The organism is Klebsiella sp. 4_1_44FAA (assembly GCF_000238715.1).
Taxonomy (GTDB): domain Bacteria; phylum Pseudomonadota; class Gammaproteobacteria; order Enterobacterales; family Enterobacteriaceae; genus Klebsiella; species Klebsiella pneumoniae.
Genome location: NZ_JH414799.1, coordinates 701333 through 788579 on the forward strand (window position 1 = coordinate 701333; position 87247 = coordinate 788579).

The 87247-nt window shown below is 57.9% G+C and carries 72 protein-coding genes and 3 pseudogenes; 36 read left to right on the plus strand and 39 right to left on the minus strand.

Annotated features, from left to right (window positions below; translation table 11 throughout):
* Both HMPREF1024_RS17115 and HMPREF1024_RS17110 read right to left on the minus strand, forming a co-directional pair.
* A pseudogene (locus HMPREF1024_RS17115) lies at positions 1–287 on the minus strand (transposase); the annotation flags it as partial.
* A gap of 62 nt (positions 288–349) precedes the next feature.
* Positions 350–1171, minus strand: a complete 822-nt coding sequence (locus HMPREF1024_RS17110) for a recombinase family protein (RefSeq protein ID WP_009308220.1) — start codon at positions 1169–1171, stop codon at positions 350–352.
* Positions 1172–1205: 34 nt separating this feature from the next.
* Here HMPREF1024_RS17110 and HMPREF1024_RS17105 point away from each other — a divergent pair, with 34 nt between their 5' ends.
* Complete coding sequence (locus HMPREF1024_RS17105; RefSeq protein WP_004176746.1) at positions 1206–2798, plus strand: ABC-F family ATPase; 1593 nt, start codon at positions 1206–1208, stop codon at positions 2796–2798.
* Between the two features lie 533 nt (positions 2799–3331).
* On the opposite strand, the gene HMPREF1024_RS17100 is transcribed toward HMPREF1024_RS17105, so the two are convergent.
* Together HMPREF1024_RS17100 and HMPREF1024_RS17095 are read right to left on the minus strand one after the other, a co-directional pair.
* The gene (locus HMPREF1024_RS17100) at positions 3332–5695 is read right to left on the minus strand and encodes a glycoside hydrolase family 31 protein (protein ID WP_009308226.1); all 2364 of its coding nucleotides are present in this window, start codon (positions 5693–5695) and stop codon (positions 3332–3334) included.
* A 15-nt stretch (positions 5696–5710) separates the two neighbouring features.
* Entirely contained in the window at positions 5711–7012 is a 1302-nt protein-coding gene (locus tag HMPREF1024_RS17095; RefSeq protein WP_002895884.1) for an MFS transporter, read from the minus strand.
* Positions 7013–7254: 242 nt separating this feature from the next.
* Between HMPREF1024_RS17095 and HMPREF1024_RS17090 the strand changes: the two genes are divergently transcribed.
* Positions 7255–8385, plus strand: a complete 1131-nt coding sequence (locus HMPREF1024_RS17090; protein WP_073972673.1) for a LacI family DNA-binding transcriptional regulator — start codon at positions 7255–7257, stop codon at positions 8383–8385.
* Here HMPREF1024_RS17090 and HMPREF1024_RS17085 read toward each other — a convergent pair.
* The 6 genes and pseudogenes from HMPREF1024_RS17085 to moeA all read right to left on the minus strand — a co-directional run bounded on the left by HMPREF1024_RS17085 (position 8382) and on the right by moeA (position 16261).
* Positions 8382–9648 (minus strand): annotated as a pseudogene (locus HMPREF1024_RS17085) (DUF1479 domain-containing protein). The gene HMPREF1024_RS17090 and the pseudogene HMPREF1024_RS17085 sit on opposite strands and share 4 nt — an antisense overlap.
* Before the next feature lie 139 nt (positions 9649–9787).
* Complete coding sequence (locus HMPREF1024_RS17080; protein ID WP_009308230.1) at positions 9788–10603, minus strand: Cof-type HAD-IIB family hydrolase; 816 nt, start codon at positions 10601–10603, stop codon at positions 9788–9790.
* 176 nt (positions 10604–10779) lie between these two features.
* On the minus strand, positions 10780–13212 hold the full coding sequence (locus HMPREF1024_RS17075) for a formate C-acetyltransferase/glycerol dehydratase family glycyl radical enzyme (RefSeq protein WP_009308231.1): 2433 nt from the start codon (positions 13210–13212) through the stop codon (positions 10780–10782).
* A 4-nt stretch (positions 13213–13216) separates the two neighbouring features.
* Positions 13217–14116 (minus strand): glycyl-radical enzyme activating protein, encoded by a 900-nt coding sequence (locus tag HMPREF1024_RS17070; RefSeq protein WP_004176738.1) that lies wholly within the window; start codon positions 14114–14116, stop codon positions 13217–13219.
* A gap of 154 nt (positions 14117–14270) precedes the next feature.
* Positions 14271–15026, minus strand: coding sequence for a molybdopterin-synthase adenylyltransferase MoeB (moeB, locus tag HMPREF1024_RS17065; protein ID WP_004141998.1), 756 nt, complete (start codon positions 15024–15026; stop codon positions 14271–14273).
* On the minus strand, positions 15026–16261 hold the full coding sequence (moeA, locus tag HMPREF1024_RS17060; RefSeq protein WP_009308232.1) for a molybdopterin molybdotransferase MoeA: 1236 nt from the start codon (positions 16259–16261) through the stop codon (positions 15026–15028). The genes moeB and moeA overlap by 1 nt, the downstream gene beginning before the upstream one ends.
* A 235-nt stretch (positions 16262–16496) precedes the next feature.
* Between moeA and iaaA the strand changes: the two genes are divergently transcribed.
* From iaaA to gsiD, 5 genes are read left to right on the plus strand one after another with little or no spacing between them, the layout of a single operon-like run.
* Positions 16497–17438: a beta-aspartyl-peptidase gene (iaaA, locus tag HMPREF1024_RS17055; protein ID WP_009308233.1), complete on the plus strand. Its 942-nt coding sequence runs from the start codon at positions 16497–16499 to the stop codon at positions 17436–17438.
* A gap of 17 nt (positions 17439–17455) precedes the next feature.
* Positions 17456–19315, plus strand: a complete 1860-nt coding sequence (gsiA, locus tag HMPREF1024_RS17050) for a glutathione ABC transporter ATP-binding protein GsiA (RefSeq protein ID WP_004151710.1) — start codon at positions 17456–17458, stop codon at positions 19313–19315.
* A gap of 32 nt (positions 19316–19347) precedes the next feature.
* Positions 19348–20889, plus strand: coding sequence for a glutathione ABC transporter substrate-binding protein GsiB (gene gsiB / locus HMPREF1024_RS17045; protein ID WP_002892991.1), 1542 nt, complete (start codon positions 19348–19350; stop codon positions 20887–20889).
* Between the two features lie 46 nt (positions 20890–20935).
* Positions 20936–21856: a glutathione ABC transporter permease GsiC gene (gene gsiC, locus HMPREF1024_RS17040; RefSeq protein WP_002892997.1), complete on the plus strand. Its 921-nt coding sequence runs from the start codon at positions 20936–20938 to the stop codon at positions 21854–21856.
* A 1-nt stretch (position 21857) separates the two neighbouring features.
* Entirely contained in the window at positions 21858–22769 is a 912-nt protein-coding gene (gene gsiD, locus HMPREF1024_RS17035) for a glutathione ABC transporter permease GsiD (RefSeq protein WP_004147729.1), read from the plus strand.
* Between the two features lie 403 nt (positions 22770–23172).
* On the opposite strand, the gene rimO is transcribed toward gsiD, so the two are convergent.
* Both rimO and HMPREF1024_RS17025 read right to left on the minus strand, forming a co-directional pair.
* The gene (gene rimO / locus HMPREF1024_RS17030; protein ID WP_009308234.1) at positions 23173–24498 is read right to left on the minus strand and encodes a 30S ribosomal protein S12 methylthiotransferase RimO; all 1326 of its coding nucleotides are present in this window, start codon (positions 24496–24498) and stop codon (positions 23173–23175) included.
* Between the two features lie 232 nt (positions 24499–24730).
* Positions 24731–25972 (minus strand): oligosaccharide MFS transporter, encoded by a 1242-nt coding sequence (locus HMPREF1024_RS17025; protein ID WP_009308235.1) that lies wholly within the window; start codon positions 25970–25972, stop codon positions 24731–24733.
* Positions 25973–26350: 378 nt separating this feature from the next.
* Between HMPREF1024_RS17025 and bssR the strand changes: the two genes are divergently transcribed.
* Positions 26351–26734: a biofilm formation regulator BssR gene (gene bssR, locus HMPREF1024_RS17020; protein ID WP_004151712.1), complete on the plus strand. Its 384-nt coding sequence runs from the start codon at positions 26351–26353 to the stop codon at positions 26732–26734.
* 115 nt (positions 26735–26849) lie between these two features.
* On the plus strand, positions 26850–27959 hold the full coding sequence (locus tag HMPREF1024_RS17015) for a PQQ-dependent sugar dehydrogenase (RefSeq protein WP_009308236.1): 1110 nt from the start codon (positions 26850–26852) through the stop codon (positions 27957–27959).
* A gap of 2 nt (positions 27960–27961) precedes the next feature.
* Here HMPREF1024_RS17015 and HMPREF1024_RS17010 read toward each other — a convergent pair whose 3' ends face one another.
* Positions 27962–28588: a glutathione S-transferase family protein gene (locus HMPREF1024_RS17010; protein WP_004176727.1), complete on the minus strand. Its 627-nt coding sequence runs from the start codon at positions 28586–28588 to the stop codon at positions 27962–27964.
* A gap of 1532 nt (positions 28589–30120) precedes the next feature.
* Here HMPREF1024_RS17010 and HMPREF1024_RS31235 point away from each other — a divergent pair.
* Together HMPREF1024_RS31235 and dacC are read left to right on the plus strand one after the other, a co-directional pair.
* Entirely contained in the window at positions 30121–30249 is a 129-nt protein-coding gene (locus HMPREF1024_RS31235) for a hypothetical protein (protein WP_020806119.1), read from the plus strand.
* A gap of 652 nt (positions 30250–30901) precedes the next feature.
* Positions 30902–32104 carry a serine-type D-Ala-D-Ala carboxypeptidase gene (gene dacC, locus HMPREF1024_RS17005; RefSeq protein WP_004191175.1) on the plus strand — a complete coding sequence of 401 codons (1203 nt, stop codon included), beginning with the start codon at positions 30902–30904 and terminating at the stop codon, positions 32102–32104.
* 38 nt (positions 32105–32142) lie between these two features.
* Here the strand turns inward: dacC and deoR are convergent, their stop codons facing one another.
* Together deoR and ybjG are read right to left on the minus strand one after the other, a co-directional pair.
* A complete protein-coding gene (gene deoR / locus HMPREF1024_RS17000) occupies positions 32143–32901 on the minus strand; it encodes a DNA-binding transcriptional repressor DeoR (RefSeq protein WP_004151717.1) in 759 nt (252 codons plus the stop codon).
* Between the two features lie 101 nt (positions 32902–33002).
* A complete protein-coding gene (ybjG, locus tag HMPREF1024_RS16995; protein WP_004183502.1) occupies positions 33003–33596 on the minus strand; it encodes an undecaprenyl-diphosphate phosphatase in 594 nt (197 codons plus the stop codon).
* Positions 33597–33923: 327 nt separating this feature from the next.
* On the opposite strand from ybjG, the gene kdeA reads away from it, so the two are divergent.
* Positions 33924–35156, plus strand: a complete 1233-nt coding sequence (gene kdeA / locus HMPREF1024_RS16990) for a multidrug efflux MFS transporter KdeA (protein WP_004141972.1) — start codon at positions 33924–33926, stop codon at positions 35154–35156.
* Positions 35157–35193: 37 nt separating this feature from the next.
* On the opposite strand, the gene HMPREF1024_RS16985 is transcribed toward kdeA, so the two are convergent.
* The gene (locus tag HMPREF1024_RS16985) at positions 35194–36006 is read right to left on the minus strand and encodes a Cof-type HAD-IIB family hydrolase (RefSeq protein ID WP_009308237.1); all 813 of its coding nucleotides are present in this window, start codon (positions 36004–36006) and stop codon (positions 35194–35196) included.
* Positions 36006–37208, minus strand: a complete 1203-nt coding sequence (locus tag HMPREF1024_RS16980; RefSeq protein ID WP_004151719.1) for an MFS transporter — start codon at positions 37206–37208, stop codon at positions 36006–36008. Before HMPREF1024_RS16980 ends, HMPREF1024_RS16985 begins: the two co-directional genes overlap by 1 nt.
* 82 nt (positions 37209–37290) lie before the next feature.
* Between HMPREF1024_RS16980 and HMPREF1024_RS16975 the strand changes: the two genes are divergently transcribed.
* The gene (locus HMPREF1024_RS16975; protein WP_004141969.1) at positions 37291–37854 is read left to right on the plus strand and encodes a TetR/AcrR family transcriptional regulator; all 564 of its coding nucleotides are present in this window, start codon (positions 37291–37293) and stop codon (positions 37852–37854) included.
* 177 nt (positions 37855–38031) lie between these two features.
* Here the strand turns inward: HMPREF1024_RS16975 and HMPREF1024_RS16970 are convergent, their stop codons facing one another.
* A complete protein-coding gene (locus HMPREF1024_RS16970) occupies positions 38032–39717 on the minus strand; it encodes an aspartate:alanine antiporter (RefSeq protein ID WP_004179131.1) in 1686 nt (561 codons plus the stop codon).
* A 266-nt stretch (positions 39718–39983) separates the two neighbouring features.
* On the opposite strand from HMPREF1024_RS16970, the gene ybjM reads away from it, so the two are divergent.
* Positions 39984–40367: an inner membrane protein YbjM gene (gene ybjM, locus HMPREF1024_RS16965; RefSeq protein ID WP_002896351.1), complete on the plus strand. Its 384-nt coding sequence runs from the start codon at positions 39984–39986 to the stop codon at positions 40365–40367.
* A gap of 6 nt (positions 40368–40373) precedes the next feature.
* Here ybjM and HMPREF1024_RS16960 read toward each other — a convergent pair whose 3' ends face one another.
* Positions 40374–40637: a GrxA family glutaredoxin gene (locus HMPREF1024_RS16960; RefSeq protein WP_002896352.1), complete on the minus strand. Its 264-nt coding sequence runs from the start codon at positions 40635–40637 to the stop codon at positions 40374–40376.
* A 202-nt stretch (positions 40638–40839) separates the two neighbouring features.
* Here HMPREF1024_RS16960 and HMPREF1024_RS16955 point away from each other — a divergent pair, with 202 nt between their 5' ends.
* The 12 genes from HMPREF1024_RS16955 (at position 40840) to HMPREF1024_RS16900 (ending at position 51961) form a co-directional block, all read left to right on the plus strand.
* Positions 40840–41127: a YbjC family protein gene (locus HMPREF1024_RS16955; protein WP_004179132.1), complete on the plus strand. Its 288-nt coding sequence runs from the start codon at positions 40840–40842 to the stop codon at positions 41125–41127.
* On the plus strand, positions 41111–41833 hold the full coding sequence (gene nfsA, locus HMPREF1024_RS16950; RefSeq protein ID WP_004179133.1) for a nitroreductase NfsA: 723 nt from the start codon (positions 41111–41113) through the stop codon (positions 41831–41833). Before HMPREF1024_RS16955 ends, nfsA begins: the two co-directional genes overlap by 17 nt.
* Before the next feature lie 114 nt (positions 41834–41947).
* On the plus strand, positions 41948–42850 hold the full coding sequence (gene rimK, locus HMPREF1024_RS16945; RefSeq protein ID WP_009308238.1) for a 30S ribosomal protein S6--L-glutamate ligase: 903 nt from the start codon (positions 41948–41950) through the stop codon (positions 42848–42850).
* An 88-nt stretch (positions 42851–42938) separates the two neighbouring features.
* A complete protein-coding gene (locus tag HMPREF1024_RS16940) occupies positions 42939–43418 on the plus strand; it encodes a YbjN domain-containing protein (RefSeq protein WP_002896365.1) in 480 nt (159 codons plus the stop codon).
* Between the two features lie 348 nt (positions 43419–43766).
* Positions 43767–44879, plus strand: coding sequence for a spermidine/putrescine ABC transporter substrate-binding protein PotF (gene potF, locus HMPREF1024_RS16935; RefSeq protein WP_009308239.1), 1113 nt, complete (start codon positions 43767–43769; stop codon positions 44877–44879).
* A 163-nt stretch (positions 44880–45042) separates the two neighbouring features.
* Entirely contained in the window at positions 45043–46176 is a 1134-nt protein-coding gene (potG, locus tag HMPREF1024_RS16930) for a putrescine ABC transporter ATP-binding subunit PotG (protein ID WP_040212691.1), read from the plus strand.
* A gap of 10 nt (positions 46177–46186) precedes the next feature.
* Entirely contained in the window at positions 46187–47140 is a 954-nt protein-coding gene (potH, locus tag HMPREF1024_RS16925) for a putrescine ABC transporter permease PotH (protein ID WP_009308241.1), read from the plus strand.
* Entirely contained in the window at positions 47137–47982 is an 846-nt protein-coding gene (gene potI / locus HMPREF1024_RS16920) for a putrescine ABC transporter permease PotI (protein ID WP_002896372.1), read from the plus strand. Before potH ends, potI begins: the two co-directional genes overlap by 4 nt.
* A gap of 57 nt (positions 47983–48039) precedes the next feature.
* Entirely contained in the window at positions 48040–48528 is a 489-nt protein-coding gene (locus HMPREF1024_RS16915; protein WP_002896376.1) for a YbjO family protein, read from the plus strand.
* A 41-nt stretch (positions 48529–48569) separates the two neighbouring features.
* Entirely contained in the window at positions 48570–49697 is a 1128-nt protein-coding gene (gene rlmC / locus HMPREF1024_RS16910) for a 23S rRNA (uracil(747)-C(5))-methyltransferase RlmC (RefSeq protein ID WP_009308242.1), read from the plus strand.
* Between the two features lie 78 nt (positions 49698–49775).
* Positions 49776–50492: a response regulator transcription factor gene (locus HMPREF1024_RS16905; RefSeq protein WP_004183506.1), complete on the plus strand. Its 717-nt coding sequence runs from the start codon at positions 49776–49778 to the stop codon at positions 50490–50492.
* The gene (locus HMPREF1024_RS16900; RefSeq protein ID WP_009308243.1) at positions 50489–51961 is read left to right on the plus strand and encodes an ATP-binding protein; all 1473 of its coding nucleotides are present in this window, start codon (positions 50489–50491) and stop codon (positions 51959–51961) included. The genes HMPREF1024_RS16905 and HMPREF1024_RS16900 overlap by 4 nt, the downstream gene beginning before the upstream one ends.
* 86 nt (positions 51962–52047) lie before the next feature.
* Here HMPREF1024_RS16900 and artJ read toward each other — a convergent pair whose 3' ends face one another.
* The 6 genes from artJ to HMPREF1024_RS16870 form a co-directional block, all read right to left on the minus strand.
* Positions 52048–52779, minus strand: a complete 732-nt coding sequence (gene artJ, locus HMPREF1024_RS16895; RefSeq protein WP_002896384.1) for an arginine ABC transporter substrate-binding protein ArtJ — start codon at positions 52777–52779, stop codon at positions 52048–52050.
* Between the two features lie 183 nt (positions 52780–52962).
* The gene (gene artM, locus HMPREF1024_RS16890) at positions 52963–53631 is read right to left on the minus strand and encodes an arginine ABC transporter permease ArtM (RefSeq protein WP_004141917.1); all 669 of its coding nucleotides are present in this window, start codon (positions 53629–53631) and stop codon (positions 52963–52965) included.
* On the minus strand, positions 53631–54347 hold the full coding sequence (gene artQ, locus HMPREF1024_RS16885; RefSeq protein WP_002896386.1) for an arginine ABC transporter permease ArtQ: 717 nt from the start codon (positions 54345–54347) through the stop codon (positions 53631–53633). Before artQ ends, artM begins: the two co-directional genes overlap by 1 nt.
* Before the next feature lie 6 nt (positions 54348–54353).
* Positions 54354–55085: an arginine ABC transporter substrate-binding protein ArtI gene (gene artI, locus HMPREF1024_RS16880; protein ID WP_002896390.1), complete on the minus strand. Its 732-nt coding sequence runs from the start codon at positions 55083–55085 to the stop codon at positions 54354–54356.
* Between the two features lie 20 nt (positions 55086–55105).
* Positions 55106–55834, minus strand: coding sequence for an arginine ABC transporter ATP-binding protein ArtP (artP, locus tag HMPREF1024_RS16875; RefSeq protein WP_002896392.1), 729 nt, complete (start codon positions 55832–55834; stop codon positions 55106–55108).
* A gap of 226 nt (positions 55835–56060) precedes the next feature.
* Positions 56061–56576, minus strand: coding sequence for a lipoprotein (locus tag HMPREF1024_RS16870; protein ID WP_002896394.1), 516 nt, complete (start codon positions 56574–56576; stop codon positions 56061–56063).
* A gap of 877 nt (positions 56577–57453) precedes the next feature.
* Between HMPREF1024_RS16870 and HMPREF1024_RS16865 the strand changes: the two genes are divergently transcribed.
* Both HMPREF1024_RS16865 and HMPREF1024_RS16860 read left to right on the plus strand, forming a co-directional pair.
* On the plus strand, positions 57454–58593 hold the full coding sequence (locus HMPREF1024_RS16865; RefSeq protein ID WP_004183512.1) for a GGDEF domain-containing protein: 1140 nt from the start codon (positions 57454–57456) through the stop codon (positions 58591–58593).
* Between the two features lie 31 nt (positions 58594–58624).
* Positions 58625–59455 carry an N-acetylmuramoyl-L-alanine amidase gene (locus HMPREF1024_RS16860; RefSeq protein WP_004209681.1) on the plus strand — a complete coding sequence of 277 codons (831 nt, stop codon included), beginning with the start codon at positions 58625–58627 and terminating at the stop codon, positions 59453–59455.
* Here HMPREF1024_RS16860 and HMPREF1024_RS16855 read toward each other — a convergent pair.
* From HMPREF1024_RS16855 to poxB, 4 genes and pseudogenes are all read right to left on the minus strand, one after another.
* Positions 59452–60465, minus strand: coding sequence for an NAD(P)-dependent oxidoreductase (locus tag HMPREF1024_RS16855; RefSeq protein WP_002896399.1), 1014 nt, complete (start codon positions 60463–60465; stop codon positions 59452–59454). The two genes, HMPREF1024_RS16860 and HMPREF1024_RS16855, sit on opposite strands and share 4 nt — an antisense overlap.
* An 87-nt stretch (positions 60466–60552) precedes the next feature.
* Complete coding sequence (locus HMPREF1024_RS16850; protein WP_009308244.1) at positions 60553–61995, minus strand: SDR family oxidoreductase; 1443 nt, start codon at positions 61993–61995, stop codon at positions 60553–60555.
* Between the two features lie 10 nt (positions 61996–62005).
* Positions 62006–63008 (minus strand): annotated as a pseudogene (ltaE, locus tag HMPREF1024_RS0126170) (low-specificity L-threonine aldolase).
* 38 nt (positions 63009–63046) lie between these two features.
* Entirely contained in the window at positions 63047–64765 is a 1719-nt protein-coding gene (gene poxB, locus HMPREF1024_RS16845) for a ubiquinone-dependent pyruvate dehydrogenase (protein WP_004176700.1), read from the minus strand.
* Positions 64766–64916: 151 nt separating this feature from the next.
* Between poxB and HMPREF1024_RS16840 the strand changes: the two genes are divergently transcribed.
* Positions 64917–65351, plus strand: coding sequence for a DoxX family protein (locus HMPREF1024_RS16840; protein ID WP_002896408.1), 435 nt, complete (start codon positions 64917–64919; stop codon positions 65349–65351).
* Between the two features lie 211 nt (positions 65352–65562).
* Here HMPREF1024_RS16840 and hcr read toward each other — a convergent pair whose 3' ends face one another.
* The 4 genes from hcr to aqpZ form a co-directional block, all read right to left on the minus strand.
* The gene (gene hcr / locus HMPREF1024_RS16835) at positions 65563–66531 is read right to left on the minus strand and encodes an NADH oxidoreductase (RefSeq protein WP_004147771.1); all 969 of its coding nucleotides are present in this window, start codon (positions 66529–66531) and stop codon (positions 65563–65565) included.
* Between the two features lie 10 nt (positions 66532–66541).
* Complete coding sequence (gene hcp / locus HMPREF1024_RS16830; RefSeq protein ID WP_004176696.1) at positions 66542–68194, minus strand: hydroxylamine reductase; 1653 nt, start codon at positions 68192–68194, stop codon at positions 66542–66544.
* A gap of 143 nt (positions 68195–68337) precedes the next feature.
* Entirely contained in the window at positions 68338–69237 is a 900-nt protein-coding gene (locus tag HMPREF1024_RS16825; protein ID WP_004147773.1) for a lysine exporter LysO family protein, read from the minus strand.
* Positions 69238–69352: 115 nt separating this feature from the next.
* Entirely contained in the window at positions 69353–70048 is a 696-nt protein-coding gene (gene aqpZ, locus HMPREF1024_RS16820; RefSeq protein WP_002896434.1) for an aquaporin Z, read from the minus strand.
* Between the two features lie 419 nt (positions 70049–70467).
* On the opposite strand from aqpZ, the gene HMPREF1024_RS16815 reads away from it, so the two are divergent.
* The 3 genes from HMPREF1024_RS16815 (at position 70468) to macB (ending at position 75325) form a co-directional block, all read left to right on the plus strand.
* Complete coding sequence (locus tag HMPREF1024_RS16815) at positions 70468–72126, plus strand: ATP-dependent endonuclease (protein WP_009308247.1); 1659 nt, start codon at positions 70468–70470, stop codon at positions 72124–72126.
* Between the two features lie 146 nt (positions 72127–72272).
* A complete protein-coding gene (macA, locus tag HMPREF1024_RS16810; protein ID WP_002896440.1) occupies positions 72273–73388 on the plus strand; it encodes a macrolide transporter subunit MacA in 1116 nt (371 codons plus the stop codon).
* Positions 73385–75325 (plus strand): macrolide ABC transporter ATP-binding protein/permease MacB, encoded by a 1941-nt coding sequence (gene macB, locus HMPREF1024_RS16805; protein WP_004150848.1) that lies wholly within the window; start codon positions 73385–73387, stop codon positions 75323–75325. Before macA ends, macB begins: the two co-directional genes overlap by 4 nt.
* Before the next feature lie 76 nt (positions 75326–75401).
* Here the strand turns inward: macB and cspD are convergent, their stop codons facing one another.
* A complete protein-coding gene (cspD, locus tag HMPREF1024_RS16800; RefSeq protein WP_002896516.1) occupies positions 75402–75623 on the minus strand; it encodes a cold shock-like protein CspD in 222 nt (73 codons plus the stop codon).
* 325 nt (positions 75624–75948) lie between these two features.
* On the opposite strand from cspD, the gene clpS reads away from it, so the two are divergent.
* Positions 75949–76266 carry an ATP-dependent Clp protease adapter ClpS gene (gene clpS / locus HMPREF1024_RS16795; protein WP_002896520.1) on the plus strand — a complete coding sequence of 106 codons (318 nt, stop codon included), beginning with the start codon at positions 75949–75951 and terminating at the stop codon, positions 76264–76266.
* Positions 76267–76296: 30 nt separating this feature from the next.
* Positions 76297–78576: an ATP-dependent Clp protease ATP-binding subunit ClpA gene (gene clpA, locus HMPREF1024_RS16790; protein WP_002896522.1), complete on the plus strand. Its 2280-nt coding sequence runs from the start codon at positions 76297–76299 to the stop codon at positions 78574–78576.
* 118 nt (positions 78577–78694) lie between these two features.
* Here clpA and infA read toward each other — a convergent pair whose 3' ends face one another.
* From infA to trxB, 5 genes are all read right to left on the minus strand, one after another.
* On the minus strand, positions 78695–78913 hold the full coding sequence (infA, locus tag HMPREF1024_RS16785; protein ID WP_001040187.1) for a translation initiation factor IF-1: 219 nt from the start codon (positions 78911–78913) through the stop codon (positions 78695–78697).
* A gap of 353 nt (positions 78914–79266) precedes the next feature.
* Positions 79267–79968, minus strand: coding sequence for a leucyl/phenylalanyl-tRNA--protein transferase (gene aat / locus HMPREF1024_RS16780; RefSeq protein WP_002898014.1), 702 nt, complete (start codon positions 79966–79968; stop codon positions 79267–79269).
* Between the two features lie 44 nt (positions 79969–80012).
* Entirely contained in the window at positions 80013–81734 is a 1722-nt protein-coding gene (gene cydC, locus HMPREF1024_RS16775) for a cysteine/glutathione ABC transporter ATP-binding protein/permease CydC (RefSeq protein WP_009308248.1), read from the minus strand.
* Complete coding sequence (gene cydD / locus HMPREF1024_RS16770; protein ID WP_002898017.1) at positions 81735–83501, minus strand: cysteine/glutathione ABC transporter permease/ATP-binding protein CydD; 1767 nt, start codon at positions 83499–83501, stop codon at positions 81735–81737. It abuts the gene before it with no gap.
* A gap of 114 nt (positions 83502–83615) precedes the next feature.
* Positions 83616–84584, minus strand: coding sequence for a thioredoxin-disulfide reductase (gene trxB, locus HMPREF1024_RS16765; RefSeq protein WP_032451345.1), 969 nt, complete (start codon positions 84582–84584; stop codon positions 83616–83618).
* A 532-nt stretch (positions 84585–85116) separates the two neighbouring features.
* Between trxB and lrp the strand changes: the two genes are divergently transcribed.
* Positions 85117–85611, plus strand: coding sequence for a leucine-responsive transcriptional regulator Lrp (gene lrp / locus HMPREF1024_RS16760; RefSeq protein ID WP_000228469.1), 495 nt, complete (start codon positions 85117–85119; stop codon positions 85609–85611).
* 135 nt (positions 85612–85746) lie between these two features.
* The coding region (locus HMPREF1024_RS16755; RefSeq protein WP_009308250.1) for a DNA translocase FtsK 4TM domain-containing protein at positions 85747–87247 on the plus strand (1501 nt) is incomplete at its 3' end.

Sequence of the window (87247 nt, forward strand, 5' to 3'; positions counted from 1 at the left end):
TTTGCGAAGTATGTCGCGGCCTTTTGGAGGATAGCCAGCTCCTCGTCACGCTCTGCCAGCTGGCGCTTCAGGCGGGCATTTTCAGCGGCCAGCTCATTTTCCCGTTCGGAAGACGTTTTCTGCTGCTGTAATTTGCTGCGCCAGGTATATAGCTGAGACTCGTAAAGGCTGAGTTCCCGGGCGGCAGCGGCAACGCCGATGCGCTCCGCAAGCTTCAGGGCTTCGCTGCGGAATTCAGGCGAATGCTGTTTACGTGGTTTCTTACTTACGGTTGCTGATTTAGTCATGTGAGATACCTCTGTCTGGGAGTTTACTCACTTAGTCGCGTGTCCACTATTCGCGGGTAGGATCATTCATCTTTACTGATAACAGCAGGATAATAATTCTCTATGATATCAAGCAGAATGACTTTCCGGTCTTTGGTCGTCTCTGATGTTTGATATGCACCGTAAAGTGCAACTGAGTTGATTGTTTTTCCAACAGTTGTATGATTCCAACCAGCAGAACGTAATGGTTTATGCCCTTCATCATTTAACGTTCTAGCGATTTTATTTGTTCCAAGTCCTTTCCGTCGTAACTCAATGATTCTTTTTACTGTATCGAGTTTCTCACTAAAAACGTACTTATCCTCTTTACGTTGTAGCCAGAAAGGCAGGATTTTGTTGATAACTTCACCGTTTAACGCTCGTTGTCGTTGTTGTCCTTTCGTTTCACGTAGACGCTGAGACTTTTTCTCAGATTCTTTATAAGCAAGGTCAGCAGCCAGAGCGATCCTGATGACACTTACGAGGTCATTCGTAGATTCCCGGTTTAGTAATAGACCATCGACCAGCGAAGCGATAAAGACGTTGTTTTGCAGAATCGACTTAATGATCTGTTGAGTCACGTCGATACCTCTACGACTCAGTCGGTCTAGTGATTCAATGATGATGGTTGAACCTTGTTCTATCTGACCTTTCTCAATTGCCTCAAGCATATCACCGAGTGAAGGTCTGTTTCCCTCTTTGAATGCAGAGATTCCGAGGTCTTGAAAGTTCTTATCTGATAGAATCAAATTATTCGCATGTGCGTACTGTTCAGCAAGTTCAGTTTGGCGTCTTACCGAATCGCCTTGTTCTTGCTTCTTTGATGAAAATCTTATGTAAGAGTATGCTTGTCCGTTTTGTTTCATAACCACCTCAGTAACTTATAAGAGAGTATCAATTTTGCTTCTTTGCAACAATATCACCATGCAGTTTGGCAGTAAGCCGCTGTTCGAAAATATCTCCGTTAAATTTGGCGGCGGCAACCGTTATGGTCTGATCGGCGCCAACGGCAGCGGTAAATCGACCTTTATGAAGATCCTCGGCGGCGATCTCGAACCGACGCTGGGCAACGTTTCTCTCGACCCGAACGAGCGCATCGGTAAGCTGCGTCAGGATCAGTTCGCCTTTGAAGCGTTCACCGTGCTGGATACGGTCATCATGGGCCACGGCGAGCTGTGGGAAGTGAAGCAGGAGCGCGATCGTATCTACGCCCTCGCTGAGATGAGCGAAGAAGATGGCTACAAAGTGGCCGACCTGGAAGTCAAATATGGCGAAATGGACGGCTACTCGGCGGAAGCGCGCGCCGGCGAACTGCTGCTCGGCGTCGGCATTCCGGTTGAACAGCATTATGGCCCGATGAGCGAAGTCGCGCCGGGCTGGAAGCTGCGCGTCCTGCTGGCGCAGGCGCTGTTTTCCAATCCGGATATCCTGCTGCTCGATGAACCGACCAACAACCTGGACATCGACACCATTCGCTGGCTGGAGCAGACGCTGAACGATCGCGACAGCACCATGATTATCATTTCGCACGACCGTCACTTCCTGAACATGGTCTGCACCCACATGGCGGATCTCGACTACGGCGAGCTGCGCGTGTATCCCGGCAACTACGACGAATACATGACCGCGGCCACCCAGGCGCGTGAGCGTCTGCTGGCGGACAACGCCAAGAAAAAAGCGCAGATTGCGGACCTGCAGTCCTTCGTTAGCCGCTTCAGCGCCAACGCCTCTAAATCGCGTCAGGCCACCTCGCGCGCGCGCCAGATTGACAAAATCAAGCTGGAAGAGGTTAAAGCCTCCAGCCGTCAGAACCCATTTATCCGCTTCGAGCAGGATAAGAAACTGTTCCGTAACGCGCTGGAAGTGGAAGCCCTTACCAAAGGCTTTGATGAAGGTCCGCTGTTCAAAAACGTCAACCTGCTGCTGGAAGTGGGCGAAAAGATCGCCATTCTGGGCGCCAACGGCGTGGGTAAATCCACCATGCTGAAAACCCTGGTAGGCGAACTGCAGCCGGACAACGGCAGCGTGAAATGGTCTGAAAACGCGCAAATCGGCTACTACGCGCAGGACCATGAGTACGAGTTCGAAAACGACCTGACGGTCTTCGAATGGATGAGCCAGTGGAAGCAGGAAGGCGACGACGAACAGGCAGTACGCAGCATCCTCGGCCGTCTGCTGTTTAGCCAGGACGATATCAAAAAGCCGGCGAAGGTGCTTTCCGGTGGCGAGAAAGGGCGCATGCTGTTCGGTAAGCTGATGATGCAGAAGCCAAACATCCTGGTGATGGACGAACCGACCAACCACCTGGATATGGAGTCGATTGAATCGCTGAACATGGCGCTGGAGATGTATCAGGGCACCCTGATCTTTGTCTCCCACGACCGTGAGTTTGTCAGCTCGCTGGCGACCCGCGTCCTGGAGATCACTCCGGACCGCGTGATCGACTTCAGCGGCAACTACGAAGACTACCTGCGCAGCAAAGGTATCGAGTAATCCCTGTCCGTTACCCGGGTAGCGGCTACGCCTTACCCGGGCGACACGCGGTGCCGTTTTTTTGTCTGGTGGCGGCTAACGCCTTACCCGACCTACGGTTCTTGCGACCTGCCTTTAATGTCTTCACCGCGCTGGCTGAAACTGCCGGTGTTGGTGGCCTCAAAATCGCTGAGACGTTCCCGGAAGGCCGGGGCAGCCCGCATGGATGCGGCCTGAGGGCCGTGTTTTGCACGGACGCTGCCTCGGCCCGACCCGAAGCCTGCAGGGATAAGTCGAAGGTACCACGAAGTGGCGATTTTGGCGGCCAGAGCCCGGGGGTACAGGGGCGGCGGCGACTGGCCGCCCCCTGTACGCTCCCGGCGCCATGAGAGACATAACGCAGAAGAAATATCGGGAGCGCAATCTGCTCTGAAATAATAAAAAAGAACTGTTTTTCCCGGACCAAAACCGTTGCAAACCGAGAACAGTAACCAAGGTCCGTACGGCCTGCTTTTAATTTATTCACCATGCTGGCTGAAACTACCGGCCTATGGTCAGAACCTCCACTCCGTTCCTTCAACGCCATTCACCAGCAGCTTACGCTTTTCTCCTACCGGTAATGACAGCTTCAGCGCTTTCCACGCCGGGCGATAGTTGCCGCGGGCGTTGATATCCAGGTTTATGCTGCTGGCGCTGCAGGTCATTTCCCACTCCAGCCATAGCGCATCCCCCTGTTTATAGCCCCAGCTTTCGCCGTCGTCTTCAAACAGCAGACCGCGGGTTGAGCCGGTACCTTTCAGCGGGAACAGCTGCAGTTCGCGACGATCGTCTTTTTGCGCATCGACATGGCTGATACGTTCACTAAGCGGCAGACCAGCGCCGGCGCGGACCAACAGCGGCAGTTTTTCCAGCGGCGCGTCCAGCGTCACCCACTGGCCGCCGGCGAACCACTGATGGCTGTAGAAATCGTACCAACCGGCCTGATTATCCGGCAGCCATACTTCACGCTGGCGGGCGCCCGGCTCGACCACGCTGGCCACCAGCAGGTCGCGGCCCAGCAGGAAGTCATCGCATTCGGCGAAGGTCTGCGCATCGTGCTGGTGATCGAGGAAGGTCGGGCGGAGCATCGGCTCATCATCAGCATGCGCCTGCCATAGCAGAGTGTACAGATAGGGCAGCAGGCGGTAGCGCAGCTCAATGGCTGAGCGGATCGCCGGAGTGATGGCCGGATACATCCATGCTTCGTTTACCGTCTGGTCGTCATTCCACGAGTGAATGGTAAAGCGCGGATGCATGACGCCATTTTGTACCCAGCGCACAAACAGTTCCGGCTCGGGTTTATCGCCGGAAAAACCGCCGACGTCGTGGCCGACGTTATACAGCCCGGAAAGGCTCATCCCCAGGCCCATGCGGATGTTATAGCGCAGCGTATCCCAGTTGGTTCGGTTGTCGCCGCTCCAGGTCTGGACGTAGCGCTGCATCCCGGCGCAGCCGGAGCGGGAGATCAGATATGGACGCTTTTGCGGCGCAAAGCGCTGCTGGGCTTCCAGCGAGGCGCGCATCATCAACAGCGGCATCACCGGGCGAATATGTTTGATGGCGATTTCGCGGCCAAAGCCGTAGCAGCGGGCTTCGCCGTCCCATACTTCGTATTCGTTATTATCGTTCCAGGTCGAATCGATGCCCATCTCCAGTAGCTGGGTGGTCACGCCTTCCTGCCACCAGGCCACGGTTTGCGGATTGGTGAAATCGAGATGCGACCCTTCATCATCCCAGAAGCTGGAACGCTCCGGAGCGTCAGTTTGCGAATCGCGAATGAAGAGACCGCGCTCCGCCACCTCGCCGTAGCGCGGGTGATCCTGCAGCAGGCACGGTTTGATATTGGCGGCCAGCTTCAGCCCGGCATCGTGAAACGACTGGCTCATCACTTTGGGCTGCGGCACCTTGTCGTAGTTCCAGTTAAAGACGTAGCGCTTGCCGCTGATTGAGGTATAGCCGGAAGAGAGCTGGAACGAATCGCAGGGGATCGCGTGCTGCTCGCACAGGCGGATAAAGTTCATCAGCTGATTTTGCGCATCCGGCGCGTCGGTATAGTGCATGGTGGAGCCGCTGTAGCCGAGGCTCCATTTGGGTCCAAACAGCGTTTTACCGGTCAGGCGAACGAAGGCTTTGGTCACATCCAGCACCTGCTTACCGGTAAACAGGTAATAATCGATGTCGCCGGCTTCCGCCTGCCAGCGGCGATAGGCGGTGTGGTAGTTGTCGATCTCGTTCCCCAGATCCAGCCAGCAGCTGCTCAGGTTGTCATAGAACAGGCCGTAGCTGATATCGCTGCGCTGGGTGATGGTGAACGGAATATGTTTATACAGCGGGTCAGTGCTGACGGCGTTGTAGCCCATGGCATCGAGGTTACGCATCTCATAGCGTTTACCGGTGCGCTGCAGGTCGCCGGCCTTTTCGCCCAGGCCGTAGAAACGCTCGTCTTTGCGGCGGCTCAGATAATGGGCGACGCCGTCGCCGTGGGCATTCGCCAGGTAGGCGCTGGTCGGACGGTCATTGGCAAGCGGCTGCCATTCGCCGGCCTCGTCGCGATAGCTCCACTCCAGCCACAGCGGCTGGTGAACGGTGACGCGCAGCTGGCGGGTGGCGATAGTCAGCGTATCGCCCTCCCGGGTCAGCTGCCAGGCCGGGAGACTAAAACCGCTGAGGTCATCCCGGGCGCGGCCTTCCCACGGCACATCCTGCTGTGGAGCGATGCTCCAGGTGCGATCCAGCGCCAGCTGGCCCTGGCGTTTTAGCAGGACGCGGAACAAATTCTCTTCCAGTACGTACAGGCACAGGGTGTGCTGGCCATCGACCGTCAGTTCAACGTGATGCTCCAGCTGTTGATGCAAACTCCAGTGTTTCAGCGTCTTCATATCTTACATCCACTCTCAGGCGCGCTTGGCGCGACGTTCAGCAATAAATGCCACCAGGAAAACGGCGCCAATCAGGTCAAAGAAACCCATGGCGATAAATAGCGGGTTGAAGCCGATTTTGTCGGCGGTCACCCCGATTAATAACGAGAACAAGAAGCTGGCGATCCACGCTGCGGAGCCGCGCATACCGTTGACCGTCGCCATTTGTCCCTTGTCGAAAGACTCCACCACCAGCGCGCTGAGCATGCAGGAGATGATCTGATGGCCGAAGCCGCCAATGGAGATCAGGATGATGGTGATATAGGGATCGCGGGTGATGGCGACGAGGGCCAGGGAGAGCATCAGGAACGCGCCGGTTACCGAGCTGGCGATCACCGAGTTCACTCGCGTACAGCCGAACCAGCGAACATACAGGCGGGTGAGGTAGCCGCTGACCACGCTGCCGAGATCGGCGGCGAGAAACGGCAGCCAGGCGAACATGGCGATCTGCTTCAAATCCATGCCGTGCTCTTTCGCCAGGTACAGCGGCACCCAGAAACTCAGCACCGCCCAGGCGGGCTCGGCCATAAAGGCGGGAATGGCGATCCCGTAGAAACGTTTATTTTTCGAGACGGTTTTGAGCGCGGTAAAGAAGGGCTGTTTTACCGGCGGGGCTTCGTTATCCTGTTTGATGTACTCCAGCTCGCTTTTGCTGAGATTGGGGTGCTTTTCCGGGGTCTGATAGAAGGCCCACCATAGTACTACCCACAGTAGCGCCAGCGCGCCGGTAAACATAAACGCCCCTTGCCAGCCGAAGGAGGCGTGGGCGAAGTAGATGATCGGCGGAGCCAGCATCGCGCCGATGGAGAACCCAACGCCAGCCCAGCCGGCGGCAATCGGGCGTTCAGATTTCGGAAACCATTCGCCGATGGTTTTGGCGTTGGCCGGAGTAGCGGCCGCCTCGGCCCCACCCATAAAGAAGCGCAACATAGCCAGGTGCAGCCAGCTACCGGCCCCGGCGTGGGCGATACAGGCCAGCGCCCACAGGGTGGCGCAGATCATAAAGCCAAGCTTCAGGCCAATGACGTCGATAAGCCAGCCGCACAGCGGCTGGAAAATCGTGTAAGCCAGCTGAAACGCGCCGACGATCCACGAGTATTGTTCGGTAGTAATGCCGAGGGTCGCTTTCAGTTCCGGCGCGATAATTCCCAGCGAGTTGCGTGTGATGTAGTTGACGGTAACGCCAAGTAAAAACAGGACCAGCACCCACCAGCGCAGGTTTTTCACTACCCGGCGCGTTTTGCTGACGGCGATATCATTGTTGAGGCCTTGACTCATAGCACACTCCACAAGACGTTTGTAGGGGGAAAGTGACGGTCTCACTCCCTGAGTGGTCACGTAGATTTATTAACTATTTGAATAGTCTATTTTTAATCTCAACATCATTGGTATAACTAGTATGGGAGATGTTGGACCAATTCAGGCTAGGGCAGAAAAATCGTCTGGCAAAGCGCTATTTATGCAAGTTTTTTCATGAAATGAGCGAGATCGCATATTTGACAGCGGAATTTGCTTGTAACGTGTGCTTTGGCGATTATGAAAATTCTTTCATTTTTCAATCGGAGCTGGATCACAAAATGGATAAAAAGCTGCGCGTCGCCGAAATTGCCGCCCGCACCGGGCTATCGCCCAGCACTGTTTCACGCGTCCTGGCCGGGAAAGCGAATACCAGCGACAAGGCGCGCCGGGCGGTGCTGGACTGCGCCCGCGAGCTGGGTGTCATGCAGGGGTTGGCCGCCGGGCGTCTGCTGCTCAATCATCTGCTGGTGTTTGCCCCGCAGCGCGCATTCGATGAGCGATCGGATATCTTCTACTACCGGGTGATCCAGAGTATCAATAACGCGCTGGCGGCCCATGAAGTGCGCCTGCGCTACTGCGCGCTGGATGAGAACGACAGCGACGCCAACCTGTTTCTTGCCCGCATGAATGAACCTGAGACCCAGGCCGCGGTGCTGCTGGGGATCGACGATCCGCATATTCATGGCCTGGCGGCGGATCTGGGCAAACCCTGCGTATTGATCAACTGTCGGGATGAAGGGATGCGGCTGCCGTCCATCGCTCCCGATCATCGGCTGATCGGCCAGTGCGCGGCCCGCTATCTGTTTGATATGGGGCATCGGGCGGTGATGAACGTGATGTGCCTGCGCCGCTATACCATGGAGCTGCGGCTGGGGGGGATTCAGGAGGCGTGGCGCGCGCGTAATCTGCGCTTTACCGCCAGCCGGGATCTTATCAGCGTCGCCAACTTTAGCGCCAGAGAGACGGAAGAGCAGGTCGGGGCCTGGCTTGACGGCTTACAGGGGCGCCCGATGCCCACCGCCTTCCTGGTGGGCGGCGATTTTATGGCCGCCGGCACCGTCAGCGCATTGCAAAAGCGTGGCCTGCGGGTGCCGCAGGATGTCTCGGTGATGAGCATTGACGGATTTAATCTGGCGGCGATTCAGGAGGTGCCGCTGACCGCGGTGCATGTGCCGCGGGATGAGCTGGGCAGCGAGGCGGTGCATCTCCTGCAGCAGCGCCTGCTGCGCCCGGAGGCGCCGCACGGCTCGCTACTGCTGCATGGCACGCTGGTGGTACGCGATTCGGTACGGCGGATCCGGCCGGGCAAAGGCCATACCGCCGTCGAGCCGCAGGGGCTGTATGACGATTAGACCGGCATACCCAGCGCCCGTTTGCCGTGGATATTCAGATCCTCCAGGGTGAAGCGCCCCTGCCAGCTGGCTTCATAGTCCTCGCGCGGGAAATCCCCCGGCGAGGCGCCTTTTTTCCAGAGCGATTTTTACTTTCTGCGCGTAGGCGAGGTTCTTCTCGCACATCGGCGCGGCCGGAATGTACATCACATTTCCCCAGCCCTGCTGATTTTCCACCGGCGCCACCGAGTGAATGATGTCGCAGTGCCACCAGACGGAGTCCCCGGCATTCAGCGCTGGAATCGAGCTTAACGCTTTAATTAAGAGCGGGTGCCACTGCTCAGAGATCGGCAGCACTCTGCCCGGCGCAACGCCGCACAGCTCATCTTCCGGCACATCGTCGAGCAGGGGGCGCAGCAGCACATAAGCCATCGCCTCCGGGATCGGCACCACGTGCAGCAGCCCCTGACCCGGGATCATGTCCGACAGCGCGGTCCAGCCCTGGAAGGTACGGAACACCGAGCATTTGGTGGTGTTGTCGACGGTATACTCTTCCACTTCGGTACGGTGCGCGGCGTCCCACGGGTCGTAGGCGTCGATATTGCCATTAAAAACGTTGGCGAAAACCTGCTGATAGGCGGGAAGCAGCCAGCGCTCCAGCGCGCCGGAATCGGTATGCGCCCCCAGCCCCTTCGAAGTGGTTCCCGGCGGGCGGCGGCGGATGCGGTCGGGATAGATCACGCTGACGTCCGGATCGAACCAGCGTTTGCCATTCTGTTCAAAACGCCACAGGCGGTTGAGGAAAGATTGCACTGCCGCCATTTCATCGCTCTGCCGCGCCTGCATTTGCGAGGGCGACCAGTAGATCGGGTAGATCTCCGGGCGCGAAGCCTCCAGCGAACCGAAGAAGCTGTCGCCAGGCCCTTTGTAAACATCGTCGAAATGGTTGCGATCCAGATATTCCAGCATCGCGGTATCCCACGCCAGCGCCTGTTCGCGTGGGAAGTGGCCTTTAATCACCGCGCAGCCACGGCGCTTAATGGCCGCGCGCTGCTCATCGCTCACTGTTCCTTCGGCGATATCGCGGAACGGAATGGTTGGCCAGACCTCCTGGCCTGCGGCTTTCAGTGTCTCAATCTCCTGCAGCCGCTCGCTGATGCGCGCTGAGAGCTTATCGAACACCGCCTGGACGTCGCCAATTTGCGCCCGCAGGGCCTGTTTCATCTGGCGAATCGCCGCTTTGTGATCGGCGGGAAGTGTTTCGTGGATCGGGAGAGCAGCCATAATAACCTCGCTGTATCTTTCATTCGAAAGTATCAAATCTTACAAGCGTTAATTTAAGTTAAAATGGAGTTAATGAAAGTTTAAAATCTTGCTGCGGCGCACAAAATGGAAAACCGGGGCGCGATGCCCCGGCGAAGGGTCAGGCGTTAAAGGGCGGGGTGTTATCGAGGACGGCCTGGATAACGTTCAGCGCGCCGTCATGGTTATTATCGTCGGTAGTGTAGCCGGCGATGGCCTTGATGCTGTCGGCAGCGTTACCCATGGCGAAAGCGTATTTCACCAGCTTCAGCATTTCGGCGTCATTGCCGCTGTCGCCGATGGCGACGCATTGCTGCGGCGAAAGATCCCAGCGCTTGAGCAAACGGCTGATGCCGTTGGCTTTATGCAGGCCAGGGATAATCAAATCGACAAAGCCAAAGCCGCTGGTGACTGGCTTCATGATGCCGTCGAGCGACACGTGCAGTTTATCAATCAGCTGTGGGATCTCGCTGTCCGGGAGGTTGAGAGAGAATTTAAACAGCGTATCGTCGATGGCGTGATAGTCGCTCACCCGCTGTAGGCGATGGTAGTGCTTCGACATCAGCTCAACAAAGGCGTCCGGAGCTTTATCGCTGACGTAGGCGCTCTGCAGGCCGCAGGCGACAAAGTTGAGCTGCGGATCTTTGAGCAATTCGCCAATCACCACTTGTGATTCGTGGCGGGTCAGTTCGCCGTGGAACAGCTGCGTGCCATGTTCATAAACCAGAGCGCCGTTTTCTGCGACGAACGAAATCTGCTCGCGGATCTCCGGGAAGAAGGAGATCAGCTGATAGTACTGGTTGCCGCTGGCGACAACAAATTCAATGCCGCGCTGCTGCAACTGGGCGAATTGCGCCAGAAACCGTGAGCGATCGTAGGTTTTGGCGTCATTGAGAAAAGTTCCGTCCATATCGGTGACGATAACTTTAACGGTCATAAGAGAGTGCTCCTGGCTTAACTTCGACCAGTAACATTCTAATTACAATGTGACGGGGAGCACAAATTTATTTCGAATGAAAGTTCAGGCATTCAGAAAATGCCGGAAGGGCATGTCTTTTCCGGCCTGCAGAACAGGATTGGCCCGCTAAGCATAGCGCCAGCGGGCACGAAGGATTACAGCGTATGTTCGGTACGGGCGATAATATCGTCCTGGGTATCCGGCGACAGGGCGGTGAAGAACGCCGAGTATCCAGCGACGCGGACTACTAAATCGCGGTACTGGTCAGGATGTTTCTTGGCTTCCAGCAGCGTGTCGCGCGACACGATGTTGTACTGGATATGCCAGCCTTTGTGCACCTCGAAGAAAGTGCGCAGCAGCACCATCAGCTTCTGCTTATCGGACTCGTTCTCCAGCGTTGACGGATTCAGCTTCTGATTAAGCAGCACGCCGCCGAGGATCGCCCCGGTCGGCAGCTTGCCCACCGAACTGATAACCGCCGTCGGCCCCAGATGATCGGTACCGGAGGCCGGGCTGGCCCCCTCCGCCAGCGGGGTATGCGCTTTACGGCCATCCGGCGTTGCCATGGTCTGCGCGCCGAACGGGACGTTAGCGGAAATAGAGGAGGTGCCAGCGTAATAATTGCCGCCAATCGGGCCGCGGCCATAGCGCGGATTGTGATACTGCTTCAGCTCGTCGATATAGGTCTGGTAGGCCCGCGCCAGCAACTCGTCGACGCTGTCATCATCGTTACCATACTTCGGCGCGCCGTAGATCAACCGCTGGCGCAGCTGCTCGTGGGTCAGACCGTCGAAATCTTCCGCCAGCGCCTTCGCCAGCTCCTGCTGGCCGATGGCGCCCTGATCGAAGACCAGTTTTTTCACCGCCGCGAGGCTGTTGCCGAGGTTGGCGATACCCACCTGCAGGCCGGAAACCCAGTCATACTTCGCGCCGCCTTGCTTAATGCTTTTCGCCCGTTCGATGCAGTCATCGACCAGCGCCGAGCAGAGAATATCGTGGACGTTCTCTTCCAGCATGGTATCGACCACGTACTCAATCTCGATGGATTTACGGGTGTAGTAACGAATCTGGCGGTCCCAGTCGGCCAGCACCTGATCGAAGTTAGCGAAGTTGCCTTTCGACAGGGCGTGCTCCTGCGGCAGGAACACCTGACCGCTGGTGGCATCGCGGCCGCCTTCCAGCGTCGCCAGCATCACCCGCGCGAAGTTAATAAAGCTCATGCCGGTACAGCGGTAGCCCCACTTACCGCCGACCGCGGTTTCGATACAGCCGATAGCCGCGTAATCGTAGGCGTCCTGCGGCTCAATGCCCAGCTTAATGAATTCCGGGATGACGATTTCATCGTTGTTAAACGCCGGCATGCCGAAACCGCAGCGGATCACCTGGACGCAGGCGTCGAGGAAGTCGTTGCTCATCCCGGCGTGGTAGCGCACGCTGAGGTTCGGCTGGGTAGAACGCAGGCGACCGCAGGATTCCAGGATCGCATAGGACAGCGGGTTGACCGCGTCCTGCGGCTTACCATCCACCAGATTCTGGCCGCCGATGGTGACGTTCTGGTATAGCGGGCTGCCGGCAGAGGCTTTGGAGTGCGAGCCGGAACGGATCTTATTGACCTCCAGCAGCTTCAGCCAGCAGCTGTGCAGCAGCTCAATGGCCTGTTCGCGATCCAGCGACTGTTGCAACTCAACGTCGCGGCGGTAGTACGGGTAGAGGTACTGGTCCATACGGCCAAAGGATACCGAATGGCCATTGGATTCAATCTGCAGGATAAGCTGAATGAAGTAGCACAGCTGCAGCGCCTGCCAGAAGGTTTTCGGCGGCTCATGGGCGATGACGTCGCAGTTTTCGGCAATCGTCAGCAGTTCGTGGCGGCGTGATTCGCGGGATTCTGCTGTCGCCATCTCGCGCGCCAGCGCGGCGAAGCGTTTGCTGTGATCGCTGACCGCTTCCAGCACGATATCAATCGCTTTCAGGAACTGCTCGCCATGCAGGTCTTCCAGTACCGTCAAATTGATACGCGAGCGGCGTTCGGCGACTTTCGCACGCATCCCGTCGAGGCCTTTCTCCAGCAGCAAGGGGTAGTTGACCGCCAGGTGAGCATCCCCGGAGGTCATATTGCCTTCCGCCTTAATAATGCCGGTGGCGAGCAGCGCCTTTTGCTCATCGGTGAACATACCGTAGCAGCGGTCCTGTACGGTCTGGCCGCGCCACCATGGGCACACTTCATGCAATACGCGTTTATTCTCCTCGCTGACCGAGAAGCCGGCGCCGGGGCGGTCGGCGAGATCGTCGATCTCTTTCTCAATCCAGCTGACGGTGTATTCCGGGAAAATAGGCGCGGCGCGCACTTCGCTGGCCTGGTTACCGACGATCAGCTCATCGTGCTTGATCCAGATGGTGCGCTCCGCCAGGTGGTGAGCCAGCGCCAGCGCGCGGCGCACCGGGATCGGTTTATCGAGATGCCGCTGATACATCTCCGTATAGTGGCGGGCGCGCTCGGTACAGACCGGCGGCTTGACGATATGCACCAGCGCCATTTTATGGGCCTGGATACGGGCGCTGAGGGTGTTGAGCTTCAGGGTAGTCATAGGGTTATCCTCGTAATATCGCCGTTAGCCCCTTGCTTTGCGCATAATCCTGCGCGAAGGCGAGCAGCTCAGGAGCGTCCAGCGGTTTGTCCGGTGCGGTGTAGGGCTGACTGAGTAACTGGTATTTGTTCATTCCCAGCGTGTGGTACGGCAGGTAATGGATCTCGCTGACCTGCAGGCGATCGGCGGCAAAATCGGTGATCGCGGCAATGTCGGCTTCGCTGGCGTTGAATCCCTGGATCAACGGCACGCGAATAATCATTTTTTTCCCCGCCTGCGCCAGACGCTGCAGGTTATCCAGCACCCGGCGGGCGCTGCCGTCGGTCCACTGCTGAAAAACGGCCTCGTCAACGTGCTTCAGATCGGCGAGAAACAGGTCGACAAAGGGTAAAGACGGTTCAATGTATTTCCACGGCACGTGCAGGCAGGTTTCCACGGCGGTGTGAATGCCTGCCTGATGACTGGCTTCGAACAGCGCTTGCGCCAGCGTTGGGTTCATAAAGGGTTCGCCGCCGGAAAGAGTGATGCCGCCGCCGCTGCGATCGTAGAATGGTTTATCACGCAGCACCGTCGCCATGATCTCCTCGACGCTCTTCTCCTCGCCGCACACCGTGAGCGCGGTGGTGGGGCAGCAGTCGCGCAGCGCGGCGATATGGCTGTCGTTAACGTTTTGCCGGTGAATGATCAGGCCATCGAGGGTGCGGGTGATAACCGCCGGCGCCGCCTGCTGGCACAGCTCGCAGCCGGGCAGGCACAGCCGCGAGTCATACAGCAGATCTTCGCTACGGGCGCGGCTCTCCGGGTTCTGGCACCAGCGGCAGCCCAGCGAGCAGCCTTTCAGGAAGACGACGGTGCGGATCCCTGGGCCGTCATGGGTGGAATAGCGCTGGATGTTGAAGATCATGGCTTATCCTCTTGTTTGCGTATGAACATAAAAACACTTTCGAATGAAAGTTATGTTGACACAAATCAACAAGCGGGATGGGGATAAGTCAGAGAGGAGAAAATAACGAGAGCGGTCACAAAACCACCGGCGACTCTCGTCGCCGGTGTGAGGGTCAGTGCGAGCCGCATACCTCGCACTGCGGGTGACGCATCAGCCTCATTTCGCGAAACTGGCAGGTCATGGCATCGTAGATGACGATTTTTCCGCTGGCAGGGGTGCCGTAGCCGCTCAGCAGCTTAATCGCCTCCATCGCCTGCAGCGAACCGATGGTGCCCACCAGCGGGGCCATTACCCCGGCTTCGACGCAGGTGAGGGCATTTTCGCCGAACAGACGGCTCAGGCAGCGGTAGCAGGGTTCGCCATCCTGATAGGTAAAGACGCTGATTTGCCCCTCCATACGGATCGCCGCTCCGGAGACCAGTGGGGTTTTGTGCTGAAAGCAGCCGACGTTAAGCTGGTTGCGAATGGCGACGTTGTCGGTGCAGTCGAGTACCAGATCGTGATCGGCAATCTGCGCCGCCAGCGCGGTCTCATCCAGCAAGGCATTGAGCGGGACCAGACGGACGTGCGGGTTAATGCGCGCCAGCGCCTCGCGGGCGGAATCCACCTTCGGCTGGCCGAGGGTGGCGTCGCTGTGCAGCGTCTGGCGCTGCAGGTTGGAGAGCGAGACAGTGTCGAAATCGAGCAGGGTGAGCTGCCCGACCCCGGCGGCGGCCAGATACTGCGCGGCGGCGCAGCCGAGCCCGCCGAGGCCGACCACCAGCACGCGAGCGGCTTTTAACCGCTCCTGGCCGTCAAAATCAAAACCGCGCAAGACGATCTGCCGGTTATAGCGCAGCATCTCTTCATCGCTCAGCTCAACGGTCATTACAGCCCCCCAAACAGGTGACTGAAGGGTTCGACCTCGACCCATTCGCCTGCTTCAACATGGCCGCGCTCACGCTCCAGCACGATAAAGCAGTTGCCGAGGCTGAAGGAGCTGAAAATGTGCGAGCCCTGATGGCCGGTGGTGTTCACCACCAGTTCGCCGTCCGGGTTACGCTGCAGAATACCGCGCTGAAAATCGAGGCGGCCAGGCGACTTTTTCAGGCGCGTGGCGGCGCGGACCCGCAGGCGGGGCGCCTGAAGCGGGCCGTGCTTGCCCGAGAGTTTCGCCAGCAGGGGTTGCACCAGCTGACAGAAGGTGACGGTGGCGGACACCGGGTTACCCGGCAGGCCGCAGAACCAGCTGCTGCTGAGCTTGCCGAAGGCGAAGGGTTTCCCCGGCTTAATCGCCAGCTTCCAGAAGCCGATCTCCCCCAGCTCTTCGAGGATAGTTTTGGTGTAATCGGCTTCACCCACCGAGACGCCGCCTGAGCTAATGACCACATCGGCCTGCTGGTCGGCGGCGATAAAGGCGTCGCGCAGCTTCGCCGGGTCGTCAGGAATAATGCCGAGGTTAATGACCTCGTAGCCCAACTGCTGCAGCATCAGGTGCACTGCCAGGCGGTTGGTATCGTAAATTTGGCCGTCGCCGAGCGGTTGACCCGGCAGCTGCAGCTCATCGCCGGTTGAGAAGACCGCGACGCGTACCTTGCGCACCACCTCGACCTCGGCAATGCCGAGCGAGGCCAGCACCGGCAGCTCGGCCACCGTCAGGGGTGATCCCGCCGGGAAGACCACCGCGCCGTGGGCAATATCTTCTCCGCGGCGGCGAATATGCTGCCCGGCTTTTACCGGCGCGATAAAGCGCACGCCGGCCTCGGTCTGTTCAGTCTCTTCCTGCATCACCACCGCATCGCAGCCTTCCGGCACCGGCGCGCCGGTCATGATGCGGATACAGGTGCCCGCCGGCCAGGCGTCGTTGAACGGCTGGCCGGCGAAGGCCTTACCGGCGACCGGCAGCGCCGCGCCGTCGCGAAGGTCGTTCAGCCGGACGGCATAGCCATCCATCGCCGCGTTATCAAAGCCGGGCACATCCAGCGGGGAGACGATGTCATGGGCGGTCACACGCGAGAAGGCCTGCAACAGCGGTACAGTTTCCGTCGCGTTCAGCGGCGTAATACGATCGAGCATCTGGGCGAGGGCTGTGTCGAGCGGCATCAGTCCGGCGGTAAAATCCATGGGTCACTCCTGCGGGCAAAACAGCGAAAACGCCTATTATGGCAGAAAAGCGGCGCGGGCTGTATGCCACCTGGGTACGAGGCTTTACATCGCCCGCCGCTCTTTCTATATTCAAAAATTGTATAAGACATTCAGCAATATAATGATATCAATACCCTTATTCATGACGTGACCGGCGCCGCGCCGCGGTACGACAGGGCAGGGGCGATCCACTTCATCGTTAAGGACTGGCGAAATGGGCAAGGCGGTTATAGCAATTCACGGCGGCGCAGGGGCGATTTCTCGCGCGCAAATGACGCCGGAGCGGGAGCGAGAGTATGTGGCGGCGCTGTCGTCTATCGTCGAAAGCGGGCAGAAAATGTTGGCCGCGGGCGCCAGCGCGCTGGATGCCGTGACCGAGGCCGTTCGGCTGCTGGAGGAGTGTCCGTTGTTCAACGCCGGAATGGGCGCGGTATTTACCCGCGATCAAACCCACGAGCTGGACGCCTGCGTAATGGACGGCTACAGCCTGCAGGCGGGCGCGGTAGCCGGGGTCAAACATTTGCGTAATCCGGTGCTGGCGGCGCGTCTGGTGCTGGAGAAGAGTCCGCACGTATTACTGATCGGCGAGGGGGCGGAAAATTTTGCCATCTCCCACGGGATGGCGCGCGTGGATAACGATCTGTTTTCCACTCCTGAAAGGCTGCTGCAGCTGCAGGAGGCGAAAGCGGGCGGGGAGATTATCCTCGACCACCACGCCGCTCCCCTCGACGAACGCCAGAAAATGGGCACCGTCGGCGCGGTGGCGCTCGATCTGGCCGGCAATCTGGCGGCGGCGACCTCCACCGGCGGCATGACCAACAAACTGCCCGGACGCGTCGGCGACAGCCCGCTGCCGGGCGCGGGGTGTTATGCCAATAATGCCAGCGTGGCGGTCTCCTGTACCGGCACCGGCGAAGTCTTTATGCGCACCCTGGCGGCCTACGATATCGCCGCCCTGATGGAGTATGGGCAGCTCAGTCTCTATTCCGCCTGCGAGCGGGTGGTGATGGAGAAACTGCCGGCTCTCGGCGGCAGCGGCGGGCTGATAGCCGTCGATCGCGAAGGCAACGTCGTTTTACCGTTTAACAGTGAAGGCATGTACCGCGCCTGGTGCTATGCCGGCGATACGCCGACCATTGGCATTTATCGCGAATAGAACAAGGGAGAGGGCGAGTGTCGCAAACTCACGAAACCGATACCTGCGAAGTGCTGGTGGTGCGCAACCTGAACGTGGCGTTCCGCCAGCAGGATGCGCCGGAGGTGCAGGCCGTGCGTCAGCTTTCCTTCAGCCTGCGCCGCGGCGAGACGCTGGCGATAGTGGGTGAGTCCGGTTCGGGAAAATCGGTGACCGCGCTGGCGCTGATGCGTCTGCTAGACGCGGCCAGCAGCGAGGTGAACAGCGAGGGGCTGTGGTTGCGGCGGCGTAACCGGCAGGTGATCGCGCTCAATGAGCAAACGGACGCTGAGATGCGCCGGGTGCGCGGCGCGGATCTGGCCATGATTTTTCAGGAGCCGATGACCTCGCTGAATCCGGTTTTTACCATCGGCGAGCAGATTGCCGAATCCCTGCGCCTGCACCAGGGGCTGGGGCGCGAAGAGGCGCTGCGCGCGGCGAAAAAGATGCTCGATCAGGTGCGTATTCCCCAGGCGGAAGAGATGCTCTCGCGCTATCCGCACCAGCTCTCCGGCGGCATGCGCCAGAGGGTGATGATCGCCATGGCGCTCTCCTGTCGGCCGGCGGTGTTGATAGCCGATGAGCCAACCACGGCGCTGGATGTCACCATCCAGGCGCAAATTCTGCAACTCATTGCCGTCCTGCAAAAGGAGATGGCGATGGGGGTGATCTTTATCACCCACGATATGGGCGTCGTGGCCGATATCGCCGATCGGGTGCTGGTGATGTATCGCGGTGAGGCGGTAGAGACCGGCAGCGTTGAGGAGATCTTTCGTTCGCCGCAGCACCCGTATACGCAGTCGCTGCTGGCGGCGGTCCCGCGGCTGGGGGAGATGCGTGGCCAGGATCTGCCGCGCCGTTTTCCGCTGCCGGGCCAGCCGCTGGCGGAGAGCGAAACGCCCGATACGGTAGTCGCCGGCGAGCCGATCCTGCAGGTGCGTGACCTGGTGGCCCGTTTTCCGGTGCGCGGCGGGCTGCTCAATCGCGTGACGCGCGAAGTGCATGCGGTGGAGAAGGTCAGTTTTGATCTCTGGCCGGGAGAGACCCTGTCGCTGGTGGGCGAGTCCGGCTGCGGCAAGTCGACCACCGGCCGGGCGCTGCTGAGGCTGGTAGAGACCCAGGGAGGCACCATTACCTTCGACGGTCAGCGGATCGATACCCTCGCCGGCGGCAAGCTGCAGGCTCTGCGGCGCAATATTCAGTTTATTTTTCAGGATCCTTACGCCTCGCTTGATCCGCGTCAGACGGTCGGCGATTCGATTATGGAGCCGCTGCGGGTGCATGGCCTGCTGCGTGGGGAAGCAGCGCGTGAGCGGGTCGCCTGGCTGCTGAAGCGCGTGGGGTTGCAGCCGGAGCATGCCTGGCGCTATCCCCATGCCTTTTCCGGCGGCCAGCGGCAGCGGATCTGCATTGCCCGCGCGCTGGCGCTGAATCCGAAGGTGGTGATAGCCGACGAGTCGGTGTCGGCCCTGGATGTCTCCATTCGGGCGCAGATTATCAATCTGATGCTCGACCTGCAGCGCGAGATGGGCATCGCGTTTCTGTTTATTTCCCATGATATGGCGGTGGTGGAGCGCATCAGCCACCGCGTGGCGGTGATGTATCGCGGTCGCATTGTCGAAATAGGCCCGCGCCGCGCGGTGTTTGAAAACCCGCAGCACCCCTATACCCGTAAGCTCATGGCCGCCGTACCGGTGGCCGACCCGGGCCACCGTCATCCGCAGCGGGTCCTGCTGTCTGATGACGTCCCGGGCAATATTTATAAGCGGGGCGAGGAGATCGCCAGCGTGCCGTTGCAGCAGGTCGGGCCGGGCCACTTCGTCGCCCGCGAATCCGCCGATGTGCTGGGCAGAACATAACAACACATAACGCATCTTTTCAGGAGAACACGATGACACAACCTGTTTCACGCAAATGGTGGCTGGCGCTGAGTATCGCGGCAGCCCTGGCGAGCGCTCCCGCCTTTGCCGCCAAAGATGTGGTGGTGGCGGTCGGGTCTAACTTCACGACCCTGGACCCCTATGATGCCAACGATACCCTGTCGCAGGCGGTGGCGAAGTCCTTTTATCAAGGCCTGTTCGGCCTTGATAAAGAGATGAAGCTGCAAAACGTTCTTGCTGAGAGCTATACCGTGTCACCGGACGGCCTGGTGTACACCATTAAGCTGCACAGCGGGGTGAAATTCCAGGATGGCACTGACTTTAACGCCGAGGCGGTAAAGGCTAACCTCGATCGCGCGAGTAACCCGGATAACCATCTCAAGCGCTATAACCTGTATAAAAATATCGCCAGTACCGAGGCGGTCGATCCGACCACGGTCAAAATTACCCTGAAGCAGCCCTTCTCGGCGTTTATTAACATTCTCGCCCATCCGGCGACAGCGATGATTTCGCCGGCGGCGCTGAAAAAATATGGTAAGGATATCGGCTTCCACCCGGTGGGCACCGGGCCGTATAAGCTCGACACCTGGAACCAGACGGATTTTGTGAAGGTCAGCAAGTTCGATGGGTACTGGCAGCCGGGGCTGCCAAAGCTGGATTCTATCACCTGGCGTCCGGTGGTGGATAACAATACCCGGGCGGCGATGCTGCAGACCGGCGAGGCGCAGTTCGCCTTCCCGATCCCTTACGAACAGGCGCCGCTGCTGGCGAAAAACAGCAAACTGGAGCTGGTGGCCAGCCCGTCGATCATGCAGCGCTACATCAGCATGAACGTGACGCAGAAGCCGTTCGATAATCCGAAGGTACGGGAAGCCATCAACTATGCGATTAACCGTCAGGCGCTGGTGAAGGTAGCGTTCGCCGGCTACGCCACCCCGGCGACCGGAGTGGTGCCGCCGTCGATCGCCTATGCCCAGACCTACACCGCCTGGCCATACGATCCGGCGAAAGCGCGCCAGCTGCTGAAAGAGGCGGGCTACCCTAACGGTTTCAGCACCACGCTGTGGTCATCACATAATCACAGCACCGCGCAGAAAGTACTGCAGTTCACCCAGCAGCAGCTGGCGCAGGTGGGGATTAAGGCGCAGGTGACGGCGATGGACGCTGGTCAGCGGGCGGCGGAAGTGGAAGGTAAAGGGCAGAAAGAGAGCGGGGTACGGATGTTCTATACCGGCTGGTCCGCCTCCACCGGTGAAGCCGACTGGGCGCTGTCGCCGCTGTTCGCCTCGCAAAACTGGCCGCCGACGCTGTTTAATACCGCGTTTTACAGCAACCCGCAGGTGGATAACGCGCTGAGCGAGGCGCTGAAAACCACCGATCCGCAACAGAAAACCAAACTCTATAAAGAGGCGCAGGATATTATCTGGAAAGAGTCGCCGTGGGTGCCGCTGGTGGTCGAGAAACTGGTCTCCGCCCACAGCAAGAACCTCACCGGTTTCTATATCCAGCCGGATACCGGCTTTAGCTTCGAACAGGCGGACCTGACGCCGTGATCATGTTCATCTTCATGCGTCCTCTCTCCCGGAATGGGAGGGAGCGATGCTGAATTATGTGATTAAGCGCCTGCTGGGCCTGATCCCTACTCTGCTTATCGTCGCGGTGCTGGTGTTTCTGTTCGTCCATATGCTGCCCGGTGACCCGGCGCGGCTGATTGCCGGACCTGAGGCCGATGCCCAGGTGGTGGCGATGGTGCGCCAGCAGCTGGGGCTTGACCAGCCGCTGCATGTCCAGTTCTGGCACTATATCACCAACGTGCTGCGCGGCGATTTTGGCATTTCCATGGCCTCGCGGCGTCCCGTTGCCAGTGAGATTGCCAGTCGCTTTATGCCCACGCTGTGGCTGACGCTGGCCAGCATGAGCTGGGCGGTACTGTTCGGGATGGCGGCGGGGATTGCGGCCGCGGTGTGGCGCAATCGCTGGCCCGACCGTCTGGGAATGGCGCTGGCGGTGAGCGGTATTTCGTTTCCGGCTTTTGCCCTTGGTATGCTGCTGATGCAGGTGTTTTCGGTTGAGCTGGGCTGGCTGCCGACGGTGGGGGCCGACAGCTGGCGGCACTATATTTTGCCGTCGTTGACCCTTGGCGCGGCGGTGGCGGCGGTCATGGCGCGCTTTACCCGCGCGTCATTCGTCGATGTGCTGCATGAAGACTATATGCGCACCGCCCGGGCGAAGGGGGTGAGCGAAACGCGGGTGGTGCTCAAGCATGGTCTGCGCAATGCGATGATCCCGGTGGTGACCATGATGGGGCTGCAGTTCGGCTTTCTGCTCGGCGGGTCGATCGTTGTGGAGAAGGTGTTTAACTGGCCGGGGCTTGGGCGCTTGCTGGTCGATTCGGTGGAGATGCGCGATTACCCGGTGATTCAGGCGGAAGTGCTGCTCTTTTCGCTGGAGTTTATTCTTATCAATTTAGTGGTGGATGTGCTGTACGCGGCCATAAACCCGGCTATCAGGTATAAGTAAGGTGCGATTGCTTAACTGGAGAAGGCAGGCGGCGCTGAACGCCATGCCGGGCATCAGACCCGGCGAGATCCATACCCCCTGGCATGAGTTCTGGCGGCGCTTTCGTCGCCAGCCGGTGGCGATGGGCGCTGGTATTTTCGTGCTGTTGCTGATTGCGGTAGCCATCGTTGCCCCATGGATAGCGCCGTATGATGCGGAAAATTATTTCGACTACGACCGTCTGAACGAGGGACCTTCGCTGGTGCACTGGTTTGGAGTCGACTCCCTGGGACGGGATATTTTCAGCCGGGTGCTGGTCGGGGCGCAGATCTCGCTGGCCGCCGGGGTACTGGCGGTGCTGATTGGCGCGGCCATCGGCACGGTGCTTGGGCTGCTGGCTGGCTACTATGAGGGCTGGTGGGACCGGCTTATTATGCGACTTTGCGACGTGTTGTTCGCCTTTCCGGGGATCCTGCTGGCGATCGCGGTGGTCGCCGTCATGGGCAGCGGGATGGCCAACGTGATCATCGCCGTGGCGATCTTCTCGATTCCGGCGTTTGCTCGTCTGGTGCGCGGCAATACGCTGGTTCTGAAGCAGCAGACCTTTATTGAATCGGCGCGCAGCATCGGCGCCAGCGACGCCACCATTCTGTTCAACCATATTCTGCCGGGGACGGTGTCATCGATCGTGGTTTATTTCACCATGCGCATTGGGGTATCGATTATTTCGGCGGCCAGTCTGTCGTTTCTCGGCCTCGGCGCGCAGCCGCCCACCCCGGAGTGGGGCGCGATGCTCAACGAGGCGCGGGCGGATATGGTGATGTCTCCGCACGTGGCGCTCTTTCCGGCGGTGGCGATTTTCGTGACCGTGCTGGCGTTTAATCTGCTGGGAGATGGCCTGCGCGATGCGCTGGATCCGAAGTTAAAGGGGTAGGGTGAGGGAAAGCTCCGCCGGGAGTCCTTTATGTTATCTGCGGCTGAAGCGCACATTGCGCTTCCGGATAATTTTCTGCGTTAGGTCTCTCATGGCGCAGGGAGCGGTGTGAGGCGGAAACGACCGCTGGACGGTTCCCTCTCCTCCCGGGAGAGGGCCAGGGTGAGGCGAAGCATCGCTGGAAAGTCCTTTATGTTATCTGTGGCTTCGGCGTAGTTTGCGCTCCCGGTTAATCGTCTGCGTTATGTCTCTTATGGCGCAGCAAAATAACGGCGCAACAGGGCTGCCTGGAAGGTAATCAATGCTTGCCCGTGGCGCTGCGCTTGCGCGGACCTGGGGGGTGAGCCTACGGGAGGACCCCGTAGGCCGTGGAATGCGCTAAGCCGCTATCCGGGAAGCTGGACTAGACCCGGGTACCCCACAGGTCGTATTCGTCGGCGTGCTCGACTTTCACCCGCACCACGTCGCCCGGCTTAACGCGGGTTTCGCCGTTCAGGTACACCGCGCCGTCGATTTCCGGAGCGTCGGCCATGCTGCGGCCAATGGCGCCTTCTTCATCAACTTCATCTACCAGCACCAGGATTTCGCGCCCCACTTTCTCCTGCAGACGCTCGGCAGAGATCTGCTGCTGCAGCTGCATAAAGCGGTTCCAGCGCTCTTCTTTCACCTCTTCCGGCACCTGGTCCGCTAGCTCGTTGGCGGTAGCGCCTTCAACCGGGCTGTACTTGAAGCAGCCGACACGGTCGAGACGCGCCTCTTTCAGGAAGTCGAGCAGTATCTGGAAATCTTCTTCCGTTTCGCCCGGGAAGCCCACAATAAAAGTGGAGCGCAGGGTCAGATCCGGGCAAATTTCACGCCACTGCTTAATGCGCGCCAGCTGACGGTCCGCAGAACCTGGACGCTTCATCAGCTTCAGAATACGCGGGCTGGCGTGCTGCAGCGGAATATCGAGGTACGGCAGAATCTTGCCTTCCGCCATCAGCGGGATCACATCGTCAACGTGCGGGTACGGATAGACATAGTGCAGGCGCACCCAGATGCCGAGCTTCGCCAGCTCTTCGCACAGACTGACCATGCTGGTCTTCACCGGCATACCGTTGTGGAAGCCGGTGCGGTGCTTGACGTCGACGCCGTAGGCAGAGGTGTCCTGCGAAATCACCAGCAGCTCTTTCACGCCGGCGTCAGCGAGGCGTTTGGCTTCGGCCAGCACTTCGCCAATCGGACGGCTCACCAGATCGCCACGCATGGACGGGATGATGCAGAAGGTGCAGCGATGGTTGCAGCCTTCAGAAATTTTTAAGTAGGCGTAGTGGCGCGGCGTCAGCTTAACCCCCTGTTCCGGCACCAGGCTCAGGAACGGGTTGTGCTTCGGCTTCGGCGTATAATGGTGGACATGCTCCAGCACCTGCTCATAGCTGTGCGGACCGGTGATCTCCAGCACCTTCGGATGCACTTCGCGGATCTGATCCTCTTTCGCGCCGAGACAGCCGGTGACGATTACCTTGCCGTTCTCTTTCAACGCTTCGCCGATCGCTTCCAGCGATTCCTGCACAGCGCTATCAATAAAGCCGCAGGTGTTAACGATCACCATATCGGCGTTGTCGTAGGTCGGTACGACGTCATAACCTTCGGTGCGCAGTTCGGTCAGGATACGCTCTGAGTCCACGAGGTTTTTCGGGCAGCCCAGGGAGACGAAGCCGATTTTCGGCTGATGCGTGACATTGCTCATAGCTTAAAAAGTGTTCAATTATTGGAATGGTCAGGGCAGGAATTCTACAGATCTTTGCGAAAAAGAGTATAGCTCCGTCGCGGTTAATGGTGAAAAAGCGCCCCCGACCTGTCTTTTACGCCCCCCACCGCCAGAGCGGATCCCACACGCCCCGGAGCAGAGGGGCGGGACACGCTTCTGACAAGCCGTGCGCACAGGCGGCTCAAGCCCGGCGTGGCTGCCGGGCAGAGACTTATTGCGCCGGGTTAATGGCTGCGGAGGGCGTGGCGCCGGTTTTTTTCGGCTCGCGCTTATCCTGCAGCGTGAAAATAGAGATCAGGGTAAAGAGCCCGGCGACGCTGCCGAGAATCAGATAGGTGTTGGCGAAGCCAATGGTATCGTACAGATAGCCTGCCAGCGGAGAGTAAATAGCGGTGGCGATCGAGGCGACGAACAGCACCAGCAAATAGACCGTCGAAGAGAGCTTGTGGTCGAAGTTGGCGGCGATGAATTTAAAGACCGATACCAGAATCAACGGCTTCTCCAGAGCATGCATCATTTTCACCGCACCAATCCACACCGGGCCGAGGGGCACGGCTGAGCCGACAATACGTACCGACATGATCAGCCCGGCGATGATCAGCGCCCATTTGGCGCCGGTCCGGTTAACAAACCATGGCATCAGGCAGAGGAACAGGGTTTCACCGCAGACCTGAATAGACGCGAGGATCCCGTACCAGCGGTTGCCTTCCTCCGGCGTCGGGAACTGTAGCGAGAAGTACTGGGCAAACTGCTGATCGTAGGTGTCGTAAATCTGCGTGACGAACAGGGTAAAGAGCAGCAGCATCCAGAACTGACCATTCTTCGCCAGCTCAAGGGCATGAGAGACCTTCAGCGATTCGCTTCGCGCCACATCGGCGTCGGTTAATTCAATTTTGGTTAGCATAAAGCAGATGGCGGCGATGACAATGGCGAGGCTGGCGAGCCAGAAGGCCAGATTAGGATTGCTGTCGATATATTTACCCACAATCCAGGCCGCCGCTGCCCAGCCTAACGAGCCCCACATCCGCACACGACCATATTCGAACTGATAGCGCCTGGAAATCTTATCGATATAAGAGTCGATTACTCCGCAGCCGGAGTTAAAGATGATCCCCAGATAGATCCCTCCCAGCAAGGCGCCAAACCAAAAGTTGTGCACCAGCAGTGGCGCGTAAACGTAGATAAAGAAGGGGCCCACCGGCAGGAGCAGGGCGACCAGCAGCCAGATAAGCCGTTTTTTCAGGCCGAACTTGTCAGAGATAAAGCCGAAGAAAGGCTGCATCAGCAGGGCGATAAAGGCGTTGACCGAGTAAAGCAGCCCGGTCTTCGTGGCGCTGATGCCAAGATGCTGGATGGTCCAGATAACGAAGAAAGCCATGGTCGACGACCAGGCGAACAGGTAGAGGAAATCGAAAAGACTCAACAGAAGGTAGTTTCTTTTACCGGACGTCATGTTTCAGTTCCTTGCAAATGGGCAGAGAGAATTTCAGCGATCCGCGGGCCGCGTTCGCTGTTTTCCTGGCATGTTATACGTATTACATTAATTATTTGTTATGACATCCTAATTGACGATGGTGCAACAGGTCATATGAGGTATTGTGATCATTGCTGCACTAATTTTGTCTCTTATTGCCATTTTCTGTTTATTAATTTCAGATTGAAATTAATTGTGATCGTATAACATTGTTTTTGTTATACACCCTACAATGCGTTAAAGTTGCCACATTGTAAATGATGTTAAAGAACTGGGGATTATTGACCTGGCGCATCATTTTGCACAAAAAATAACCGTATTATGGAAAGGGTAAAGGACGACAGAGGAGGAACCGTGATGACCGTTGACAGACTATACCGCCACCTTCTGCAGAAGCTTATTAACGCCAATATCGATATTGACGCCTATCTGCAACTGCGAAAGGCCAAAGGCTACATGTCAGTCAGCGAAAATGACCATCTGCGTGATAACTTGTTTGAGCTTTGCCGTGAAATGCGTGCGCAGGCGCCGCGCCTGCAGAATGCCATTTCACCGGAGGAGAGGGATGTCCTTCGCCTGGCCGGCGAATCGGTCGCCGCCGCTGCACTATGCCTGATGAGCGGGCATCATGATTGTCCGCTATACATCGCTGTTAACGTAGAGAAGCTAGAACGCTGTCTGACAGGATTGACCTCAAATATTCATAAATTGAATAAATTGGCGCCAATCACTCATGCCTGATCGGTTGAAACCCAGGGGAAGTGAACGCTTCCCCTGTTAAAGGTTATGTAAAAATCCCCGCGCAAATTTCCCCGCTGGCTACCCTTTAGCCCAGAGCTGACGAAAGGAGAATGCCATGCGTCCGATCCCACTGCTGTTGATATTGAGCGCCTTAGCGCTACCAGCCCTGAGCCAGGCCGCGGTGCGGGTGGAGGTATTGCAAAACCGGCTGGCCCAGCCGTGGGGCATGGCCTTTCTGCCTGACGATCAGGGCATACTGATCACCCTGCGCGGCGGCGAGCTCAAGCGCTGGCAGCCGGGTAAAGGTCTGTCGGCGCCGATAGCCGGCGTGCCGCAGGTATGGGCCAACGGCCAGGGTGGCCTACTGGACGTGGCGCTGGCCCCGGATTTCGCCCAGTCGCGGCGGGTGTGGCTGAGCTATGCGGAAAGCGACGCCAGCGGTAAGGCGGGCACCGCGGTGGGCTATGGGCGGTTGAGCGAGGATGCCACGCAGCTGACGAACTTTACCGTGGTCTTTCGCCAGCAGCCGAAGCTCTCCGTCGGCAATCATTTTGGCGGCAGGCTGGTGTTCGACGGCAAAGGATATTTGTTTATCGGGCTGGGCGAAAATAATCAGCGCGCCACCGCCCAGGATCTCAGCAAGCTGCAGGGGAAAGTGGTCCGCCTGACGGAGACCGGAGGTGTACCGCCGGATAACCCTTTTGTCGGCCGGGCTGACGCCAGGCCGGAGATCTGGGCTTACGGCATCCGTAATCCGCAGGGCATGGCGATGAATCCCTGGAGCGAGGCGCTGTGGCTGAACGAGCATGGCCCGCGCGGCGGAGATGAAATTAATATTCCGCAGGCGGGGAAAAATTACGGCTGGCCGCTGGCGACGCACGGTATTAACTACAGCGGCCTGCCCATTCCGGAAGCAAAAGGCAAAACGGTTCCGGGGACCGAACCTCCCCTGTATGTCTGGCCGGTCTCTCCCGGGGTGAGCGGGATGGCCTTTTATTCGGCGCTGACCTTTCCCCAGTGGCAGCATAAGCTGTTTATCGGCGCGCTGAAGGAGACATCGCTGATTGTCCTGGCGGTGGACGGTAATCAGGTCCGCGAGGAGGGGAGATTACTGGAGGCGCGCGGAAAACGCATCCGCGATGTTCGCGTGGGACCCGACGGCTATCTGTACGTTTTAACCGACGAGTCTAACGGCGAGCTATTGCGGTTGAGTCCCGAGGCTTAGCCTCAGGTCACCGGGATCTGCACTACTTCGCGCCAGGCAGGACGTTGGCTAATCTGCTGATACCAGCGCTGCAGATGGGGCCGCGGTTGCCAGCTGTCGAGGATCGACAACAGATTGTAGACGAAGGGAGCGACGGCAATATCGCCAAGGCCGAACTGCTCGCCGGAGAGCCACGGCGTTTTGGCCAGTTCGTCGTCCAGCATGGCGAACAGCGCTTCGCAGGCGCTGATCCCCGCGGCGATGGCCGCCGGGTCGCGCTGCTCCGGTGGCGTTCTCACCAGGCCCATTAATACCGGGCGATGGGCGGGTGAGAGGGTGCCGTTGGACCAATCCATCCACTTTTCCCCTTGCGCGCGCTGCGCCGGCGCGGCCAGCCACAGACGGTCAACGCCATACTGGGCCGCCAGGTAGCGAATAATCGTATTTGATTCCCACAATACCACCCCGGTGGCATCGTCCTTTAACAGCGGCACCAGCCCGTTCGGGTTCATCGCCAGATATTCCGGGTCATGATTGAGACCAAACTCCAGCCCGGCGAGGATCTGCTGATAAGGCAGATCCAGCTCCTCCAGCACCCAGCGTACTTTCTTCACGTTGGTCGAGTTATTACGTCCCCACAGTGTAATCATTTTCGCTCCTGAGTTTGTTTCACTGCCGTTGCAGCGCGATCGGCGATCATGTTGGGATAAAGTTAAAAATCCGGCAAGCTTTTTTATTTGGCTGTTATTAAAGGTTTTTATGCTTACTCCCTTCAGCCAGGGGCACTCCTGGGTCACAGGGCCCGGAAAGTGTTTTTACTATTTTACAGGAGTAATATCTATAGGGTGTTACGCTACGAAGGAAAGGGCGTGATTGTGGTGTATATTATTGATAATTAAAGCTTTAAATCATGCACACATCTATAAAAACGCTCCCTCTCCGTCTCGGTTAAAATCTCAATGTCGCCTGAGGGTATAATTTGATGCTGATTATTGCATCGCAATCATCTGAGGAACACAGGTTAATATTAATAAATAGAAAGTTACTGAAAGAATTATATTTTTACAGGGATGAACTGTTGTTTTTATCGATCGGATATACATCTTTTTCATCCCACCCAGAAAAAATAGACCATGAGAGGCGCCAACTGGCTGAAGATATTCTGAAAAATAGCAAAAAAAACCCAGTGACTGGCACTGGGGAGTAAATTTACTCAGGGTTGCATGCTGTTCTCAAGATAATATTCGAGTCTCGAAGTATGGGTTAACCAAAGGTAACCATCAACTTCCATACAGACTACATGGGAAATATACTGTATTAAATAACCAGGAATCCACCCTTACTTTTGTGCTATTTATCTTACCTGGGTAATCACGGCGGGGGTAAGTGGTATATAATGCAATAATCAGTATTTGAATCTATAGCGTTAAACGAGCAGGGCCTGGTAGAGGACTTTACTTTCCCCGGAAGGATTTGAAAAAGGCGGTTAAAATGAATGACTGATAAGGATGGCCAGCATACTATCGCGGTGCTATCAAAACATCCCTGCAAAACGAAATAGGGATAAAAGAAGCACTGGCGAGCTGCAGTCTGGAAGAGCGAGTCGTAGAGCTCGATATGGCATCGGACGAGAAGGGTAGGAGATTACCCGGGAAGAGATGTTAACCTTTTCATCAAACCGGCGTGATTAATAACGGGCAACAGAATCAGAGCGGCCCGGGGTTTTGAGAGCAATACTTCTGTAAAGGCCACGGCTGTGGATGCGCTGTTATGAATGTATTTGTAAAATTTATCACCATCCAGAGTCGCCTTGAAAAAAAAAAGCCCAGCGACAGGCTGGGGTGTAATTACACGCATAAAGGGATATGCCATTTTCAACACAATATGCGAATCTTAATTTATGGAATAACTGCGGGTGAGCTACCCGCTTCCATAAAGATTGCAGGGGAAACTATACTGTATTTAATGACCAGGAATCCATCCTTATCGATGTGCTATTTTTCTTACTTGTGTAATACGGAAAGGGAAAATAGCCCGATAAACTATCTTTTACCGATATGCCGACTAAAACAGGAAAGCCGTCTGCCTGCTTATCCAGTGGGCGAATAATTCATATCATTAGCGGGAGGCTCTCCCTTCCTGACCTCAATTCCTGATGGTGGCGTATAGAGGGGATAGCTGATTGATATCCTTTATCAAGGAGATTGCGCCTCCATCGGCGGAATGCTATGGCAATCGAAGCCCTGCTGAACATGGCGATCAGGCAGGCCCGATGGAGAGAAAAGTGCGGGCGTTGTTGCTAATTTCCTGAGACGGGCGTAATGACCGTCTCAAGCATAGCCCGGGAGTTCTCAACTGCATTTCAGGCGTAAATAGGGCCTACAGAACCTTCAGGTTTATATTTAAGCGTCTGAGACTTCTACAGCAGCAAGCCAGATGTGGTTATTGTGAGTTCGGAAGTTGAACTGGGCCTCATGGAATGCAACCGGGCCGACATTTTGAGTTTTGTGAAGGGTATCAGCAGTAACAACCATCCCCGGTTCTCAGGTGAAGGGGGTAGGGGCGACGCGACTGGATATCACTGGCCAGGCTTTCGCTTACCCCACACGGCCCCGCCATAATGTGAATCTATGACCAGGCAAACCACAATGAAAGACACGCTTGCGACGTCTCTTTAGTAGCATTTTCCCCGAAGAGAGGTGAGCTATGTCATTGAAATTTCGGTGACTAATTGGTTTTGAAAGGCGATTTTTTTCTTGCCATAATAAAGTTAACATTAAGGCGATTACGATCAAAAAAATTGTTCTGATTAAAGCACAGCGGCATGTTATTGCGTAAACTTTAAAAACTTTACCAACTCGCTGTTTCTTTAAGGTCATTTGTACGCTTTACTCACCGGTTGCTGCGGCGCGGTCAGAGTGGCGCGGCATATTTTGTTTGGAAAGGATACTTGGGTGGCTCTTATGATGCATGACGCTTTTTCCCTTCGCGGCCTCGCGGCAGGTTGCGCGCTGTTATTTCTTGTCGCACCTGCGGTGCAGGCTGCGGAACAACTCCCCGACGCCCCTTCAATTGACGCTCGCGCCTGGATCCTGATGGACTATGCCAGCGGGAAGGTGCTCAGCGAAGGCAATGCCGATGAAAAACTCGACCCGGCCAGTCTGACGAAGATCATGACCAGCTACGTGGTAGGGCAGGCAATAAAAGCGGGAAAAATCAAACTGACCGATATGGTGACCGTTGGGCGCGATGCCTGGGCGACCGGCAACCCGGCGCTGCGCGGCTCATCGGTGATGTTCCTCAAGCCTGGCATGCAGGTTTCCGTAGAAGATCTGAACAAAGGGGTCATCATTCAGTCCGGTAACGACGCCAGCATTGCGATTGCTGACTACGTAGCGGGCAGCCAGGACGCTTTCGTTAGCCTGATGAACGGCTACGCCAAAAAAATGGGGCTGACCAACACCACCTTTATGACCGTCCACGGCCTTGACGCGCCGGGGCAGTTCAGCACCGCCCGCGATATGGCGCTGCTGACCAAAGCGATGATCCACGACGTACCGGAAGAGTACGCGGTACATAAAGAGAAAGAGTTCACTTTCAATAAAATTCGCCAGCCGAACCGCAACCGCCTGCTGTGGAGCAGTAACCTCAACGCCGATGGCGTGAAAACCGGGACCACCGCCGGGGCCGGCTATAACCTCGTCTCCTCGGCCACTCAGGGTGATATGCGTTTGATTGCCGTGGTGCTGGGGACCAAAACCGACCGCATTCGCTTTAACGAGTCAGAAAAACTGCTGACCTGGGGCTTCCGCTTCTTTGAAACCGTGACGCCGATTAAACCAGATGCCACCTTCGTTACCCAGCGCGTGTGGTTTGGCGATAGCAATGAAGCGAAACTGGGGGCTGGCGAGGCGGGCTCTATCACTTTGCCGAAGGGCCAGCTGAAAAACCTGAAAGCCAGCTATACCTTAAATCAGCCGCAGCTTACCGCGCCGCTGGAGAAGGGGCAGGTGGTCGGGACTATCGACTTTAAGCTAAATGATAAAACCATTGAACAGCGTCCGCTAATTGTTATGGAGTCGGTAAAAGAGGGCGGCTTTTTCAGCCGGATGATCGACTTCGTGCTGATGAAACTGCACGGCTGGTTCGGCAGCTGGTTCTCCTGATGCCTGCCCGCGCCCTGCGGGGCGCGGGCAGCGACGCTTCAATACAGTAGGGAAATCTGCTGCGCCTTCGCCAGCGCGACCAGCTCATCATCCGGGCAGATATCGCTGGCGATCACGTCAAATTTCGCTAACGCCCCCATGCGCGCCGGACGCACTTTGCCAAACTTGCTGTGGTCGACCACCAGCACATGGTAGCGCGCGTGACGCATCGCCCAGTGCTTGACCGGCAGCTCCTCCAGGTTATAGCAGGTCGCCCCCTGCTCGCAGTCAATGCCCGCCGCCGAGTAAAAGGCGATGTCGGGGCTTAGATGGCTGAGGGTATCTTCAAGGCTCAGCGGCATAAAAATCGCGTTGCTGGCGTGAAATTCCCCACCGCACAGGACCGCGCGGCACTGGGGTTTTTCCTGCAGGGCCAGAAAGGTGTTCAGGGAGTAGCAGACGCCGGTGAAGGGCAGGGCATCGTCAATGGCGTCAATAATCCACGGCGTGGTGGTCCCGCAGTCGAAGAAGGCCATCTGATGGGCCTCCAGCAGCGCGGCCGCATGGCGAGCGGCACGGCGTTTTTCCTCGACCAGCCGGGTTTTTTGATCGCTGAGCAGATAATGGGTGGCGCTGCGCGGCTCCAGCACAATGTATCCGCCGAGCAGCACAACCGGGCCGCTGTGGCCATTGAGGTCGCGACGAATGGTCATTTCTGACACCCCAAGCAGGGAAGCGGCTTCTTTCAGATGCAGCTTATCGCTGCGTTTAAGTGCCTGAATGAGCTGACTGATACGTTCGTCACGGCGAGTTTCCATATTCCCTCTGCGCTAAAATCGCCCTGCGGGGGCAGGGCGTTAGCGGGATTTTACCTGTCGCTTGCGGGTTAGTCACGCGGTGGCCGCAGCGACGGCGGCGTTTAGCCGCGCACCCAGCCTTTGCGGATTGGCAAGGAGAAGCAGAGACGATACAGCCGCTGCAGCTGATGGTATAGCGCCGGGCCGAACGTGTGCCAGATCAGCGCCGCGCCAAGGCAGCCGCACATCCCGGCCAGCAGCCCGCCGACCATATCCAGCGGCCAGTGCACGCCGAGATAGACACGGGACCAGGCGATGGCGGCGGCAATGGCCATCAGCAGGGCGCCGGACCACAGGCGATGCCAGAACAGGAAGGCCAGGGCAAAGGTAAAGCTGACGGTGCCATGGTCGCTGGGGAAGGAGTCGTCCGCCGCGTGGTGCAGGAAGTTATAGCCTACGCCGGCGACAAACGGCCGATCGTGCGGATAGAGGTGGCCGATCGCCCACGACACGGTCAGGCTGATCGTCAGCGCCAGCATCAGCTTAAACACCATCTGCCGCTGGGCAGGCCCCCACAGCCACAATGTCACCACCAGCAGAGGTACGATCAGAATCAGATCTTTAGCGATGAAGATCGCCATCTCAATGGCCCACTGCGGCGAGGCAGGCGTCGCGTTGAGCAGGGCGAACAGCGCATAGTTAATTTTTTCCAGCATAGACTTCCAGGCTCGTTGGTCCGATAGCAATTAAGCCGCCTACCCTAAATAAAAGCGGTGCGGAGTTAAAGGCGGCATTGTCTTAAAGATCAGGTTGTTATGAAATCCACTACCATAAAGTCTACGGCTAACAGCCTGAAAAACGTCAGTATATCGTTTGTCACATTGCTGAAACATAAACGGAATATATACACAGGCTGAATAACAGGGGAGAGGCAGGACGATGGCGCACGGCTCGTAATATTGTGCGGTGTCACCCACAATTCACTATCTCCGCGCCGGGAGTTTCATTACACTTTGCGCGATTTTTGATAGATAAGAGATTTCATGCAAAATTATTCGCTTTCAGGCCGCCGCCTCGGAAGGCAGGCGCTGTTGTTCCCGTTATGTCTGGTGCTGTACGAGTTTTCCACTTATATCGGCAACGATATGATTCAGCCGGGCATGTTAGCCGTGGTGCAGGAATTTCAGGTGGGCAACGAATGGGTACCTACCTCAATGACTGCCTATCTGGCAGGCGGCATGTTTTTACAGTGGCTGCTGGGGCCGCTGTCGGATCGTATTGGCCGCCGTCCGGTGATGTTGACCGGCGTAGTATGGTTCATCGTCACCTGCCTGGCGACGCTGCTGGCGCAGACCATTGAGCAGTTTACCCTGCTGCGCTTCCTGCAGGGGATCAGCCTGTGCTTTATCGGCGCGGTGGGCTATGCGGCGATACAGGAGTCCTTTGAGGAGGCGGTGTGTATCAAAATCACCGCCCTGATGGCTAACGTGGCGCTGATAGCCCCGCTGCTGGGGCCGCTGGTGGGCGCCGCCTGGGTGCATATCCTGCCGTGGGAGATGATGTTTGTCCTGTTCGCCGTGCTGGCGGCCATCTCGTTCTTCGGCCTGCAGCGGGCGATGCCGGAGACCGCGACGCGGCTGGGCGAAAAGCTGTCGGTGAAAGAGCTGGGCCGCGACTATCGGCTGGTGCTGAAGAACCTGCGCTTCGTCGCCGGCGCGCTGGCCACCGGCTTTGTCAGCCTGCCGCTGCTGGCGTGGATTGCCCAGTCGCCGGTGATTATTATCAGCGGCGAACAGGCCACCAGCTATGAGTACGGCATGCTGCAGGTGCCGATTTTCGGGGCGCTGATTGCCGGCAACCTGGTGCTGGCGCGCCTGACTGCGCGCCGGACCGTGCGCTCGCTGATTATCATGGGCGGTTGGCCGATCATGTTTGGCCTGATCCTCTCTGCGGCGGCGACCGTGGTCTCTTCCCACGCTTATCTGTGGATGACGGCCGGTCTGAGCTTCTACGCCTTCGGGATTGGCCTCGCGAACGCCGGCCTGGTGCGTTTAACCCTGTTCGCCAGCGAGATGAGTAAAGGCACGGTCTCGGCGGCGATGGGAATGCTGCAGATGCTGATCTTCACCGTCGGCATCGAGCTCAGCAAACATGCTTACGAGCTGGGCGGCAACGGGCTGTTCAGCCTGTTTAACCTGCTGGGTGGGGTACTATGGCTGGGGCTGATGATTTACTTTCTGAAAGATAAAAGCGTCGGCAATTCGCAGCAGGGGTAGTTGTTTTCAACCCGGATGCGCTCGCATCCGGGTCTTATCAGGCGAACGGCACTTCGCGATCCAACACCTTATCAATAATCTGCAGGACACCTTCTTCGTTGTTATGCGGCGCCTGATAGCGGGCGACGGCTTTGACGTCTTCCCGGGCGTTGGCCATGGCAAAGCCAAACCCGGCGTGCTGCAGCATTTCGATATCGTTGCCGCTGTCGCCGAACGCCACTACCTCGTGATCCTCAATGCCCCAGCGCTGCTGCAAAATGCGCAGCCCGTTGGCTTTGTGCACACCCGGGATAATTAAGTCGATGCTGCCGTAGCCGGTGGCCACCGCGGTGACCATGTCCCCCAGCGCCGCGTGCAGCTTCGGCTGAATTTCCGGGATCAGGCTGTCTGGCACGTTGAGACCAAATTTGAGGATGGTGTCATCGAGATGGTTAAAATCATCCACCAGTTCAAGGCGGTGATAATACTTCGCCGCCACCGTCTTCAGCGCGTCGTTGTAGCGATTGAGGGTGTAGGCGCTGCGCTTCCCGCAGGCGATGATTTCGATATTCGGCAACGTCTGCAGATGGTCGACCACGGCGTTGAAGTGGTGAACCGGCAGTTGGCAGTTGAAGACGTCTTCATTGCCGCTCACCACCCAGCCGCCGTTTTCCGCCACGAAGGCGATCTGATGGGCGATCTCCGGGAAAAAGGAGATCAGCTGATAATATTGGTTGCCGCTGGCGACCACGAAGCGAATATTCTGTTCGCGCATTCGCTGGTACTGGGCGAGGAAGCGCGGCCGGTTGTAAGTTTTGGCATCGCTTAAAAAGGTGCCGTCCATATCCACCGCAATCAGTTTGATGCTCATTAGCTGTTCTCCATAACGGGTTCAGATTGTGGCTTAGCCACCGCGCGGGCGACCAGCGCCGCCACCATCACCAGACCCAGCACCACCATCATGGCGCTGCGCAGGCCGAAGTGTTCGCCGAGGAAACCCAGCAGCGGCGGCCCGACGAGGAAAGCGAGATAGCCGGTGATCGCCACCACGCTGACGCGCTTGGGCGCGTCCGGCCCGGTATCGCTGGCGGCGGAGATGGTCAGCGGGAAGCCGAGCGAGGCGCCAATGCCCCACAGCAGCACCGAGATGCCCGCCACCCAGGGGTTATCGACGAAGATGATCAGGCCTATGCCGAGGGCGCCCATCACTGCGCTGCCGCGGACCACCGCCACCCGGCTGTAGCGATCGATAAACCAGCCGCCGGTAAAGCGGCCCAGCGTCATGCCGAGGGTGAAACCGGCATAAATCAGGGAGCCGGAGGTGGGGCTAAAGCCGTGGCCATCCACCATCAGCAGCGGCAGCCAGTCGTTGGCCGAGCCTTCGGCAAAGGCCATCGCCAGGACAATGACGCCGATCAGCAGCAGCTGCGCGTCGCGCCACACCGGCAGACCTTTCGCCTCACCGTGGGCGACTTCGGCGGCATTTTTACCGGTGCCGTCGGGAATGGCGCGGATAGCAATGGCGATGGGCAGGATAGCCACCAGCGCAGCCGCCAGGATGTGCGGGGCGGCCGGCAGACCGAATCCGGTCACTGCCATGCCCACCCCGGCGCCGAACAGGGTGCCAAAGCTGTAGAAGCCATGCATCATCGGCAGCACCGTTTTATTCATCTCCCGCTCGATCGCCGCGCCTTCGACGTTAATAGCGACCTCTGCGGAGCCGAAGCTGGCGCCGAAGATAGCCAGACCGAAGGCGAACAGCGGGGCGGAAGTGACCCACAGCGCCAGGCTGAGCACCAGCATGCCAAGCACGGCGAAGGACATGGTGGTGCGGATGACCTTGCGCGTACCAAAGCGCTTCACCAGCCACGCCGAGCAGAGAATACCGCTCATCGACCCCACCGACAGACCAAACAGCACCACGCCCATCTCTGCGGTGGATAGCGCCAACAGATCGCGGATCGCCGGCGTGCGGGTGGCCCAGGAGGCCATTAACAAGCCGGGGATGAAAAAGAACATAAACAGCGCCCACAGCCGAAGCTGCAGCGCTCTGCGCGAGGATTGCGTCGTCATCCGTAAACGCCTTAAAGGAGAAGAGTGAAGACAACAGTAGCAAGTAAGTGTACATTTGTACATAAACCGGAAGAGGAAAATCATGGCCCGTAGACCAAACGATCCGCAGCGCCGCGAGCGCATCCTGCAGGCGACGCTGGATACCATCGCGGCGCACGGCATCCATGCGGTGACGCACCGTAAAATCGCCACCTGCGCGAATGTGCCGCTGGGATCGCTGACCTACTATTTCAGCGGCATTGAGGCGTTAATTGAGGAGGCGTTCAGCCTGTTTACCGCCGAGATGTCGGCGCAGTATCAGCAAGGCTTCGTCGGGGTAACGAACCGGGAACAAGCCTGCGATGCCATCGCGGATCTGATCTTCAGCGCCCAGGTGACCACGGCGCGCAATATGGAGCTGATGTACCAGCTGTACGCGTTCTGCAGCAGTCAGCCGGCGCTGAAGGCGGTGATGCAGAACTGGATGCGGCGCAGCCAGCAGACGCTGGAGCAGTGGTTCGCCCCCGATACCGCCCGCGGTCTCGACGCCTTTATTGAAGGGATGACCTTGCACTTTGTCACCGACCGCGCGCCGCTGTCGAAGGCGGCAATCCGCATGATGGTCGGGCAGCTGGCGGGGGAGAGGGCGCAGGAAGAGGGGCGCTGAAGCGGCGTTTCACCCGGAATGGCTAAACGCAGGCAACAAAAAACCCATCAACCTTGAACCGAAGTGGCGGGGTTGATGGGCTCCACAAAATGGGGACATCAAAGAAAAGCAGTGGCATTACTTATGACTGATGCCCTGAGAAAAAGTTCTGCCTGTGACGGCTTTTTTCTCAAAAAATTATTGTAGCCCTGGCCAGATGATCACGATGAGCGTCCCGGCAAGGGTAAGCAGCACGTTGGCGATGGCGTAGGTCCCTGCGTAGCCGAGCGCTGGAATATTGCTGCGCGCGGTATCGCTGATGATCTCCATCGCCGGGGCGCAGGTGCGGGCTCCCATCATGGCGCCGAACAGCATCGCCCGGTTCATGCGCAGCACGTAGGCGCCGAACAGGAAGCAGATCACCACCGGCACCAGGCTGACGATAAGCCCTGCCGCCAGCATCTGGCCGCCGACGGCGCCCAGCCCGTTATTGATCCCGGCCCCGGCGCTGAGACCGACCCCGGCCATAAACACCATCAGACCAAACTCTTTCACCATGTTCAGCGCCCCCTGCGGGATATAGCCGAAGGTTGGGTGGTTGGCGCGCAGGAAGCCAAGCATGATGCCGGCGAACAGCAGGCCGGCGGCGTTGCCGATGCCGAAGCTGAAGGAGCTGAACTGGAAGGTGATCATGCCGATCATCAGGCCAACGATAAAGAAGGCGCAGAAGGCCAGCAGATCGGTCACCTGGCTGTGAATGGAGATAAAGCCGATGCGGTCGGCCACGGTTTTTACGCGGCGGGCGTCGCCGCTGACCTGCAGCACGTCGCCTTTGTTCAGTACGACGTTATCGTCGATAGGCATCTCGATCTGGCTGCGAATAACCCGGTTTAAGAAGCAGCCGTGGTCGGTAAGCTTGAGCTGCGCCAGGCGGCGGCCGACGGCGTTGTGGTTTTTGACCACAATCTCTTCAGTGACGATGCGCATGTCGAGCAGATCGCGGTCGAACACCTCTTTACCGTTGCGGAAGCTCGGGTCGAGGCGGGCGTGGGCGTCCGGGTAGCCCACCAGCGCAATATCGTCACCCATCTGCAGCACCGCGTCGCCGTCCGGGTTGGCCAGAATACCGTTGCGACGAATGCGTTCAATATAGCAGCCGGTCTGGCGGTAAATACCCAGTTCGCGCAGATTTTTGCCATCCGCCCAGGCCACCAGCTCCGGGCCGACGCGGTAGGCGCGGATCACCGGCAGGTAGACTTTACGTTTGGAATCGGTATCGAGGCCGCGCTCGCGGGCGATTTGCTGGGCGCTGGTCTGCAGATCCTGATGCTGCAGCTTGGGCATATAGCGGGCGCCGACGATCAGGCTCACCAGACCAACCAGATAGGTCAGGGCATAGCCGAGGCTCAGATGGTCAAGCGACTGCGCCAGCTGATCGCTGGGCAGGCCGAAATGGCGCAGGGTGTCGCCCGCGCCCACCAGCACCGGGGTGGAGGTCATGGCGCCTGCCAGCATACCGGCGGTGAGCCCGATATCCCAGCCGAACACTTTACCCAGCACCATGGCGATCAGCATCGCGCTGCCGACCATCACCAGCGCCAGCATCAGGTAGTTTTTCCCGTCGCGGAAAAAAATAGAAAAAAAGTTGGGCCCGGCTTCTACGCCAACGCAAAATATAAACAGCATAAAGCCGAGATTAAGGGCATCGGTGTTAATCGCGAAATGCTGCTGGCCTAATAATAGAGAAACGACTAAAACGCCAATGGAATTACCAAGTTGTACTGAGCCGAGACGCAGTTTTCCCAGGCATAGTCCTAATGCAAGTACAACGAATAATAACAGGATGTAATTCCCGTTTAACAAATCTGCGACGTTTATATTCACGAAAGCCAACTTCTCATTTACTAGTAAGTTGTTGAAGGAAATGGTTATTTGGTCTAAGGTTGCTCAGGCGTTCGCGTTGTCGCGAACCTATTCTGGCACCCTGTTATAACCAGCAAAAATATACCGCTAGTTTAATCCTTCCTGGATGCGGCGGCTAGTGACAATCGTTTTTAGGCTGGTAGGGGAGTTATTGGCATGGATTGCCGAAATGCTTTATCTGACTGGGCGACGTGGACGTGAGTTAGAGGCAACATCAGGAGGATACGGTGAAATCTGAGCGTAGTTGGGCCGGCATTATCTGTGGCTTCGTTCTGTTCATTGTGGTGTGCTTATCGTTGTTGTTACATATGAAAGGGGCATTTCGCGCCAGCGGCAACCCGGAGCTGGGCCTGCTCTTCTTTTTGCTGCCAGGGGCGGCGGCGAGCTGTCTCTCTCCCGGACGGCGGGTGCTGCGTCCTTTGCTCGGCGCGATACTGGCGGCGCCGGTCTGCATGGTGACGATGCGGCTGTTCTTCGTGACCCACCGGACGTTCTGGCAGGAGATGGCGTGGGTGTTGAGCGCCGTGTTCTGGTGCGCGCTTGGGGCATTGTGCTTTTTGTTTATCTGCGCCTGGCTTGATACCTGGCGCAGTCATTCATCGAGCAAATAAATTGACTCAGGCAAACAGGCCGAGATTCTCTTTTGCCCAGGCTTCAAAATCGGTGCAGCCGCCGATGTGTTTCTGGTCGACGAAAATCTGCGGCACGGTTTCAACCGGTTTGCCAACGGTTTTTTCCAGGTCAGCTTTGCTGATGCCTTCGGCATGAATATCCACGTAGCGGTAGTTGAAATCATCACGCTCGTTGGTCAGTTTTTCTGCCAGTTCTTTAGCGCGAACGCAGTAAGGGCAGCCTGGACGACCAAAAATAACGGTAAACATTGCTTCTCTCCTTAAACCTCAGCCGGATGGCGAATGGCGCTTATGATGCCTGCAACGGGCGGGGAGGGAAAGAAGGTTCTGCCTTTTACTTCGATGGTTTACGGCTATGTTTGATAAATGTCGGACTGTCAAAACCCGTATACTGGCCCGACGGCGCGGTGGAATTGGCTGGCGCGCCGCGTTTATCAACCGGAGAGGCGTGATGCGAAAATTTGCCCCATTGCCGAAAAGCATACTGCTGGTTGAGATCCTCGGGATGGGGCTGTTAACCCTCGCCTGGCTCTCCCTTAACCAGTATGTCCAGCTGCCTGCGCCCATTGCCAGCCCGACCGCGGCGCTGGTGATGCTCTTTGCCGGGATCGTGCTGATGATCCCCGCCGCCCTCGTCGTTATGTGGCGGATGGCGCAGATCGTGGCCCCGCAGTTAACGCACTCTCCAAAGCCTGAATCCTTGTCTGACAGAGAAAAACGTAATGACGCCGACCATTGAGCTGCTGCGCAGCCACCGTTCCATCCGCCACTTCACCGATGCCCCCGTGAGCGACGAACAGCGCGCAGAGATTATCGCCAGCGCGCAAGCGGCATCTACCTCGAGTTTTTTACAGTGCACCTCCATCATCCGTATTACTGACCCGGCCCTGCGTGAACGTCTGGTCCCGCTGACCGGCGGCCAGCAGCACGTCGCCCAGGCAGCGGAGTTTTGGGTCTTCTGCGCCGACTTTAATCGCCACCTGCAGATCTGCCCACAGGCGCAGCTGGGGCTGGCGGAACAGCTGCTGATCGGCGTTGTCGATACGGCGCTGCTGGCGCAAAACGCGCTGACCGCCGCCGAGTCCCTCGGACTAGGGGGCGTCTATATCGGCGGGTTGCGCAACAGCATTGAGGCCGTCACAGAGCTGCTGGAGCTGCCGCAGCACGTCCTGCCGCTGTTCGGTCTTTGCCTTGGCTGGCCGGCGGATAACCCGGATATCAAGCCGCGGATGCCGGCGGCCATGCTGGTGCATGAGAACCGCTATCAGCCGCTGGATAACGCGCTGCTGGCGGAGTATGACGAACAGCTGGCGCACTATTATCTGTCGCGCGGCAGCAACGCCCGCCGCGATACCTGGAGCGACCATATCCGGCGCACTATCGTGAAAGAGAGTCGTCCGTTTATTCTTGACTATCTGCATAAGCAGGGGTGGGCAACGCGCTGATTACGTGTACACTGCTGCTCCGGCCAGGTGATATCCGCCGCCGGCCGCAGGAAAGGTGAAAGTGTGTTCGATAGCTGAGGCCCGCCAGAGCGGGTCTTTTCGCAGAGGTGCAGGATGAAAATTGCCATATTATCCCGGGATGGAACGCTTTATTCATGTCGGCGCCTGCGCGAAGCAGCGCAACAGCGCGGTCATCAGATCGAGATCCTCGATCCGCTTTCCTGTTATATGAACGTCAGCCCGGTGGCCTCGTCGATCCACTACAAAGGGCGTCAGCTGCCGCAATTTGATGCGGTGATCCCGCGCATTGGCTCGGCGATCACCTACTATGGCACCGCGGCCCTGCGCCAGTTTGAGCTCCTGGGAAGCTATCCGCTGAACGAATCGGTCGCTATTACCCGCGCTCGCGATAAGCTGCGCTCGCTGCAGCTGCTGGCGCGCCAGGGCATCGATCTGCCATTGACCGGCATCGCTCACTCCCCGGATGACACCAGCGATCTGATCGCCATGGTGGGCGGCGCGCCGCTGGTGGTGAAGCTGGTGGAGGGCACCCAGGGGATCGGCGTGGTGCTGGCGGAGACCCGCCAGGCGGCGGAGAGCGTGATCGACGCCTTTCGCGGACTGAACGCTCATATTCTGGTGCAGGAATACATTGCCGAAGCGAAAGGGTGCGATATCCGCTGCCTGGTGGTCGGCAATGAGGTGGTGGCGGCGATCGAGCGGCGGGCGAAAGAGGGGGATTTCCGCTCTAACCTGCACCGCGGCGGCATGGCCACGGTGGCGCAGATTAGCGACGAGGAGCGGGCCATTGCCATCAAGGCAACGCAAACTCTCGGGCTGGACGCCGCCGGTGTCGATATTTTACGCGCCGCCCGCGGGCCGCTGGTGATGGAGGTGAATGCCTCGCCGGGGCTGGAAGGGGTGGAAACCACCACCGGCGTGGATGTCGCCGGCAAGATGATCGCCTGGATCGAGCGCCAGGCGACGCCGGAATTCTGTTTGAAAATAGGCGGCTAACCGCCGGATGCAAGACGGCCATGGTATGCGGCGCTTTTTTTGCGTAAGCTATGGCGTCGTTTTTCCACTGTAAGAGGTCACAGGCACTATGGATTCACTGGTCGTTCCAGGTCTGGATACGCTACGTCGCTGGCTGGACGAGATCGGCATCAGCTTTTTTGAGTGCGATTCCTGTCAGGCATTGCACCTGCCGCATATGCAGAATTTCGACGGTATTTTTGATGCCAAAATTGACCTGGTGGACAACGTGGTGCTCTTTTCCGCCCTGGCGGAGGTGAAGCCGTCTGCCCTGCTGGCGCTGTCGGCGGATCTCTCGGCCATCAACGCCAGCTCGTTAACCGTGAAGGCGTTTATCGACATTCAGGACGATAATTTGCCCAAGCTGGTGGTTTGCCAGTCGCTGTCTATCGGCCCAGGGGTGACCATGGAGCAGTTCGCCTGGTTCTTCCGCCAAAGCGAAGAGCAGATCTCGATGGTAATCCTCGAAGCCGGCGCAAATCAGCTGCTGTACAAAGGCGAAGAAGAAGAGCCTGCGGCGGAAAACGTGCAATACCATTTTCTTCACTAAACCTGCCTAAAATTAGCGCAGCCACTACCGCAGCGGCTGCGTATTACCCGCTTTTATTCTGCATTTAACCTTTCTTTAAAGCATTATTCACCGCCATTCAGGCCGTTTTGGCTTATCACGTAGACCGTTATTGCATAAAAATTTGATAAAAGGCGTTTTTTTACCTGGGCTATAGCCTCTTATTCTGGCTACAGTTATTCTGGCGATGCTTCCAGTTGCGAGCAACCACTCCGGGAGAGATCCGCTCTCCTTTTCTCAGGCAATGAAAAAATATGCATGATTTTTGCATGCGTAGAAATGCGTATATTTGAGCCCGTAAGTTAACGGGTGTTGAGAAGGAAAAGAGATATGACCGCCTTTGGTAAAAAATGGTTAACAGGTCTGGTTACGGGTGCGCTGATGGCCGTCTCTGCCGGTTCGCTCGCCGCCGAACAAAAAACCCTGCATGTTTATAACTGGTCTGATTATATCGCGCCGGACACGGTAGCGAATTTTGAAAAAGAGACCGGGATTAAAGTGGTGTATGACGTTTTTGATTCCAACGAAGTGCTGGAAGGCAAATTAATGGCGGGTAGCACCGGTTTCGACCTGGTGGTGCCGTCGGCAAGCTTCCTCGAACGCCAGCTGGCGGCGGGCGTGTTCCAGCCGCTGGATAAAAGTAAGCTGCCCCACTGGAAGAATCTTGACCCCGAAGTGCTGAAGCTGGTCGCCAAGCATGACCCGGAGAATAAATACGCCATGCCTTACCTGTGGGCGACGACGGGCATTGGCTACAACGTGGATAAGGTGAAAGCCGTTCTCGGCAAAGATGCGCCGGTGGACAGTTGGGATCTGGTGCTGAAGCCGGAGAACTTCGAAAAACTGAAAAGCTGCGGCGTCTCCTTCCTCGACGCGCCGGAAGAGATTTTCGCCACCGTGCTGAACTACCTCGGCAAAGATCCGAACAGCAGCAAAGCGGATGATTACACCGGCCCGGCGACCGATCTGCTGCTGAAGCTGCGGCCGAACATTCGCTACTTCCACTCTTCGCAATATATTAACGACCTTGCCAATGGCGACATCTGCGTGGCGATCGGCTGGGCAGGGGACGTCTGGCAGGCGGCCAACCGCGCGAAAGAGGCGAAGAACGGCGTCAATGTCTCCTACTTTATTCCGAAGGAAGGCGCGCTGGCGTTCTTTGACGTCTTTGCCATGCCGGCCGACGCGAAGAATAAAGATGAAGCCTATCAGTTCCTTAACTATCTGATGCGTCCGGACGTCATCGCCAAAATCAGCGACCAGGTGTTCTACGCCAACGGCAACAAGGCTTCCACGCCGCTGGTCAGCGAGACTATCCGTAACAACCCGGCGATTTATCCGCCAGCGGATGTGTTCGCCAAACTGTTCACGCTGAAGGTGCAGGATCCGAAGATTGACCGCGTGCGCACCCGCGCGTGGACCAAAGTGAAGAGCGGCAAATAATTCCTGACGGCCCGTCGAACACGGGCCAAATCAGATCTGCACTCGCCGGGAAATAGCAGCGCGCCCGGCGAGCAGAAGCACCAGGATGGTGCAAATGCACTGTTAAGCACGAAGTATGGCACCGGACCATATGGTGATCGTTTTTTTGCCGGAGAGCACCCGATTGAACGACGTAATGCCCCGCCCACAGGCGAAAGCCCCCAAAGCGCTGACCCCGCTACTGGAAATCCGTAACTTAACCAAGTCGTTTGATGGCCAGCATGCGGTCGACGACGTCAGTCTCACTATCTACAAAGGCGAAATTTTTGCTCTGCTGGGCGCGTCAGGCTGCGGGAAATCGACGCTGCTACGCATGCTGGCGGGCTTTGAACAACCGACCGCCGGGCAGATTATGCTCGACGGCGTGGATCTGGCGCGCGTGCCGCCCTATCAGCGGCCTATTAATATGATGTTCCAGTCCTATGCCCTGTTTCCCCATATGACCGTTGAGCAGAATATTGCCTTCGGCCTGAAGCAGGACCGCCTGCCTAAGGCGGAAATCACCGCCCGGGTGCAGGAGATGCTGGCCCTGGTACATATGCAGGAGTTTGCCAAACGTAAGCCGCGCCAACTCTCAGGCGGCCAGCGGCAGCGCGTCGCGTTGGCGCGCAGCCTGGCGAAACGGCCCAAGCTGCTGCTGCTTGATGAACCGATGGGGGCGCTGGATAAAAAGCTGCGCGATCGCATGCAGCTCGAGGTGGTGGATATTCTTGAGCGCGTTGGCGTGACCTGCGTGATGGTAACCCACGATCAGGAAGAGGCGATGACCATGGCGGGCCGTATCGCCATCATGAATCGCGGCAAGTTTGTGCAGATTGGCGAACCGGAAGAGATTTACGAGCACCCGACTACCCGCTACAGCGCCGAGTTTATCGGCTCGGTGAACGTCTTTGAAGGGCTGGTGAAGGAGCGTCTGGAAGACGGTCTGGTGCTAAGCTCGCCGGGACTGATGCATCCGCTGAAGGTCGACCCCGACGCCTCGGTGGTGGACAACGTGCCGGTCTGGGTGGCGCTGCGTCCGGAGAAGATCATGCTGTGCGATGAACCGCCGGCGGACGGCTACAATTTTGCCGTCGGCGAGGTGATTCATATCGCCTATCTGGGGGATCTCTCTATCTATCATGTGCGCCTGCAAAGCGGGCAGATGATCAGCGCCCAGCTGCAGAATGAACACCGCCATCGGAAAGGGACGCCCACCTGGGGCGATGAGGTGCGTTTATGCTGGGATGCTGACAGCTGCGTTGTGCTGACGGTGTGAGGAGAGGGCGATGAATACCGTTGAATCCCCGTCAGGGGCGAAAAAACCGGGCGGCTTCGCGCTGTGGGCGGCGCGCCTGCAGATGGCGCATGGCCGCAAGCTGGTGATTGCGCTGCCCTATCTGTGGCTGATCCTGTTGTTTATGCTACCGTTCCTGATCGTGTTCAAGATAAGTCTTGCCGAGATGGCGCGGGCGATCCCTCCCTACACCGAGCTGATGGAGTGGGCGGACGGCCAGCTGACGCTGACGCTTAACTTTGCCAACTTCCTACAGTTGACTGACGATCCGCTCTATTTTGAAGCTTATCTCCAGTCGCTGCAGGTGGCGGGTATCTCGACGATCTGCTGCCTGCTGCTGGGCTATCCGCTGGCCTGGGCGGTGGCGCACAGCAAGCCGTCGACGCGTAATATTCTGCTGCTGTTGGTGATCCTCCCGTCGTGGACCTCGTTTTTGATCCGCGTCTATGCCTGGATGGGGCTGCTGAAGAGCAACGGGGTGTTGAATAACTTCCTGGTGTGGTTAGGGGTTATCGATCAGCCGCTGGAGATCCTGCACACCAACCTGGCGGTGTACATCGGTATCGTGTATGCCTATCTGCCGTTTATGGTGCTGCCTATCTACACCGCGCTGACCCGCATCGACTATTCGCTGGTGGAGGCCTCGCTGGATCTCGGCGCCCGGCCGCTGAAGACCTTCTTCCAGGTGATCGTCCCGCTCACCAAAGGCGGCATTATCGCCGGCTCCATGCTGGTGTTTATCCCGGCGGTAGGCGAGTTCGTGATCCCGGAACTGCTGGGCGGGCCGGACAGCATCATGATTGGCCGCGTGCTGTGGCAGGAGTTCTTTAACAACCGCGACTGGCCGGTCGCCTCGGCGGTGGCGATTGTCATGCTGCTGTTGCTGATCGTGCCGATCATGTGGTTCCACAAGCACCAGCAAAAACAGATGGGAGAGCAGGGATGAACGACTTGCCGGTAGTACGCTCGCCGTGGCGCATTCTGATCCTCGTGCTCGGATTCACCTTCCTCTACGCCCCGATGCTGATGCTGGTGATCTACTCGTTCAACAGCTCGAAGCTGGTAACGGTCTGGGCCGGATGGTCGACGCGCTGGTATAGCGAACTGTTCCACGATGATGCGATGATGAGCGCGGTAGGATTGAGCCTGACCATCGCCGCCTGCGCGGCGACGGCGGCGGCGATCCTCGGTACCATCGCCGCGGTGGTGATGGTGCGCTTTGGGCGTTTTCGCGGCTCCAACGGCTTCGCGTTTATGATCACCGCGCCGCTGGTCATGCCGGACGTGATCACCGGTCTCTCGCTGCTGCTGCTGTTCGTGGCGCTGGGACATGCCATCGGCTGGCCGTCGGACCGCGGCATGTTGACCATCTGGCTGGCGCATGTCACCTTCTGTACCGCCTACGTGGCGGTGGTGATCTCCTCGCGCCTGCGCGAGCTGGACCACTCCATTGAAGAGGCGGCGATGGATCTTGGCGCCGCGCCGCTGAAGGTCTTCTTCGTCATCACGCTGCCGATGATTATGCCAGCGGTGATCTCCGGCTGGCTGCTGGCCTTCACGCTGTCGCTGGATGACCTGGTGATCGCCAGCTTTGTCTCCGGTCCCGGGGCCACGACCTTGCCGATGCTGGTCTTCTCCAGCGTGCGCATGGGGGTCAACCCGGAGATCAACGCCCTGGCGACGCTCATCCTCGGCGTGGTCGGTATTGTTGGTTTTATCGCCTGGTATTTGATGGCCCGCGCAGAAAAGCAGCGAGTGCGCGATATCCAGCGTGCAAGACAAGGCTGAACCACCTAAAATCGGTACAGCAGCCTCCGGTCGGCGCCACCCTGTGGCGCCGTTTTCATGGAAGACATTACGTTGGGATTGTTTACGAAAACTCGCTCATCGCATGCCCGCCTTAACGTCCCTGCGCTGGTGCAGGTGGCGGCCTTTGCTATTATTTTGATTCGTGGCCTGGATCTGCTGATGATCCTCAATCTGTTGGGCCTGCAGGGGCTGAACGAATTCATACACCGCAGCGTTCAGACCTGGAACCTGACGCTGGTCTTCCTCGGCAGCCTGGCGCTGGTGTTTATCGAAATCTGGTGCGCCTTCTCGCTGGTGAAAGGGCGCAACTGGGCGCGCTGGATCTATCTGCTGACGCAGATTATCGCTGCCGGCTACCTGTGGGCGGCGTCGCTGGGCTACGGGTATCCGGAGCTGTTCAGCATTCCCGGGGAATCAAAACGAGAAATTTTCCACTCGCTGGTGATGCAAAAACTGCCGGATCTGCTGGTTCTGACGCTGCTGTTCGTGCCGGCGAACTGCCGTCGCTTTTTCCGCCTGCAATAACGGTGATACAATCCCCGCCCCTGGATTTTTGAAGGTCAATTATGCATTGCGCACTCTACGACGCCGGCCGCTGCCGCTCCTGTCAATGGCTGGAGCGGCCGGTCCCGCAACAGCTCGCCGATAAAATGGCCGATCTGCGCACGCTGCTGGCGGCGATCCCGGTCGCAGCCTGGGGCGAGCCGGTCAGCGGGCCGGAGGCGGCTTTCCGTAACAAGGCTAAAATGGTGGTCAGCGGCAGCGTTGAGCGTCCGCTGCTGGGGATGCTGCACCGCGATGGCACTCCGGTGGACCTCACCGACTGCCCGCTCTATCCCGCCGAGTTTGCCCCGGTTTTTGCTGCCCTGAAGCCCTTTATCGCCCGCGCCGGGTTAACACCTTACAACGTCGCGCGCAAACGCGGGGAGCTGAAATATCTGCTGCTGACCACCAGCCAGCAGGGGGAGATGATGCTGCGCTTCGTGCTGCGCTCAGAGGCCAAGGTAGCTCAGCTGCGCGCCGCGCTGCCGTGGCTACAGGCACAGCTGCCGCAGCTCAGCGTGATCACGGCGAATATCCAGCCGGTGCATATGGCAATCATGGAAGGCGAGCAGGAGATCTTCTTCACCGAACAGCAGGCGCTGGGGGAGGTCTTTAATGGGGTGCCGCTGTGGATCCGCCCGCAAAGCTTCTTTCAGACCAATCCGACGGTAGCCAGCCGGCTGTACGCCACGGCCCGCGACTGGGTGCGCGCGCTGCCGGTCCAGCATATGTGGGATCTGTTTTGCGGCGTTGGGGGATTTGGCCTGCATTGCGCGACGCCGACGATGCGCCTGACCGGTATCGAGATCGCCCCGGAAGCCATCGCCTGCGCCAGACAGTCAGCCGCGCAGCTGGGGCTCAGCAATCTGCATTTTCAGGCGCTGGACTCGACGCAGTTCGCCACTCGCGAAGCGGATGCCCCGCAGCTGGTGCTGGTTAACCCGCCGCGCCGCGGTATTGGCGCTGAACTATGCGACTATTTAAGCCGCATGGCGCCGCCCTATATTATCTATTCCAGCTGTAACGCCCGCACCATGGCGACCGATATCGCTCGTCTTAGCGGCTATCGCGTTGAGCGGGTCCAGCTGTTTGATATGTTCCCTCACACCGCCCACTACGAAGTGCTGACCCTGCTGGTCCGCGAAGTTTAAACAAAATGTGAAGGCTTTGCGCCGCTGAAATCGGGTAAGCTTGAGGCAGCATGTTTTGTTATTGGTGGGGGGAATCTAATGGCCAAAACCATTCTGCTGGTGGAAGATGACGAGGATATAGCCACGCTGCTGCGGCTCAATCTTCAGGATGAGGGCTATCAGATCGTCCATGAAGCCGACGGCGGCCAGGCCCTCGCCCGGCTGGAGACGCAGGTCTGGGATGCGGTGATCCTCGATTTGATGCTGCCCGGCGTCGATGGTCTGGAGATCTGCCGGCGTATCCGCCAGATGACCCGCTACCTGCCGGTGATTATCATCAGCGCTCGCACCAGCGAAATGCACCGCGTGCTGGGCCTGGAGATGGGCGCCGACGACTATCTGGCGAAGCCCTTTTCATTGCTGGAGCTTATCGCCCGCGTCAAAGCGCTGTTTCGTCGCCAGGAGGCGATGGGGCAGAATCTGCTGATGGACGCCGGGCGCCTGTCCTGCCATGGCCTGAGCATCGACCCGCTGTCGCGCGAAGTGAAGCTGCGCGGCGAGACGGTGGACCTCACGCCGCGTGAATTCGACCTGCTGTATTACTTCGCCCGCCACCCCGGGGAAGTGTTTTCCCGCCTGGCGCTGCTGGAGCAGGTCTGGGGATATCAGCACGAGGGCTATGAGCATACCGTCAATACCCATATCAACCGCCTGCGCAGTAAAATCGAACGTGACCCGGCCGAGCCGGACATCATTCTTACCGTCTGGGGAAAAGGCTATAAGTTCGCCCCGGTGACGCAAGAGGCCGTCCCGTGATCCGCCGCCTGAGCCTCAGCCAGCGGCTGGCGCTGGTGGTGGTTTCCCTGCTGATGCTGTGCGCGGTGGCGGTATGCGCGGTCCAGTTACACAGCAGCGCGCAGTATGGCAACGCCATGGTGCAGCGTCTGTCGTCCGGGCTGGCTCAACAGATTGTCGCCCGCGAGCCGTTGCTGGACGCCCACGGCGAGGTCAACCGGCAAACCCTGAAGTCGCTGTTTGACCGACTGATGACCTTTAATCCCAGCGTGGAGCTCTATCTGCTGTCGCCGGATGGCGACCTGCTGGCCGATGCGGCGCCGCCGGGCCATATCCAGCGCCAGCGTATCGACATGGCGCCGGTGCAGGCTTTTCTCACCGGCAGTATGTCGCCGGTGTATGGCGACGATCCCCGCAGCCTTGACGGGCGAAAAGTCTTCAGCGCCGCCCCGCTGCGCGTCGACGGCCAACTGCGCGGCTACCTGTATATCATTTTGCAGGGGGAGACGTTTAATCAGCTGGCGGCCGACGCCTGGCAAAAAACGCTGTGGAGCATTGTTCTGTGGACGCTGCTGCTGGTAGCCCTGTTTGGCCTGCTGGCAGGGGGGCTGGCATGGTTCTGGGTCACCCGGCCGGTCCGCCTGCTCACCGCCCAGGTGGCGGCGAGCGGCCAGGACAGCATCAGCGCCATCAAAACCCTGGCGGCCCGCAGGCCGGAGCCCCGGCCTGGTAACGAGGTGGCGGTGCTCGAGAACCGCTTTATTGACCTTGCCCGGCAGATTGCCGATCAGTGGGATCGGCTGGCCGACAGCGATCGCCAGCGCCGTGAATTTGTGGCCAATATCTCTCACGATTTGCGCACGCCGCTGACTTCGCTGCTGGGGTATCTGGAAACGCTGACCCTGAAGGATGAATGGCTGACCGCCGAGGAGCGCAGGCAGTATCTCACCATCGCCCTGCGCCAGGGGAACAAAGTGCGCCATCTCTCGCAGCAGCTGTTTGAGCTGGCGCGACTGGAGCATGGAGGCATTAAGCCGCAGCGCGAGCGTTTCGCGATGGGGGAGCTGATTTCCGACGTGGCGCAGAAGTTTGAATTAACTGCCCGCACGCGCGAGGTGAACCTGCATATTGATGTACCGGGACCGCTGCCGCTGATTAACGCCGATGTGTCGATGATTGAGAGGGTGGTGACCAACCTGCTCGATAACGCGATGCGGCATACTCCCGTCGGCGGGGAGATCCGTCTGGCGGTCTGGCAGGAGAATCAACAGCTTCAGGTCGAAGTGGCAGACAACGGAGCGGGCGTCGATGCCGCGTTGCGCGACGACCTGTTCCAGCGGCCGTCGGCGTTGTCTACCCAGGCATCGCGGGAGGATCGCGGCGGGTTAGGGTTGCTGATTGTGAAACGAATGCTGGAGCTGCACGGGGGCGATATCAGACTGGTGGAGTCGGTAAGCGGGGCGCGGTTCAGGTTCTTCGTGCCACTTTGAGAAATCGCCGGGTGGCGGCTACGCCTTACCCGGCCATCGTGGAAGAGCGGTGGCCGGGTAAGCGCAGCGCCACCCGGCGAAAAAAGTTACTCCGGGAACCACTGGTTGCTAATTTTCTGGTAGGTACCGTCGGCCTTAATCGCTTTCAGCGCGGCGTTCAGTTTCTCCAGCAGCGCCTTGTTATCCGGGCGCACGGCAATGCCGAGTCCGGTGCCGAAGTATTGCGGGTCGGTCACTTTCGGCGTGGCTGCCCCCAGCTGCGGGTTAGTTTTCAGCCATTCGTTGACCACCGCGGTGTCGCCGAACACGCCGTCGATACGGCCATTTTTCAAATCGATAATCGCATTCTGGTAGCTGTCATAGGCGACGGTCTTCACCTCAGGATGCTTATCCTGCAGATATTTCTGGTGGGTGGTGCCGTTTTCCATGCCGATCCGTTTGCCTTTCAGGTCATCGAAAGAATGGAACGCATCTTTTTTGGCGATCACCAGCGCCGAGTTGGCGTAGTACGGGTCGGTGAAGGCCACCTGCTTGCTCCGCTCCGGCGTAATATCCATTCCGGAAATCACCGCATCATATTTCTTGAACTTCAGCGCCGGGATCAGGCTGTCAAACGCGTGGTTGGTAAAGGTACATTCTGCCTGCATTTGTTTGCACAGCGCGTGGGCCAGATCGATATCAAAGCCGACAATCTGGTTATTAGCGTCCATCGATTCAAACGGCGGATAGGTTGCGGAGACGCCAAAACTGATTTTTTCCGCGGCAGCGGCGCCGAACGCGAAAGAGGTGAGCAGTGCAGCCAGAACTAACTTTTTCATCGTGGAACTCCCGTCTGTCTATCTTATGATTATTCACCGTGTCTGCGGCATAGAGTGACAATGCCATTAAATGAATTTATATGCAATAAATTTGATTAAATATTTTTATAGGCATAAAAAAAGACGGACAGGTGTTAGACTTGTCCGCCTTGCTGTTTGCTTTTTATGCAATATGCTCTGGTGCTAGCTACGTCGCTCGAAGGCCAGCGCTTTGCGTTCCACCAGGCGCATCAGCAGCGTCAGCAGTCCATTAACGATGAGATAGATAATCCCGGCGGCGCCGAACACCATCACGTCGTAGGTGCGTCCGTACAGCAGCTGGCCGTGGCCCATCACTTCCATCAGCGTGATGGTGTAGGCCAGAGAGGTACTCTTGAAAACCAGCACCACTTCGTTGGAATAGGACGATAGCGCACGCTTAAAGGCGTACGGCAGCAGGATCGCCAGAGTATCCTTTTTACTCATCCCCAGCGCGCTGCAGGACTGCCATTGCCCGTCGGGGATCGCCCGGATGGCGCCATAAAACAGCTGAGTGGTGTAGGCGGCGCTGTTGAGCGACAGAGCGATCAGGGCGCACAGCCACGGCTCGGAGATAAGATGCCACAGCCACGGATACTCCTGCAGCGAAGGGAACTGTCCCGGGCCGTAGTAGATCAGGAAGATCTGCACCAGCAGCGGCGTACCGGTAAACAAGGTGATATAGCCGCGAACTATCCATACCAGCCCCGGCGTCTTCAGGGTCAGGATAATGGTGAAGATCAGCGACAGGATCAGCGCCACGATAATCGACGCCACGGTCAGTGTCAGGCTGGTATGCAGTCCTTTCAGCAGTTCGGGTAAATAGTCGAGCATCAGCCTGGTCTCCGTTCGAAGCGCGTCGCACGCTGGTCAATCCGCTTAAGGATGTATTGACTCAACAGGGTGATGACGAGATAGATTGCCGCCGCAATGATATACCAGTTAAAGGGTTCCTGAGTGCGGGTGGCGATGCTTTTGGTCTGCAGCATCAGATCGTTGACGCTGATCAGGCTCACCAGCGCGGTGTCCTTCAGCAGCACCAGCCACTGGTTACCGAGGCCGGGCAGGGCATGGCGCCACATCTGCGGCATCACCAGACGGAAGAATATGGCCGCTTTCGACAGCCCCAGCGCCTGGCCGGACTCCCACTGGCCCTGCGGAACCGCTTTTAGCGCGCCGCGCAGCGTTTGCGAGGCGTAAGCGGCATACAGCAGCGACAGGGCGATCGCCCCGCAGAGGAACGGGCTGACGTCAAAGTTCTCAATCTGCATCTGGACCGGGATCTGCGTGAACCCGAGCGGGATGGTGAAACCGTCAGAGAGCGTCAGCAGCAGCTGGGAAGAGCCGAAATAGATAAACAGCACCACCAGAATTTCCGGTAGCCCGCGCAGGATGGTCACTATGCCGGTTGCAAGCCAGGCTACCGGGCGCCATTTCACTGACTCCAGTACCGCAAAGAGCATCGCCAGGACCAGGCCGATGACGAGCGCGCAAACGGCAAGGCCGACGGTCATCCCGGCGGCGCTTGCTAATGGAAAAATTTCGTTCATTCAGTCTTACTTCTGGAACCATTTGTTATAGATGGTCTGGTAAGTGCCGTCTTTCTTCACTTTTTCCAGCGCAGCGTTAAATTTCTGCTGCAGGTCGGTGTTGCCCTGACGTACGGCAATGCCCAGCCCGGTGCCGAAATAGGCTTTGTCGGTCACTTTATCGCCCACGGCCGCCAGCTTCGGATTGCTCTTCAGCCATTCGGTCACCACGGCGGTGTCGCCAAAGACCGCGTCGATACGACCGTTCTGCAGGTCCAGCTTCGCATTCTGGTAGCTGTCGTAAGGCACGGTAGTGATTTCCGGATGTTTATCGGTGATGAATTTCTGGTGTGTGGTGCCGTTCTGCACGCCCACTTTTTTGCCCTTCAGCTGGTCAATGCTGGTGAACTTACCCTGCTGGCCGACGAACAGCGCCGAGTTGTCATAATACGGGGTAGAGAACAGCACCTGCTTTTCACGCTCCGGCGTGATGTCCATCCCGGCCATGACCGCGTCGAAACGGCGGAATTTCAGTCCCGGGATCAGGCTGTCAAAGGCCTGGTTGGTGAAGGTACAGGTGGCGTCGATCTCTTTACACAATGCGTTCGCCAGATCGACATCGAAACCGACGATCTGGTTGTTGGCGTCCACCAGCTCAAACGGAGGGTAAGAGGCCTCGGTGGCGAAACGAATGGTCTGCGCGGCGGAAGCGGAGAGGCTCATGCCTGCGAGCAGGGCGGCAATCAGTACTTTTTTCATCGTCATTTCCCCGAAAAACATCAATGTGAAAGATAGTTTTTAAACGCGTCAGTTTGCGGATGCGTGAAGCAGGAGGCATCCCCTTGCTCGACGATATGGCCATTTTCCATATACACCACCCGGCTGGCCGTCTTGCGCGCCACTTCAACTTCGTGGGTGACGATAACCTGGGTAATGCCGGTTTCAGCCAGCTCGCGGATGATGCTGACGATCTGGGCAGTGATTTCCGGGTCGAGCGCCGCGGTAGGCTCATCGAACAGCAGAACCTGCGGCTCCATCATCAGCGCGCGGGCGATGGCCACCCGCTGTTGTTGGCCGCCGGATAAATGCAGCGGGTAACGATCGCTGTACGGCTTCAGACGCAGGCGCTCCAGCAGCTTCTCTGCGCGAGCCAGCGCCTGATCCTTGCTTAACCCCAGTACGCGACAGGGGGCCTCGATCAGGTTCTGCTGTACCGTCAGGTGCGGCCACAGGTTGTATTGCTGAAAGACCATGCCGACGTTCTGACGCAGCTCGCGAATCGCTTTATCGGACGGCGCTCTGGTGAAATCGAATTGGTTGCCGGCGATGGATAACGAACCGGACCGCGGCATCTCCAGCAGGTTGAGTACGCGCAGCAGCGAGCTCTTCCCGGCACCGCTGGGGCCGAGCAGCACCAGCGTTTCCCCCTGCGGGCAATCCAGCGTGATGTCGAACAGCGCCTGGTGCGCGCCGTAGAAGCAATTAATGCCGTTTAGTTTAATACTCATCTGGGCAGTCTGATACGAATAGCTATTGAGGCCGCAAATACTACCTTTGGCAGAATAGTTATGCAATATTTATGCGTTAAAAGTTAAATCTAAACCACGTTTAGCTTTAAAGTTAGCACAAAATATGGCCTGGTGGGTGAGGGGGGCGCAAATGTCGGCATTCCTGGGGCGAATACCGACATTTTACCGGGGTTATCGTTTCAGCGGCGTCGCTTCAACTCCGGAATCAGCGTTTCTCCAGACTCTGTCGCAGCGTCCCGGCTGGCGCATGGCTGTTGTTGCCGAGATAGCGAACGTCATCGACGGCCCAGCACTGGCCTTCCTGGATCATCAGCACTTCATCTTTCCAGCTCTGGGTGCCCTGTTTCAGATCGACGCGCAGCGGAATATTGCGCGCATCGCGGTTCGGGATGGTGGAGGCGCTGGCGACCACGGCGCTGTCTGCCGGGGTGCTGCTGCTGGAGAACGGATTAGCCTGCAGTAATTTGCTGTTGGCGGGATCCTGGCGGGCGTCATTGAGTAACTGCGCCAGGCCGTCGCTCAGATAGGGGCGCAGCGCCGCCGGATCCTGAGTACGATTCTGGATCTGGGTGTCGTAGAATTTTTGCGCTACGTCGTCAGGGCCGCCTTCGACGCAGGGGCCGCTGCGGGTGCCATTATCTTTATAGGCCGGGGTGACGGTCGTACAGGCGCTGAGCGCCAGCGCGCAAGGGAGAAGTACAGCAAAAAGTTTGTAGCGCATGATGATTTCCTTATAAGCGAACTACGTTTTCAGTTTCCGTTAAAGCATAGCGTATAGCGTGCGGATTGTACTTGACGCAAAGAGCTAAGATCTTGATGTGGCTACAGCCTTAGGGCGGGAAATCGGCACGGGGATGACAGAATTCCGTCAGGCGCTAAAAGGCAGGGCAGTATAAAAATAAACTTAATTTTCCCGTGAACAAGAAATATTACCCCGTAAAATAGGGAAATGGCTCTTGAAAGATAAGGGTAATTATTTCTTCTTATAGATGCGAGTGGCGACGTGCATTTTTTTATCCGTATTACCGGAGGAGGGGACAATGACGCCCCCCTTGTTCATTTGTTTTTTTAATCAGCTCTTCACGGGCATCGTTGGATGCGGTTTGACCAGTAGAGGAAATGGCGCCGATTTTGGTATATTGCGTATGGACTTTATCAAAAGCTGTTTTGTTAAAATCTCTGCGGAGACGGCATTGGCCGCTTAAAACAATGCTGTACCTGCCACTAAAGCTGCATATTTAATATTCTTAGCCCCTATTGTTTATCTCGCTATCATCATGCTCTTGTTTGCATTCACCAATGAATGATTCAGATTGAACTCACACTGCTTTTTGTAAGCAAAATGCTGCAATTTAATGACGGTTAGTTAACGCTTTTTAGCGAAAAGATGACGTATTTCGCAGTGCTGATGCTTGTTTTTTGAGCCGGTTACCCATCGGGAGCGGACCAGGCTATTTTCTTCGGTCGTTAGCTGAAAATCACCCTGAGAGGCCGGAGCTGAGGGGATAGGGCGCTGACAGACATTCCCGGTAACATGGTTTATCATATAGAAAAGCAGGGGCTGCGCCCATGGTCATGCAGGTCACCAGGGAGTTAAGATGTTAACAAATAAGCGAGAGCGCGCCCGGCAGCAGCGAGCCGCGTTGTGGGCCACCAGAGATAATGTCCAGCGCCATGCGCTGTCCATGAGTATGCCCTGGCTGGCCTTTGTCAATATCGCTTTTGCGTTAATGATTTTCTTCCGCAATTTTATCTTTACCTATTTTGATAAGAGGCTACTGACGCACCGGGCGGTTATTCCTTATATCGAAGCGGCGTTGATTGCGGTTATTATCATTTCGGCCATTTTAGTGATTATTGCCCTCACGCCGCGACTGGCGCAGGGACGATATACGTTGAATATCATCACCGGGCTGCTGCTGGCGCTCAGTCTGTGCTGGTCCCTGAGTAATTATTGTTTTATTTTTTTCTGGACCTTGCCCTTTGCCTGGCCGCTGCTGGTGATATTAATGACTACCGGCCTCACCGCGCTGTATCACCATTGGCCCGGCATAACCGCTTTTATGCTGCCGCTATGGGTGACCGCCTTGCTGGCGGGAATACAGCTCCACTATCACACCGAGATCCGCTTTTTGATCCTCTGGGCCATTTTTACCGCGATTTTGTTGTATGGCCGACGTATTTTGCAGCGCTGGTATGACGAAGCCTGGGATACCCACCAGGAGAATATGCAGCTTATTCAGCGGCTGGAAAGTATCGCCAACCAGGATGCCTTAACCGGAACCGCTAACCGTCGGGCGCTCAATGCTTACCTGGCGGCGATCTGGCAGCAAAAAACGCCGCTGGCGCTGATGATGATCGATGTCGATTATTTTAAGCGCTATAACGATCGCTATGGCCATCAGGCTGGTGATGAGTGCTTATCTTCTGTCGCGCAGGTGCTTAAAATGGCGGTCCGGGCGGAGGGCGATCTGGTGGCTCGCTACGGCGGCGAAGAGTTTGTCGTCGTGTTGCCCGGGGTGTCCTTAGCGCATGCCACCGCTATTGCCGAGCGCATTCAGCAGAAGATCCGCGAGGCAGGCCTACCGCACGCCGCTTCGGCGGTGGCGTCGGAGGTCACCGTGAGTATCGGGATCGTCGCCTCCGATGGCACGGTCCCGATAGAGACGCTGATCGCCCGGGCGGACAGTGCGCTGTATCAGGCGAAAAATAATGGACGTAATCAATGGTCTTATTAACCCGGAGACGCTGCCGGGCAAGGGAGAAGGGATGAAACGGATGATGCGGATCGTGCTGCTGGCGCTGCTGCTGACCGGCTGCGCTGGGGAAAAGGGCATTATCGATCGCGACGGATACCAGCTGGACACTCGTCATCCGGCGCAGGCTGCCTATCCGCGAATAAAGGTGTTAGTGATCCACTATACGGCTGACAATTTTGATGTCTCGCTGGCCACGTTGACCGATAAAGAGGTCAGCTCCCACTATTTAATTCCTGAACAGCCCCCGCGTTATCAGCATAAACCGCGGATCTGGCAGCTGGTGCCGGAAGAGGATTTAGCCTGGCACGCCGGGGTAAGCTATTGGCGCGGCAGTACGCGCATTAACGATACCTCCATTGGCATTGAGCTGGAGAACCGCGGCTGGCAGAAGACGGCGGGCGTCAAAAGTTTTACCCCCTTTCATCCGGAACAGATTGCGGCTCTGATCCCGCTGGCGCGCGATATCATCGCCCGCTACCACATCGCGCCGCAGAATGTGGTCGCCCATGCGGATATCGCCCCGCAGCGCAAAGACGATCCGGGGCCGTTATTCCCCTGGCAACAGCTGGCGCAGCAGGGGATCGGCGCCTGGCCTGACGAGCAGCGGGTGGCCTTTTATCTCAACGGGCGGCCGGCCAGCGAGCCAGTGGACCCCGAAATCGTACTGGATTTGCTCTCGCGCTATGGCTATCAGGTGACGCCGGAGATGACCCCCGCGCAGAAGAAGCGGGTGATTATCGCCTTCCAGATGCACTTCCGTCCGCAGCGCTGGGATGGGGTAGCGGATGCGCAAACCGAAGCGATAGCCGAGGCGCTGTTAGAAAAATATGGCCAGGGTTAGCGGTGTAGTTTACCGTGGTCGCGAAGCCAGGCGGCGGTGCGCACGATGCCGTCGTCAAGCGTCACCACCGGCTGATAGCCCAGCTCGTCCTGCGCGCGGGTGATATCGAGCGTAAAATCAAAGTTAAGCTTGGAGACGCCGTAGTGGGTAAACGCGGGTTCTTTGGCGGTTTTATCGCCAAAGCGCTCCATGCTGCGGGCGATAATATCCAGCATCGGATAGGGAACTGAGCGGATCCGGCATTTGATACCGAGCTCGTCGATCAATTTCTGCACGATGCTCCGCAAGGTGCGCGGTTCGCCGTTGCTGATATTCCACGCGCGGGCGGAGGGAAGATGATCGCAGGCCGGCTGGCTCGCCAGCCACATCGCATGTACGGCGTTTTCATAATAGGTCATGTCGACCAGCGCGCTGCCGCCGCGCGGGAGCAGGACGCTGCCATAATGCTGCATCATTTGCGCCAGCCGGGGGATAAAGACTTTGTCGTGCGGCCCAAACAGGCTCTGCGGCCGCAGAATGGTAAAACGGGTATGCGGGTTGGCCTGCGCCAGCAGGTTGATCACCTCCTCGCTGGCCGCCTTGCTGCGGGCAAACTCGTTGGCGAAGCGGTGTGGACGGAAATCTTCCTGGATATCACGATGATGGTGATAATCAAAATAGAGCGATGGCGAAGAGATATGGACGAAATTGCGCACTCCCCATGCCACTGACCATTCGCCCAGACGACGGGTGGCGCGGACGTTAGCGAGATCGAAAGCCTGCTGAGTGCCCCATGGCGAGGTAAAGCTGGAGCAGTGCCATAGGGTATCGATACCGGCGAGCATCACTTTAGCCTGCGAAGAGACCAGCTCGGTTAAATCTGCCGGGATGAATTCCGCCCCCATTTTGCTCAGAAGCTTGCCCATCGCTTCGTTGCGCCCGGTCGCTCGCACGCTGATGCCCTTGTTGCGCAGATATTCCACTGCGTTGCGGCCTAATCCGCTGGTCGCACCGGTAACCAGTACCTTCATATCACTCTACTGTCCCAGAAAAGAATTTCGTGCGCATTTTTCCGTGATTCTCCCGACTATGCAATGAGAATCATGAAAGAATAACGCTTATCCTTCGACTCTGCCTGAGATTTGTTCGGCCAGCCGGGCGATGCGTTGCGCCATACCGCGGAAAATAAACAGGTGCGCCGGGATCATCAGCAGCCAGTAGATCAGGCCTGGCATACCGTGCGGGTGCCACCAGGCGCGCACGTCCAGTTCACGACGATCGCCTTTATCGTTAATGGTAAAGCTTAATCGGCCCAGCCCGGGCGCTTTCATACCGAATAGCAGGGTGAGCTGTTTTTCTTCCTCCACGATAATTACCTTCCAGCTGTCGACCGTATCGCCGGTTTGCAGATAAGCGCGCCGCGGCCGCCCTTTGGCCAGCCGGTGGCCGACCAGCAGATCCATCGCGCCGCGGGTTTTCCACAGCAGATTGCCGAAAAAATACCCCTCTTCACCGCCGATTTGGTTAACGACCTGCCACAGGGCCTGGCGGCTTGCCTGAGTGGCGACGGTGCAACCTGCCTGCTTCGGATAGTAGCCGTACTCTGGTCGCCAGCGGGCGAAAGCCTGAGCGTCGTAGCCCCAGTCGCTGGAGTTTACTAACTGCTCTTCTTCTTTCAGCGTGCGGCGAACCGCCTGATCGAAGGGGATCAGCGTTTGCGGGATCAGCGCCCGCAGCGCCCGATCGTCAGCGATTAGATCGTGCTTCAGCCCCTGAATCAGCGCCTTGGCGATGGTCGGCGGCACCGAGGTGATGACATTGAGGAACCACACCGAGATCCAGCGCGTCGGCAGGGGAATGGGAATGAGCGGGCGATGTTTACCGCTGACGGCCATAAAGCGAATGAACTGCTGCTGATAGCTTAACACCTCCGGACCGGCGGCTTCGAAGACGCGGTGCGCATCGGAGGGATGATTCAGCAGCTCAACCAGGTCAACGAGCAGGTTTTCCAGCGCGACAGGGGTAGTACGCGAACGTACCCAGCGCGGAGGGGTTAGCACCGGCAGGTTATAAACCATGTCGCGCATCACCTCGAAGGCGGCGGAGCCGGCGCCGACGATAATCCCGGCCCGCAGCTCGGTCACCGGCACGCCCGACTCACGCAGGAGATCGCCGGTAATCTGACGAGCGCGCAGATGGTCGGACTGCTCCTGCGCCGGGGCCTGCAGCGAACTGAGAAATATCACCTGGCGCACTGATGACTGACGCAGGGCATCGCGCACATACGTCGCCACCCGCCGCTCATGGGCGATAAAATCACCGCCTTCGCCCATGCCGTGGACCAGATAATAAAGGGTATCGATACCGGTGAGTAGCGCAGGCAGGTCCTGCGGCTGATTGAGATCGACTGACCGGCAGGTAACGCCGGGCAAAGCGAGTTTTTGCAATCGGTCGATATGGCGTGCCGCCGCCAGCACCGGATAGCCCCGCGCGCTTAATGCGCGCACTAAATGCTGGCCAATATAGCCGCTGGCGCCGAGCACCAGAACTGATTGCGACACGCCTGACTCCTTAGCGTTGTAAAAAAGCCTGCCAGTGGGCGACCACCTCGCTCAGCTGCTGACGGTTGACATCCAGGTGAGTGACCAGACGGACAACAGGCGAGGCGTTAATCAATACCCCCTGCGCCTGCATAAACTTGCCGAGCGCCGGGGCCTGCTCTTCGCCGACGCGAACGAACAGCATGTTGGTATCGTGACGGGTGACGTCGGCGCCGATAGCGCGCAGCTGCTCTGCCATCCACGCGGCGTTGTCATGATCCTCCTGCAGGCGCTGCACGTTATTTTTCAGCGCGTACAGCCCGGCGGCGGCCAGGATGCCCGCCTGGCGCATCCCGCCGCCGACCATTTTCCGCCAGCGGACGGCGCGGCGAATGTACGCCTCGCTGCCGAGCAGCAGCGAGCCTACCGGAGCGCCAAGCCCCTTTGACAGGCAGATGGTGAAGGAGTCGCAGTATTGGGCGATATCGCGTAACTCGCAGCCGTAGGCCACCACGGCGTTAAAGATGCGCGCGCCGTCGATGTGCAGCGCCAGATTGCGCTGGCGGGTAAACGCCCAGGCTTCCTGCAGATAGTCGCGCGGCAGCACCTTACCGTTATGGGTGTTTTCCAGGCTCAGCAGGCGGGTGGGGGCAAAATGGATATCGTCGGGTTTGATTTTTTGCCGCCACTTTATCCAGCGGCAGCGAACCATCCGCCGCGGCGTCGATCGGCTGCGGCTGAATACTGCCGAGGACCGCCGCGCCGCCGGCTTCGTATAGATAGTTATGCGCCCCCTGGCCGACGATATACTCTTCGCCGCGCTGGCAATGGCTGAGCAGGCCAACGAGGTTGGCCTGGGTGCCGGTGGGTAGAAATAGCGCCGCTTCTTTGCCGGCCAGGTCGGCGGCATAGCGCTGCAGTTCATTGACGGTAGGGTCGTCGCCATACACATCGTCCCCGACCGGGGCGGCCATCATGGCCTCCAGCATGGCGCGCCCGGGACGGGTAACGGTATCACTGCGTAAATCGATCACGGCTTTTCCTTGGTCTGGTTCAACGTATTGCTTCTGTTTTACCTGAGCCAGTTGGTTTTCGCCAGTTCGATGACCTCATCGCCGCGCCCGCTGATGATCGCCCGCAGCATATACAGGCTAAAGCCTTTGGCCTGCTCCAGCTTGATCTGCGGCGGGATCGCCAGTTCCTCTTTGGCGACGACGACGTCGACCAGCACCGGACCGTCGGTGCGGAAGGCGGTCTGCAGCGCTTCATCCACCTCGGAGGCTTTTTCAACGCGTATACCTTTGATACCGCAGGCCTCGGCGATGCGGGCGAAGTTGGTATCGTGGAGCTCCGTACCGTCGGTGAGATAGCCCCCGGCCTTCATTTCCATCGCCACGAAGCCCAGCACGCTGTTGTTAAAGATGACAATCTTCACCGGCAGCTTCATCTGCGCCAGCGACAGAAAATCGCCCATCAGCATGCTGAACCCGCCGTCGCCGCACATGGCCACTACCTGCCGCTCCGGCGCAGTGGCCTTGGCGCCGATGGCCTGCGGCATGGCGTTGGCCATTGAGCCGTGGTTGAACGAGCCCAGCAGGCGGCGTTTACCATTCATTTTGAGATAGCGTGCCGCCCAGACGGTCGGGGTGCCGACATCACAGGTGAAAATGGCATCTTCATCGGCAAAATGACTGATCTGCTGCGCCAGATATTGCGGGTGAATGGCTTTATCGCTGGGTTTAGCCAGATCGTCGAGCCCTTTTCGCGCGTCGCGATAGTGCTCCAGCGCCTTATCGAGGAAGTGGCGATCGGTTTTCTCTTCCAGCAGCGGCAGCAGCGCCTTCAGCGTCGATTTAATATCGCCCACCAGCGCCATGTCGACCTTACTGTGTGCGCCGATGCTGCCGGGGTTGATGTCGATCTGGATAATTTTCGCGTCGGTTGGGTAGAAGGCGCGATAGGGGAACTGGGTGCCCAGCAGGATCAGGGTATCGGCGTTCATCATGGTGTGGAAGCCAGAAGAGAAGCCAATCAGCCCGGTCATGCCCACATCGTACGGGTTGTCGTACTCCACGTGCTCTTTGCCGCGCAGGGCGTGGACGATGGGGGCTTTAATTTTGGCTGCGAACTCCACCAGTTCCTGGTGGGCGCCGGCGCAACCGCTGCCGCACATGAGCGCGATATTGCTGGAGTAGCGAATAAGCTGCGCCAGCTTGCGCAGCTCTTCTTCCGCCGGGGTGACCGTCGGCAGCGGCGCATGATACCAGTGGCTGCTGGCGCTTTCCGGGGCGGCCTTCAGCGCCACATCGCCGGGTAGCACCACCACCGAGACGCCGCGGTTAATCACTGCCTTACGCATTGCCACTGCCAGCACCTGCGGGATCTGCTCCGGCGTGGAGACCAGTTCGCAGTAATGGCTGCACTCGCGGAACAGCTCCTGAGGATGGGTTTCCTGAAAATAGCCGCTGCCGATTTCGCTGGATGGGATGTGGGCGGCGATGGCCAGCACCGGGACATGGTTGCGATGACAGTCAAACAAACCGTTAATCAGGTGCAGGTTGCCCGGTCCGCAGGAGCCGGCGCAGACCGCCAGCTCGCCGGTCAGCTGCGCTTCCGCGCCAGCGGCGAAAGCGGCGACCTCTTCGTGCCGGGTGGGCATCCAGTCGATGGTGCCCATGCGGTTAAGGCTATCGCTCAATCCATTGAGGGAATCTCCGGTGACGCCCCAGATACGTTTCACGCCGGCCTGTTCCAGCGTTTTGGCAATGTATGCCGCCACGGTCTGTTTCATGATCTCCATCTCCTTTTTTTGATAACGCCTTCAAGCTTAGATGAAACTGACCGCAATGTAACCGATTACCCCTGATTTTTTGCTGGTTTTATTCCTCTCCGGCTGCGCATACTCTGGAAGTACACAGGATGCAAAACAGGATGCACATCAAATGGTTAAAGGATTGTTAAACACAGTAAATCGCAGGCTGTCGCATGATGACGCCGGTAAACTCTTGTTACGACTTGCCGTCGGCGGCTTAATGCTTTTCCATGGAATCCATAAGCTGATAGATGGTGTGGATGGCATTAGCGGGATGCTGGCGGCGCAGGGATTGCCCGGGTTTATCGCCTACGGTGTGCTGGTGGGGGAAGTGGTCGCTCCCTGCTTGTTAATTCTCGGCGTCCTGACCCGCCCGGCGGCGTTGGTGCTGGCGTTCACCATGGTGGTGGCGTGGCTGATGGTCGGCTTAGATAAGACGTTTGCGCTTGATGCGGTGGGAGCGTGGGCCATTGAGAATCTGGTCTATTTCTTTGTTGGCGCACTGGCGATTGCGCTACTCGGCGCGGGGCGTTATTCGCTGGCCGGTCAGTCGGCCTGGCGGTAAAAATGCCTCATTCGTCCTGGGGCGTAAAGTCGATACTGTTGGCGATTTGCAATTTTTTCAGTCCGGGAAAGCGTTTATCTCATGTCGCCTGAGCGTTTGTTTATTGTCGCCAGGGATTTTCCCGGAGGCGGCGCATTGCGCCTTCTCCGGGCTACCAAATCGCACAGCGCTGTAGCCCCGGTAAGCGGTAGCGCCACCGGGGATTTTGACCTCAGGCGAGAACCAGATCGCTCTGCGGATGACAGGAGCAGGCCAGCACATAGCCGTCGGCGATTTCGGCGTCGGTCAGCGTCATGGTGCTGGTGACGCTGTACTTCCCGGAAACCACTTTGGTTTTGCAGCAGCCGCAGACGCCGGCGCGGCAGGCGACGGTCACCGGCACTTTATTGCTCTCCAGCGCGTCGAGCAGCGTGGTGCCCACCGGCGCGTAAAACTCGCGCGCCGGCTGCAGTTTAGTAAATTTCAGCCCGCTGGTGGCGGCCTCAGCCACCGGGGTGAAGAATTTTTCCTTAAAGAAGCGGGTGACGCCCAGGGCGGCAACATCCTGCTCGACCTTCTCCATATAAGGCGCCGGGCCGCAGGTCATCACGGTGCGGCTGGCTAAATCCGGCACGCTCTGCAGCAGCTCCCGGGTCAGACGGCCGGCGACAAAACCGTGCGTCGCGTTGTGCTCCGCTACCAGGGTGACCGGGTAGTTGCGCCACTCTTCGGCAAAGATTACATCTTCCGGCGAACGCACGTTATAAATCACCTGTACGTCGGCCTGCGGTCGATGCTTAGCCAGCCAGCGGCGCATCGCCATGATCGGTGTAACGCCGCAACCGGCGGCCAGCAGCAGGAATTTATCTTCCGCTTTATCGTCGCAGGTAAACTCGCCCATCGCATCGGACAGCCAAAGGTAATCGCCGCGTTTGACCTCGCGGGTCAACCACTGCGAACCCGTACCCTCGTCAATACGGCGAACGGTCAGCGTAATGTATTCGCTGACCCCCGGCGTCGAGGAGAGGGTATAGGCGCGCAGCGTTTCCGCCGAGTTACGCACGCTAACCAGAGCGTACTGGCCAGCGCGGTACGGATAGTAATCGTGGCACAGCAGCGAAAGGGTCCACACGTCCGGGGTTTCCTGGTGAATGTGGTGAACCTGCATCCGCCACGGGCACTGGGAGGTTGGCATAGTCATCAGGGACTCCTTAAGCGCTCAGCAGCTGCTGCATATCTTGTTCCACGGTGGTCACGGAACGCAGACCAAACTTCTCATTGAGGACCGCCAGCAGATCCGGGGTGAAGAAACCTGGCGCCGTCGGACCGGTGACGATGTTTTTCACACCCAGCGACAGCAGCGTCAGCAGGATGACGATCGCTTTCTGTTCGAACCAGGAGAGCACCAGCGACAGCGGCAGATCGTTGACGCCACAGCCCAGTTTCTCCGCCAGCGTGACCGCCAGAATAATCGCCGAGTAAGCGTCATTACACTGCCCGGCGTCGACCAGGCGCGGCAGCCCTTCGATATCGCCAAAGTCCAGTTTGTTGAAGCGGTATTTACCACAGGCCAGGGTCAGGATCAGGCAGTCATCCGGCACGCTGGTTGCGAAATCGGTGAAGTAGTTACGCTCCCCGCGGGCGCCGTCGCAGCCGCCGACGAGGAAGATATGGCGCAGTTTTTCACGACTGACCAGATCGATCAGCGTATCCGCCGCGCCAAGCAGGGTCTGACGGCCAAAGCCGACGGTGATCAGATGCGGGATTTCGCTGTACGGGAAGCCCGCCATCTGCTGCGCCTGGGCAATGACCGGGGAGAAGTCTTCACCTTCCAGATGGTTCACACCCGGCCAGCCGACGATGCTGCGAGTCCAGATGCGGTCGTCGTAGGCGCCGACGGTCGGGTCGATGATGCAGTTAGAGGTCATCACGATGGGGCCCGGGAAGCGGGCGAACTCCACCTGCTGGTTTTGCCAGCCGCTGCCGTAGTTGCCAATCAGATGTTTGAATTTACGCAGCTCCGGATAGCCGTGAGCCGGCAGCATTTCGCCATGAGTATAGACGTTGACGCCGGTGCCTTCCGTCTGCTCCAGCAGGTTATACAGATCCTTCAGATCGTGGCCGGAGATCAGGATGCACTTCCCTTCGGTGGCTTTAACGTTGACCTGAGTCGGCGTCGGATGGCCGTATTTGGTCGTTTCACCGGCGTCGAGGATGCTCATCACTTTGAAGTTCATCTGGCCGATTTCCATCGAACATTCGAGCAGCGCATTCATATCCGCAGGCCAGGTGCCCAGCCATGCCATGATTTTATGGTACTGGGCATAGATAGCGTTGTCGTACTGGCCGAGCACGTGGGCGTGCTCCATATAGGCCGCCGCACCCTTCAGACCGTACAGGCACAGCAGGCGCAGACCGAGAATATTTTCGCCGATGGCGGCTTTATCTTTATTCGGGGTATAGTCCGCCGCCTGACGCTGCAGGTCGCCCAGATCGTCGCTGACCAGCTGCAGGTCGGCGACCGGGCTGTCGACCGCGGCGCTGGCATCGATCGCCAGGCATTGCGCTTTCAGCGCCTCACGCAGGGCAATTGCCTGGCGGGCGTAGCCGACGATGCGCGGGGAATCGAAGTTAACGTTAGTCAGGGTGGAGAAGAAGGCGCGGGGGGCAAAGCTGTCGACCTGATGATCGATAATGCCATATTCGCGCGCTTTAAGCGCCCAGGCGGACAGGCCTTGCAGTGACGCAATCAGCAGATCCTGCAGGTCCGAGGTTTCCGCTGTTTTACCGCACATCCCCTGCGCGTAAGAGCAGCCGTTGCCGGCTGGGGTACGAATGGTTTGTTCACATTGCACACAAAACATGGTCACACCTTTAAAGTTATATTTGATATACATGTTTAAGGTTATGCCGCGCGGCAACGGGTGAAAAGGTATTTCTAAGACAACTTAAAGGGAGATTGATTTAGCGCAAATTTGGCGGCAGGAGGGCTGCCGCCAACGGGTGCTCAGGCGGTAAAAAAGGCGATCAGGATCGGGACCAGCAAACTAAGCAGAAAACCGTGCACGATGGCGGCAGGGACGATTTCGACGCCGCCGGAACGCTGCAGTACCGGTAAGGTGAAGTCCATCGAGGTGGCGCCGCACAGCCCCAGCGCCGTGGAGCGGCTGCGGCGAATAAGGCCCGGAATTAACATGATGGCCAGCAGCTCGCGACAGAGATCGTTAAAGAACGCCGCGCTACCGATGACCGGGCCAAAGGATTCGGTGAGTAAAATACCGGAGAGCGAATACCAGCCGAAACCGCTGGCCATTGCCAGACCGGTCTTTAACGGCAGACCGAGAATAAAGGCGTTAAGTATCCCGCCGAGTAATGAACTGGCCGTAACCACCACGGCGACGATCATTCCCCGGCGGTTAAGGACTATTTGTCGCAGACTCATTCCATTATTGCGTAATTGGATACCGACGAGGAACAGGAGAAAAATCAACGTATATTCGCTGGCTTCTGTCGCGTGCTGTAAAAAAGGCAGTCTGGTCAGACCGAGCAGAAAACCGAGCACGACCACACCGCACAGCTGCAGCGATTCCAGGGCCATGGCCAGGCGCGAGGGTAATTTCTCCTGACGATGCTGACTGCGCCATGGCATTTTACTTTCCAGCCACAGCAGGGCGGCGATATTACACAGTAAAATGATAACCACGCTCACCGCGGCGTAATGCAATATTGCCAGCAGGTTGCTGGCCAGATTGTCGAGGAACGCCAGGCTGATACCCATAAAAAAAAGGATTACATAGACAATCCAGCTGAGCATGCGGTTTATCAGCTTTAGCGCGGAGGAGTGACGAAGAGGCAGTAAATAGCCGACGACCAGCGGCAACAGAATAATAAAGAGTCCCGAAAACATGAACGATGCAGCCCTTGCATGATGAGAATAGCGCCCATGACACTACCCAAATCACCGGGCCGAGTAAAGCTGTCGCCAGAAAGAAAAAGCCCGGAGACCCGGGCTTTGAAAAGCGTTAATCGCGTTTTTCCAGCAGGGTGCGATACAGCACGCCGCCGAGGATCCCACCGACGATTGGCATGACCCAGAACAGCCACAGCTGCTGCAGCGCCCAGCCGCCCTGGAAAATTGCCACCGCGGTGCTGCGCGCCGGGTTGACCGAGGTATTGGTGACTGGAATGCTGATCAAATGGATGAGGGTCAGCGCCAGGCCGATGGCGATGGGGGCAAAGCCCGCCGGCGCATGTTTATCGGTCGCGCCATGAATAACCAGCAGGAAGCCGCAGGTCAGGACAATTTCAATGACGATAGCCGACAGCATGGAGAAGCCGCCCGGGGAGTGTTCGCCATAGCCGTTGGAGGCAAAGCCGCTGGCGGCGGCATCAAAGCCGGCTTTACCGCTGGCAACCACGTACAGCACCGCCGCGGCAATAATTCCGCCGACCACCTGAGCGATAATATAGCCAATGACCTCTTTTGCCGGAAAACGGCCGCCGGCCCACAGGCCTAAGGTGACCGCCGGGTTGAAATGCCCCCCGGAAATATGGCCGACCGCAAACGCCATGGTTAATACCGTTAAGCCAAATGCCAGCGCGACGCCGGCAAAACCAATACCCAGCTCGGGGAAAGCCGCGGCGAGCACGGCGCTACCGCAGCCGCCAAATACAAGCCAGAAGGTGCCGAAGCATTCGGCTGCTAATTTTCTGAACATAACCACCTCAATTAAATTGTTTACGCGCACGAGCGGACCGTGCCGGTCTTTATTTATCGTGATAAGGGATGACGATAAAAATAAAGCGGCGTTATTCTAGAGATAATCGCCATCCCGGAGTCAGTTAAATATATTGATATTATTTGATTTAGGGCAAGGTGAGTGGATTCCTTTTGCCAGTTTAGCCTTTCCTTTATCCATGGAAGATTATCAATAGTGTAGATCATAACGCCTGAAATAAAACTATTTTGTTTGATGAATAATCAACGGCCGGTAATAGGCGATAAGTGAGTAATTTTATGAATATATTTAATCCGCTGAATATGAGCCACGGATGCGATTAAGCAGAGTGTCATCTTGCCTCCGCCCTCGCTATACTGTTGATTACTGAAGGAGAGTGGTGGTGTAGCGGAGGGGATATGCTTCTTGAGCGCGTAGAAATCGTCGGTTTTCGCGGTATCAATCGTTTGTCGTTGATGCTGGAGCAAAATAACGTCCTGATCGGGGAGAACGCGTGGGGGAAGTCCAGTCTGCTTGATGCGCTGACCCTGCTTTTGTCGCCGGAGTTCGATCTTTATCACTTTGTTCGCGATGATTTCTGGTTTCCCCCGGGCGACATCCAGGGGCGCGAACACCATTTGCATATTATCCTGACCTTCCGCGAAACGGAGCCAGGCCGCCATCGGGTCCGGCGTTTCCGTCCGCTTCAGCGCTGCTGGGTGCCTTGCGATGACGGGTATCACCGGGTGTTCTATCGCCTGGAGGGCGAGCTCGCCGAAGATGAGAGCGTGATGACCCTGCGGAGCTTTATCGATGGTGAAGGCGAAGCGTTGGTGCTGGAGGAGATTGATGAGCTGGCCCGACACCTGGTGCGTTTGATGCCGGTGCTGCGCCTGCGCGATGCGCGCTTTATGCGCCGCATCCATAACGGGACGGTACCGCACTCGCCGCAGATAGAGATCACCGCCCGTCAGCTGGATTTTCTCTCCCGCGAACTGGTCAGCCATCCGCAAAATTTATCGGACGGTCAGATCCGTCAGGGGCTATCGGCCATGGTGCAACTGCTTGAGCATTACTTTGCCGAGCAAAGCAGCGCTCAGACGCGGCATCGCCTGATGCGGCGGCGCTCCCATGATGAACAGCGCAGTTGGCGTTATCTGGATATTATCAACCGGATGATCGACAAGCCCGGCGGGCGCAGCCATCGGGTGATCCTGCTGGGGCTGTTTGCCACCCTCCTGCAGGCGAAAGGGACGGTGCGCCTCGATCGCGACGCGCGACCGCTGCTGTTGATTGAAGATCCCGAGACCCGTCTGCATCCGATCATGCTTTCCGTCGCCTGGCACCTGCTGAATTTGTTGCCGCTGCAGCGTGTGACCACCACCAACTCCGGAGAGCTGCTGTCCCTGACGCCGGTAGAGCAGGTCTGCCGGCTGGTGCGTGAGTCGACGCGGGTATCGGCGTGGCGGTTGGGGCCGGGCGGAATGAATGCCGAAGAGAGCCGGCGCATTGCTTTTCACATCCGCTTCAATCGCGCCTCATCGCTCTTCGCCCGCTGCTGGCTGCTGGTGGAGGGAGAGACGGAAACCTGGGTTATCAACGAACTGGCCCGGCAGTGCGGTCATCATTTTGATGCTGAAGGGGTTAAGGTGATCGAATTCGCCCAGTCCGGCCTGAAGCCATTGATCAAGTTTGCCCGCCGGATGGGGATCCAGTGGCACGTGCTGGTGGACGGCGATGAGGCGGGGAAAAAATATGCCGCGACGGTACGAGGTCTGCTTAATAACGATCGCGAGCTGGAGCGCGACCATCTGACCAGTCTGCCGGCGCTGGATATGGAACACTTTATGTATCGTCAGGGATTTGATGACGTTTATCATCGGGTGGCGCAGATCCCGGATAATGTCCCGATGAATATGCGGCGGGTGATCACCAAAGCCATCCATCGCTCATCCAAGCCGGACCTGGCGATTGAGGTGGCGATGGAGGCCGGCCGCCGTGGCGTGGACGCTGTGCCGACGCTGCTGAAGAAAATGTTCTCACGGGTGCTGTGGCTAGCCCGCGGTCGTGCCGATTAATCTCACCGCCGTCGTCATTTACGGCGGCACAAAGCTCTCCGGCAGCTAAACAAAACCTCATTGACACGAAAAATGGGTGTCCTGTTGCCAACGGGTTTCGATAGAATCACCGCCTGGAGCGGCAGGGAAACAGCAGGAATCGGAATATGAAAGTGAAGGGAAAACGCAGGACCGTCTGGTGGCTGTTGGCGATCGTTGTGCTGGGGCTGGCTATCTGGGGATGGCGGATCCTCAATGCGCCGCTGCCGAACTACCAGACGCTGGTAGTTCGCAAAGGGGATCTCCAGCAGAGCGTGCTGGCCACCGGCAAACTGGATGCCCTGCGAAAAGTTGACGTCGGCGCCCAGGTCAGCGGACAGCTGAAAACGCTGCACGTCAATATTGGCGATAAGGTTAAAAAGGATCAGTTGCTGGGGGTTATCGATCCGGAGCAGGCGCAAAACCAGATTAAAGAGGTGGAAGCGACGCTCATGGAGCTGCGCGCCCAGCTCAATCAGGCGCGCGCGGAGAGCAAACTGGCGCAAGTGACTCTGGCCCGTCAGCAGCAGCTGGCGCAGCGCCAGCTGGTCTCGCGGCAGGACCTTGATACCGCGGCCACCGATTTGGCGGTGAAACAGGCGCAGATCGGCACTATTGAAGCGCAAATAAAGCGTAACCAGGCGACGCTCGATACGGCGAAGACCAACCTCGATTACACGCGGATCCTGGCGCCGATGGCCGGCGAAGTGACGCAAATTACCACCCTGCAGGGACAGACAGTGATCGCCGCCCAGCAGGCGCCTAACATTCTGACGCTGGCGGATCTCAGCACCATGCTGGTTAAAGCGCAGGTCTCTGAAGCGGATGTCATCCACCTCAGACCGGGGCAAAAAGCGTGGTTTACCGTGCTGGGCGACCCGCTTACCCGTTATGAAGGTAAACTGAAAGACATTCTGCCGACGCCGGAAAAAGTGAATGACGCCATCTTCTATTATGCCCGCTTCGAGGTACCGAACCCGCAGGGGATCCTGCGCCTCGACATGACCGCGCAGGTGCACATTCAGCTGGCTGAGGTGAAGAACGTGATTACTATCCCGCTGAGCGCCCTGGGCGACGCGGTAGGCGATAACCGCTACCACGTTCGACTGTTGCGCACCGGTGAGGTCAAAGAGCGTGAGGTTATCATTGGCGCCCGCAATGATACCGACGTCGCAGTGGTGCAAGGTCTGGAAGAGGGCGACGAAGTGATCGTCGGCGAGAGCGCGAGCGGGGCGGCAAAATGACGGCGCTGCTTGAGCTGCGAGATATACGTCGCAGCTATCCTTCCGGCGACGGCAGCGTTGAGGTCCTGAAGGGGATCACCCTCAGCATCCATGCGGGTGAGATGGTGGCGATCGTCGGGGCCTCCGGCTCGGGAAAATCGACGCTGATGAATATCCTTGGCTGCCTCGACAAACCCACCAGCGGCACCTATCGGGTAGCGGGAACCGATATCGCGCAGCTGGATGGCGATGCGCTGGCCCGTCTGCGGCGGGAACACTTTGGCTTTATCTTTCAACGCTACCATCTGCTGTCCCATCTGACCGCCGCGCAGAATGTCGAAGTGCCGGCGGTGTATGCCGGCAGTGAACGGCGCGCGCGCCTGGCGCGCGCTCATGAGCTGCTGGTGCGGCTGGGGCTGGGCGAGCGCGCCGACTATCAACCATCACAGTTGTCCGGCGGTCAGCAGCAGCGGGTCAGTATCGCCCGCGCCCTGATGAATGGCGGGGAGGTGATCCTCGCTGATGAACCGACCGGCGCGCTGGACAGCCATTCCGGCGAAGAGGTAATGGCGATCCTGCACCAGCTAAAAGCGCAGGGGCACACGGTCATCATTGTGACCCACGATCCGCAGGTCGCCGCTCAGGCGGAGCGGATCGTCGAGATCCGCGATGGCGAGATCGTCCGCAACCCGCCCGCCAGCCGCCAGGGCGGCGGACTGCGCGCCCGTCCGCAGGCGGAGCCTTCGGCGTGGCGTCAGTTTACCAGCGGCTTTCGCGAAGCGCTGGTGATGGCCTGGCGAGCGATGGCGGCGAATAAAATGCGTACCCTGCTGACCATGCTCGGGATTATTATCGGTATTGCCTCGGTGGTGTCGATCGTGGTGGTGGGGGATGCCGCCAAGCAGATGGTGCTGGCGGATATTCGCGCCATCGGCACCAATACCATTGATGTGTATCCTGGTAAGGATTTTGGCGACGACGACCCGCGCTATCAGCAGGCGCTGAAGTATGACGATTTGCTGGCGATCCAGAAGCAGCCGTGGGTGCGCTCCGCCACGCCGGCGGTTTCAAAAAGCCTGCGCCTGCGCGCCAACAATATTGACGTTGCCGCCAGCGCGGAGGGGGTCGGTCCGCAGTATTTTAATGTCTACGGCATGACCTTTAGCGAAGGTAATACCTTCAATGAACTGCAGCTCAACAGTCGGGCACAGGTGGTAGTGCTCGACAGCAATACCCGTCGGCAGCTGTTTCCCAATAAAGCGAAAGTGGTGGGAGAGGTGATTCTGGTGGGCAATATGCCGGCCACGGTGATTGGCGTTGCGGATGAAAAGCAGTCGATGTTCGGCAGCAGCAAAATTCTCCGCGTCTGGTTGCCCTACACCACCATGGCGGGAAGAGTAATGGGCCAGTCGTGGCTGAACTCCATCACTGTGCGCGTTCATGAAGGCTACGACAGTGAAACCGCAGAGAAACAGCTGCTGCGTCTGCTGGAGCTGCGGCATGGTAAAAAAGATGTATTCACCTGGAATATGGACAGCGTCTTGAAAACCGCCGAAAGGACCACACATACCTTACAGCTGTTCCTGACATTGGTGGCGGTGATTGCCCTGGTGGTCGGCGGGATTGGCGTAATGAATATTATGCTGGTGTCGGTGACCGAACGAACCCGGGAGATCGGCATCCGCATGGCGGTTGGCGCCCGGGCCAGCGATGTGCTGCAGCAGTTTCTCATTGAAGCGGTGCTGGTTTGCCTGGTCGGTGGCGCGCTGGGCGTAGCATTGTCGCTGATGATCGCCTTTATTTTACAGCTGTTTCTCCCCGGCTGGGAGATTGGTTTTTCTCCGCTGGCGCTGCTGACGGCGTTTCTCTGTTCGACGCTGACCGGGGTGCTGTTTGGTTGGCTGCCTGCGCGCAACGCGGCGCGGCTCGATCCGGTGGATGCCCTGGCGCGAGAATAGGCGGGGCGAGAAATAAAAATGCCAGTCAGAAGGACTGGCATTTTATTAGCAGGATGTACACAATGAAGCAAAAGAGTTATGCAGCCGTTTCCGCTTCCACAGGGACGATCACGCTGGCGTGGTTGCCTTTTGGCCCCTGGTGAACATCAAACCGAACGGCTTGTCCGGCTTTTAGCGTTCTGTAACCATCCATCTGGATGGTGGAGTAATGGGCGAAAATGTCTTCGCCGCCGCCCTCAGGGCAGATAAAACCGAACCCTTTGGCATTGTTGAACCACTTAACAGTACCCATTTCCATACTTCGACATCCTTCGTAAATCTTTATTAGTAAGATGGAATGAACCGGTGGTGGAGTGACGAGTTGTTCAATTGCTCGCCAACTCTCGCCACTACAATTTAGAGAAATACGAAAACGCGTCAAGCGATTGAGGAGGGGGAACGGCGAAAAATGCGTCAAAATTTGAAGCAGTTAACGCTATTGCCGGGGAATGTGACAGCCGTCGCGGATAGAAGCGATAGATGATAGTTATCTATGATCTATTGTAGATTTGTGATGAGCATAACCTCTGGTCATCGACAGGCCTCCGCCTGTTGGCAACAGCAACCGATGATGAACACTGACGATGAGTAAGAGAGATTGGCTGGACTTCGAGCACCTGGTTGACGACGAAGTTCGTGATGCGATTAAACCGCCATCTATGTATAAAGTGATATTGGTCAATGATGACTACACTCCGATGGAGTTTGTTATTGACGTGTTACAAAAATTCTTTTCTTATGATGTTGAACGTGCAACGCAACTGATGCTCACGGTTCACTATGAAGGTAAGGCGATTTGTGGCGTGTTTACCGCGGAAGTGGCGGAGACCAAAGTCGCTATGGTGAATCAGTACGCGAGGGAGAACGAGCATCCATTGCTGTGTACGCTGGAAAAAGCCTGAATACAGGCATGAAAATTGGGGGAGGTGCCTATGCTCAATCAAGAACTGGAACTCAGTTTAAATATGGCTTTCGCCAGAGCGCGCGAGCACCGTCATGAGTTTATGACCGTCGAGCACTTGCTGCTGGCTCTGCTAAGCAACCCCTCGGCCCGTGAGGCCCTGGAAGCGTGTTCAGTGGACCTGGTGGCATTGCGTCAGGAACTTGAAGCCTTCATCGAACAAACCACACCCGTTCTGCCAGCCACGGAAGAAGAGCGCGACACCCAGCCGACGCTAAGCTTCCAGCGTGTGCTGCAGCGCGCCGTCTTCCACGTACAATCTTCTGGCCGCAGCGAAGTGACCGGCGCCAACGTGCTGGTGGCGATTTTCAGCGAGCAGGAGTCGCAGGCCGCCTACCTGCTGCGTAAACATGAAGTGAGCCGTCTTGATGTGGTGAACTTCATTTCTCATGGTACACGCAAAGACGAGCCGAGCCAGTCTTCCGATAACAGCGGAAGCCAGCCTGGCAATGAAGAGCAAGCCGGCGGGGAGGAACGTATGGAAAACTTCACCACCAACCTCAATCAGCTTGCTCGCGTCGGCGGCATTGATCCTCTGATCGGCCGTGAAAAAGAGCTGGAGCGCGCGATTCAGGTCCTGTGCCGTCGGCGGAAAAATAACCCGCTGCTGGTGGGGGAATCCGGCGTCGGTAAAACCGCGATCGCCGAAGGCCTTGCCTGGCGTATTGTGCAGGGCGATGTGCCGGAAGTGATGGCCGACTGCACTATCTACTCGCTCGACATTGGCTCTTTGCTGGCAGGGACCAAATATCGTGGCGATTTTGAAAAACGCTTCAAAGCGTTGCTCAAACAGCTGGAGCAGGATACCAACAGCATCCTGTTTATTGATGAAATCCACACCATTATCGGTGCGGGGGCGGCGTCTGGCGGCCAGGTCGATGCGGCTAACCTGATCAAACCGCTGCTTTCCAGCGGCAAGATCCGGGTGATCGGCTCCACCACTTACCAGGAGTTCAGCAACATCTTTGAAAAAGATCGTGCGCTGGCCCGCCGTTTCCAGAAGATCGATATTACCGAACCGTCGGTGGAAGAGACGGTCCAGATTATCAACGGCCTGAAGCCGAAGTACGAAGCGCACCATGATGTGCGTTATACCGCCAAAGCGGTGCGTGCGGCGGTTGAACTGGCGGTGAAATACATTAACGATCGTCATCTGCCGGATAAGGCGATTGACGTCATTGACGAAGCGGGCGCGCGGGCGCGCTTAATGCCGGTCAGCAAGCGTAAGAAAACGGTTAACGTGGCGGATATCGAATCAGTGGTGGCGCGCATTGCGCGGATCCCTGAGAAGAGCGTCTCCCGCAGCGATCGCGACACGCTGAAAAACCTGGGCGACCGTCTGAAAATGCTGGTCTTTGGACAGGATAAAGCCATCGAGGCGCTGACCGAGGCTATTAAAATGGCGCGCGCCGGGCTGGGCCATGAGCACAAGCCGGTGGGATCGTTCCTGTTCGCCGGGCCGACCGGGGTCGGGAAAACCGAAGTGACCGTCCAGCTGGCGAAGGCGTTGGGTATTGAGCTGCTGCGCTTTGACATGTCCGAATATATGGAACGTCATACCGTCAGCCGTTTGATCGGGGCGCCTCCGGGCTACGTCGGCTTCGATCAGGGCGGGCTGCTGACCGATGCGGTGATTAAACATCCGCACGCGGTATTGCTGCTTGATGAGATCGAAAAAGCGCATCCGGACGTGTTCAACCTGCTGCTGCAGGTGATGGATAACGGGACGCTGACCGATAATAACGGCCGTAAAGCGGACTTCCGCAACGTGGTGCTGGTGATGACCACCAACGCTGGGGTGCGGGAAACCGAGCGTAAATCGATTGGCCTTATTCAGCAGGACAACAGTCCGGATGCGATGGATGAGATCAAAAAGATCTTTACGCCGGAGTTCCGTAACCGCCTCGACAACATCATCTGGTTCGATCATTTGTCTACCACGGTGATCCATCAGGTTGTCGACAAGTTTATCGTCGAGCTGCAGGTCCAGCTGGACCAGAAAGGCGTCTCCCTGGAAGTGAGTCAGGAAGCGCGCGACTGGCTGGCGACGAAAGGCTACGATCGGGCGATGGGGGCACGTCCAATGGGACGCGTCATTCAGGACAACCTGAAAAAACCGCTGGCGAACGAGCTGCTGTTTGGCTCGCTGGTCGACGGTGGTCAGGTCACTGTCTCTCTGGACAGCGACAAAAATACGCTGACTTACGACTTCCAGAGCGCGCCGAAGCACAAACCGGAAGCGGCCCACTAAGGCGATATCTTCAATGTAAAAAACCGGCCAGGGGCCGGTTTTTTTTGCTGACGGCAGAAATGAAAAGACCGGGAATTATCCCGGCCTTCAGCATCTGACGCCTTAGGGGCGAAAACAATCAGCGACTACGGAAGACAATGCGGCCTTTGCTCAGGTCGTACGGGGTCAGCTCAACAGTCACTTTGTCGCCCGTCAGAATGCGGATGTAGTTTTTACGCATTTTACCGGAGATATGCGCGGTTACCACGTGACCGTTTTCCAGTTCTACGCGGAACATAGTGTTAGGCAACGTTTCAAGTACGGTGCCCTGCATTTCAATATTGTCTTCTTTGGCCATCTAGTCCTCTGGGGTATCACTACCGTAGTTTTGAACCGGCAAGATAATGCCGAAGTTCATCATGTAAGTAAAGTTTTACGTATCTACCCTGAATCATTCACCTTGCCGCAAGGCGCATAGTCAGCACAGCGGCTACGGAAATATGACGGGTATGAATCGCCGAAGTAGTTTTGGCGCATTGCCCGGGACACACACGGCCATGCCGCGTGACAGGCGCAAACGTAAAGGGGAGTGACAGAACGATGGGCGTTATCTGACTCTTATTATTCCCAAACGGCGGCGGGGCAACAGGCAGAAGCTACTCTACCGCGCAATTATACCATCCTGACGCAAAATGTGCTGAAAACATTTTATTATCCGCCAGGAAATAGCACCCGCGGCACCCAAAATCGCTCGGGCAGTCGGTAGCCGCGTAATACCGACAGATAGTCCAGATAATCGCGGCGGGGAATATCCACTGCGCCTAATGACGCGGTATGGTTGTTCAGTACCTGGCAGTCAATTAATTTACCGCCGCTGTGCGCAAAGTCCTGGCAAAATACCAGCAGCGCGGTTTTGGAGGCATTTTCTGCCCGGCTAAACATCGATTCGCCGCAAAACAGCGCTCCCTGCGCTACGCCGTACATTCCTCCCACCAGGGTATTCTCCTGCCAGACTTCAATGGAGTGGGCATGACCCAGCTCATGCAGCTGGTGATAGGCGCGAACGATACTGCTGGTTATCCAGGTGCCTTCGTCACGATCGCTGGCGCAGCCCTCAATCACTTCGCCAAAGGCGTGGTTGAGCGTTACCCGGTAGGGCGAACGCTGATGAAAGCGCTTCATGCTGCGGCTGAGATGGAATTGCTCTGGCCAAAGTACCGCCCGGGGGTCGGGCGACCACCAGAGGATCGGGTCGCCAGGGGAAAACCAGGGAAAAATACCACGCTGATAGGCCATCAGCAGCCGCGCGGGGCTCAGATCGCCGCCGAGCGCCAGCAGGCCATTAGGTTCTCGCAAGGCGCCTTCCGGAGAGGGGAAGGCGATAGAGTGCCGGGAGAGCTGAACCAGACGCATTTTAACCTCAATACGCATCAGCAAAAATTAGATAATAGAATAGCCTACAGACGCTGTTTAAACTGGAAGTACCGGCCCTGTTTAGCGAGCAGATCCGCGTGACTACCTTGCTCAATTATCTGGCCGTTGTCCATGACTATTATCTGATTAAAACCCGCCAGGCCCCGCAGGCGATGGGTCACCATCAGCACGGTTTTGTCGCGCATGACATCTGCCAGCAGATGCAGGATCTGGCTTTCGGTGGCCGCATCCAGACCTTCTGTCGGTTCATCGAGCAGCATCAGCGGCGCATCGTGGAGCAGCGCGCGGGCAATGGCCAGTCGGCGCAGTTCGCCGCCGGAGAGCTGACGCCCGCCTTCGCCCAGCCAGCCGTTAAGACCACCATCTTGCAGCAGTTTTTCGAGGCCCACCTTCTCAAGGGTAGCGCTGAGATGAGCGTCATCCGCTTCAGGCGCCGCCAGCAGCAGGTTGTCGCGCAGGGTGGCGCTGAACAGGTGCACGCGCTGCGGCACTACGCTCATTGCCTGCCGCAGAGTGGCTTCGCTGAGGCCGGAGAGCGGCTGATTGTTGAGCAGAATCTCTCCCTGTGACGGGTCCCAGGCGCGGGTAAGCAACTGCAACAGCGTCGATTTTCCGCAGCCGGTCCGGCCAAGAATGGCGATGTGCTCTCCGGCGGCAATCTGCAGGGAAATATTCTCCAGGGCAGGGGAGGGCTGCTGAGGATAGCGGAAGGTGACCTCCTGAAGCGTTAGGGCCACCTGCGCTGGCGGACTGGCTTCATCTTCGACAAAGGTGACCTCCGGCTGCTGGTCGGTAATCTGCGAGATCCGCCGCGCGGAGGCCATCACCTGGCCTAAATGCTGGAAAGCGCCAGTGACTGGCGCCAGGGCTTCAAAAGCCGCCAGCGCGCAGAATACGAATAGCGCGATCAGCGCCCCGGGCTGACTATTGCCGCCGACGCCGTCTGAGGCCAGCCAGAGCATGGCCACCACGGCGATGCCACCGATTAACAGCATTACCGCCTGCGAAAGCGCGGTCAGCTCGGCCTGGCGCCGCTGTGCATCCTGCCAGCTCAGCTCGGTCTTTTCCATTTGTGCGCGGTAGCGGTCGCTGGCGTTAAATACCATCAGCTCCGCCTGACCCTGCAGCCAGGCGGTGAGCTGTTGGCGATACTGGCCGCGCAGCTGCGTCATACTTTCGCCGGCTGGCTTACCTGCGCGATAGAACAGCGGCGGCATAACCAGCAGGGTCGCCAGCATGATACCGCCGAGCGTCAGCGCGAGGGTGACGTCGAGCAGACTTAATCCGCAGGTGACGACCACAATCACCACCAGCGCGCCGACCAGCGGCGAAATGACCCGCAGGTAGAGATGATCCAGGGTGTCAACGTCGGCCACCACCCGGTTGAGCAGCTCACCCTGGCGAAAGCGCGCCAGCCCCGCCGGAGAGAGGGGGAGCAGTTTGCTGAAGGTGAAAACGCGCAGGTGCTGCAGCACGCGAAAGGTAGCGTCGTGGCTGACCAGGCGCTCAAAGTAGCGCCCGGCGGTACGGATAATTGCCGCGCCGCGAACGCCCGCGGCAGGCAGCATATAGTTAAAACTGTAGATCCCGGCGACGCCCACCACCGCTGAAGCGGAGAGGAACCAGCCGGAGAGCGTCAGCAGGCCGATGCTGGCCAGCAGGGTCACAATGGCCAGCACGACGCCAAGCAGCAGCATCCATTTATGGCGTTTATAGAGCGCCAGATAGGGTAAAAGTGCGCGCATTTAAATCTCCTCCTGACGATGGGCCAGCAGCGCCGAGAAGACCCCACCAGCACGGGCCAGCGTGGCATAGTCGCCTTGTTCGATAATCTGTCCGTCCTGCATCACCCAGACGTCGTCCCAGTCGGCCAGCCCCTCGAGCTGGTGGGTGACCAGCAGCGTGGTTTGCTCACTGGAGGCGTGGGTCAGGGCCTGCATGACTCGCTGTTCGCTATGGGCGTCAAGGCTGGCGGCAGGTTCATCCAGCAGCAGCAGGCGGCACGGCACCAACAGCGCGCGGGCGACCGCGATACGCTGCGCCTGGCCTACCGACAGACGCCCCGCCTGATCGCCTACGGCGGTATGGATCCCCTGCGGCAGCAGGGCGATAAACTCGCTGACCCAGGCCTTGTCCAGCGCCAGCCTAAGCTGTGCTTCGCTAGCTTCGGGCCACGCCAGCAGCACGTTTTCCCGCAGCGTGGCGGCAGGCAACTGCGGATTCTGTCCTACCCAGCTCAGCAGGCGGCGCCAGCGCTCAGCGTCCAGCTCGCGCAGCTCTACGCCGTTGACCATCAGCGACCCCTCATAGGGCAGAAAGCCGAGCAGTGTATTCAGCAAAGAGCTTTTCCCGGATCCGCTCTGGCCGACCAGCACCACGCGAGCGCCGGCGGGCAGCGCAAAATTAAGCGGCCCCGCCAGAACTTTACCTTCCGGAGATTTGATCACCAGGTCGCGCGCTTCCACGCTAATCAGATCGTTGTCATTTAACGTTTTCTCGCCACGCTCTACCTGGGTCAGCGGCGTTTCCATAAACGTTTTCAGGCTGTCTGCGGCGCCCACGGCCTGAGCTTTGGCATGGTAGAAGGTACCCAGGTCACGTAACGGCTGGAAAAATTCCGGGGCGAGGATCAGCGTCAGGAATCCCGCCATCAGCGTGACGCCCGCGCCATAGTGGCCGAAGTTCAGCTCGCCAAGGTAAGAAAAGCCAAAATACACCGCTACCAGCGCAATGGAGAGGGAGGTGAAAAACTCCAGAACCCCGGAGGAGAGGAAGGCCAGACGCAGGACTTCCATGGTGCGTTGGCGAAAATCCTGCGAGGCGTCGCGAATATTATCGGTTTCTGCCTGACCGCGATGAAAAATACGCAGGGTTTCCATGCCGCGCAGGCGGTCGAGGAAGTGGCCGCTGAGGCGGGCCAGCGCCTGGAAGTTACGCCGGTTGGCGTCGGCGGCGCCCATCCCGACCAGCGCCATGAAAAGCGGGATCAGCGGGGCGGTGCCGAGAAGGATTAGCGCGGCGGCCCAGTTAATCGGAAAAATAGTAATAACGATCAGCAGCGGTACGCAGGCCGCCAGCGTCATCTGGGGCAGGTAGCGGGCATAATAGTCGTGCATGTCGTCGATTTGCTCAAGAATAAGCGTTGCCCAGCTGCCGGCCGGTTTGCCCTGGATCCACGCCGGGCCTGCCTGCTGGAGGCGGTCAAGAACCTGGCGGCGAATTTCATAGCGAATATGCTGCCCGGCCTGAAAGCCGACCCGCTCACGCAGCCAGACCACCCAGGCGCGTAGTACAAAGATCAGCACCAGCAGCGTGAGCGGCAGCAGCAGGGCGGTCGCTGGAATATTCTCCATCACCATCCGGTGCAGGATCCGCGCCAGGAACCAGGCCTGCGCCACGATCAGCAGACCGCTCGCCACGCCAAGCAGGCGGGAAATCATCAACCAGCGACGGGAGATAATGCTTTGCTGTTTTAACCAGCGGGTTAACTCTTGTTGACGGGTTTTATTCATTGCGCGCTTTGCAGGTGTCGTTATCGGAGTATTGGGCACGGCAATGTTACATCGCAGCAAAAATAAAGGCGACTTTTCGTCGCCTTCTTTACCTTTGTTACTGACTTGTAAAGATTATTTGCAAGCGTCAGCCAAACCGTCGAGGTAACGCTCCGCGTCCAGCGCCGCCATGCAGCCGGTGCCCGCAGAAGTGATGGCCTGACGATAGATATGGTCCATGACATCGCCGGCGGCGAACACGCCCGGGATGCTGGTCTGGGTCGCATTGCCGTGGATACCGGACTGCACTTTGATGTAGCCGTTCTCCAGCTCCAGCTGGCCCTCAAAGATGGCGGTGTTCGGGCTGTGGCCGATGGCGACAAATAAACCAGCCACTTCCAGGGACTCGACATTGTCGCTGTTTTTGGTATCGCGCAGGCGCAGGCCGCTGACGCCCATCTGGTCGCCGGTCACCTCTTCGAGGGTACGATCGGTATGCAGCACGATGTTGCCGCTTGCCACTTTATCCATCAGGCGTTTAATGAGGATTTTTTCCGCACGGAAGGAATCGCGACGGTGGATCAGGTGTACCTCAGAGGCGATATTCGACAGATACAGAGCCTCTTCCACTGCGGTGTTGCCGCCGCCGATCACCGCCACTTTCTGGTTGCGATAGAAGAATCCGTCGCAGGTAGCGCACGCGGAAACGCCGCGGCCTTTGAAGGCTTCTTCGGAAGGCAGGCCCAGGTAACGGGCGGAAGCGCCGGTGGCGATGATCAGCGCGTCACAGGTGTACTCGCCGCTGTCGCCTGTCAGACGGAACGGGCGGTTTTGCAAATCGACGTGGCTGATATGGTCGAAAATGATCTCGGTTTCAAATTTTGCGGCATGCTCGTGCATGCGCTCCATCAGCAGCGGACCGGTGAGATCGTTCGGATCGCCTGGCCAGTTTTCCACTTCCGTCGTGGTGGTCAGCTGACCGCCTTTTTCCATCCCGGTGATCAGCACCGGCTGCAGGTTGGCGCGTGCGGCATAGACCGCCGCGGTGTATCCCGCAGGTCCAGAACCAAGGATAAGCAGTTTACTGTGTTTGGCTGTGCCCATGAGATCCCCATAATAATTGGCATACATTGGGCTGGGATTGTAGGGAATTTGTTGTCGTAAAAAAAGAGCACAGCGATTTTGTTAACGATGTGTGCAATAGAAGCTGCCAATGAATTGGTGATTTTCCCGGCAAGGAATATAACTATTTCTACTGTCGGCGGGACAATTATAAGACGAAAAAATGAGAATCAACCAGGGCGGATGATGAATATCTGGCATCTTGTACTAAAAATCGATGTTTTGCTTTGACAATCACCTGTGCTTTTGCGAAAACATTCAAGGAAGAAGAAAAGCAGTATTTAGCGTGCGGCGAATTTTCATGCACGCAAATGCCATTTTTATCCGGGTTAACGAAATCTACGCATGGTGTGGACAGACGCCATGCGTGATGTCGGTGACTGCCGTCAGGCAACGGGCTTCTCACGTACCCCTGGGTTACCCAATGTCGTACGGGTGATAACAGGATGGGCTCTGGCAGTGAAGGCTCAGAGCCGGAACAGGAGTAGGGAAGGAATACAGAGAGACAATAATAATGGTAGATAGCAAGAAGCGCCCTGGCAAAGATCTCGACCGCATTGATCGTAACATCCTGAATGAATTGCAAAAAGATGGGCGAATTTCTAACGTCGAGCTTTCTAAACGGGTGGGACTTTCTCCGACGCCTTGCCTTGAGCGTGTGCGTCGTCTTGAAAGACAGGGTTTTATTCAGGGCTATACGGCGCTGCTCAACCCGCATTATCTGGATGCATCACTTCTGGTATTTGTTGAGATTACTCTGAATCGTGGCGCACCGGATGTGTTTGAGCAATTTAACGCCGCAGTACAAAAACTTGAAGAAATTCAAGAGTGTCATCTGGTTTCCGGTGATTTCGACTATCTGTTGAAAACCCGTGTACCGGATATGTCAGCGTATCGTAAATTACTGGGCGAGACCTTGCTGCGCCTGCCGGGCGTTAACGACACCCGTACCTACGTGGTAATGGAAGAAGTCAAGCAAAGTAATCGTCTGGTTATTAAGACGCGCTAACACGGAACAGGTGCAAACTCGACGTAGTTTGATTACACTCCTGTTAATCCATACAGCAACAGTGCCGGGGAGACCCGGCGCTGTTGTCCGTTTTAGCAGCAGGCAGGAAACAGCCTGATACCTGGAGAGCCTTTCTTGAGCCAGGAATACACCGAAGACAAAGAAGTCAAACTAACCAAACTCAGCAGCGGGCGCCGACTCCTTGAGGCGATGCTCATCCTTTGCTCCCTCTTCGCCATCTGGCTGATGGCGGCACTACTGAGCTTTAACCCCTCGGACCCCAGCTGGTCGCAAACGGCATGGCATGAGCCTATTCATAATTTAGGCGGCGCCCCCGGCGCGTGGCTTGCCGATACCCTCTTTTTCATTTTTGGCGTCATGGCCTACACCATCCCGGTGATCATCATCGGCGGATGCTGGTTTGCCTGGCGGCATCAGGAAAACGACGAATACATTGATTATTTTGCCGTTTCCCTTCGCCTCATTGGTGCGTTAGCCCTGATCCTGACCTCCTGTGGTCTGGCGGCGATTAACGCCGATGATATCTGGTACTTCGCCTCCGGCGGGGTGATCGGCAGCCTGCTGAGCACCACGCTGCAACCCCTGCTGCACAGCAGCGGCGGCACCATCGCCCTGTTGTGTATCTGGGCGGCCGGGCTGACGCTGTTCACCGGCTGGTCGTGGGTCAGCATTGCGGAAAAGCTGGGCGGCGGCATCCTGTCCGTTCTCACCTTTGCCAGCAACCGTACCCGTCGGGATGATACCTGGGTCGATGAAGGCGAATACGAAGACGACGAGGAAGAGTACGACGACGAAGAGGCGGCCAGGCCGCAGGAATCGCGTCGCGCCCGTATCTTACGCAGCGCGCTGGCGCGGCGTAAGCGTCTGGCCGAGAAGTTTACCAACCCTATGGGGCGTAAAACCGACGCTGCGCTTTTCTCCGGCAAACGGATGGATGACGGCGAAGAGGTGGTGCAATACAGCGCCAGCGGGGCGCCTGTTGCCGCCGACGATGTACTGTTTTCCGGCGCCAGCGCCGCGCGTCCCGCAGAGGATGATGTGCTGTTCTCCGGCGCCAGCGCCGTGCGCCCGGGCGATTTCGACCCTTACGATCCGTTGTTGAATGGCCACAGTATCGCTGAGCCGGTAAGCGCAGCGGCGGCGGCTACAGCCGCGCCGCAGGCGTGGGCAGAATCACCGGTGGGCCATCACGGCGCTGCGCCAGCTTATCAGCCGGAAGCCAGCTATCCGCCGCAGCAGGCCTATCAGCCTGAACCCGCTCCGTTCCAGCAGGCTGCTTATCAGCCGCCAGCGGGGCAAACCGCACCGCAGGCGTATCAGCCTGAGCCAGCGCCGTATCAACAGCCGGTTTACGATCCGCGTGCCGGTCAACCTGCGCCGCAGGCCTATCAGCCTGAGCCAGCGCCGTATCAGCAGCCGGCTTACGATCCGCATGCCGGTCAACCTGCGCCGCAGTCCTATCAGCCTGAGCCAGCGCCGTATCAGCAGCCGACTTACGATCCGCATGCCGGTCAACCTGCGCCGCAGGCCTATCAGCCTGAGCCAGCGCCGTATCAGCAGCCGGCTTACGATCCCTATGCCGGTCAACCTGCGCCGCAGGCCTATCAGCCGGAGC

What these genes read in the sequence shown, in the direction of transcription:
- HMPREF1024_RS17110 (WP_009308220.1), bottom strand. Translation starts at nt 1,171, where the DNA reads ATGAAACAAAACGGACAAGCATACTCTTACATAAGATTTTCATCAAAG.
- HMPREF1024_RS17100 (WP_009308226.1), bottom strand. Translation starts at nt 5,695, where the DNA reads ATGAAGACGCTGAAACACTGGAGTTTGCATCAACAGCTGGAGCATCAC.
- HMPREF1024_RS17095 (WP_002895884.1), bottom strand. Translation starts at nt 7,012, where the DNA reads ATGAGTCAAGGCCTCAACAATGATATCGCCGTCAGCAAAACGCGCCGG.
- HMPREF1024_RS17080 (WP_009308230.1), bottom strand. Translation starts at nt 10,603, where the DNA reads ATGACCGTTAAAGTTATCGTCACCGATATGGACGGAACTTTTCTCAAT.
- HMPREF1024_RS17075 (WP_009308231.1), bottom strand. Translation starts at nt 13,212, where the DNA reads ATGACTACCCTGAAGCTCAACACCCTCAGCGCCCGTATCCAGGCCCAT.
- HMPREF1024_RS17070 (WP_004176738.1), bottom strand. Translation starts at nt 14,116, where the DNA reads ATGATCTTCAACATCCAGCGCTATTCCACCCATGACGGCCCAGGGATC.
- moeB (WP_004141998.1), bottom strand. Translation starts at nt 15,026, where the DNA reads ATGACCGTTGAGCTGAGCGATGAAGAGATGCTGCGCTATAACCGGCAG.
- moeA (WP_009308232.1), bottom strand. Translation starts at nt 16,261, where the DNA reads ATGGATTTTACCGCCGGACTGATGCCGCTCGACACAGCCCTCGCCCAG.
- iaaA (WP_009308233.1), top strand. Translation starts at nt 16,497, where the DNA reads ATGGGCAAGGCGGTTATAGCAATTCACGGCGGCGCAGGGGCGATTTCT.
- gsiB (WP_002892991.1), top strand. Translation starts at nt 19,348, where the DNA reads ATGACACAACCTGTTTCACGCAAATGGTGGCTGGCGCTGAGTATCGCG.
- gsiC (WP_002892997.1), top strand. Translation starts at nt 20,936, where the DNA reads ATGCTGAATTATGTGATTAAGCGCCTGCTGGGCCTGATCCCTACTCTG.
- rimO (WP_009308234.1), bottom strand. Translation starts at nt 24,498, where the DNA reads ATGAGCAATGTCACGCATCAGCCGAAAATCGGCTTCGTCTCCCTGGGC.
- HMPREF1024_RS17025 (WP_009308235.1), bottom strand. Translation starts at nt 25,972, where the DNA reads ATGACGTCCGGTAAAAGAAACTACCTTCTGTTGAGTCTTTTCGATTTC.
- bssR (WP_004151712.1), top strand. Translation starts at nt 26,351, where the DNA reads ATGACCGTTGACAGACTATACCGCCACCTTCTGCAGAAGCTTATTAAC.
- HMPREF1024_RS17015 (WP_009308236.1), top strand. Translation starts at nt 26,850, where the DNA reads ATGCGTCCGATCCCACTGCTGTTGATATTGAGCGCCTTAGCGCTACCA.
- HMPREF1024_RS17010 (WP_004176727.1), bottom strand. Translation starts at nt 28,588, where the DNA reads ATGATTACACTGTGGGGACGTAATAACTCGACCAACGTGAAGAAAGTA.
- dacC (WP_004191175.1), top strand. Translation starts at nt 30,902, where the DNA reads ATGATGCATGACGCTTTTTCCCTTCGCGGCCTCGCGGCAGGTTGCGCG.
- deoR (WP_004151717.1), bottom strand. Translation starts at nt 32,901, where the DNA reads ATGGAAACTCGCCGTGACGAACGTATCAGTCAGCTCATTCAGGCACTT.
- ybjG (WP_004183502.1), bottom strand. Translation starts at nt 33,596, where the DNA reads ATGCTGGAAAAAATTAACTATGCGCTGTTCGCCCTGCTCAACGCGACG.
- kdeA (WP_004141972.1), top strand. Translation starts at nt 33,924, where the DNA reads ATGCAAAATTATTCGCTTTCAGGCCGCCGCCTCGGAAGGCAGGCGCTG.
- HMPREF1024_RS16985 (WP_009308237.1), bottom strand. Translation starts at nt 36,006, where the DNA reads ATGAGCATCAAACTGATTGCGGTGGATATGGACGGCACCTTTTTAAGC.
- HMPREF1024_RS16980 (WP_004151719.1), bottom strand. Translation starts at nt 37,208, where the DNA reads ATGACGACGCAATCCTCGCGCAGAGCGCTGCAGCTTCGGCTGTGGGCG.
- HMPREF1024_RS16975 (WP_004141969.1), top strand. Translation starts at nt 37,291, where the DNA reads ATGGCCCGTAGACCAAACGATCCGCAGCGCCGCGAGCGCATCCTGCAG.
- HMPREF1024_RS16960 (WP_002896352.1), bottom strand. Translation starts at nt 40,637, where the DNA reads ATGTTTACCGTTATTTTTGGTCGTCCAGGCTGCCCTTACTGCGTTCGC.
- HMPREF1024_RS16955 (WP_004179132.1), top strand. Translation starts at nt 40,840, where the DNA reads ATGCGAAAATTTGCCCCATTGCCGAAAAGCATACTGCTGGTTGAGATC.
- nfsA (WP_004179133.1), top strand. Translation starts at nt 41,111, where the DNA reads ATGACGCCGACCATTGAGCTGCTGCGCAGCCACCGTTCCATCCGCCAC.
- rimK (WP_009308238.1), top strand. Translation starts at nt 41,948, where the DNA reads ATGAAAATTGCCATATTATCCCGGGATGGAACGCTTTATTCATGTCGG.
- HMPREF1024_RS16940 (WP_002896365.1), top strand. Translation starts at nt 42,939, where the DNA reads ATGGATTCACTGGTCGTTCCAGGTCTGGATACGCTACGTCGCTGGCTG.
- potF (WP_009308239.1), top strand. Translation starts at nt 43,767, where the DNA reads ATGACCGCCTTTGGTAAAAAATGGTTAACAGGTCTGGTTACGGGTGCG.
- potH (WP_009308241.1), top strand. Translation starts at nt 46,187, where the DNA reads ATGAATACCGTTGAATCCCCGTCAGGGGCGAAAAAACCGGGCGGCTTC.
- potI (WP_002896372.1), top strand. Translation starts at nt 47,137, where the DNA reads ATGAACGACTTGCCGGTAGTACGCTCGCCGTGGCGCATTCTGATCCTC.
- HMPREF1024_RS16915 (WP_002896376.1), top strand. Translation starts at nt 48,040, where the DNA reads ATGGAAGACATTACGTTGGGATTGTTTACGAAAACTCGCTCATCGCAT.
- rlmC (WP_009308242.1), top strand. Translation starts at nt 48,570, where the DNA reads ATGCATTGCGCACTCTACGACGCCGGCCGCTGCCGCTCCTGTCAATGG.
- HMPREF1024_RS16905 (WP_004183506.1), top strand. Translation starts at nt 49,776, where the DNA reads ATGGCCAAAACCATTCTGCTGGTGGAAGATGACGAGGATATAGCCACG.
- artJ (WP_002896384.1), bottom strand. Translation starts at nt 52,779, where the DNA reads ATGAAAAAGTTAGTTCTGGCTGCACTGCTCACCTCTTTCGCGTTCGGC.
- artM (WP_004141917.1), bottom strand. Translation starts at nt 53,631, where the DNA reads ATGCTCGACTATTTACCCGAACTGCTGAAAGGACTGCATACCAGCCTG.
- artQ (WP_002896386.1), bottom strand. Translation starts at nt 54,347, where the DNA reads ATGAACGAAATTTTTCCATTAGCAAGCGCCGCCGGGATGACCGTCGGC.
- artI (WP_002896390.1), bottom strand. Translation starts at nt 55,085, where the DNA reads ATGAAAAAAGTACTGATTGCCGCCCTGCTCGCAGGCATGAGCCTCTCC.
- artP (WP_002896392.1), bottom strand. Translation starts at nt 55,834, where the DNA reads ATGAGTATTAAACTAAACGGCATTAATTGCTTCTACGGCGCGCACCAG.
- HMPREF1024_RS16870 (WP_002896394.1), bottom strand. Translation starts at nt 56,576, where the DNA reads ATGCGCTACAAACTTTTTGCTGTACTTCTCCCTTGCGCGCTGGCGCTC.
- HMPREF1024_RS16865 (WP_004183512.1), top strand. Translation starts at nt 57,454, where the DNA reads ATGTTAACAAATAAGCGAGAGCGCGCCCGGCAGCAGCGAGCCGCGTTG.
- HMPREF1024_RS16860 (WP_004209681.1), top strand. Translation starts at nt 58,625, where the DNA reads ATGAAACGGATGATGCGGATCGTGCTGCTGGCGCTGCTGCTGACCGGC.
- HMPREF1024_RS16855 (WP_002896399.1), bottom strand. Translation starts at nt 60,465, where the DNA reads ATGAAGGTACTGGTTACCGGTGCGACCAGCGGATTAGGCCGCAACGCA.
- poxB (WP_004176700.1), bottom strand. Translation starts at nt 64,765, where the DNA reads ATGAAACAGACCGTGGCGGCATACATTGCCAAAACGCTGGAACAGGCC.
- HMPREF1024_RS16840 (WP_002896408.1), top strand. Translation starts at nt 64,917, where the DNA reads ATGGTTAAAGGATTGTTAAACACAGTAAATCGCAGGCTGTCGCATGAT.
- hcr (WP_004147771.1), bottom strand. Translation starts at nt 66,531, where the DNA reads ATGACTATGCCAACCTCCCAGTGCCCGTGGCGGATGCAGGTTCACCAC.
- hcp (WP_004176696.1), bottom strand. Translation starts at nt 68,194, where the DNA reads ATGTTTTGTGTGCAATGTGAACAAACCATTCGTACCCCAGCCGGCAAC.
- HMPREF1024_RS16825 (WP_004147773.1), bottom strand. Translation starts at nt 69,237, where the DNA reads ATGTTTTCGGGACTCTTTATTATTCTGTTGCCGCTGGTCGTCGGCTAT.
- aqpZ (WP_002896434.1), bottom strand. Translation starts at nt 70,048, where the DNA reads ATGTTCAGAAAATTAGCAGCCGAATGCTTCGGCACCTTCTGGCTTGTA.
- HMPREF1024_RS16815 (WP_009308247.1), top strand. Translation starts at nt 70,468, where the DNA reads ATGCTTCTTGAGCGCGTAGAAATCGTCGGTTTTCGCGGTATCAATCGT.
- macA (WP_002896440.1), top strand. Translation starts at nt 72,273, where the DNA reads ATGAAAGTGAAGGGAAAACGCAGGACCGTCTGGTGGCTGTTGGCGATC.
- macB (WP_004150848.1), top strand. Translation starts at nt 73,385, where the DNA reads ATGACGGCGCTGCTTGAGCTGCGAGATATACGTCGCAGCTATCCTTCC.
- cspD (WP_002896516.1), bottom strand. Translation starts at nt 75,623, where the DNA reads ATGGAAATGGGTACTGTTAAGTGGTTCAACAATGCCAAAGGGTTCGGT.
- clpS (WP_002896520.1), top strand. Translation starts at nt 75,949, where the DNA reads ATGAGTAAGAGAGATTGGCTGGACTTCGAGCACCTGGTTGACGACGAA.
- clpA (WP_002896522.1), top strand. Translation starts at nt 76,297, where the DNA reads ATGCTCAATCAAGAACTGGAACTCAGTTTAAATATGGCTTTCGCCAGA.
- infA (WP_001040187.1), bottom strand. Translation starts at nt 78,913, where the DNA reads ATGGCCAAAGAAGACAATATTGAAATGCAGGGCACCGTACTTGAAACG.
- aat (WP_002898014.1), bottom strand. Translation starts at nt 79,968, where the DNA reads ATGCGTCTGGTTCAGCTCTCCCGGCACTCTATCGCCTTCCCCTCTCCG.
- cydC (WP_009308248.1), bottom strand. Translation starts at nt 81,734, where the DNA reads ATGCGCGCACTTTTACCCTATCTGGCGCTCTATAAACGCCATAAATGG.
- cydD (WP_002898017.1), bottom strand. Translation starts at nt 83,501, where the DNA reads ATGAATAAAACCCGTCAACAAGAGTTAACCCGCTGGTTAAAACAGCAA.
- trxB (WP_032451345.1), bottom strand. Translation starts at nt 84,584, where the DNA reads ATGGGCACAGCCAAACACAGTAAACTGCTTATCCTTGGTTCTGGACCT.
- lrp (WP_000228469.1), top strand. Translation starts at nt 85,117, where the DNA reads ATGGTAGATAGCAAGAAGCGCCCTGGCAAAGATCTCGACCGCATTGAT.